We start from the raw sequence: 115,343 nt of genomic DNA, 5'->3' as shown, positions 1-115,343 counted from the left end.
CGGAGCGGCAAGGCGCGCGCCGCAGGATAAAACCAAATCTAAAACACTTTTTAAGGCCACCATCCCGCCGTGACAGTTTATTTCCACAATATCTTCTTTGGTATAAGTGCGAGGAGCCCGCATGACAGTCAACAGGACCTCATCTATGATTTTTTCGTTTTGCGCTTTTCGCTTTTCGCTTTTCGCTTCCATGATCCAACCATAATGAACCATATGACTCTTAAAAGTAGACGGCTTCTTATTGCTTTTGGCAGAGAAAACTTTATCTGCAACTAGCAAGGCGTCTTTACCACTTATGCGCACAATCCCAATCCCGCCTTCTCCGCAAGGTGTAGCAATCGCTGCGATAGTATCATTTAAATTTAAACTCTGCATATTGATCATTAGAATGCTTTTTTAATTTAGAAGATAAAAAGGTTAATACTTCCAATCAGGCGCTTTACCTGCAGTTATCTTTACCACTTCTGCAGTTCCCGGATCTGCTATTAAAATACTACACCCTCCCCACATTCCTAAGAAACCATATTCGCATGATTGGAAAATAACAAATTTTTTATCGGGGCTCCATGATGCTTCAGAAGCACCTGGATTAAATTTGTAATCATAACCATCAAAACTATATACTTTAAATTCATTTCCTTTATCATCTACACAATACACATTTCCGGCTTTCACTATAATGTCGTTTGCCCTTGAATAATGACTCACCAGTGAACTTTCTTTATTTTCAACTACTTCTACATTGCTACCATCTGAATCCATGATAAACGTTCTCCATTGACCATTTCTCATTGCCGTGAAGAAAATTCTTGAACCATCCGATGACCATTGAGGAAATAAGCAATTTGAATTCGTCCTATCGATATTATGATATAGCATTTGTCTATTTTTACCATTAGCGGATATTTTATACACATTTGAATACTGCCCATCCCTATTAACGTAAATTATTTCGCCCTTCAGGCTGTTTAAGAAAGTTTCCGCTTTGTTTATCTTTATTATATTCAATACTAGAACTAAAATAACAAAGCCGCCAACAAGAAATAAAACTCCAAGAATTATTCTTTTCTTCTCCATCACCCCTCCTCATAGTATAGCAAAATTATACTCTCTGATTAAGCGGGTGGCTTGGCTGTGTTTTTGCGGGATCTTGGAAGCCCCGAGCGGGCAAGGTTCGCCCGCTAAAAACATATAGCGAGAGCGAGGGGCTGGAACGAAGTGCAGCCCCGCCACGCTGGGGCGGGGCAAACGTTCCCGCAAAAATACAGACAAGGCCCCGCTACCAATCATCGGCTTTTAATAACTTAATATATCTTCCCTGGCTTCTCCGACCACAAACAGCGACCCAGTCACCAATATTAAATCTTTTTCCTTCGCCTCTTCTTTAGCTAAACACAAGGCTTCTTTTACGCCGGAAGTTTGCCGCGTATCTTTCTTAGGAAAATATCGCGCTAAGACTTTTGGTTCTGTGGCGCGCGGATTACTGGATTTAGTTAAAATAACTGTACCCGCTAAAGTGCGCAATTGCGCGCAAATCCCCCTTATATCCTTATCCTGTGAAATCCCTAAAACCAAGATTAACTTATTATAGCGGAAATTAGCCCTGATAGCTTCTTTTAATGCTTTTGCCGAAGCTTTATTCTGCGCACCGTCTAAAACAATAAATGGCTTTTGAGAAATCACCTCGCATCTTCCCGGCCAAAAAGTGCCTGCGAGGCCTTTTCGAATTTTACTATCGCTTATTTTTGCTCCAAAATAAGACAAGGCCTTAACCGCTTCTTTTGCAACATTCGCGTTTATCTGCTGATGAAACCCTAAAAGTTGAGTTTTAAACTGCGTTAATTTATTTTTCTTTATTTCGTAAATCTTTGCGCCAACATCTATACATCTTTTTCTAATAACATCTAACGCCTCTTTTTCCTGCGGCGCGCAAATCACAATTGGTTTTGCACTTTCGGATTTCGGATTTCGGATTTCGGATTTGATTATTCCGGCCTTTTCTCTTGCTATTTGCCTTAGAGTTTTACCTAATTTGTCCGTATGCTCATAGCTAATAGGGGTAATCACACAAACTTGGGCATTAGTAGTATTTGTTGCGTCTAACCTTCCGCCCATGCCAGTCTCTAAAACCGCGAAATCTACTTTTTTTTCTTTAAAATAAACAAAAGCTAGCGCTGTGTAGGCCTCAAAGAATGATAATGGGCCATATTTTAAAATCCTATTGTATTGTTCTATTTTAGGCCTTAGTTTTTTAACTAAGCGCGTTAAATCTTTTTTCTCAATCATGCCTTCAAATTCTTTTGGCTGAAGGCTGATAGCTGAAGGCTGACAGCTGAAGACACGAATTCTTTCCCTGAAGTCTGACAGGTGCGGAGAAGTGTATAATCCGGTTTTAAATCCCGCTTCTTTTAATATCTGGGCGATAAAAGCGCTTGTAGAACCCTTGCCCTTACTGCCGGCAACATGGATTACGCGCAAGCTTTCTTGGGGATTTCCAATAAGGGAAAGAAAATCTTTGATGCGCTCTAACTTTACAGAATCCTTGTAAGAATAATACGGGATTTTCTCGTAATTAATGAACGATTCCAAATATTTGATTGCTTCCGGGTAAATCATTTTACTTAATGTTTAAAGTGCCTTGTCCCGGTAAAGACCATGGCGATCTTATGCTTATCTGCCATCTTAATGATCGCCTCATCAGCAATAGAGCCTCCGGGCTGAATGATCGCCCTGATCTTAAATTTCGCAGCTAATTGTATGGCATCTTCTTTGGGAAAAAATGCGTCCGAGGCCATAACTGAACCAATGGCTAACTTGCCGGATTTCTTGGTAGAAATAAATACCGAATCCACCCGGGACATTTGCCCCGCGCCAATACCGACGGTTTTTGCGCCCTTAACTAAAACAATGGCGTTTGATTTCACATGCTTGGCCACTTTCCAGGCAAAAAGAAGCGACTGCATTTGCGATTTTGAAGGTTTCAAAGAAGTTACTGTTTTTAGCTCTTCCGGATTAAAAAGTTTACCGTCGCCGTCCTGAACGAGAAGCCCGCCACTTACCCTCTTGAAATCAACTTGCGCTATCTTATCAAGTAACCCGGAGAATTCCAAAAGCCTTAAATTTTTCTTAGCGGTTAATAATTCTACTGCCTCTTGCGCGAATCCGGGGCAGACGATACATTCTAAAAATCCGCTCCTGGCGATTAATTTAGCCAGATTTAAATCTATTTTTCGGTTAATTGCCAAGATCCCGCCAAAGGCGGATAATTTATCGCAGCTCCAGGCATCACGGTAAGCTTTCAGGATATTTTTATTTTCCGCTACCCCGCAAGGATTATTGTGCTTGATAAAAACTACTCCCGGATTGGAAAATTCCTGGACAATATTTATCGCGGCATTAAGGTCCAAAATATTATTAAATGACAATTCTTTTCCCCAAAGCTGTTTCATCCCGCAAATACCAACGCAGGCATTTTGATCGCGGTAAAACGCTCCCCTTTGATGCGGGTTTTCTCCGTAACGTAAATCCTGCAGCTTAGAAAATGACAAACTTAATTTATCCGGAAATTGGTTATTTGATGTTTGGTGATTATTTAAAATGTGTTCCCCCAAATATGCATTGATAGCTGAATCGTAACAAGATGTAACCTTAAAAACTTCTACGCCCAATTCCTGAAGCGTCTTTTCTGATAAAAAGCCTTTGCTGCGCTTAAGCTCCTCGGAAACCTGCGCGTAGCGTAAAGGTGAAGAAATAACCGCCACTGACCTGTGGTTCTTGGCTGCCGAGCGAAGCATACTGGGCCCACCGATATCAATATTCTCAATTGCCTCTTCTATTGGAATACCTTCTTTTTGAATTACTTTCTCAAAAGGATAAAGATTAACTACCACCATATCAATCAAACCGATATTGTGCTTTTTCACAGTTTCCATATGCGCGCTATTATCACGCACCGCCAAAAGCCCACCGTGGATCTTAGGGTGGAGAGTCTTAACCCTGCCATCGAGCATTTCCGGAAAACCGGTGTAATCTGAAACTTCAAGCACAGGAATATTATTGTCTCTAAAAATTTTTGCCGTGCCTCCGGTAGAAAGAATTTCTACTCCAAAACTTTGCAGGACTTTGGCAAAGTCGAGAATTCCTGTTTTATCAGAAACACTGATCAATGCGCGTTTAATTTTTAGCATATATTATCCTTTCTTCTTTCCCCCACAACTCACCCTCACTCATAACTCATAACCAACCCCATGCTCTTTATTTATTACACTTAAACACTATATAGTCACCGTCCTGAACAATATATTCTTTGTTCTCAAGGCGGATATGATTATTTTGCCTGGCCTGAGAAAGCCCGCCATCTTTTATGAGGTCATCGTAGCTTAAGACCTCGGCGCGGATAAAACCTTTCTGGATATCCGAATGAATACATCCGGCTGATTCGTAGGCATTGGCGCCTTTTTTTATTGACCAGGCGTGCGCGTCTTTATCTCCGGCGGTAAAAAAGGAAATATATCCAAACCCGTAGTAGGCGTTAAATAAAAGTTTTTCTTTTTCTTGCGCATCCTCTGGCTTACAGAAAAATATGGGTTTATTAGTCAAAAACGGAAAGGCTGCGGAAATCTTTTTCTCTTCTTCAGTTAATTCCAAAGTTGAAAGCATATTTTCTTTGGAAAGGCAGTCTTTGGCGCGCAAAAGTAATTCCTTTTCTAATGCTTCGGCTCCGCGTGAAAGCCTTAATTCCACAAATTCCAAGTCTGTCATCACTAAAACCAAGCGTGACTCTTCAAGGGAGATTATACCATCTGCCTCTTTAAGTTTATCTTCCTGAGTTAAAATATCCGCCTGTATAAAAACTTGTTTTGCCGACTTAAACATCTGCTCCAAAGTTTTTACTCTCTGGTCAACAATATTGGCTTTGCCTTGAGAAAAACCATCAATACCAAAAATACCGATCTTCATGATCCATACCTTTCTGGAGCACCAAAATATTGCCCCGGAGTATTTTATTTAATTTCCGGCGCGCTGGACAGATTTATATCCGGAACTTCGGGATAAATTAATGGTTTATTAAAATCCCTACTGATTTTCCGCGTCCTGTTTACGCGAAGCCTGATAGTGGCTTATAATCGTGGAGGCAATCTTATGCGGAACCTCGGCATAATGCGAAAAACGCATAGTGTAACTTCCCCTGCCGCCGGTTAAAGACCTTAAGTCATTAGCGTAAGTAAACATTTCCGCAAGCGGTATTGAGGCTTTTAACACTTGGGTCTTACCTTTTACTTCCATACCAGCCATGTGGCCTCTGCGGGAATTTATGTCTCCGCTTACCCCGCCAAGGCAATCTTCAGGTATAGAAATATCTACCTGCATCACCGGCTCAAGAAGAACCGGCCCAGCCTCGGCCACTGCCTTTCTTAAGGCCATGGCTCCGGCAATCTGAAAGGCCATATCCGAAGAATCTACGTCGTGATACGAACCATCCACCAGGGTTACTTTTAAATCCACAATCGGATAACCCGCAACCGCGCCTTCAGAGCAAGCCTGCAAAATACCTTTTTCCGCAGAAGGAATATAATTTCTTGGGATGGCACCTCCAAAAATCTTATCTACGAATTCAAAACCTTCTCCTCTTAACTTAGGCTCAATTTCAATCCAGACATCGCCGTATTGCCCGCGGCCGCCAGACTGGCGTTTGAATTTTCCCTGCACCTTGATTTTCTTAGTAATAGTTTCTTTGTAACTTACTTTGGGAGTGCCAAGCTCTACTTCCACATTAAAGCGCTTTTTTATTCTTCCTACCATAATCGCTAAATGCAAATCTCCCATCCCGGAAATGATAAGCTCTTTACTCTGGGGATCATGAGTAAAATGAAAGGTCGGGTCTTCAGCGGCTAACTTATGCAAGGCCAGGGAAATTTTATCCTCATCGGCGCGGGATTTAGGCTTCACCGAAGCTGAAATCGCAGGCTCCGGAAAAACAAGAGGCTCAAACAACACCGGGGATTTTTCATTGGCTAAAGAATCGCCGGTTACGGTGTCTTTTAATTTGGCAATGGCCACAATATCTCCGCAAGAAGCCGCCTCAACCGCGCGCTGTTCTTTTCCTTGCAAAATATAGATACTGCCGAATTTCTCTTTGAGCTTCTTGGTGGCATTATAAAAGGTGCCATTGGAAGACAGGGATCCGGAAAAAACCCTTAATAAAGTAAGCTGGCCAACATAAGGGTCAACTATGGTCTTAAAGACAAAGGCGCTGAAGGGCCCATCATGCGTTAAGCTTACTTCTTTATCTTCTGCCAAGACAGGCGCGCGCTCAAGAGGATTAGGCATATATTCTATGATATCCTCCAATAAATCCTGCAATCTTTTATCCGTAACCGCCGAGCCGCTTAAAACCGGAAAAAGTTTGCGCTTAACAACTGCCTGCTTCAGGCCGTTTTTGATCTGGTCAACAGAAAGCTTCAGGGTGTCCAAATAGGTTGCCAATAAAGTATCATCGCTTTCGGCAATGGCCTCCATTAAATCCGGGTCTTCCAAGGTCTCAATAATCACGCAGGCTTTAGAAAAGCGCGATTTTAAATCTGCCAGCACTCTTTGGGCGGAGGCGCCTTCCTTGTCTATTTTATTTAGAAAGAACATTACCGGCAGATTTTGCTCTTCTGCCAAATCCCAAGCTTTTTCCGTGCCTACTTCTATGCCGCTTGCGGCATCTACCACGATTATGGCGCTGTCTACTGCGCGCGCAGATGATAGAGGTTCGCCAAAAAAATCCGCGTAACCCGGAGCATCCACCATCTGGATGCGGCAACCCTTATAATCACAATATAAAAAGCCGGCGTTAATTGAACTTTTTCTTTCAATTTCGTCAAAGCTATAATCACTAACAGTATTGCCTTCGTTGATTGCGCCTTTGCGGGTTGTAGCATGAGCAAAAAAGAGCATGCTTTCTGCCAAGGAAGTCTTGCCTGACTGGGCATGGCCCAAAAGAATAAAATTGCGCTTGTTCTTGGTATCCATATATTTTAGCTCCTTAAATAAACAATACCACTGGCGCTTATTGTTTATTTAACTCCGCGATTTTGCGCGGAGTCTTCGGGTTAGTATATTATCAAAAGATAAATAGACTATATATTTTTATGGATATTCCTAAGGTTTATTAATTATATAATACACAAAAAGGCGGGTCAAGGGATAAAACCATCCCCTGTTTTACTCTAGATAGGTATAAATCTTGCCCTTGTAATTGCGTAACACATATTTTCCCTTAGCCTGGGAAAGAATGTAATTAGGGCCCACCGGGATCTTACCGCCTCCTCCAGGACCATCAATTACATAAGTAGGAACCGCGTAACCTGAAGTATGCCCGCGCAGTTTTTCCATGATGTTAATGCCCGTGGCAACCGGAGTGCGGAAATGCTGGGTGCCTTTAACCGGATCGCACTGGTAAATATAATACGGCCTAACTCGAACTTGCAGTAATTCATGCACCAATTTTCTCATGATATACGGCCGGTCATTGATGCCTTTTAAAAGCACAGACTGACTTCCCAAAGGAATACCTGAATCCGCCAGCATATCGCAGGCGATCTTGCAACGCTTGGTAATTTCTTTGGGATGGTTAAAGTGTATGCTCATCCAAATGGGCGAATATTTCTTAAGCATATTCACCAGATTTTCGGTAATGCGTTGCGGCAAGGTAACCGGAATGCGCGTTCCAATGCGCAAAAATTCAATATGCGAAATGGCCCGGATCCTTTGGATCAAAGATTCTAACTGCTCATCTTCCAAGAAAAGCGGGTCTCCTCCGGAAATAAGCACATCCCTTATTTTCTTATTCTGGCTTAAATATTCGATTGCCGCGTCAAATTTGTCCACTCCATTGGTTTTTTCTTCAACATGGTCTCCCACTAAACGCCTGCGGGTGCAGTGGCGGCAGTACATCGCGCAATGATCAGTTGCCAATAAAAGCGCCCTGTCGGGATAACGATGCACCAAATGCGGCGCCGGAGAATCCCTGTCTTCGGCGCAAGGATCAGTCATTTCATGCGCGGAAACAGCTGACTCGTCTTTTACCGGCACAGCCTGCCTTCTAATCGGGCACTGCGGGTCATCTGCATCCAAAAGCGCCGCCCAATAAGGAGTAATCGCCATGGATAATCTACCCTTAGCTTTTTCAATCCCTTTTTCCTCATCAGCTGTCAAGCGGATTATCTGCGAAAGGACATCTCTGGTGCAAACCCTGTTCTTGATCTGCCAATGCCAATCCTCCCAATCTAACGGATTGACATCTTTGTAGATCCCAATCTGCTGATAATCTCTGGATCTTCTGGAGGTTCGTATCGAAGGAGAAAATTCCACCTGCTGCTTTTGTGTCTCTAAAGCGCTGTTTCCTTGGGAGTTATCAAGCTGGCTCAATTTTTTCCTTTCTTTTGCAGGCGCTCTTAAGGATCGCCTCAATTAGATCTTCATAACGCATGCCATTGGCATACGCCATCAAGGGGAAATTGGAATCTCTGGGGGATAAACCCGGCAAAGGATTGATTTCCAAGACATAAGGAATATTATCTTCGCTCAAGCGTATATCAGTACGCGAAATATCAAAACATCCAATGGCATGATGCGTCCTGAGAGCCACTTCTTTTATTTTTCTTTCGGTTTCTTTATCAAGGGCCGCCGGGCAATGAAATGTGGGAGTAAGGCCTAACTCAGCATTGCCCTGGTATTCTTTCATCCTCCAGGAATAAAAATATTCCCCGCTTTTTTCACAGCTTGCAAAATCTATTTCCATCACCGGCAAAATAGTGGTTTTATCATCTTCTAATATCCCGACGGTAAATTCTCTGCCATTGATAAATTCCTCTACTAACGCTTCCTGATGATAAACAGAAATTACTCTGTATACTTCCCGGGATAATTCACCCTGATCATGCACAACGCTTGTTTTATTAATCCCTTTGGCAGAGCCTTCGCAATTGGGCTTTACAATCAAAGGAAACTTAAGTTCTGGATTCAGCTCTTCGTCTGTCTTGCTAAAAAGCTGATAACGCGGAGTAGGAATATTCTCCGCGCTTAATATTTTCTTGGTAACCGCCTTATTTAAGGCAATGGCCAGAGAAAAAGTATTGGAGCCTGTGTGCGGAATTCGTAAATACTCCAAAAGCGCCGGGATCTCTGACTCGCGCATCTTCCCGGATTTTCCTTCGGCAACATTAAAAACCATATCAACCTTATTATTTTTGAAGAAGCTAAAAAGATTTTCATACTCTGCTTCAACCGGGGTTACATCATGCCCGCGGGATTGGAGGGCGCCTACTATAGCATTAATTGTATCCTGAGTATCAAACTCGGAGAAATAATCTATGGGCTTGGTCTCGTCTTTTTTCTTTAAATTATAAGTCAGGGCGACTTTCATTTTTAATTCAGGTTGTGCCTTTTTAGGGCCGCGTTTAAAATCTTGCCGATAATCTGTTCATAAGATATACCTGTTTCTCTGGCTACTATTTGAAAAACATCTTCCGTGGAAAGCGAAGGTAAAGGATTGATCTCTAAGACATAAGGATGCCCGTCGTTTGTGACCCTAAAATCCACCCTGCCGAAATCACAGCATTCAACCGCATTATATACCTTTAAAGCTATCTGCGATATCTTATCTCTTAATTCTGCGCTTATCTTAGCCGGGCAAATATATTCCAAACGATCAGAGGTGATCCGCGAAAAGGTATAAAATTTCTCATTGAGTTTTAATTTTCCGTCTATCTTGATCTGCACCGGAGGCAAAACTTCAACCGGGTCATTTCCCACCAGGGCAACTGTAAATTCCTGGCCGACAATAAATTCTTCAATAAGAGCAGGCTGCTTATACATATTTATAATTTGATCTGCTTGTTTCTTAAGCTCCTCCATATTTTCCACACGCGAGCTTTCGGTTAATCCTTTGGACGAGCCTTCAAAGCGAGGTTTAACGATCAAGGGATAATGCAGGTGGTCTGAATCCACTAAAGCATCCAGGGATTTTATTTCAAAGAATTTCGGGGTAGGTATTTTCTCCGAGATAAATATTTTTTTGGCCATGACCTTATCCAAGGTTAAGCCTAAAGTTAAGGCATCCGATCCCACAAAAGGCACCCCGGACATTTCCAGCAAAAGAGGAACCTGTGATTCACGGTTTCTTCCGGAAATGCCTTCAGAAATATTAAACACGATATCCACGCCTAATTTGCCCATACCTTCCATAACATTATAGGCGTTTCCGATTTTTTTTACCTTAAAACCTTGAGATTCAATGGCGTTTGCGATAACCTCGATGGTAGACGGATGGTCAAACTCGGCGTTTGCGTCAGGCGGGTCGTTTTCTTTGAATTTATATTCTGTTTTTAAATCGTAGGTCAAACCAACTGTTTTCATTTATAAGTAAAACAAAAAAAATAAGGGCCCCTTCTTAGCCCTTTTCTTTAAACTTCTATATTTTTTCCAAGTTTTGTCTTTTCTTTCTCTGTAAGTTTATTTGCTTCTTATTTATTTTTTATCACAATGGGCGGCTTTTGTCAAGGAATTTCTACGGGCAATCAGCGTCGAGAAATGATATTTTATCTTGCGGTGGATAAAAAATAGGTGAGGTTAAGCAATTCTGCCGCCACATCCATGTTTCTTATTTTTATTTCTTTGGAAGATGAGAGAGAAACCGGGGCAAAGTTAAGTATAGCCTTAACCCCTGCGTCCGCTAATTTATCGGCAAGCGCCTGGGCCGCTTCTTGGGGCACAGCAATAATGGCAATATCCACTTTAAGCCAAGCTAACACCGAAGCCATGCCTTTAGTGCTATAGACATCGATCCCTTGAAACTTTTTTCCTATTTTAAGCGGATCATTGTCAAATAAAGCTACGATGTGTAAATTCATTTTCTTAAACCCTTCATAAGCGGCTAAGGCTGCCCCCAGATTCCCGCTTCCGCAAATACATAAATTCCATTTCCTGCGTAAGCCCAAAATCTCAGAAACCCTGGACTTTAACTCTTGGGCCCGATACCCCACTCCGGGAGAGCCGAATTTACCAAAGTATGAAAGATCTTTGCGGATTTGATGCGGATTAAGGTCAAGTTGTTGAGCTAATTCTTCAGAGCTAATTGTGGCATTCAGGCCTTTTTGGCGCAGGTAATCATCCAAAAACCTCAGATACAGGCTTAAACGGCTAATTGATATTTCCGGAGGCTTTTTCATTTCTTGGCCAATCGCTTCTTTAACGCGTACTGAATTATTTTTAAGCGTGATAAAAATATTACTGCTGCGCCAGGCCTGAATAACAAACAATACGACCAAGCAGCGCAATCATAGATTAGTATTTCCGGTAAATGCCATAAAAACCCTAAGAGCGACTCGTTCTTAATAATAGCAAGATATCTATTTTTTATCAAGTCGGCTAATAAGCTGTCGCTTATACTTGCTCTGGCAAAAATTTTCCCACTTACAGCTTCTTTTCTTAAGGTAGCGCCTCTGGCGTGATATGCCACTGCCAAGGGGGCATAAAAGCCTTTCCAGCCTTTACGCTGGGCGCGCCAAGCAATATCCAAGTCTTCATAAAAGAAGCCAAAACTTGAATCAAAATAATTTTCCTCTTTAATTTTATCAAGCATCTCTTTTTTATATAAAGCAACTGCCCCGTTTACGCCAAAACAAAAACCGGGATCCTGGAATTTCCTGCGGTCTTTTTGAGAATACCCCCGCTCGCGTGGGGTCCTGAAACAGCTTAAAAAAAGGCCGGTGGTGTCTATGGTTTTCTTATCCATGCGCAAGATCTTGCCGCTTACCATGCCCACTCCAGATAAGAATCCTTTAAGCGCCTCTTCCAAAAAGTTATTTTCAAGGATAACATCATCATTCAAGCAGAGTATATACTCTGCGCTACTTTTTTCTATGCCGATGTTTAAAGAGTCACAATAAGAAGTTGAAACTTGGCAAATGTGCAAATGGGCCGAGGGGGCGGCCCGTTTAATCTTGCCTGATAAGAAACTGTTCAGGCTGTTATCAATAACTATGACCTGCAGATGAGAGTGGCTTTGAGCATGCACTGAAACAAGGCAGTCAAACAAATACCTTGAAATGCCGGAGGCCACAATAATAACGCTTACTAATTCGTTTGACTTATCCATTTTTGCATAATATTATAACACAATGTTATACCCATTCCTAATCTTCATCTGCCTGAGGCCTTTTCTTTCATCAATGGCTTATCCACTTGAAAATACAGTTTATACTTGCCTGTGCATCATATTTCTTCTGTTTTGGGTATTGAAAAATATAAAAGATGTAAAAATACCGGGATTTACCCTCTGGATGGTGGGAGCGTTTGTTTTGTTGCCCTATCTATTAATGTTGGCTTTGCCTAATCCGGATCTGGGATTAGAAAGGATACTGCAATATGCCGCATCAGGGCTTATTTTTATTTGCGCCGGCTTCTTAAAAGATAAGCAACGCCAGAAATTAATCTACTGCGTGGTCTTCTCGGGGATAATAATAGCAATACTTGCTATTTACCAATATTTCTTCGGCTTCTCTCACACGCAAGAATACATGGCGGGGAAAAATATTATAAACCATTTTGCTTCGGATTCTTTAGGCACAAGACGCGTATTCTTGCCCTTTGTAACCGCTAATATCCTTGGCGCGTATTTGGCCATGGTTATTCTTATAGCGGCAGGCTTAAAAAAAAGAGCGTATTTGTGCTTGATATTATTCTTCGCTTTGCTTCTTACCGGTTCCATCAGCGCGCTTGTCAGCATATGCGCGGGCCTGGCATTATTTTTTGTTTTAACCGCGAAGATGAACAAAAAATGGCTGCTGTATCTGGGGGCAATCGCCATATCTATTGCCGCGGTATTTTTATTCAGAATGCTTTACCTAAAGCAACATTTTTCTCCCGGGTTTTCTGCCCAGATGCGCCTGGAATACTGGGAACAAACCTGGCAGATAATCCAAAGAAGCCCGGCATTTGGCATAGGAAGCGGTAATTTTAACCTGGCCCACTCACGCTTCGCGCATCAATCATATTTGCAGTTATGGGCGGAATCTGGAATATTAAGCCTGACTGCCTTTCTGTGCCTGGTTTTTTCTGTTTTTTTCTATGGCGCCAAAAGAATAAAAACCCATAATCCCCAAGCATCCGCCTTAATGGGGGCGTATCTGGTTTTTCTAATAGACAATTTATTCAGCTTCAGTTTTTTTCTTCCAGAAATATCCTGGATCTGGTGGGCGGTAGGCGGGGCGATTTTAAGCCTAAGCTAAAACCTTCTCGGAAACTTCCTTTCCATCCAATATGCTATCCTCCATAGACATATACCTCCATGAGCCGTACCTGCCGCAGGGGAAAATATCATTCTTATTCAGAAACTTCATAATGGTGTTACGCGCAGGCTTATAATTTTCGTCATATATCGGATAGGCGCATTTTATATCGTTTACGTCCCAGGCCACAACATCATTCTTGCTCTCTAGTATTCCCGCTTTGACCAGGTCACCGATGATTTTTTTATTTATACTCTTCCTGTCCAGCGGCCTCCATGGCGAATAAGAAGTTTCAGTATAAATTATTCCCTTTCCTTCTGGAGCGAGAAAATCGGAAAAATTATGCGCAAAGCCGACACGAAAAAAACTAAATTCCTTTTCCGGGAAATACACCCAATGCTTATCCGCGGCATTCTTTCTTTTTATGCCCAAATTGAGGTTATAGACTGAATTCCATTTTAGTTTTGAAAGCGCCTTATTCACAGCAGGCGGAGCGATCTGGATGAGGTTTTTTAAACCCGGCATTGCTATCGTGGTAATTAAAACATCGTAGTTTTCTTTTTCTCCTGAAGAAAACACAACTTCCTTTCTTTTAAGATCAATTTCCCGAGCCTGACGGTTACAATAAATATTCACTAATTGCCGGCTAAAGGCAAAGGGCAGCTTTTCGATCCCGCCTTTCTTGGGATACCAGAAAGAAGCGTTATAGCCTAAACGCGTGTCGCTGTCGGTAATCGTCCCCTCCAGGACCTGTTTTAACGAAGGAACCGGAATAAAGCTCTGAAGCCACGAACAGGTAAGCTTATCCGGAGAAAGGGTCCAAAATTTAAGATTGTACGGAATCATAAAATAGCGCGCTATCCCGTTGCCAAAATTATGGCGTATCCAATCCAGAAAGTTTCTATGGCTGTTTTTTTTCTGCACATCCACAGAGACCCTGTCCAGTAAACACTCTTTTACCACTTGTTCCGGAAGGCCATATAAATTCGCCTGAAAAGGATAACGCGTATAACCTGCGAAAGCATATATAAAGGAATTTCTCTTATGCATGGCAAGGTTGCTTCCTAAAAGCTGCTGCACCAAATTAAACGCATAATCAGTCCTAAAATGCATCAAGTGCCCATCGTAATCAAAAGTAAAACCATCCACATGCTTAGAGCGGCACAACCCTCCTACCTGCGGCTCTTTTTCAAAGGATAAAAAATGCGCCCCCTTTTGTTTTAAGTGCCACGCCGCGCTTAAACCAGCTATTCCTGCGCCTAAAATAATAATTTTTTTCTTACGCATCAACTTTGACTTTTGCCATCAACCACATTATGGGGATACTTACGCCCAAACACAAAATAATCACTAATAATCCGGCCAAATTTGAGAAACGGCTGGTGATTACCCCGCAGGAAACAAAAAACAAAGCTAAACCCAGCATCAGAAATAAGGTTTTTTTCTTGGACGGGATTTTCTGCAAAAGGCGCAGGCAAAAATGATCACCGCTTTTTTTCACAATAGACCTGCCCTGTTTTAACCTAACCCAGATCAAAAACGCGCTGTCAAAAATCGGCAGGCCCAAAAGTAAAAGCGGGCTTATAAGGGCGATCTTGCGCTGCATGGGGGCGTAATCAATCATAAGCGCGGTTAGAGATAAAACAAACCCTAAAAAATGGCTTCCGGAATTGCCCATATATATGCGCGCGGGAGGAAAATTAAAAATAAAGAATCCCGAGGCGCAGGCCAAAAGCGAAGCCGCAATCACTGTCACAATGGGCTGGCCGGTAAACAAGGAAATAACTAAAAATCCTGCGCTTATAAAAACAGTTGTCCCGGCTGTTACCCCGTCCAACACATCAAGGTGATTAAATGCATTGGTAATCCCCAGCACCCATATATAGGTAATAATTATATTAACCCATGGCCCGATATAAACAATCTCTGTTTTTATTCCTCCCGCTACGGCAATAGAGCAGGCGATAATTTGCGACAAGAATTTTAAACCCACTGAAAATTCATGGACATCGTCAAGCAAGCCAAAAATAAACATAGCTAACGAAGCCATGATCAGAAATTGCATCTTGGGATAGGAATTACCTAATACAAGATACGCTTCTGCCGTGGCAAAAAACCCTGCGGCAATAGCTATACCGCCTGATGCTAAAACGCCATCGGAGGCGCGCAATGAAGAGCCCCTAGAAGCAAGCCTGCTCAGGAATAAGGTAAGGCTTAAGGTGAATAATAACCCTGAAGCGAAAATACACACCCCTAAAAGCATTTTCCCTCTTTTGGTTTACCGTTTTATATGGACACCGGCTTGCGCGAGAAAAACATCCTGCAATAAAAAACAAGCTTGGTGCTTATGGAACATTTCCTTAAGAACGCCCTTAAAAAATAATTGTAATCACTAAGGCAGGCCTCTGCGTCTTCAGGGCTTAAAATATGCGAGCTGTATCTGGCTTCTTCAAATTTAGAGCTTAAGCGGAATAAAGAATTATCCTTTAAGTCCATCTGCTGCTCTATTTTAGATGCGTAATAAAGCGGCGGAAGGATTTCTTGGTAAACTGCCCTGGAGTAAAATAAGGCCTGGCGCAAGTGCGCATAAAGCCGCAAGATAAACTGCCTGGGCTGGCCTGCAAGAGATTTGATGTTTAACCTTTCTATTTGCGCAAGTATATATATTAAGGCGAGCAAAACGGCCAAAAGAATAAAAAATGCCTGCGCGAACACAGGCGCAATCGCCCAAAGGCTGCCATGGCTTAAAACTGATCCGGTACCGGCCTGCGGGGCAGGTATTTCTATGGGCAAAGGTTGAGCCGGCTCTGGCGCAGTTGGTTCCAACAAGCCCGAAGCTGGATTTTGCCCTGGGGCCTGTTCTTTTCCGGGGGCAAAATCTGCATCATATCTTGTTTGGTGCTTTATTTCAAACTCCTTCCATGACCTGATATCGTTTAAGGCTTCGCCTGCCTTATCAACAGCCTCTGCAAACAAAGACGATTTATTTATGAAATCTTCCGCCTGCTTATGAAAACTCTCAACCTGGGAAAGCGAAGAAGCCTGTTTTAATTCTTGCACCAAAGAAGATTGCTTTATTCTCTGCCCCAGGGAAAAAGGCGCCTGTAATTTAAAAAGTTCGTTTATCTGTTCCTGCGAAGCGGAAATCTTTCTGCTTATTTTCTCCTGGATATAAGATTTCAAGATCTGAAGCGCCTGATTCTTGTCTTCTTCCACCCCCCAGCCGGGAGTGCGCAAAAATGAAACAAGCCCCTGCTCTGCGCGGTCTACTTCCACAAGCACGGCATCATCGCGCACTAAAATATTTAGCATGCCTAAAAGCGACAATTTGTCCTTCGGGTAATAACCTTCAGAGACAAGAGGAAGCATTTTATCCAGCAAAACAGACTGCAGCTTATAATAATCCTTGGGATCAATAATATCCCCCGCTTCACCGATATCGGCAAAAACCCCTCCATGTAAATATCTGCCTGCTGATAATTTAGCGGTCAAAAATAATCCTGCGCAAGAAATCAATAGCACAAAAAGCATCGCCAAAAACCCGGAAGAATTAAAAAGGGCGGAGGCGGAACTGTCCTCTGCCCCCCAGATACGATAAAACCTTATGCGCATTAATAGGCATCCTGCCAAAAGATAAACCCCTAAAAGAAATATGTCTAGATTTGTGTATTTTTGTATAAAAATACCGCAACAAAGAATAAGCGTAAGGCTTAATATCTCTATGTATCCTTTATGTTTGCGGGAAGATGAGGCAAAACTTAAGACCATCATTAATAATACCGAAGTCTGCGCGCCTATCCCGATGATCTCTTTATAGAGAAGGTGGGAATTAACAATAGCTGCCCCCTGCAATAAAATTATCCCTATGCACAGCGCGGTAATAAGGTTTCTTAAACCGCGGGAATCTGAAGAAATAAAAAAAATGCGGTAAATATTCCCTGCCAAAAAAACTGCCGCTCCGGCAGCAATAAGAAAAGAATGGGCGGATCGCAAGAGAATGCAAGCCGACAACACCATCGCTGTCATAATAACGCGTTCGTATAAAGATTCTCTTTCTTCCATATCCGCCTAGCGCAAAAACGCCTCCTCAAAATATTGGTTGCAGGGCAAAACAACCGGAGAAAACGTGGTGCTGTTTAATAATTTTATTTGTGAATCTTTGATAACGCGCTCTGTGGACAAATTACTTAAGAAAGAGGCGGATAAAAGGACTAAGGGTATAAAAGAAAAATCCCTTTTATCAAGCGGCACAGCAGCGCTTAGGATCTCCCATTCGGCATCCGGCATAATAATGATCACCGTGGAATCATGCTGTAAAAAACGCCGATGCCCTTCAAAAAGCTCAACAACGCTTGTTTGGCTGTCTGCCTGAGCAACTGACAAAAACTTTAAGATCTCCTGCATATGCTCATTTCCTTTATTGAAATCTATGCGCGCATATGAACCGGTATGCGCCACAAGCTCAACAGAGACGCCCTGATCCAGTAAATACTTTGTTATAGAAGCGGCTAAGCTGACTATATAGTCTGAAAGCCTTTTTTCCCCCGAAGAAAGGTCATACTTATGCAAAAGGCTGAACATAATCGTAGCCCGGCAAAACCCCTGGCGCTGGAACTGTTTGACAATAACCTGATTCATCCTCGCGGTAGACATCCAATGCACCCTACGCAGGGAATCACCGGCACGGTATTCTCTTAACCCAAAAAATTCATCGTCTTCGCCGATGGAGCGAGTGGTCTGAATGCCAAACCAAGGGGCATTTCCTTTGGCAAGCTCGGGGAATTTCTCAATCCGGAAAATGCGCGGATAAACATATAAATCGTCGTAAACAGGCAGATGCACAGTCAAATAAAAGATCCCAAAAGGATCAAGCACATACGCATGAAAAGGGCCAAGCGTATATTTACCCCTGCGCAGGCAATAAAGATTGTATTTTACATAGAACCACGACTGCGCGGGGATATGCCAAACAGGCATATTTTTTTCTGCCTGGCCATGACGCCCGCACGGACAGTTATCTTGAAATAAAATATTATAGGCCCCCAGAAGACTTTTATTCTTTATAGATACTTGCACTTCTATGGTTTCGCCTTCTACCGCGGTAGGAAAAAATTGCCGTTTTATCTGGACATCCAGCAAGACAAAAGAAAAAACTACCCAGAAGATATTGCCCAGGATAAAAAACAAAAGAAACCACGAAGAAAAATAAAAAAAGGCTATGCCGGTTTTAAGAGCGATTATCGGCATGGCCAGAATTAAAACCCCTATAAAAATCCACTTCTTAATAAATAGGCGCGCCATATTCTCTTAAGGGATGGCTACGGAATGCACTAATTCCTTGATGATATCTTGGGTATTTTTCCCGGCAATAGAAACCTTGGGATGCAGGATCAGCCTATGCGTTAAAATATGGGGCAGCAAGAATACCACGTCTTCGGGTATAGCGTAATTTCTCCCCTCTAAAAGAGCCCAGGCGGCAGCGGCTTTCATAAGCGCGATGGATGCGCGGGGGCTGGCCCCAAGTTTTATAGAATCGTTTTTGCGGGTAGCAGAAACAAGCCGGGTAATGTATTGCAACAGATGGATAGAAACCTCTATTTTCTTGACCTCTTCCTGCAAAGCAACAAGCCTTGACGTCTCCATTACCGCGCTTAAAGATTCTATGGGGTGCTGTCTTTGCTGCCCGGAGATTACCTTAACTTCATCTTCAGGAGAAAGATAACCCATGCGCACCAACATCAAAAACCTGTCTATCTGCGCTTCGGGCAACGGATATGTGCCTTGATACTCAATGGGGTTCTGGGTAGCCACAACCATAAACGGCTTAGGCAGGCTAAAGGTTTTCCCCTCTAAAGTAATCTTTGCTTCCTGCATACACTCCAAAAGGGCTGACTGCGTCCGGGGAGTAGTACGGTTTATTTCATCCGCCAAAAGTATATTAGTAAATACCGGGCCTTGATGGAAATCAAATTCCCCTGTCTTTGAATTATAAATAAAACCCCCTGTAACATCTGATGGAAGCAAATCCGGAGTAAACTGAATGCGTTTAAAATCCGCCTGTATGGACTTTGCCAAGGCCAGGGCAAGCATGGTTTTACCCGTCCCGGGGACATCTTCTATTAAGATATGCCCATTTGTCAAAAGCCCCACCAACAACAACTTTACTGTTTCATCCTTGCCGATAATAACCTTGCCGATATTGTCTATCAAATTCTTAATTTCTACTTGGGCCATATTCCCCCTCCTGTATAAAACTATCATACAGCTTCATATGTTTTTCCGCAACTTCTTTATGGGAAAGAAAAGATCGCGAGATAGAAAATGAAACTTTGCCGAAAGATTCACGCAAAAAAACATCATCGGCCAAGACTCTTAAGCCTCTCGCGATACCGAAAGCGTCTTGAGGCTTGACCAAAAATCCATTTTCTCCATCTCGAAGGACCTCTCTTATGCCTCCGGTATTTGTGGCAACTATCGGCTTGGAGGCTGCCATGGCTTCTAAAACAGATACCGGCAGCCCTTCCCAGAGAGAAGTCAAAACAAAAATATCCATAGCCTGGATTAAGCCTGCAATATCTTCTCTCCAGCCCAAGAGTGAAATATCATCCTGAAGATTTAATTCTTTGATCTTCCTTTCTATCTTGCCGCGCAAGGCCCCATCTCCGATTAAAATAAATTTAGCAACCCCGCCTTGCCCTTTAAAAATATTGACTGCTTTAACAAAATCAAGCGGGGCTTTCTGCGGCTTAAAACAAGCGATCATCCCGATAACAAGCTTATCATCTTTTATGCCCTGTTTTTGTTTTGCCTTTCTTCCGTCAGAAGGCGCGAAATCTTCCAAGGACAAGCCGTATGGAATCAAATAATATTTACCTCTATCGTTAAACCCGCGGCCTTTTTCCAGATCGCTTTTGCAGGCACAAATGATAGCCCGCGTCAGGCGCGCGCAAAAATGCTCCAAAAGAATAAAAACAGCGCGCCGGGGAAACACTTGATAACAGTTGAAGCTCCATCCGTGAACAGTGTGGATAATAAAAGGCGCGCCTGAAATCCAGGCGGCAAAACGGCCCAATATCCCGGCCTTGGAACTGTGGGTATGCACAATATCTATTTTATTCTCAAAGATAAACTTGCGTATTTCAAATAAGGCGCGGATATCTTTAAGCGGGTTTACCGGCCTTTCCAGAAAACGCGATAAATACAATCTAACCCCGGGGATTGCCTTGGCCCGGCCCAAAAGATATCCTTCTTGGGCGGTAAACAAAAAAACCTCAAACCTATCTTTGTCTAACAGGTCAATAAGATTAAGCAGTTGTTTCTGCGCCCCGCCTAATTCAAGTTTAGTAATTATGTATAGAATTCTGGCCTTAGGCATATTTTATAAAACAAGTTCGGCTTTCCCCCAGCTGGCAAGATTATCCCCCATGATCAGCACTGCGCCCTTAACTGCCTTTATGGATTTGGCAAAATCAATTGCCTTTTTTAAATCTTCTTTTTTTCGGACTAAGTTACAGGTAGCGGTAGCTACCGCGTCGGCAATAACAGGGTCAACGGCTAAAATAACCGCGCTATCAGCTTTTCCAAAGCTCAAAGAATGCCCAATCGTGCCAGAAGAAGCACAAACCCCTGATATTCTCATGCGGGGGCGGATTCTTAACTTAATGCCGTTAAAAAGGCTGGACCGCCCGGAATAAATTCCTACAATGCGCGCGCGGGAAGTTTTTACAAAAATATCTCCGCCGTTTTCAATAATTACATCCCTGCATTTCCTGCGCATAAGGTCTTTGCCCAGAAAAAAAGCGATTGCCCCGGCAACAGCGGCCATGGGCCCGACATTGGCTTTTTGGGCGGCTTGCGCCATTTTCTTAATAATCGGCTGGGCGTTTATTTCTACCGGTATGGGTTTCAGGCTTGTTAAAAAACGCGGATGGCGGGAAATATAGTTTTCTATTTCTCTGCGGTATTTCTTAATCCTTTTAACGATGAAATCCTTGCTTACAGGCGTATCCGTTAATACCTGCACATCGGTTTCCTGCAATCTGGCAACGCACGCGTATAACCCCTGGGGTCTTACAGAATGCCGATAGAATCTTTTTTGAAAGGCCGCTTTTTTTGCCATGCCGGTATTGGCGAAGGGCTAATTATCTGGATCTTTTTTCTTGAAAAGATCCAGAAACCTGTCTTCGTATTCTTTATAGACATTCCACTTGTCAAGCTCGCTCTTAAGTTCCCCCGCCTTATCCAGATCGCTTTTAGCCAAAATAAAAAGCTGTTCGATCTTTTCTTTAACTGAAACCGGCAGGGTGGTAAGCTGGGTCAGCGCTTTTTTTATCTTTTCAATATCATCTTCGCCGATGGGATTATCCATGGAAGGAGAAACCTTCAAAAATTCCATCAGCTTATTGATCTCATCCTCCAGAAGCCTGCCCTGGTCTATAAGAGCTGCGGTATCGATTTTAAGATTTAAGACTTGATTGAGCGCCTCAATAACCGCGGCGTTGGCGCGCGGATTCTCTATTTGAATAGTGTAAAACGGGATTTCTCCCAACAGGCAAAATCCCTTAAGCCCCGCCTCCTTGACAAGCCCTAAGAACAAGCCGTTCATTCCGCTTATGTGGCCCTGGTTAAGAAGGTTGATTTTAAATTTCTTCAGATGCTCGGCTACTGCCTTATGGGTGGCGGCAAAATGAACGCTTGGGGTTTGAGTATGATCAATCGCGGATGGCATCGCAGCCATACCGATAACTGTTTTAATTTTTAATAGTTTTGCCATGCGGATAATCCGCCCGCAATATTTTTGCGCATAAGCTAAATCCGGCTGGGCGTTACTTAAGAAAAAAACAATATCCCCCGCGCGGCCGGGATTATTCCAAAAATAGAATTTTCCCGACGGCAATTCCGGAACATCCAATATCCCGTCTTTAACCGCGCTTGCGGTAAAATAGAAAAATTCTTGCGGGTCTAAAGAAGCGAACTCTTTCGCCCCTAATTTCTGGATAAGATAGCTTGCTGTTTTAAAAGCCACTTCCCCCATTCCCGGCCAAGAAGCTATAAGGCAGGGATTGGTTAATTTCGGCTTATTCTGCATAATGATTCCTTCCATAATCTGTCTCCTTGCTAATTAAATTTATAATTTCTTAGAAAATCACTCAAAACTTCCACGCCTTTAACCAGATTGGAAATTTTTACATATTCATCGCAAATATGCGCGCAACCCGAAGAACCAAACCCGGTAGCAATTGAAGGAATATGATATTTATCAAAAAATGATACTACCGTGGCGCCCTCTGAACCTTCTATAACCGGGGATATTTTATTATTGCGCATTGCCCGCATAAACCCCTGCACCAGCGGATGGCTTTTTTCTATTTCAAACGGTTTTTGTACGCCCTCTATTTCAAGCTTAAATTTCCCTGCGTTCTTGTGGACAGCGCTTTTAACCTGGCGCAGAATTTCTTCCGGATTCTCTCGCGGCAAGAAACGTAAGTCCGCCTCGAAGAAACACCAGTCCGCCACAACATTAACCTTATCTCCGCCCTGGATAGTCCCGATATTCACCGTAGGCGGGCTTAAAAGCGGATGTTTCTTTATCTTAAACTGGAAATCCTTGATCTCTTTGATCGCCTTACAGGCCAGGTCTATGGCGTTAATCCCTAAATAAGGATAAGCTGCATGCGCCTTAATTCCGGAAAAGATAAATTTAAGATGCATCAGGCCTTTTTGCGCGGTGATAATCCTAAAATCGTCAGAATCCAGAACTACTGCCGCAGAAGCCCTAATAATATTTCTTTCCAAAAGCTTCATAAGGCCCAAGGCGGAACCGGTTTCTTCATCGCTTGTCGCGGCAAAGATAAGATTATAACCTAATCTTGCTTTCTGCGTAACCAGCGCTTTTACCGCCTCCATCGCTACCGCAAGATTACCTTTACAATCAGTAGAGCCTAAGCCAAAAAGCTTGCCGTTTTTTATTTCCGGGGCAAAAGGCTTATTTTTCCAGTTTTTTCCCGCGGGGACAGTATCCAGATGCGGAGTGATCAAAAGTGATTTGCTCGAAGAAGCGTTCTTTAATACCGCAACCACATTGGTGCGCCGGGGCGAAAACTCATACAATTTAGCCGCTAATCCAAGCCGGTCAAAATAAGTTTTAACAAAACGGCCTATCTTATATTCGTTGCTTCCCGGATTCTCCGAATTAATACGGATTAAATCCTCTGTCAAACGGATAACTGGATTTTCCATGTTTTTAACCTGTGGATATTGCCGCCACGATCGCCGCGCCTTTTCCCGAACCATCCTTGGTTAATTCCAGGGTTATTTTATCTGCGCGCTTGCCTAATAATTCCCGCATGGCTTCAAGTATATGTGCAGAGAAAAACGGATGCTTTTCATATAAACTTCCGTCTACAGCCACCACGTGGCGCTTAAGAAAATAGGGGTCCATTTTAAAGATCACCGCTGTTAACACAGAAGCTATGATCCGTGCTGCTCTTCGGCTTATAATGCCACAGGTATTTTTCACCAAGCGCCTTTCGGCAAGAACCGTTGGCGCAGCTCCTATTTCTTTAAAAACAGAGGCGACCTGCTTTAAATCCGAAGAAGAATCCGCCTCTATGCGCGATAAATACTCGGCATTAAATGTGCCCGGCTTATCAAAGGGCCTGCTTTGCGGATAAAGGCTGAAAATAAATTTCCTGCGCGCCAGATCCTTTAAAGTCACGCGCACGATCTCGCCTAAATATTTTCCGGAAACGGTTTTTTCCAAAAGCTGCATCCCGATATTCCCGGACTCTTTATCAATAGCGCGGTCATATTCAGTCAAACGCAGTTTATCAAAATTTCCCCACTCGATATTGACAATCATGCCCTTTTTCTTTAAGCCTTTAATATGCGCCTTGGTAATATTAGAAGGCTTTTCTATATAACAGGCGTTGGTCCCGGTGCCAAGGATCATGCCTGCGTCGCAATCATGTTCTGAGTATCCCCTTGTCACAAGGGTGCCTACCGTGTCATTTAAGAGTGCCGCGACTTTTAGATTATGCAAATTTCTCTTGGTAAGGGCGCAATTCAAAAGCTCTACCACATCCAACCCCTCTTCTTCAGTAATGGCAAAGTCTTTAGTCCAATGCATTAATTTTCCCCTGTTAATTGCCAATTGCTTCACCGGAAAAGAAAAGGTAAAACCTATGTTTATTTTCATGTATGGTTTAATGCGGCATTCGCGCATAAAATCTTCAATAGAGCGGGCGATAAAACCAAAAAGCTTGGCCGCCTTGCCCCGGGTATGCCTCTTATGTATAGTAACCCGCTTTTCTTTCACCATCCTTACTTTTCCGGCACCCTGCAGTTCTACTAAAAGAATACGTAAATTTGTCCCGCCTAAATCCAGGGCGATGAAACTGCCTCTTTCATTGCCATCGGGCATATGCGCATAAGTAACCAGCATTTTTAACGGGCTTTCCTTGCCCTGCAGGCCGCGCTTCATCTGCGAGAGAAAATCCTTCTGGATCTCGCGCATCTCATCAAGGTCTATATCGAATATCTCCTGGAGATATTGAATAAAATAGGTATTGGAAACCCTGTATAAAAAATCGCTTACTTTAATGGACATATCCGGCACCTCGGGTTGTTTTTCAAGCAAAATTCTTTGTTCAATTTTACTATCAAGGCATGGTATTCGTTAAACATTTTCACGTCTTTATTAAGGTTTTCCATAAATATTTTCTGCGCCTGCTGATACAGGCAACTGCCGGCAATAAAATTGTGCCGCGCAAGAAGCCTCTTTGTGTAGGCATCAATCACAAACACCGGCTTGCTTAAGGCGTAAAGAAGTATGGAGTCAGCGGTTTCTTCTCCAATGCCTTTTACCGCCAAGAGTTCTTTGCGCAACGCATCAGTATTTTGCGCGCGCATCAGGCCAAAGTCAGCTTTATAAATACGGGTAAAGAATTTTAAGAACTCTTTGAGCCTCTTGGTTTTAATATTATAGTAACCCGCGGGCCGGATCATGCAGGCTAATTTCTTATGCGGCATAGCCAGCATCTTGAATGGGTCAAGAGCCTTATTCTGCTTAAGATTACCGATGGCTTTCTCTACATTGCGCCAGTTTGTATTCTGGGTTAATATCGCGCCGACCATCACCTCAAAAGGGCTTTCTGCCGGCCACCAATATTGCCGCCCGAAACAACGGAATAACTTTTTATAAATATCTTTTAATTCTTTTTTAACATCCATTACTCAAAATTCAAAGGATTAAAATTATAGTAGGCAAAGATCGTGTAAGCTGTCCCGGCAAGAGAACCGGTGGATTTCCCCTTAGGCGTGGTCCACCCGTGCCCGGTATCCACAAAGTCTTCGCTGGCATAAGGAAGACACCCCTGCCCCTGGCCAGAGGCTGAAGGGCTTGAAATGATCATGCCGCTTAAAGAAGCTAAATAATCTTGCGCTTTCTGTTTATAATCCAGCGCTTTCTTGGTCTGGCCGGTGCGGCTTAAAAAATCCGCCATGATCTTAAAAGATAGGATCATCTGGGATGTCCACTCTGAGGAAACCACTGCTGGTCTTGCAACATGCCTTTGGGCAGCAAAATCAAAACCTTTTACTCTTACCTTGACTGCTTCGGGGCGCATATAATCTACTTCTACCGCGCAATTCTTATCGGCAAAGTCCATAATATCCACCGGATCCATGCCGATGGCGATAAGTTTTTCCGGGCCCAGCGCGGCCACAGACCAGGCATAAGTATCGGTGGCAATAGTAGAATCTCCCTTGCCGCGATTAATCGGGACATCATATTGATCATAGGTGTGTTTCTTAAGCCATTCCAATACCCCGTCCCTGGCAACAAGGTATTTGTTTTTGCCGGTTAGGATATAAAGCATATTTAAAAAAGCATAGGCATCGAGGTTATGCTCGGTAGAAAACCATTTAACATCCGGGCCTCCGCGGATTCCCGAATCCTGATCTTCAGATTGCAAAGATATAATAAAATCAGCGATCTTTTCCGCCAAAGGCAAATACGAAGTATCATTGGTTCTGCGCGTATATTGCGCTATAGCTATGCCCACCCAAAGATTAGGCCCGGAATGCACTGTGTATTCCGCCGCAGCCCCATCGTTGAAATAATATCCGTTTAAGAACCCCCAGCGCAATTTCTCGGCTTTATTCAGGTAAAAATCAAATATTTTCCTGGAACGCGCGTAGTCCCCAAAATAAGTAAAGGCCAGCGCTGATAACGCCTGGTCGTAAGTAAACGCCCACGAGGCAAAATCTTTGTCGCCCTCAAAACTCATCACCAGGCCGGTGCGCGGGCTTTGATGCACCTTGATCCACTCATACATTTTGTCCACATTGGCCCTTTCTAAGCGCAGACGCGTCTTTTCAACGCTGGTTAATTGCTCTGCTGCCTGTGCCTGGGTATTTGACAATTCAGACAGCTTTTCCTTTAAGAAGGCTCGTTCTTTATTTATTTGAGCGATTAATAAATTGGCTTCACGCAATTTCACCAAAGACTGCGCCTCGTGAATAGACTCCGGCAACAATCTGCTTTTTGCCTCTGTAGTATTATTAAGCTTTTCTTCCAAAGCCTTTAGGTTTTCCTGAAGGCTGGCTTTTTCCCCGGTTATCTTTTCAAGCGTGCTTTGTATCCGTTCAACTTCTTTCCGGGAAACAACTAATTGTTCTATGAGCTGGCGGTTTTGCCGGATTAATCTTAGATGCAGATAGCTATTCACAAGCAAACCCACCGCCAATATCGCAACCAACGATAAAACCAACGGGGTGAATATTTTCTTTCCCCACGCGTAACGGATAATCTTCCGACGCTGACTTTCCAAAATAGAAGCATACTTTAACCCGATGACATACTCATCTTCGGATTGCCCTCTGCTTACCCAAATCACTTCCGCTTTTGCCCGGATAGCGCTTGAGCCTAAGGGCATCAGTAACTCTATTTCTAAGGCCACTGATGGGTCATTTAAAAGCCTGGCTATTTCGGGATTTATCTTACGCGCCTCAAGACAAATCCCGCCTTTCCCGACGTTACTGGTAAACCCCTGGACCCAGCCGGAAAGAAAACAATTGGCGTCTTTCTTAAAAAGCCTGAAGCCTACAGGAAACACGGAATCCAGGCGCACATACTGCCTGCGGTTTAAAGCTTCTGATTTATGGGTCATCTTGCTTTTTCAAGTACAATCCTCTGCTTGATTGCCTGCGCCAGGTCCTGAATAAATTTCTTGAATTGTCCGTATTGGCCCTGGCTTATCTTTCTTTGCTTAACAATAGAGCTCTGTTTAAAATAGATCCTGTTGCTTTGTATTTTATATTGCACGTCCAGATCAAACCAAGGGCTTTCTTTTTTTATGCAATCAGGCATATATTTTACCACAAACCCTTTAGGGATATCAACCTCCAACTCCACGTCTTCCTGGCTTAAAAACCCAATTTGTATATCAAACATCCTTTTTTCTTGGGCCACAATTGAGACATCCACCGAAGCAAATTGCGGCAGAATGCGCATATCCCCGGCCAATGTCAGATACTCACTGCCCCGAAAATCATATTCCAAGCGGGCGGGCAGGCTTAGATCCTCTAAATTTTGAAACTTATAATCGATTAATTGCGCTCCGATAGATATGCCTTGTATTTTCCCCCGCAAGGTCTGAGCGATCAATTCCGGAGAAGTATACCACAGCCAATACCTTTGGGCTTGCGCGTATACGCCGGAAGAAACTACTGTCCTCTTGGCTGTTATAGTTTCGTCAGGATTTATCTTAATGGATAACTTCTGCTGCAGGTAATTGTGTTGCGGTTCAGACAATGGGGTATTGACGATCGTATATTCGGAAGGGGTAAACACCAGCACATTTCTTCCTTGGTCTGCGGAAGGCAAGTCTGCAAAAGAACAGGCCTCGCACGTAGGATCCATAAAAATCATTTCTTTGCCCAGCATAACCGCGGCAATGGCATGATTAAATATCATCGATGGAAATTCTTTATCCAGATCATAAAGCTCTTCTGTGGGAATAAGTACCGGATAGGCTTGTAAGTCCGCCAAACGCAACATAGTCACCAAAAGTATGGCCTTATCTTTACAATCTCCATATTTATTGCTAAAGATATCCGCTGCCTGATGCGGCTGATAACCTGCCTGCCCATATTCTACGGCTACATATCTTATTTTACGAGAACAAAATTCATATATTGCCGCGGCCTTTTCGCGGGCAGTCTTCTTTCCTTTAACTAGCTGCAAGGTTTTTTCTGATATATCTTTATCCGGCTTGATTTTATCCGCTGACAGGCCTTGCCACCATTTATAAATGCTGTCCCATCCGGAAAAAGAAGAAATCATAATTGTCGGATTGATCTTAACCGCGTCAGGCATATCCGGTTCGGGAACGATCTGCGGGATATCTTTAAAATCCCATGAATAAATTTTATCGTCATTATCTTGTGAAACCTGCGGCTCTAGCTTGGCCTTAGAATCATTAAATTGCTCATTGATGATCTTAAACCTAAGCTGCCTGTCTTTAGGCACAACCAATTCAAATCTGGCTTTTAATATCGGATCCTTGCCTTTAAGCGGATAGGCAGTGACAAAATCCTTATCATTGACAAGCTTATTGCGGGTGATTTTGTATTTATACTCAATAACCGCGTTTTCAGCAATCTCCGGGAAAGAAATAATATACACCCTGGCATTGCTATAAAGCGGAAAGTTCATATATTTGGAAACATCGCGGATATGGCGGCTGCCCACATCCACGACTGTCCCGTCAGGTTTAATGGTGCGCGCGTATTCAAGCTCTACTTTTTCAAAAGTAGAATCATATTCTATGCCCGTCTCAGCGCAATCCTCTTTGCCGCGCTGATTCAACACTTGGATCAGATAATGCATTTGGGAAATCTCTGTATTCTCCTTGGTAATGCGCACTCTCTCGTCGCAGAGAAGAACAAGGGTGCCTGCTTCAGGATAGTTTTCAAGAGCAGGATGCCTCTGAATTAGCTTTGCTATTTCTGGCGATATCTGCGAAATCTTCAGACCCCGCCCTTGCTTTTCAATTTCACTTATTCTTAAGCGCGCCTCCAGTAAAAACCTGCCCGCCTTGATCTTTTGATAAAAAGAAGTCGCCTGGTCAAAAAGATTCAGTTTCTCCGCGGTTAACCCGTGGTAGTAATTGGCCTGGTCATCCGGAGAGACAACCTTAGCGAAAGTATCAAGCGCGTCCACAAAATTTCCGCGGTTGAAATATGCAATACCCAGATACTTTCTTGCTTCTGGATTATTGCTTTTTTTAAACTGCTCTATTGCTTTATCAAATTCGCCATGCCCGAAATAAACCTGCCCCAATTTAAAATATAAATTGTCTGTGTCTTTTCCTTCCGCTATAAGTTTCTTGTATCCTGCGATGCCTTCTTGGTAATATTTTTCCGATTGCGAAATGGCGGCTTGGGGAGAAATACTGGAATTATTGGGCAGGCATCCCGATAAAACAAGCACTGCAAAGGCTAAAAAAAGCTTAGATGCCGTGATTTTCATAAATTACACCTTTGCTGTATGCGCGAGAGATTCAAAAGAGCTGAAAAATCTTCCACGCCTTTTGTTTTTAACATGGCTTTAAGTTTCAAGAATACTTTGAAAGACATCTTGGCGTCGGCTAAAGCGCGGTGCTCTTGCGGATTTTCTACGCCTAAAGTTTGCGCCACAAACCACAATGGATACCGGCCTAATCCGGGCATTGCCCGGCGAGCCATCTTTAAAATATCTAAAATCTCCGTCTCCTGCGGCAAGTTCATGCCGATTAAGCTCAATTCATTGGTCAAAAAATCCCAATCAAAAATAGCATTATAAGATAAAAGGCAACTATCCTTAGCAAATTCTACAAAATTTGGGATCGCCTCATTGGGAAGAGGAGCGTTTTTTAGCATCTGGGGGGTGATCTTATTCACTGCAAAAGCCCCGGGAGAAATTTCTTTGCCGGTTTGCACAAAAGATTCAAAGACGTCAATTACCTGATCCCCCTTAAAACGCAGGCCTGCTATCTCTACAACCCTGTCCCCTGCCACCGGGCTTAAACCAGTAGTCTCGGTATCAAAAAGAGTAAATTCTACTTCGTTTATGTCTTTATTCATCAATAAAATTTCCCGTAAGATTCAGGCTACGCCACGCGTCTATTATAATAGAAAGGAGGTTAATGTTAAAGAATTATTAACTGCGGCTTTGGATATTCTTTTGCTTCACAATATATGCGGGAATAATTTCTGCGGGGCGATAAGAAAGCTTTATCCGGCGAAGAGAATCTAAACCAGAATCATCCATAGCATTAATGTATTTATAATCCTCTAACCTGCGGCAGAATTCCTGAAAAATAAATTGCGCTATTCCTTTATAGGATAAATCCGCTACTTCATATAAAATGCAAAAACATTGGCCGTTTAATTCATAGCCTAAGCTAAAAGCGCAGATTTTACCGCCTATTTCTACCACTATCCCTTGATAGCGCAAGCCTTTTTGGCTCTTCAATAAAACCTCTAAAGCCTTATAGCTATCATCCATCATGCCGATATAAAAAGTGTCGGTTGTTTCCTTAGCTCGGGCTGTTGCCCAGTTTTTATAAAGTTTTAAACACTCTTTCGCGTGCTGAGCTTTATAGGCAAATACCCGCGCCGGATAATTCTTGATGAAAAAATTCAAACTGGAGCGCTTTGATTTATATTTATTTCCGCGCAAATCCGCAAGCGCTTGACGAACGTAAATAAAATCTCCCGGCTTTGGGGAAACATCATAGCCTAAAGCTTTATAAAAGTTGGCTTCTTCTTCTCTTACGTTTTCAATCCGGCTTACTTCTGAATTCCTGTTCAAACTATCCAGAAAGGCAAAAAGCCCGCCCGTTAATAGCGCCTCTGGCTTTTTGCCTAATGGCGGCAAATAAAGAAATGTCCCAAAGCTATCTTTAAAAAAGATACAGAGGTTATTTTCGATAATTGCCCACCTGATATCGAACAGGCATTTCCAAATATAAATATTCTCAAAAGAATATGCGGCTAAATTGCATTTATAGTTTCTTAGATGCGCCTGAAATATTTCACGGCTCTTTAGTGATAGCTTACGCAGCTTCATCGGGAAGATTTAATTCAATAACCTTTGCCAGCTCTTCATAGGCCTCTAAGTTCTGGGGGTTGTTTTTAATAAGCTTTATTTGCTCCGGGGCATTTAAAAATTCGGTTAGGTATTTAACATAGTCTCTAAATTCTTGCGTATGCGCGCTTTTTTCCACATACGGACAATTCATATCCACAGTAATAATGGCTTTGTCCTGGCGTAAGTTTATCAAAAAAGGATAAAGCTGGCATTCAAAGGGGTGAAAACCGTAAATCTTGCATTTATTAGAGGGCTTATCCAGAAGGGCGCATAGATACATCTCTGATTGCGGATCAAAAACCGGCTGGATCTTTCTATCTATGGAAATAGACACAGGCGGTATTTTTCTATCCAGTAAATCCTGTATCTCCTCGTGCATTAAACAGGGCAGCCATGGTGAATTGGCCTGGCGAAAACGGCAGCACCCCTGGCATTTCAAACAAAAACTTTCGGGAACGATTTGTTTAAGCTTCATTTGACAATGCTTCCTAATTTCATCTGCCGCTGCGGCGAAACAATGGCAATGCCTGTTTCATCAGAACAGGCCAAAAGCATGCCCTGGCTTTCCACGCCCCTTAACATCGCAGATTCCAGATTATCCACAACCACAACCTGTTTGCCGATTAAATCTTCTTTCTGGTAAGAAGCTCTTATGCCCGCCACTAACTGCTTCTGTTTATCTCCCAGGTCCACCTTAATCACAAAAAGCCGGTCGGCATTAGGATGCTCTGTTGCCTCTATAATCTGGCCGATCCTTAATTCTATTTTCTTGAAATCTTCTATTGTAGCCATTTCTCCTCCTGTTTAATGACAGTAGTATAACATAATAATACCCAATTACCAAATTTCAATAACCAAACAAATTCCAATAATCAATATCCGAATAACCAAACGGGTTTTCAAACAAGTTTGGGTATTGGTAATTGATGTTTGATGATTATTGGATTATTGGTAACTTGATTATTGGTTATTGTTAAAGCATTGGATAATATGCTATAATCACTTTCATCAAAAATATGCGCAAGCTATCCGCCCCAAAGAATCCAACATTTCTTTTTCTTGCCCTGTGCCTATTAGCCACCCGGCTTTATTTTATATACTTCAACACTGAGCAAAGCTACTGCTGCCAACTGCACACGGCAACCTTCGCCCATGAATTAACCCGGGGGATGCTGCTACCCATATCACAGATATCGCAATACGCCTGCCTAGAACAGCTTACGCAATGGCAGCTTATTATAGGCGCCTGCCTTGCGCCTTTTTTTCTTTTATTTGGCACAACCCTTCTTAGCGTAAAGCTCTTGGCCCTACTATTTATTTTCATCGCCTTTTATGGCTGGTATAAATTGATTAGCAAATATATTAACCGTTTAACTGCTTATATCTTCTGCGTGCTTTATATCTTTGGTGCGCCTTTTTTCATAGAAAAAACGCTTTTCCTTTCCGGCACGCATGTGCAATCCGGAATATTGCTTCCCTATATCGCAATTCTTATTTTAGCTATATTAGATGAAGAAAAAAATCCCGGGCGATACCCAGTCTTGCTTGGAATTCTTATTGGCGCCGGCATGTATCTTGCCTATGAACTATATTTATTCATTTTTATATTCACGCTGGTTATCTTTATAAGAAGATTCGCTTTTAAGGGTCCGACTTTCCGCTTCGCCGCAGCTTTCCTTGTCTTTTCCGCTTTGGCCACAATTATGCCGGCTGCGGCAAGATGCGACTTTTACAAAGCGCACCATGCGGCCGTATTTAATTTGCCCTTGGCCAAAGAACACTTCTGGTCGATTACCAAACGCTTCCAAGAAATGTTTCTTTACGCAAGCCCTAAGCAGCTGGGAATGATCATTTTCTTATTTTTCTTGTCCGCAATAGCCTGGGCGGCAATTAACTCGCTGCGCAAGAAAAATAATCTTATCGCCGGATCATTATTATTCTTTTTTATTCTGCAGTTTCTAAAAGTAGCCAGCGGGTTCAGTCTCCAGGAACCAATTGGAAGGCTTTTTACCCAAGGCAGATACTTTATTTTCGGCTTTGAGTTCTGCCTTTTATTCACGGCTTATTTCTTATCCTGCATCAGCAAGAATTCTATTGGAAAAATCATCTTGCTTATCTGTGTGGCCGCGCATTTTTTGTGCGCGATTTCTTTTCTGGCCAGAAATTCAGCTTTTGAATTAATGGGAAGGTCTTTCCCCAAAGGATATCATTATAGGAAAATCGGCAAGGCAATATTGCTTCTTAATTCCAACAGTTGGCTGAAGGCAGCATTGTTCTTGGAGCAGCGCAGAAAAAATAAAGATGATGTCTCTGCCCTGGAACAAGAGATCATCGATACGGAAGTGTTAAGTTGCCCCCTTCAGCAAAATGATGTCCCGGGAATAGCATTATGGGATAACTTCTCTGGCAAGATAAAACAGCAGTATCTGCCGTTTTTTTGGCGCGCTCTTGGCAAGCGCATAACCATGATCTACCAGTCAGACCCAAAACGGTTTTCCGAAGTATTAACGGAATTAGCGCAAACAACCACAGCGGATGACTTTAGAAATATCTACGCGGGGATAAAAACATCCCTGGATTACACGCGTCTAAAAGATTATACTTATACGGGATTAATCAGACGGGCATGCTTAACCAAAAACCGCAACCGCAAAACCTTATGCGCGTGCGCCGGATGGTTGTTCCTGCCTGCGCCAAACAACTTTTACGGAGCGGACTTCGCGCGACAGGCAAAACAAGCCCTAAACAGCTTAAGAGGGCTTTCCGATTCATCAAAGTACTATGTAATGCTGGGTTATTTTGAGCATGCGGGCTTTGCTGAAGAAGAAGGCGCTGTGGAAATCTACCGCGCCGGAGCGCTATATAAAAACTACCGCGGGCCATATAAAAGTTTGCTGGCAGACGTTTTAACAAAAAAATTCACCCCTCTATACGGAGCCAAATGCGCTGAGTTGATATTTCCTAATAAAATATACGGCGATGGTAAAAAAAGATAAGCTTCTGACTTGGGCATTGCCCATCATATCATTATTTATTTTATTTTTGATCTGCGAAGCGGCATTGCGCATTTATATTTTATTCCACTCTCAGATAGATTTTGAAAGTGCCATGAAAAACCTACCCCCCATTGTAGATAATCAACCCGCCACCTTAGGCCAAATCATAAGGCCAAACAACGACCCTAAGATTATCTATGAATTAAGGCCTGGCATTTCCGTAGAATGCTTCGGCGCCCCGGCACATATTAATGCCCAAGGCTGGCGCGACGACCACAACTTTACGCTTAATAAGCCAAGTGGCACTGTGCGGATAATCGGCCTGGGAGATTCATACATGTTTGGGCAAGGAGTAGCACAAAATAAAAACTATTTAAGTTTCTTAGAAGAAGGATTAAACACAAAATTCCCTCAAAAACACTGGGAAATCATAAATACCGCCGTTCCCGGATATAATACAGTTATGGAAGTAGAAACATTGGCACAAAAAGCCTTACGCTATCATCCGGATATCGTAATTATTGAACGTATTGGGAATGACCTTGATTTGCCGAATTTTATCTATGAACCCGATAACTGGTTAGATTTTAGAAAATCTTTTTTCTGGGGATTTATCAATCTGAAGGGATTGGCACTACAAAGAGAATTTTGTCTTTTTGATGCTCCAGTAGTAATCAAAAATGGCGTATTCGAACGTTTTGAGAATAATCCTAAAAAGCTTCCTGCTTACTGCCGAAATTTAGTAGGAAAGGGCCCATATAAAAAAGCTTTCTACTACTTAAAATTTTTAAGCCAAAAGAACCACTTTATAGTGATAAGCCTTCTTACCATAAAACCTGGACACCAAAATAGCTTTTCCTATGAATTAAGTAAAAAGCTGGGATTCTACACTACATTTAATGAAGTTTTTGATCCAGCAAAAGATATTAGTTTGGCATTAAATAAAAATGACCGGCATCCTTCCGAAAAAGGGCATATGATAATCGCCAAATTCCTTTTGGGATTCATGGAATCTGAGAAAATCATAGACCGCTTCCTTTTAGAAAAATAAAAAAAGCACTCCTTTTTAAGGGGGTGCTTGGGATTATGCTACTTATACCCGCAGTTTTACGCTTCGCGTATTTCTTCGAAATCCGCTCGCAACTGCGGGTATTAATTCGCAGACGCAAGATATGCCTATATACTCTGCCGCTACGGTTTATGTTCGCTCACTTTGTTCGCTCCATAAACCGTCTGCTCATTAACGGGGTCGACGAGATTTGAACTCGCGATCTTCGCCGTGACAGGGCGACGTGTTGAACCAGGCTACACCACGACCCCAAATTAGCTATTAGCAAATTGCCCGTGGCAAATAGTAATTATATATAAAAAACTTGCAATTGCAATCTTTACTTCGTATTTAAACATTTGCTATTTGCAATGGGCTATTGGCTAAATGGTGGGCGGTACAGGACTTGAACCTGTAAACCTCCTGAATGTAAATCAGGCGCGCTAACCAATTGCGCCAACCGCCCCTAATCTATCTTAAAACTTACCCAAAACTACCAACGTAAACACCATCACAAACAAAGCCACGGTTTCAGTCATGCCTAAAACCGCCATATAGTTGGCAAAGCCTTTTCCCGTCTCCCCCATAGAATCACAAGCCACTGCCGCGCACTTACCCTGCCAAAACGCGGATAATCCGATTCCCGCTCCGGCGCATAACCCTATTGACCAAAGATACTGCCCCTTATTAACAAGCTCTACCATTTTATTCATTACGATAAACCCGTAAATGGTCTGGGTAAGGGGGGCAGCGGTTAAGGCCACCAGCAAAAACGAAGCGCTTTTATTCTGCACAAAATTCTTCTTCCATGCCCCTATCGCGCTCATGCCGGCAAGGCCTGCGCCCGTTGCTGAACCAAGAGCAGATAAAGCCAAAACTAAAATCGGGCCTAAGTCTTTAAATTGTACCGGTGAATTTACGTCCATGCGGTTCTCCTTTCTAGAAAACTTTAACTTTTTAGCGGCTTATACGCTGTGCCGCTCCAAGTAACATTCCCGTGCAATAAAGAAAATTCCAGGATATTAAGCCTGACACCATGCACTAAAACAGACACTGGCCCCAAAACAATATTAATTGTATGCCCGGCAAAAAGAATCGCTGCCTGCGCGATAAAATTATTGCCCACGCCCTGGGCAAGCATATTTACTGAATCCGCAACCGCTACTGCTGCCAAACCCACAGCGAAAAGGCGGATATAAGAAACCACATCCCCGAAATTGCCCATCGCCCCTAAAGCAAGAGCACCCAAGCCCTCGGCCAGGCCTTTTAAGATGTTCTTCTGCGGGCTGCTGAAGAAAACGATCAACAGCGCCCCTGACCAGATAAACCATGCGCCGAAACCCGGAAAATTATCGCCCAGAATAAACATCTTGGCTAAAAAGAAACCCGCCCACAAAAGACAAATAAACCCTATATCCGCCAAAGCCTTAAGCGAAGGCGCCTTAGCTATCGCTTGCCAAAGATGCGCAATGCTTAATTGTACCGCCCCTAACAAAAAACAAAAGGCCATTAAGAATTTTGCTTCATTCAGAGCTGGAACAAGCGCCTTAAAGCCTTTTTCAACATACCAGGCCTGGCCAAATACTGTTCCGGTTAGCAGGCCCCATATAATAGCGCAAGAACTGAAAAGATAAAAGAGAAAAAATACAGTTTTATCCTTTGCTTTCTTGCCCAGTTTTCTTTGCGCAAATAAAGTTAATAAGAAATACACTGCCCCATAACCGGCATCTCCGATGATCATCCCAAAGAAAAGCGATAAAAATAAAAGAAATACCGGGCTGACGTCTAATTCGCGATAGCCCGGCACTATTTCTAAAAGCTTGAAAACCGGCTTGATCAAATTAACTATTTTTGAATGGCGCAATAAAACCGGGGCATCATCCTCTTGCGAGGGGTCTTTAATTATAATGCCCCATTTTTGCTCCCGGGCGAAAGCTAAAAGCATTTTTTCTTTATCATAAGGGATAAACCCGGTTAAATAAACCAGTGTGCTGGTTTTGCCCATGCCAAAGATAACCTTCTGAAATTCAATTTCCTTTTCCAGGGAATCTTTGGCCGCTTCCAGGGCGCTTAAAAAACATAAATCCTGGCGGATTCTATTAACCAGGCTTTCTGCCTGGACTTGATTCTGCTTCACGCGCTCTAATAGCGAAGACAAACTTTCCTGCGGCAAGGGTATTTCTTTAAAATCCACACTAATCTGGCTGGCAGAAACCACTGCGCAATAACAAAATCCTCCGGAAGAGAAAATTTGTTTCACTACAGCGACTTCGGGAAAATCATGGATTTGTTTCTGAGGCACCTGATAAAGCTTAAAATACAGACCTTGCTGGCTTAATTCGCCTATCTTTGCGGGATTAAAATCTCCCCATTTCTCAAGATCGCTTATTTTATTGCTTAAAGCTTTTCTTTCTTCCTGAAGCTTGAGGATAAGCTTATCTTGCGCAATAATTTCAAGGCAGATTTCCTGGGTCTTCCCCTCGGGCAGCTGGGATTGCTTAGCAGGCGAAGCCTGGGCATAATTATTAAGCACGCCCAGGGCGCCAGAAACGGCTGCATGATTTTCTTCAAGTAAATCTATTTTCTCTGCCTTCGGGGCAACCTCATGCATAACATGCAAAACCCCTTGCCGGCTTAAACAAGAAACCGCCTTGTGCGCATACTGCTGTTGCAGGATAATTATCGCTTTTTTCATAGGGATAATCATACTAGCGCCCCTTCTGCTTCATAGGCCTCTATTTTGGCCTTGGCGATCTTGCTTCTGCCTACGGCATTCGCCATCTGGTCCCCGATATAGATCTTAATTACGCGGATAGTCTCTTTTGCCTGCGGAATTTTTACTTTTTCAAAAAGATTTACTCTTTGAGTAGTTACGCGCAATTCCCGGCGCAATATCTCTAGGCCTTCACTCAAAGTTTTAATTTCATCTAACAAACAGGCCTCTTCCTTGATAAAACTCCAAGCTTGATCGAGCCAAAGCGGCGACTGGAATAAATCGTATTCCGCTTCTTGGAATTTCGTCTTCTCAAAAACCGGCAGATCCACCCCTGCCACATTCTTACTGCTTACCAAAACCTGGCGAAGCGAAAGCAGCTCTTGAAAATTAATCGGCGACTCTACCAAAAGGCCCCACCACAAAAACCCTTCTTCTTTTTTTCTGGAGGCCTGTTTTTCTTTGGCAAGGATCACTGCCGCCCGATGCAATATTTCTATTTGCAGCTGCTGTTTTTTCAACAAAAGCGTCGGCAGATACCTTTGGTAAGCGCGCAGCGCATCGCGTTGTTTCTTAAGCTCACCCTTGGTTAACTTAATCTTGGGCATCTTATTTCTTATTCCAATATTTCTGGATCATGGCTTGTTTTATGCCGGTCTCTTCTGGAAGAAAACATTCTGCCATTATCTGCCAGCCCAAATCAAGGGCCTTCTCAAGCGCGATATTAACCTTTAAAGACATCATCTTTTCTTCAAAAAGTTTTCCGTAATGCAAAAGTTTATTATCCCATGCGCTCATCTTAAATCCCATTGCCTGTTTTTCCAAAGACTGGCGGTAGCTGGCAAAAAGCTGGATCATGGTATCCATAATAATGCGGTGGTCATCGCGGGTTTTACCATTGACCTGCTGCTTTAAACGGCTTAAGGACCCAAACGGCTCGATGACGCCGTTTTTTAAATAAAACTGCCCCTCGGTAATATACCCTGTGTTATCCGGCACAGGATGGGTTACATCATCTCCGGGCATAGTAGTTACTGCTAAAATGGTAATTGAACCTGCGCCTTCAAAGTCCACAGCTTTTTCATAGCGGCTGGCCAGCTGACTGTAAAGATCTCCCGGATAACCGCGGTTAGAAGGTATCTGTTCCATGGTAATGGCGATCTCTTTTAAGGAATCGCAGAAATTAGTCATGTCGGTCAAGAGAACAAGCACCCTTTTCCCCTCAAGGGCGAACTTCTCTGCTACCGCCAAGCTTATATCCGGCACCAACAAACACTCTACAACCGGATTATCGGCGGTATGCACAAACATAATAGATCGCGACAACGCCCCGTGTTCTTCCAGGGTATCGCGGAAAAACAAATACTCGTCATATTTTAAACCCATGCCGCCCAAAATAATAATGTCTACTTCTGCCTGCGTGGCAATGCGCGCTAAAAGTTGATTATACGGCTCACCGGCAATAGAGAAAATAGGCAGCTTCTGTGATTCAACCAAAGAATTGAAAACATCGATCATCGGGATTCCCGTGCGGATCATTTTGCTGGGGATTACCCTTTTTACCGGATTAACCGACGGGCCGGCAATATCTATTTTATCATCCAGCAATTCCGGCCCGTTATCAATGGGAATTGCGCTGCCATTGAATATCCTGCCTAAAAGATTCACCCCTGAGGATGTGCGCATAGGCCCGCCAAGAAATCTTACCTTATCCGAAGTAGATATGCCGCGGCTGCCGGCAAAAACCTGCAAATAAACCTTTTTGCCTTCGATACGGATAACTTGTGCCAAGGAAGTTTCATTGCCCTTGGCAACCTGGGCGATTTCCATGTATCCTACGCCTTCGGCCTCTACGGTAATAACATCTCCTGAAATCTGAATGATCTTAGTATACAGTTTATGCATCTGCCGGATCCTTTGCTTTATTTTCCAGCAATAACTTGTTGATTTCTTGCTGGATGGAAGAAAACTCGGGGCTATCCCAAAAAGAAGAATTCCACCCCTTCAAAATCTGCTGCAGCTTTTGAAAAAAATGCAGCGCCTGTTCTTTATCGGAAAACGCGAAATCCATTTCCAGTATTTGATGGATAAAATCAAAAACAAAAGCCTGGCGCTGCTGGCTGGTGGCCTCATCTGCCGGGTCAAAGGCGTTTTGCTGCAAGTAAACAAAATCCAGGAATTCCCCTTTAAGGTAATCTGCGTAATCCGACAGGGATGTGCCTTCTTCGCCGATAACTTTCATCATCTGGTTGACTTCGTTGCTTTTTTCAAGGGCCTGATGCGCGCGCCTTTTCTTAACCGGGTCAATAAAGCTTGGGTATTTGCTCCAACTGATCAGCGGATCAATCGCCGGATAACGCCTTGCGTCTGAACGCTGCCGGGAAAGGCCGTGAAAGGCGCCTACCACTTTTAATGTCGCCTGTGTTACCGGTTCCTCAAAATTGCCTCCTGCGGGGCTGACTGTTCCTCCGATAGTAACTGACCCGATACTATTATCATGAAGCCGCACAACCCCGGCTCTTTCATAAAAAGAAGCTATCCGCGACTCCAGGTACGCCGGAAACGCCTCTTCTCCGGGGATCTCCTCGAGCCTGCCGGACATCTCGCGCATAGCCTGTGCCCAGCGCGAAGTAGAATCCGCTAACAGCAAAACATTTAACCCCATCTGACGATAATATTCGGCGATGGTTACCGCGGTATACACGCTTGATTCGCGCGCGGCAACCGGCATGGAGCTGGTGTTGCAAATAATGACCGTCCTATCGCTTAAAGGTTTGCCTGTGCGCGGATCAGTAATTTCAGGGAATGTCTTTAAGGTTTCAACTACCTCTCCGGCGCGCTCTCCACAAGCGGCGATAACCACGATATCCGCTTGCGCGTGGCGGCTGGTTAGCTGCTGTAAAACAGTTTTGCCTGCGCCAAACGGCCCCGGGATACAATACGTCCCGCCGCGGGCAATAGGAAACAGGGAATCGATTAAGCGCATCTGGGTTACAAGCGGTTCTCCGGGTTTTAGTTTTTCCTTGTAGGCTCGAATAGGGATTCTCACGGCTTGTGTCTGGCTTAAGAAAACCGGGGTGATTTTTCCCTTGCCGTCTTTGAGCTGGGCTACGGGAGTAGTTAAATTATACCTGCCGGCATTTACAACGCTTATTACTTCCTGGACGCCTTGCAAGAAAAATGGCGCCATGATGTAATGCTGAAAAATCTTTTCCGGCACAACGCCGATCTTCTGCCCGGGAAGAATTTTGTCCTGCGGCGAAACCAAAGGAGTAAAATCCCATACTGATTGTTCATCAAGCGCGTTTATGTAAATACCGCGCTTTAAGAAAAAACCGCACTCTTTAGCAACTACGTGAAGCGGATTTTCCAGGCCATCAAATACCTGCCCCAAAAGCCCCGGCCCAAGCTTGACCGAAAGAAGCTCTCCGGTAAAAATAACTTCATCTCCCACTTTTAGGTCCCTGGTATCTTCAAACACCTGCATCTGGGCGATATTGCCGCGCACGCGGATTACTTCGGATTTGAGTTTTTCTTCGCCATGCACCACAAAAGCCACTTCGTTCTGAATAACCAAGGAATCAAAAGAAACGCCAACCATGTTCCCGCTTATAGCTGTAATCTTGCCTTGTCGTTTCTCCATTTTCCCCTCTTTAATTAAAAGATAATAAATTATCCCAAAGAAGCTGCTTATCCGCGCTTCTTATTTTTTCCCAACGCTCTAGAATCAAAAGTTTATGCGCATAAACAATCAAAAACTCTAAGTCGAAAAAATGCCCCTGCAAAAGCTCGTCCAGCTTTTCCCATCTTTGTTTATCCAAAAAAATCTCTGCCTCTAAAATAGACAGCTGGCGCATAGCGTGACTTGCAACAAGCGAAAGCTGCGCGTCATCATCTATTCCTGTATGCAGATATTTTAATGCGTCCTTGCCCAGGCCTTGCGCGCGCAACAAGACCAGCTGGTTTCTTAAAGAATCTTCGAATAAGCGGTATTTTTTCTCCAAGTAATGCTGGCTTACAGATAGCGACTTTAAAACCTTATGTTCTTTCTCTGGGATAAACCGAGAGGATTCTTCCAGAAATTTTTCATAAGACAACGGGGTTGGCATTAAAAAAGAAAGAAACGGCAGGCTGGAGATAAAATATTCATAAAACCTCATATTTTACTAACTTACTCCTTTTAAAATTTCCCCTAATTTCGGATTTAAAGATGCGCTTATGTATTCGGCTAAAGATTGGTCCGTAAAATCAAACTGGGTCTTCCCGGAGTCAAAGCTTATCGTAAACCCTGCGGAAATTTCATCGGCAGATTTTAAAGTTACAGTTTTTTGAATCTGCTGCTTTAAGCGCGCCAAGAATTCCTTTTCTAAAATAACCCTGTCCTGTTCTTTTAAACAAACAACGATGCCGTTAGTTTCTTCGGAGGCAATATGTTCTACCAACTGTGAGATGATTTTATAAATTTCTTCGGGCTTCAAGCACTGACCAACCTGATGCATAATAATATTCTTTAGCATCTGATTGATCTGCTGGCGCAAAGAAAGAAGCAGGTCTCTTCCGGACTGCGCAAGAAGCGCCTTTTCCTTTATTTCCTGACGAGAAATTTCTTCTTTGGCTTGGGATAATAAGCCGGCCGCGTCTTTCTTGGCCTTTTCAATTATTTCCCAGGCTTTTCTTTTTGCCTCGGCTTCAATTTCGCCAGAGGCTTTTTGCGCTTTTTCTATACCCTCGCGGTTGATCTGTTCGATTAAATCTTTTATTTCACTTGGCATGTTTTACCTCCAATATAAAATTATAGGCAAACAGGAAGAGAATTGCAACCTATTTCGATGGTTCAACTTCGCTTGCCATTGATTTTAATTCCTTCAGCGCCTGAAGCGGATTGCCGGCTTCTAAAATCGGACGGCCCACAACTAAAAAATTACTGCCGGCTAAGACCGCCTGCCTAACTGTAGTAACTCTTTTTTGATCTTGTGTTTCCAAAGAAAGACTGCGTATCCCGGGAGTTACGATGAAAAATTCCTGGTTGATATTCTGGCGCAGGAAAGCTGCTTCTCGGGCAGAACAAACTACGCCATCTAAACCGCAACTCAATCCTTGTTTTGCGCGCAGCAGAACCTGGCCTTGACTGGCGGGTTGACTGGTTAAGACTGTTACCCCGATTAAAAGCGGCTTCTTTATTCTAAGCTTCCTGGATTCTTGGTCGCGCGCTAAAACCGCCGCGCGAAGCATTTCTTCCCCGCCCTGGATATGAAGTGTTAGCATCTTTACCTTTAGCCGCGCTGCCTGGCGCACAGCATGGGCAACGGTATTAGGAATATCGTGCAGTTTTAGGTCCAGAAACACATCTGCTTTTTTCTTTCGGATATAATCTACGATCCCGGGCCCGGCCAAAGTAAAAAGCTGCAACCCGACCTTAAAAACTTTTATTTTGCCGGCAAAAAGGTTAACGAAATTCTTAGCCTTATCTACGGAATCCACGTCTAACGCTAAAACCATTTCGTGTTTCATGCCAAAACCTTTCCCTTAATGCCATTTATATTTCTGGTGCCCTTATTCTCTAAATATGCTTCTATCCCCCTAATGATCTCTATAGTCAATTTAGGATAAATAAAATTCCCCGTGCCGACAGCAACCGCAGTGGATCCGGCCAAGAAAAATTCTATGGCGCTATTTGTATCGATGATCCCGCCCATTCCGATAATCGGGATTTTAACCTTGCGATACACATCCCAGACCATTTTAATAGCTACCGGGCGGATCGCCGGTCCGCTTAATCCTCCAGAGCCCATAGCGATTTTAGGTTTAAAATTATTTATATCTATGCTCATCCCCTGCAATGTATTGATCATCGCCAAACAATCGCTTCCCGCATCTTCAGCTTCTTTGGCAATGCTTACGATATCCGTGACATTAGGAGACAATTTAGTAATAAGCGTTTTTCTGGTTGCCGCGCGCACTTTTTTAACTACCTTATAAGTAACTTGCGCGTCCTGCGCCACAAGCTGTGTATTTTTGTGGACGTTTGGGCAAGAAATATTCAATTCTAAAGCTGCCACCGCTGGGATGTTATTTAGTTTCTTGGCCAAAAAGACAAATTCTTCCGGGTCTTTTTCCGAAGCAATGCTTACAATAATCGGAACCCCGATTTTCTTTAAATAAGGGATTTTTTCTTTGATGAATTTATCCGCTCCGGGGTTCTCTAGGCCTATGGAATTTATCATCCCCGAAGCAGTTTCGCAGGTGCGCGGGGCAGGATTCCCAAGGCGCGGGGCAATAGTAATGGTCTTTGTTACAATCGCGCCTAACTTACGCAGGTCCATAAATCCGGAAAATTCTTCGGCATAGCCAAAGGTCCCGGAAGCAACCATCACCGGATTCTTAAGCATCAATTTCCCGATAGCAACAGACAGATTAACTTTCATATTATTTCCCTAAGATCATATTCACGGCAATAATTAATAAAAACACTCCGAACGCTTTCTTTAATACCAGATCCGGGATGCCTTGCACCAGGCCTGCGCCAAAGTACCCGCCCAGGAAGAACCCTGCGCACAATAACGCAGCCACCGGAATATTGACATTGCCTGCCTGCCAATAACGTAAAGCTGCCAAAAGCCCGATAGGCGGCACCATCGCCGCTAAAATCGTTCCTTGCGCCTGATGCTGCGTAAAACCGAAAAAATATACCAGCGCGGGCACCATAACCGAAGCTCCCCCTATGCCAAAAGCTCCTCCAAAAATACCTGCCAAAAGCCCCAATACAAGAAATAATAACGGCTTCATGAGCCCTCCCATACTATTTGCCTGGCATCAAACACCGGCCCTTCCTTACAAACTCTTTTATATTCAAAATCGCTTTTTACTTTTGAATTAGGCATGCCTCTGGCACATGTTGGCTTTTGACTTTTTACTTTTATAACGCAGCCCAAGCACGCGCCGATTCCACAGGCCATATGCTGCTCAAGAGAAACCTGCGCCGGAATATTATATGTTTCGGCTACCCGCGCTACTTCTCGAAGCATAGGGTCAGGGCCGCAGGCATATACAGTTGAAGGCTGAAGGCTTAAGGCTGAAAGCTGACTTTGCAATAAATCCGTAATCTTTCCCTTGTGCCCCAAAGAACCATCATCGGTAGCAATGCGCACATCCGCCTTTAATTTTTTGAATTCCCGCGCGCACAAAATACTTTCTTTGCTCTTTGCGCCGATTAAAACTACAATTTTTCGCTTTGCGCTTTTCGCTTTTAATTCCCTTATTGTTTCTGCAAGAAACAATAAGGGGGCCACTCCCATGCCTCCAGCAACCAACACTGCGCATTGTGCGCTGCTAAACGTGAACCCGCTTCCCAAAGGCCCGATGACGTCTATCTCTTCCGCGGGCCTGACAGTTGACAGGATTTTAGTCCCCTTGCCTACAATTTCCCCTAAAACACTGAAACTATTTTTACCCACGCTATGCACTCCCAGGGGACGGCGCAATAATGGACCAGAAGCGCTAGACACTTTTATTTCTACAAACTGCCCCGGATAAGCGCAAGAAGAGATGTGCTTAGAATAAAATTTAATGCGGAAATATCTGCCGCCTATTTTCTTGTTCTCGATAACCTTGATTTTTTCTTGAATGGCTTTTATCATTTTTGACATTTGGGGCAAAAGTATGTTCCCCTTCCGCCTAAGGCGATGCGCTTAATCGGAGTCTTGCAAACTAAACACGGCTTGTTCTGTCTGCCGTAAACTTTATGGTATTTCGCATAATCCCCGGCTTCTCCGGTTAACTGCACATAATCATCTATTGAAGAACCTTTGTGTTGTATGGCTTCGTTTAAGGTTTCTTTTATTTCTTTATATAACAATTCTTTTTCCTTGCCGCTTAATGAAGATGCGGGCCTGCCGGGGTCAATGCGGGACCTAAAAAGCGCCTCGGCTGCGTACAAATTCCCTATGCCGGAGATAAAAGACTGGTCCATCAATAAAGGCTTAATTTTCGTCTTTTTAAGAGAAAGCATTTTTTTGAAATCTTCTACCGCAATATCAGCTGGCTCAGGCCCCAAATTCTGGATAAATTTAAAATCGCGCCAGTCATCCAACAGACGCAATTCCGCAAAAAGCCTCTGGTCATTAAAATCAAGGGTTTGGCCTGAGGAAAGATGAAAAATCACCCGCGCGTGTTTTCCTGCCCCAGGATAAACCAACCCTTCTGCGCGCTTTGCTTGCTCAGGGCTACTGCTAAGCGGCAGCCGAAGCACCAGCTGTCCGGTCATTTTTAAATGCACAAGAAGCGACTTGCCGTTTGAGAGCTCTAAGATCAAAGCCTTGCCTTTACGCAAAACACTCTTAATACTTGAACCCGTCAAGTCTTTCTTAAATTTATCCGCACGGATACCGCGGATGATTGCCGGGTTATGCACGCAAACTTCGGTAAACTTCTTGCCCAAAATTGTTTTTTCTAGGGCCCTTCTGATCGTCTCTACTTCAGGCAGTTCTGGCATAATATAAAGTTAAAATTAAAAAGGCAAAGGTAAAAAGTATAAGTAAAAATGTAAAACTAAAGAACCAATAATCAAAGCATAAATATTAAGTACAGGAAAAAATCACAATCAATAATATAAATCAACTTAAATATTGCTTTGTGTTTTTTGGTTTTATTATTTATTTACTTATATACTTTGTGTCTCATGCCTACTATTGAATTGCGCTTTTTGTTAAAACTTTTAACTTTTGACTTATACTTTTACCTTTTTAGTTTTACCTTTTTACTTTCCTATGGTATTGCTGCAACGGCTCAACCTTAAATTCTTTTTTCCCTAACGCCTCAATACCGCTTACCGTAGCAATGGCTCCGGACAATGTAGTAGTATAAGCGATGCTATGCAGGATTACCTGCGAACGGATCTTGACTTCGTCTTCCCTGGGTATCCTGCCGGATGGGGTATTGATCACGAATTGAATCTTGCCTTCTTTCATAAAGTCCAAAACATTGGGGCTGCCTTCGGCGATCTTGCGCAGGATCTTCACTTTTATCCTGTTTTTCTCAAGCGCTAACGCGGTCCCGGATGTGGCATAAACATTAAAACCCAGCCTCTGTAAATCTTTAGCAATAGCAACAACCTGCTTTTTATCTTTATCCCGCACGGAAATAAAAACATTGCCTTTAAGCGGCAACTTTTGCCCGGCGGCAAGCTGACTTTTAACGTAGGCTTTACTGAAGCTTGCATCAATACCCATGACCTCTCCGGTTGATTTCATCTCTGGCCCCAAGATCACATCCACTCCCGGGAAACGGTTAAAAGGAAACACTGATTCCTTGACTGCCGCGTATTCGGGAATAATCTCTTTGCAAAACCCTAACTCTTTAAGCTTTGCGCCCAGCATAACCTTGGTGGCTAATTTAGCAAGCGGCACGCCAATGGCCTTGGAAACAAAAGGCGCGGTCCTGGAGGCGCGGGGATTAACTTCTAAAACATAGACCTTTTCGTCTTTAATCGCATATTGCACATTCATCAGGCCAATCACATGTAATTCTTTTGCCATGGCATAAGTAGCGCGGCGGATTTCTGTTAAGACCTGCTTGGATAATGAATATGCGGGAAGCGCCATTGCCGAATCCCCGGAATGGATCCCTGCCTCTTCAATGTGCTCCATAATCCCGCCGATAATAAAACTTTGGCCATCTCCGATTAAATCCACGTCCGCCTCAATGGCGTCTTCCAGGAACTTGTCGATTAAAACCGGATGCTCTCCGGAAACTTCAGCTGCGTTTTGAATAAATCTCTCCAGGGTTGTTTCATCATAGACGATCTCCATGGCCCTGCCGCCTAAAACATAGGATGGGCGCACAAGAACCGGGTACCCAATCTTGCGCGCTGCTTCCTGCGCCTGCTGAAAATTAAAAGCAATGCCGTTTGCCGGCTGCAGCAAATCCAGCTTGTGCAGCATATTCTTAAAACGTTGCCTGTCTTCGGCAATATCAATGCTGTCCGCGCTTGTGCCTAAAAGATTAACCCCTGCCTTACGCAAGGCAACAGCCAGATTAAGCGGAGTCTGGCCGCCAAACTGCACAATCACCCCCATAGGCCTTTCTAGCTCTATAATGTGCATGATATCTTCAAAGGTCAGAGGCTCAAAATATAGCCGGTCAGAAGTATCATAGTCAGTAGACACTGTTTCCGGATTACAATTTACCATAATACTGTCTATGCCTTCTTCTTTTAAGGCAAAGGCTGCATGGCAGCAGCAATAGTCAAATTCAATCCCTTGTCCGATGCGATTCGGGCCCCCGCCTAAAATAATGACTTTTTTCTTTTCCATAAAATATGCTTTGCTTGTAGTTAAGCTCAATTTATAGTTTATTCCACTGAAGCCCTAATTATGCCTTTGTAAGATATCATACAACCCACCTAAACCATAATTCTGCCAAATATATGGGCATTATACTCCACTTTTCTCTATGCGCCCGGGCAGAATCGAACTGCCACCACTAGCTCCGGAGGCTAGTGCGCTATCCGTTGCGCTACGGGCGCAAATATAAACATCTTTCCAAATACTTAGAGCTATTCCTGTCATGGGCGTCCCGCCATTCTTTGTGGCGGACGCTATCCGTTGAGCTACAGGCGCTTATTTTTCATATAATTCAGCTGAAAGCTGATGACTGACAGCTGATTAAAATAGGCTAAGTTGTTGTTCGCCATGAGTTTTGTCTTCAGAAAAAATACTGATCTTTCCATATTCACCATCATAACCGGGCTGAATATTCACCTGCGAGCGCCTGACCTTCAACACCCCCTCTGCCACGCGCGCGTTCAGGCTTTTCTTAAGCTGCGCTTCAGGCATTTTTAATAAAATCTCAAATTCTGTGCCTACCCGGCCAACTATATTTTTGTATTCGCGCTCTACCGCTACAGAAGCCTTGCCTACTGCTTTAGCTTCCGCGATAATCTCATCTAAGGGAATTAAATTTTTAAAAGGAATGTTATTTTCTGGGACATATCCTTCTGGCCGGTCTGCCAAAGCATTAACCCTGTTGATTACCCCCACGGTAACCGGTTTTTTACATTTAGGGCAAATCCCCTTATTGGCCCGGGTTTCTTCGGGAGAGAAACTTACCCCGCACAGACGATGCCCGTCATAATGATACTTGCCTTCTTCCGGGAAAAATTCAACGGTGTAAAGAAATTTTTTACGATCCTTGGTTTTAAGAGCATTGCGTATAGACATATAATCCAAGTCACAATTAAAAACATTCGCCTCCCGGCCTATCTTTGCCGGCGAATGACTATCAGAATTACTGATAAGCGTATATTTGTCTAAAGCCGAAAGTCTCCAGTTCATCGCCGGGTCACTGGAAAGCCCGGTCTCTATGGCAAAAATATTTTTGGTCTGGTCTTCAAAACAATCTTCAATGCGGTCAAATCCAGACATGGAGCCAAACAAACTAAACCACGGAGTCCATGCATGCGCCGGGACAACCATGCAATTTTCATCAATATCAAAAATAATCCGCGCCAAATCCGCGGCATCCATACCCAATATAGGCCTGCCGTCGGAAGCAAGATTACCGTAACGCGCAAGGGTAGCATTAATTCTTTCTACTGTCTTTAGCGAGGGGGCAAAAACAAGGTTGTGGATACGGTAGCCTTTTCCTTTTTTGGAATAGATGCTGCTTATTTCAGCTGATAGCATAAAATTAACCCCATCATATTCAAATAAGCCATTTCCCGTATCCTGCAACACGCGGCGCAGTTCTTCAAACCACAGGTGGTGCGTAAAATCCCCTGTGGCCATTAAATTGATCCCTTTTAATTTTGCCCAAGCGGCAATATGCTCTATATCCATATCACGGCTTGTGGCGCGGGAATATTTAGAGTGGATATGCAGATCGGCGATAAACTCCATTATTTATTTGCCCCCTCATAGACTATCTGGCCTGCAAGAATGGTGCGCTCTACCGAGCCTATAAATTTCCTGCCAATAAACGGGGAATTTTTGGACTTGGATAAAATCCCCTCTTTGGCTAGAATCATTTCTTTTTTCGGGTCAATAATAACCAGATCCGCGTCTCGGCCAATGCCTAAAGTGCCCTTATTAATTCCTAAAATTCTTGCCGGATTCAAGGCGATCTTTTCCACCAATGCCTTCCAATCCAATATCCCTTTGCCAATTAGCTGCTGAATGCATACGACTAACCCTGATTCTAAGCCTATTTTTCCGAATTCCGCGCGCTCAAATTCAATATCCTTTTCGTTTTCCGTATGCGGGGCGTGGTCTGAAGCGATAGCATCAATAATGCCGCTTCTTAAACCTTCGCGTATAGCTGCCAAATCTTCCTTGGCCCTTAAGGGCGGATTCATTTTCATATTAGTATCATAACCCGCTACATCTTCTTCTGATAAAGCAAAATAATGCGGGGCTGTTTCACAGGTTACCTGAATCCCGTTATTTTTCGCTTGAGCAATAATATCTACTGACTCTTTACAGCTGACATGGGCAATATGTATTGCGGCTTTGGCTTTTTGCGCCAAAATAATATCGCGCTCTACGCGGCTGTATTCTGATTCCTTAGGGATACCGCGCAACCCCAGTTTTGTAGAGATAAAACCTAAGTTTACTACGCCGCCTTTGGAGAGCGCTTTGTCTTCGCAATGCGCAATAACCAAAATATTTTCCCGGGCAGCTTTTTCCAAAGCCTGCATAAATATCTTGTCATCGTCTACCGAAGCACCGTCGTCAGTAATCGCGATTGCGCCGGCCTTTTTTAATCCTGAAACATCGCTTGCTTGTTTACCTGCGCGCTCTTTGGTGATGGTGCCGCTTATAAAGACATTGCACTGCGCGCTTCTTTTAATAATGGAATTCAGTAAGGAAACGTTCTCAGGCGAGTCTATCGCGGGAGTGGTATTGGGCATGGCCAGAAGCGAAGTCACTCCTCCTTTAACAGCCGCCCTTGTGCCGGAAAAAACAGTTTCTTTGTCTTCTCTGCCGGGTTCCCGTAAATGCACATGCATATCTACTATCCCGGGGATAACTATTTTGTCTTTAGCGTCTATCAGCTGGGAGCCGTTTACGCGCAGATCATTGCCGATCTTGGAAATTTTGCCGTTTTCTATTGCCAAATCAACAATGGCGTCAAGATTATTCGCTGGGTCAACTACTCGCGCGTTTTTAATTATTGTTTTCATTTTGCCTGTCGCGTGCTTGGGCAACTAAAAATAAAACTGCCATTCTTACGGCAATGCCGTTTGTGACCTGCTCTAAAATAACCGAATTGGGCCCGTCGGCAACCTCGCTTTCAATCTCTACCCCGCGATTAAGCGGGCCCGGATGCATCACAATAATATCTTTCTTGGCATTCTTAAGGCGCTCTTTGGTGATGCCAAACTTTTTGAAATACTCCAGCTGATGAGGAAAAGCCCCGGCGTCATCGCGTTCGAATTGCATCCTTAAAACATTTACCGCATCCGCGCCTGACAAGGCTTTATCTATATCGCTTGTCACGCGCACCCCCATTTTTTCTATTCCCACCGGAATAAGCATCGGGGGGGCGCAGACAGTAACTTGGGCGCCTAACTTAGTTAATCCCCAAATATTAGATCGCGCCACGCGAGAATGGGCAATGTCTCCAACAATGGCCACTTTAAGGCCTTCGAGGCGGCCTAGTTTTTCTTTTAATGTGAGCATATCCAACAAGGCTTGAGTCGGGTGCTCATGCCATCCGTCGCCGGCATTAACTACGCTTATCCCCACTCTATCTGCCAACATCTTGGCTGAGCCGGAGTAATTATGGCGCATAACAATAACATCGGCTTTCAGGGCCTGGATATTTAAACCGGTATCAATAAGGGTTTCCCCTTTTTTAACGCTTGAGGTTTCGGTGGCAATGTTAATTACATCCGCAGAAAGCCTTTTTGCGGCCACTTCAAAAGACACGCGCGTGCGCGTGGACGGCTCATAAAACAGATTTACTACCATCTTGCCGCGAAGCGCTGGTACTTTTTTAATATCACGGGTGGAAACCTCTTTAAAGGAACTAGCCGTATCCAAAATAAGCTCTATCTCTTCTTTTGTTAGTTCCTCCAGACCTAAGAGATCTTTTTTATTCCAGTTAGCCATAGTTATTTTTTCACGATTAATATCTCGTCGCACCCGTCGGATTCCATGAGACGTACTTCTACGCTTTGATTCTGCGATGTAGGTATATTTTTCCCCACAAAATCTGCTCTAATCGGAAGCTCCCGATGCCCTCTATCAATTAAGACCGCCAGCTGTATAGTACCGGGCCTTCCTAAATCTATCAAGGCATCAAGAGCAGCCCTTATGGTCCTTCCGGTATACAAAACATCATCTACCAAAACTACCTGTTTTCCCGTAATATCAAAATCTATCTCGGTTTTGTGTACCACAGGCTGGTGTGAAATAAGGGTGAGATCGTCTCGGTACAGAGTAATATCTAATATGCCTACCGAAATCTTTTTGCCCTCAATCTTATTGATCTGTTCTGCCAAACGATGCGCCAAGAACGCGCCGCGGCTTCTAATCCCGACCAAGCAAAGGTCTTCTATGCCCTTATTTTTTTCTAAGATCTCGTGGGCAATACGTACTAGCGAGCGGGATATGCCCTCTTGGTCCATAATCTTGATCTGTTCGCTATTCATAGGCAATAAAAAACCCAGATGCTTTCCTGGCAACTGGGCACGCTATAGCTACAATATTTTTCATTTTTATTTCCCTTTCCAGCTTCTCAAGAGCCGGTTTAAAGGTGATCTGATTTAAATAAGTATACCATCGCCGACGCCCAAAGTCAAGCCTAAATTACCACCACGAATTCGCCCCGCGGTTTTTGGTTTTTTAGCTTTTCCGCGATCTGGCCTGCTTTACCGCGGTAGATCTCTTCAAATTTTTTGGTCAATTCCCGCGCCACAACTATATCCTGATCCTCAAACACATCTTGCAGGTCAGCTAACGTAGCTAAAATGCGGTGGCAGGATTCATAAAAAACAACTGTGTTTTTCATCAGGGCAAGCTGTTGCAGGCGATTCTTGCGCGAAATCGGCTTATTCGGCAGGAAGCCGTCAAAAAAGAATTTGTTTGCCGGCTTTCCCGAAACAACCAAGGCATGGATCATGGCATTGGCTCCGGGAATAAAAGTAAGCGGGATATTATTTTCTACGGCAAGATTAATAATATTATGCCCTGGGTCGAGGATCCCGGGGGTGCCGGCATCAGAGATCAAGGCGATAGACTTACCCTCTTTTAACAGGCCAATAAGATATTCTGCTTTAGTGATACGATTATGCTGAAAGAAACTAGTGGTGGGGACAGAAATACCGTATTGCTTTAAAAGAATCTGGCTGTGCCGCGTATCTTCGCAGGCAACCAGGTCCACAGATTTCAAGACCTCTATGGCGCGCAAACTTATGTCTTTGAGGTTACCGATGGGAGTAGCGACAATATATAACATTATTCTACTGTTACTGATTTGGCTAAATTACGCGGCTGATCCACGTCGCAGCCGCGCCTGACTGCCACATGATAGGCCAAAAGCTGCAAAGGCACAGCGGTAACAAGGGGAGAAAATATTTCGCTTACCTGCGGCACATAAATAATCTCTTTGGTCAAAGACGGCATTTTTTTATCGCCTTCGGTTGCGATGGCAATCAATATCCCTTGGCGGGCGAGGATTTCCTGTATGTTAGAAATCATTTTCTCATGGGTGCGCGCCTCGGGGGCGATGCAAACTACCGCGCGATACTCATCAATAAGGGCAATGGGTCCGTGTTTCATTTCTCCGGCAGCGTACCCTTCTGCCGGAATATAAGAAATCTCTTTTAATTTTAAAGCCCCTTCCAGCGCCATGGGGTAATTGACGGTGCGGCCTAAGAATAAAAATGAACCGAAATTATGATGGCGGCTGGCAATATTCTTAATCAGCTTTTGCTGTTTTAAAATCTCTCTTTGCAGCGTTGGACAAGTTTTTAATTCTTTGATCAGGCGCTTCTCTTTATCAGAGATTGTCCCGGAACGGATGCTGTTTAAATAAAACGCCAGTAGGTATAAAGCTAAAAGCTGGGCGGTAAAAGCCTTGGTGGAAGCCACCCCTATTTCAGGGCCGGCATGGGTGTAGATAACCCCGTCGGATTCCCTGACTAAAGTTGAGCCCAAAACATTACAAATAGTAAGGGTGGCGGCTTTTTTCTTTTTGGCTTCGCGCACAGCCGCTAATGTGTCCGCGGTTTCTCCGGATTGGCTGATAGAAAGAACCAGATTATTTTCCCCCACAATGGGGTTGCGGTAACGAAACTCGCTTGAAACGTCCACTGTTACCGGTATCCCGCAAAGCTCTTCAAGGATATATTTGCCGCAAAGCCCGGCATGATAGGCTGTGCCGCAGGCAACAATAATGATTGCGTCTTTGTTGCGCAGATTTTCAGGGGCTATTTTTAATTCCTCAAAAATAACCTGCTGTGAACCGCGGCTAATGCGCGCAGCTAAAATATTTTCTAAAATAGCCGGCTGTTCATTTATTTCCTTGAGCATAAAATGATCCCAGCCTTGTTTCTGCGCCTGCGAAACATCCCAATTGATCTTTGTGGCCTGCCGATGCAGAACCTCTCCGGAAAAAGAAGACAGCGCAAAATTATCCTGGGTCAACACCGCTATTTCCTGGTCCTCCATAAAGGCCACGTCTTTGGTATATTCCAACAGCGCAGAAATATCCGAGGCAAAAAACATTTCGCCCTTGCCAGCGCCTATCACAAGCGGGCTTCCCAGGCGCGCGCCCACAATCTTGCCCGGCTCACGCTTAGAAATTACTACCAAGGCGAAGCTGCCTTCCAAATGCCCTACCGCCTGCTTGACCGCATCCTCCAATAAAACTCCTTGAGTGTAATATTTTTCTATAAGATGCACGGCAACTTCTGTATCGGTCTGGCTTAAAAAAACGTGGTGTTCGCGAATAAGATCTTCTTTGAGCTTAGCGTAATTTTCAATAATGCCGTTATGCACCAGGCTTATTTGATTGTCGCAGCTAAAATGCGGATGGGCGTTAACTTGATTCGGCGCTCCGTGGGTGGCCCAACGGCAATGGCCAATACCGGTTTTCCCTTGCACGGGCTTGGAAGATAAAAGATTCTCTAAATCTTTAATTTTACCGGGCAGCTTGCGGGTAGAAAGTTCTTTTTTGCGGTCTAAAAAAACGCTCAAGCCGCAAGAATCATAGCCGCGGTATTCCAGATGCTTCAGGCCGGATAGAATAACAGTCTGGGCGTCTCTGTCTCCGACATATCCAACAATACCGCACATATGCGCCTCACATTCAATAACCAAACATCAAATTCCAAACATCAAATAAATTCTAATAATCAATGACCAATTACCTAAACAAATTTGGTTCTTGATAATTGATGCTTGGTTATTATTTGGTTATGGGAACTTGGTCATTGATTATTGCCGCGTTTCTTATTAATACCTTGTGACCCGCGACTTTGTATTTTTTAATTTAAAGTGTCCCCAACCGGATTTGAACCGGTGTCGAGAGCTTGAAAAGCTCTTGTCCTAGGCCAGGCTAGACGATGGGGACAGGATTTTATTCTTCCTCTTCTTCAGCGATGACGGGAGCAATACAAGAAACGCGGTCTTTGTCCTGCAGCTTAATCAAACGCACGCCTTGAGCGGATCTGCCGGTGGTGCGGATGTCTTTTATGGCGCAGCGCAGGAAAATTCCGTTTTGAGTAATTGCCATCAACTCATCATTGTCGCTTACTGACTTAACCCTGACCGCAGAACCATTTTTATCAGTAACTTTAATATTAATTATACCTTTACCCCCGCGATTAGTCACGCGGTATTCATCGATAGGGGTGCGTTTGGCAAAACCTAATTCCGTGACAGTTAAAACTGTGGTTTCTTTCTGGGCCAAGATCATATCAATGACTTCATCTTTTTTATCCAGGGTGATCGCGCGTACGCCTTGCGCAGTCCGCCCCATGTCTCTGACCAATGATTCGGAGAAGCGGATAGCTTTGCCGGCGCTTGTCCCGATCAAAAGCTCTTGCTTGCCGTCGGTCATTTCCACGCCGATCAGCTGGTCATCTTTATCTAGGGTCATACCCATAATCCCGCCCTTGCGCGGATTGCTATAGGCATCAAGGTTGGTCTTTTTTATCTGGCCGTTTTTGGTAACCATCACTAAAAATTTATCCGCGGAAAATTCTTTTACCGGAATTGTAGAGCTTACTCTGGATCCCTGCTCCATTTGCACCAAATTCACCAGGGCCTTACCCTTAGAAACGCGGCTGGCCTGGGGGATTTCATAAACCTTCAGCCAATACACCTGGCCCTTATCGGAAAAAATCAAAAGGTAATCCTTGGTGGAAGCCACAAACAGGTGCTCAATAAAATCTTCGTCTTTGACCTCTGCTCCGGTGACGCCTTTGCCGCCGCGCTTTTGCTTGCGGTAGGCGCTTACCGGCAGCCTCTTGATGTACCCGCCGTGGCTTATAGTCACAACCACATCTTCTTCCGCGATCAAATCCTCTATCTGCAGCTCTTCCACTTCCCCGACTATATCGGTGCGCCGGGTATCGCCGTATTTTTCTTTTAAGGCCGCCAGCTCGTCTTTAATGATCGCTTCAACCTTTTTCTCCGACGCCAAAATCGCGCGGCACGATTCTATCGTTTTTAACAGCTGCGCGTATTCGGCGTCTATTTTATCGCGCTCCAGCGCAGTCAAACGCTGCAGCTGCATTTCCAGAATCGCCTGGGCCTGAATTTCAGAAAGCCCGAATTCCTTCATTAATTTTTCCCGCGCCTGCTCAGTGCTCTTGGAAGATTTTATCACGCGGATGATCTGGTCAATATGATCAAGGGCTATTTTTAGCCCTTCTAAAATATGCGCTCTTTTCAGCGCCTTGTCTAGTTCAAATTGAGTACGCCTTTTTATAACTACCTTGCGGTGTTCGATGTATACGTCTATGACTTGCCTTAAGTTCAATACTCTGGGCCGGTTATTCACCAGAGCTAACATAATAATTCCGAATGTCACTTCCAGCTGGGTATGCTTAAAAAGCTGATTTAAAACGATCTGTGACTCTGTATCGCGCTTTAAGTCCACAACAATGCGCATCCCGTCTTTGTCCGATTCGTCGCGAATATCCGAAATGCCTTCGATCTTTTTTTCTTCCACTAAATTCGCGATCGCTTCAATAAGCGCGGCTTTTTGCACCTGATAGGGGATCTCGGTAATTACAATCAGGTCTTTGCCGTTTTTCTGGTGCTCCACGCTGGCCCTGGCGCGCACGGTAAGCTTGCCTCTGCCGGTATTATAGGCATCCTTGATCCCGGCCTTGCCGCAAATAATTCCTCCGGTGGGAAAATCCGGCCCCTTGATATATTTCAAAAGCTCTTTGATCTGCGCCTGAGGATTATCCAAGGCGTATATAATAGCTTCGGCCACCTCGGATAAATTATGCGGGGGAATATTAGTGGCCATGCCGACAGCAATGCCGCTTGAACCATTGACTAAAAGATTGGGCAACACCGCCGGCAAAAGCAAAGGCTCTTTTAAGGAGGCGTCAAAGTTTGGCCCAAAGACAACGGTGTCCTTATCTATATCCGCCAGCATCTCTTCGGAAATAGCGGAAAGCCGCGCTTCGGTATAACGCATGGCCGCGGCAGTATCGCCGTCAACCGAACCAAAGTTCCCCTGGCCTTCCACTAGCGGATAGCGCAAAGAAAAATCCTGCGCCATGCGCACTAAGGTGTCATAAACCGCTACATCCCCGTGGGGATGATATTTACCTAAAACCTCACCGACGATACGCGCGCATTTTTTGTATGGCTTTGAATGCTCTAAATTTAATTCCTGCATCGCGTATAAAATCCTGCGATGCGCTGGCTTCAGGCCGTCGCGGGCATCCGGAAGGGCGCGGCCGACAATAACGCTCATGGCGTAATTCAAATACGCATCTTTTACTTCTTCTTCAATATAAACCGGAACTATTTTTTCATTGCGCGTATACATAATTTATAATCCTAAGCTTTAAGCTTATTTAATGTTTAACATGCTATATATCTAAGTTTTTAACCTGATGCGCGAAATTTTCGATAAATTCCCGGCGCGGCTCTACCTGATCCCCCATCAAAATAGTGAAAATCTTATCCGCCTCTACCGAATCTTCCAGGGTAATTTTTAACAGGGTGCGTTTTTCCGGATCCATAGTGGTTTCCCACAGCTGATGCGGATTCATTTCGCCTAAACCCTTATATCTTTGCAGGTGCATGCTTTTAGAGGCCAGTTCTTGTATATATCTGAACACGTCCTTAAGCCCAAAGAATTCTTTGTATTCTTTTTCATTGGCCACCCGGTAAAGAGGTTTGGTTTTTTTCTTGTCACCCCCGGCTGCAAGCTCTTTTTGGATTAAGAGCTCTTGCGTAAAATAAGTTTCTATCCCCAGCCCTAATTTCTCTAATTTAACAATGACTTGCTCTATATCCGGAGACTCAAAAATCTCCAAAATGTCACATTTATCTGTTTCTTCTTTATCGGTTAATTCTGCCAATTCTTTGTCGGAATAGACAAAATGCTCTTTACCCTCCACTTTAACCCTATAAATAGGCATTTTTTTGGTCTTGGGGTGCCGTAAAGCCAGATATTTTACAGTATTTACTCCCTTTTTCTCTAACACCTTACAGGTTATTTCCAGCTCTGCCAAAAGCGACAAGAGGTCTTTAAAGCGGGCATCTGTAAAGGTATCCTTATCCTTTAGAACTATAAACTCATGGCCTTCCCTGCCCATATCCAACAACAAGCCCTGCATCTGGTTTTCAGTTTGAATATACTCCTCGCGCTGGCCTCTTTTGATTTTAAAAAGCGGCGGCTGGGCAAGATAAACATGCCCTTCTTCCACAAGTTTAGGCATCTGCCGGTATAACAAAGTTAACAAAAGCGTGCGGATATGCGAACCGTCAACATCGGCATCCGCCATCAGGATCAACTTATCGTAACGCAGTTTTGTGAGATCAAATTCTTCTCCTACGCCTGTGCCCAGCGCGGTAATAATGGTGCGGATTTCTTCATTGGACAAAATTTTATCCAGCCGGGATTTTTCCACATTTAAAATTTTCCCTTTAATGGGCAGTATGGCCTGGAACCTGCGGTCTCTGCCTTGCTTGGCAGAACCGCCGGCAGAATCTCCCTCTACTATATAGAGCTCGCACAGCGCGGGATCTCTTTCCGAACAATCCGCTAATTTCCCCGGCAACCCCGCTCCTTCAAGCGCGCCTTTTCTACGGGTCAATTCCCGGGCCTTGCGCGCGGCTTCGCGGGCGCGGGAAGCCACAACAACTTTATCTATGATCTTATTGGCTACTGATGGATTTTCTTCAAAATACTCGTTTAAAGATTCTAATGTGGCAGAGGCTGCCCATCCCTCTACTTCGGAGTTACCTAATTTGGTTTTGGTCTGGCCCTCGAACTGCGGGTTAATAACCTTGGCGCTTATAACCGCGGTTAACCCTTCGCGCACGTCATCTCCGGTGATGGAAATTTCGCCCTTTAATAAATTTTTATTCTTGGCGTATTGGTTGATCGCGCGGGTTAAACCGGATTTAAAGCCCGATAGATGCGTGCCGCCTTCTACGGTATTAATGTTGTTCGCGAAAGAAAACATCGTCTCGGCGTAACCGTCATTATATTGCAGGGCCACCTCCAGGATGGTCTCGTCCTGCTCTTTTTGGAAATATAAAACTTTGTTGTGCAGAGGATTTTTGTTTTTGTTCAGATGCTCCACAAAAGAAACAATCCCGCCGGAGAATTCAAATACCGCCTCTTTATCATGGCGCTCGTCGGTCAATTTAATTTTTAGCCCTTTATTCAAAAAGGCAAGCTCTCTTAAGCGCTGGGATAAAGTGTCATAGGAAAATTCTGTGGTGTTAAAAATGGTTTTATCCGGCTTGAAAGTAACCTTGGTGCCGGTGGTGGCGCTTTTGCCGATCACCGTCAGCTTAGACACGGTTTTGCCGCGCTCATAGCGCTGGTGGTGTACCTTGCCTTCGCGGCGCACTTCTACCTCCAGCCAGTCGGACAGGGCGTTGACAACACTGACCCCCACCCCGTGCAAACCTCCGGAAACCTTATATGCGCGGTGGTCAAACTTACCTCCGGCATGCAAAGTAGTAAGGGCCACTTCAACCGCGGGCTTTTTCTCTGTTTTGTGGATATCAACTGGGATGCCCCGGCCATTATCCGCAACGCTTACGCTATTGTCCGGCCGGATGGCCACAGAAATAGAATCGCAATGCCCGGCAAGCGCTTCATCAACGCTATTATCCACCACCTCATAAACCAAGTGGTGCAGGCCGCGCACTCCGGTATCTCCTATATACATAGCCGGCCGGCGCCTCACCGCCTCTATCCCCTCTAAAACCTGGATAGTTGTTGCGTCATAGGGCTTGTCGGCCTTGGATTGTTTTTTAGTTTCTGCCACGGTTATTCTCCTAAAGAAAAACGGATCTCTTTTGCCTCTTTCATCACTTTTTGGATTTTTGCCAGCAGATTATCTTTTTCCAGCTTCAGATAATACAGCCAGCTAGCAGAATCCACCTTTACAAACAAGGTTCCGTTCTTAAAGGCGTATAATTGTACATGCTCGCAGGCTTTCTTGGCAAGGATTTTTTTCAAAATTTCCTGCGGCCCGTCGATAGCGGCTTTGCCTTTAGGGTTTTGCAGGTTTTCCAATACCGCATTAATTGTTTTATCTATGCGCTCCATCTAACCCAACCGCATCGGCAACACAATATAGGAATACCCTTCCAAACGGAACACCCCGGGCTTCTCGCTGTCAGTTAATTCAAAATCCACGCTTTGGGCGGATAAATTTTTTAACACATCCATTATATAGCTGGGGTTAAAACCAACCGCCAGCTCCTTGCCTTTATAAGAGGCGTGGATTTCTTCGCGCGATTCCCCTATATCCGGTGTTGATTTTGAAATAACCATCTTATCTTTAAAAACTTCGAATTTTACCGCCTGGTAATCCGGGGTGGCTAAAAGCGCCGCTCTTTTTACTGCCAGCAAAAATTGTTCCCGGTCTAAGGTGATTTTTGTTTCCGCAGTCTGCGGGATAACCTGCCGGTAATCAGGGAACTCCCCCTCAATAAGCCGGGAAATGATCGCTTTTTCTCCCAAATCAAACAAAACCTGGTTATTCCCCAGTGTAACGGTCAGCTCTCCGCCTTCTTGCAGGTTGCGATTTAATTCCTGTATGGTTTTACTGGGCACTATCATGTTCATGGTTTTTTCTACCTCTTGCTTTAGTTTGCGCTCAACCACCGCCAGTCTTTTCCCGTCGGTAGCCACTAAAGTAAGCGTGTTTTTTGAGATTTTAAATAATATTCCATTTAAAATATATCGCGCCTCATCAAAAGACACCGCAAAAGAAGTCAGGCGCAGCATTTCTTTCAAAACCCCTTGCTCTAGCTTAAGAGCCTCTTTATCTTTAAATTCCGGCAGCCGGGGGAATTCCTCTTTACCTAAACCCATAATTTTAAACTGGCAGCTAGGCGCCTCTATCGCAACCGTGTTATTTTTTTTGCTATTTAGAACAACCGTATCCGCGGGCAGTTCCCTGACAATATCATTAAAGCGTTTAGCTGGGATAGTTATTGCCCCTTGTTCAACAACCTCCACAGGTATTACACAGGTTATCCCTATATCCAAATCCGTGGCAGTTAATTTTAAATCATTGTTTTGTGTTTCTATTAGGATATTCGCTAATATAGGTAAAGCCGATTTAGGGGTTATCACATTCTGCACAGTTTGTATGGCCGCAAGTAAAGTATTTTTTTCGGTTTTAAACTTCATATATCCCCCTTACTATTAATATTATTTTAATAACTAAAAACAGTATTTGTCTTAGTAGGGCTATGTATTCTGTTGATAAAACAAAACTCCCAATCATTCCAAATAGTTACAGCAAAAAAACTGTGGATAAAAATATAAGCTATTGCTGTATAATCTGTATAAGGTGTTGAATTTTATTTTTCAGTGTTTCGTTTTCCTGGACGCCCAAACGGATTTTATTGTAAGAATGCAAAACCGTAGTGTGGTCTTTCCCGCCAAAAAAACCGCCAATTTCCGGGAACGACAAATCCGTTAACTCTCTGCTTATGTACATAGCTACCTGCCGTGGCAAAACGATATTTTTGTTTCGGCGCTTTGTTTTTAAATCCGCCAAAGAGACCCCAAAATCTTCCGCCACCACCCTTTGGATAAAATCAATAGTGATGAGTTTTTTGGGTTCTTTTAGCAAATCCCTGAGAACCTCGCGCGCCAGATCCAAGGTGATAGGCTTTTCTTCTAACAAAGAATAAGCGATGGTCCTGATCAAGGCCCCTTCTAATTCCCTGATATTGGTTTTGATTAACCCCGCGATAAAAAACAAAACGTCGTCGGGGACAGCTACGGGTTCTCTCTCCACTTTTTTCTTTAGTATGGCCACCCGGGTTTCCAGGTCCGGGGGCTGGATATCTGTGGTCAGGCCCCAACTAAAACGCGACACCAGCCGGTCTTGCAGGTTAGAAATTTCTTTAGGGGGCCGGTCCGAAGAAATTATAATTTGCTTGTGCGCGTCATGCAGGGCGTTAAAGGTATGGAAAAATTCCTCCTGCGTGGATTCTTTTCCGGCGATAAACTGGATATCGTCTATCACGAGCACGTCTACATTGCGGTATTTCTGGCGGAATGCGCCCGTAGAATGTTTTTGGATAGCCTCAATCAATTCATTAGTGAAACGTTCCGAGGTGATATAGCATATTTTTGGGTTGCCGCCTGCCTTTTTAAGAATTTGGTGGCAGGTGGCCTGCATTAAATGGGTCTTGCCCAAGCCCACCCCCCCGTATATAAACAAAGGGTTATAAGTTTTGGCAGGCGCTTCTGCTACTGCCATACAATAGGCATGGGCGTGGCGGTTAGAAGAACCCACAATAAAGTTTTCAAAAGTGTAGCGCGCGCTTAACCCCGCGGCATTTTGAGGCTGGAACTCGGGCGTGTTTATCGGCGTCCTTGTTTCTGTTGCAGCTGCGGCAGCAGCCTGCGGCTCTGACAAAACCCCGATATCAACAGTAACCACCCGGTTGGCGTGGCGGTTAAAAGCATCCTGGATGGCTGATTTATAGTTTTTTTCCACCCATTCCCGGAAAAAACTGTCTGGGGCTTCCAAAATCAGGCTGTTGGCATTGTTCATCCGCGGCCGTAAGGGTAAAATCCAGGTTTCAAACGGGGTTTGGCCTAAGTCCGCGCGCAAACCGTTCTTTGTAGTTTCCCAAAGGGAGAGTATGTCCATGGTTTTCTCACAGAATCCACAGCTTATTCACATATTGGATAAACCTGTGGAAACATTATAACAGGCTAAAAGGCATATGCAAGTAAAAATCTTAGAGGCTTTATTATACAAAGATTTAGCTATCAGTCAACTAAAAATTAAAAAAGTAATTGTTGTATTGACTAGATTGGAGTTTGTGTTATAATTACTCCCCTATATATTATTAACACTCGGCGCTTATCGTACCCGGCACAACTTGATGTGCCGGTGTTCGCCTTGCTGGCGAAGTATTGCGCCGGTGTTCACTACTGGAACACTCGGCGCTTATCGGAATTGCGCCGGTGTTCACTACTGTGAAGGAGAGTGGAATGAAGAAACACCTAAAAACCCCAACAAATATTGTCGGTGTAAGAGTCCATGGATTCAGAAGCCGCATGGCCAGTAAGTCCGGCAGGGCGGTTTTATCCCGTCGTCGGCAAAAGGGCAGAAAAGCGCTTTGTCCTTAATGGTTATCAGGCGTTTCATAAATAGTTTTATATTATTATATCAGCGCCTTATCAGGCCGTTGCTGCCGGTTTGCTGTCGTTTCTATCCCAGCTGTTCAGAATACAGCCGCCAGGCAGTTATGAAATACGGAGTGTTCAAAGGCGCAGCAAAGTCTGTGTGGCGGATCTTGCGTTGTAACCCGTTTTCCGACGGGGGCGAAGATCACCTAACTTAAGGAAGGTTATGGAAAAAAGAGTTATCTTGGCAGTAGTTCTTTCTAGCATGGTGATTATGTTTTGGTCCATGTTCATAGAAAAAAAGGCCGTGCCTACTGTTGCCGGCAATGTTCCGGCGCAGACGGTTTTGCCTCCCAGCGAGCAGGATCAACATCCTGCAAGTGTTTCTTTGGCGCCTGCGGTTAAGCCGGCACCGTCGACTAGGATTATTTACCACCAGCCCGACGTGGATTTTACTTTTCAAGAAGAAACCGCCAGTATAGAAAGCGCGACCTTTAAAAAATATAAAAATTATGAATTTACCCTCACAGACGCCTTCTTGTTAAAAGGCAGCAGATTAGTTTTTAAGAAAGAAAAACAGATCCCCAGAGAAATATCCTTCACAGCAAAAGACGGCGGCATGGAGATCAAAAAGCGCTTCATTTTCGCTAAGCCCAACTATGGCATGGACTTAGAAATAGAAATCACCAATCTTTCTTCTTCCCCCATTGCTTTTTCTGCTCCTTTTTTGCTGGGCACAGCAAAAAATACTGGGCCAGCTGGCCAATTCTTAGATGTCGCGGTTTCTGCGCAGGGGAAAATTACTCATGCGCGGCCGGATAAAGATAGATTATTAAAGGGGGTTGATTTTTCTGCTTTTAGAGAGCAATATTTTGTCAATATTGTACAGCCACAAACAGACAATAATACCGTTGCTATTAGCAAAATTAATGTCCAATCTGGCGAGATTTCAATCTTATTTCAGCCTGTAATTGTCCAATCTGGCGAAAAGAGAAGCTTGATATGTAAGGCCTATATAGGGCCGCAAGACTGGTCTTTAATCCAGCCTGTTGACCCAGATTGGGTAGGAATTATTAATTATGGCTTTTTTGATGTTATCTCCCAAGGGTTGATCAAGCTCTTGAGATTATTTTATTGGATGGTGCACAATTGGGGCGTGGCCATTTTGTTGTTAAGTGTTGCAATATATGCACTTCTGTTCCCGCTCACCATTAAGCAGATGCGCGCCATGAAAGATATGCAAATGCTGCAGCCCAAAATAGAACAGCTAAAAGCTAAATATAAGGATAACCCGCAAAAATTACAACGAGAGACTTTAGAGTTATATAAAGAACATAAAGTTAATCCTTTGGGAGGGTGCTTGCCGCTTTTGTTGCAGATGCCCGTCTTTTTTGCTTTATACCAAGCTCTTACGAGGTCTATAGTGTTAAAAGGGGCGCGCTTTCTTTGGATAGATGATCTGTCCTTGCCGGATAAGGCAATAACTTTAAAGAGCGCCCTGCCAATCATAGGCACGCAAATTAATATTCTGCCGATTTTAATGGCCATTCTCATGGTGGTACAGCAAAAAGTTTCTACTCCCAAGGCGGTTAATAGTGAATATGCCCAACAGCAAAAAATGATGACCATTGTTATGCCTGTGCTTTTTGGCTTTATTTTTTATACAATGCCTTCGGGCTTAGTATTATATTGGTTAGTAAATAGCGCTATGTCTGCTACGTTTCAGGCGCGCATAATGAAAGCAGCGAAATGAAGAAACAAGGATTAGAAGTCGTAGGCTCAACCGTAGAAGAAGCAGTACAAATAGCGCTTAAAAAGCTTAACTTGCCGCGCAATAAAGTTAAAATTGAGATATTGAGCGAAGAAAAACGAGGTTTATTCGGCATGCCCGGGGCAAGCTTGGCCAAGATCAGGGTGAACCTAATAGAAGCAGGCGAAAATCACTTGACAGAGGGCGGTAAATAGAGATAATAAGGAGAGGTCCCAAATTGTTCCACGAGGAACAATTTGAAAAGCCAATTGTTCCACGAGGAACAATTGAAGTCAAAAAAAGCGTTCTATGGGCAAGATTATCACTATTTGTAATCAAAAGGGCGGCACAGGCAAGACCACCACAGCAGTGAACGTTGCGGCCTATTTAGCTTTAGCTGGCAAGAAAGTAGTCTTGGTAGATCTTGATCCCCAAGGCAATGCCACCAGCGGTTCAGGCGTGGATAAGCATAAAGTATCCAAAAGCACTTACCATATGCTCTTAGAAGACGCAGAGCTTAAAGACATACTGCATCTTACTGAAGTGCCTAATTTTTTTGTTGCCCCGGCAAATTTAGATTTGACTGGCGCGGAAGTAGAATTAGTCAGCGCCTTAGGCAGAGAGAACCGTTTAAAAAAAGCCCTGTCCAAAGAAAAAGATAATTACGACTATATCTTTATTGACTCGCCGCCGTCATTAGGGCTTCTTACCATTAACGCCCTTTGTGCCGCAGATTCAGTTTTGGTGCCGGTGCAATGTGAATATTATGCCCTAGAAGGCGTGTCGCAACTCCTTAATACTGTTAATCTTATAAAAAATAACCTCAATCAAAGCCTAATCATTGAAGGCGTGCTTTTAACTATGGCGGATTTTCGCACCAACTTAACTAAGGAAGTGGTTGAAGAGGTAAGAGGACATTTTAAAGATAAAGTTTACCACACTATTATACCCAGAAGTATTCGTTTAACAGAAGCCCCTAGTTTTGGCAAGCCCATAGCTTTGTATGATAAGGAATCTTTGGGGGCGCTGAAGTATGAAGAGTTATCCAAGGAAATGATGAAATAAATGTCCAAACTGCAGATTGGACATTTATAAGGCCATAAATCAGGAGAGACTATGGAAAAAAGAGCGCTTGGTAAAGGGTTAAACGCATTAATTCCGGAAAAGGAAGAAATCATCGGCTCTTCTGCGGATGAAATCCCAATTGCTAAGATTAGGCCTAATCCTTTTCAGCCCCGGGAAGATTTTGACGCCCAGAGCCTGGATGAACTTGTTCAGTCCATAAAAGAAAAAGGCGTGATCCAGCCGGTGTTGGTGCGCAGGCACGGTGAAGATTATGAACTTATCGCGGGGGAAAGAAGATTGCGGGCTGCGCAGAGCTTGAATATGGCAAAGATCCCGGCAGTGATAAAAGATGCCGATGATAAGGAATCTTTAGAGCTTGCTTTAATTGAAAATATTCAAAGGCAGAGCTTAAATCCGATAGAAGAAGCGCGCGCCTATAAATACCTGATTGATAAATTTGAACTAACCCAGGAGAAGGTAAGCGAGGTTTTGGGAAGAGCCCGTGCCAGCGTGGCTAACACCTTAAGGTTATTAAATCTTCCGCCGGAAATACAAGAGAAGATCAAAAACGGCGCGTTAAGCTTTGCCCATGGCAAGGCGCTTTTGGAAATTACCGACGAGCAATTACAGAAAAAGATCGCGCACGAAGTAATAGCAAGAAATCTGTCTGTGCGGGAATTGGAAAATTTATTGAAAAGCCGCAGGGTGCGTAAAACTAAGGCACGGCCTTGCTTTGCGGGAAAAGCAACCCTGATCGAAGTCATAGAGGAACAATTACAGCAAGCGCTGGCTACCAAAGTGCGGGTGGTTAAAGGTAAAAAACGCGGGGTCATAACTATAGAATTTTATTCTGAAGCTGACTTAGAAAGAATTGCTAATAAAATCAAGGGAGGTAATTGATTATGGGGCAGGCAGTTTTGGTTTTGATTAAACCCGATGGGCTAAAAAAATCTTTGACCGGAAATATCCTGACCCGTTTGTCCGAGACCAAGCTGGAAATAGTCGCGGCCAGGATGGTCAGGGTTTCAGAAGAGCTGGCCAAAGAGCACTATAAGCACCTGCAAGACAAACCGTTTTTTGGGGAGCTTATCAAGTATCTGCGCGGGGAACTCCACGACAGGCGCAAGGTTATGGCCTTGGTTTATTGGGGAGAAGAGGCGATTAATAAATGCCGTCAATTAGCAGGGGCGACTAATCCCGAAGAAGCAGAGCCCACATCTATTCGCGGCTCATACGGTAGGATTTTGACCTCCGGGCTTTTTGAGAACGTGATCCATGTTTCTTCAAATCCCGAAGAGGCCGAGAGAGAAATTAAATTATGGTTTACTCCCGAAGAAATCATAGTGGATCTTTATCCGACGAAAGAAAAGAAAGACAGTAAGATTGTCCAGGCTTGGGCTCAAGGAGAAAAAACATGATTCAGGGCATGACAGGTTTTGGTTTTAGTCTTGTGAAAGTAAAAAACGGGAAGATCTCCGTGCAGATAAGAAGCACCAATCACAAATTCCGCGAGGTGGCGCTTCATCTTTCCGAGGGTCATCTTGGGCTTGAAGAGGCGATCAGAGAGCAGATTGAAAACAGGATCAGGCGAGGCAGAATCTCTTGCGCAATAGACATCCAGATAAAATATCCGCAGGATGTGTCGGTGAACAGCCAGCTTTTGAAAAAATACAGTTTTGCTTTAAGGCAGATCCAAAGGGATTTTTCAACTAGCGAAAATATTTCTTTGGATACACTGATCAGGCTGCCGGGGGTTTTGTCTTTGAAAGAAACCGGGCAAGATAAAGAGGCCTTGTTGCCGCACGTAAGAAACGCCTTAAGCGGGGCGCTGGATGATCTGTTAAGGATGCGCCATAAGGAAGGCACCGCTTTAGAAAAAATTTTGCGCAAAATGGCCAACAAGCTTTTAATTGATGTCGCCCTGGTTAAGCAAAGGTTTGCCAGGTCAAGCAAATTGAAGCTGGCGGTCCTTAAAAGCGACGAGGAGAAATCCGCGTTTTTACGCAATTCCGATATTACCGAGGAGATGGACCGTTTAACCTTTCACGCTAAAAGTTTCCTCCAAAAATTAGCTAAAAATAATTCCGTGGGCAAGGAGCTGGATTTTATCGCTCAGGAAATGCAAAGAGAAGCAAATACCATGGCGGCTAAATCCTGCGATAAGATGGTTTCTTCCCGCGCCGTGCAGATAAAAAGCCTTATAGAAAAAATCCGGGAACAGGCGCAAAATGTTGATTAAGGGAAACATTTTTGTTGTCTGCGGGCCGTCGGGATCAGGCAAGACAACGCTGGCCAAGAGCCTTCTTAAGTCCGCTATTTCTAAGATGCGCTTGATGCGCTCGGTGTCTTTGACTACCCGCCCCAAGCGCTCAACAGAGGCAGATAAAAAAGATTATTTCTTCGTCTCTAAAAAAGAATTCCAGCGCCTGAAAAGGGCAAAAAAAATCCTTGAATGGACCCGGTATTTAGGGTATGATTACGGGACTCCCAAAGACTTCATAGACCAAAACCTTAGCAAGGATAAGCAAATAATCATGTGCCTGGACCTGAAAGGCGCAAGAAGAATTAAGCGCTCTTATCCTTCTTGCGCAACGGCCATTTTTATTATGCCTCCGTCGCTGAGTGAGTTGGAAAAGAGGATCAGGAACCGCTGCGGCGCTACATCAGAGAAAGAGATCAAAAGAAGGATTTTTCTTGCTAAAAAGGAAATAAAGTCTGCCCAGGGATTTGATTATTGCATAGTCAATGATAACTTGAAAACCGCCCAGCAAAAGTTGCGCGGGATAATTGAGAGTAAAATAAAAGGAAGGTAAGAATGACCTACGTGCCGCTTGAGAAATTATTGGATAAGACAAACCACTCGATCTATAAACTTGTTATTTTGGCTTCTAAGAGAGCGCTGGAAATAGCCGAAGGCCAGCCCAGGCTGGTGTTGAGTCTGCCGCTTGCTATGAAGCCGTCAACCGTGGCATTATTTGAGATTGCCGCCGGGAAAGTTTATTGCAAGAAAATAGAAAATAACTAATGCCAAAAGAAAAGAAGCAAATCATTTTAGGGGTTACCGCAAGTGTGGCGATTTATAAAGCCTGCGATTTGGTGCGCCGCCTGCGGGAAAATAATTTTGGCGTTACGGTGGTAATGACCCAAGAGGCGAAAGAATTGATCCGCCCAGCTTTATTTGAGGCGGTTAGCTTTAATAAAGTTTATACGGAAATGTTTAATTCCGACCGTGTCTGGGAAATAGAGCATATTTCTTTGGCCGAGAAAGCGGATTTGATTTTGATTGCCCCGGCAACCGCAAATATTATCGGGAAGCTTGCCAACGGGATCTGTGACGATCTTTTAAGCTGTACGGTTATAGCAAGCAATGCGCCGGTTTTAATTGCCGCGGCGATGAATACCAAGATGTATCAAAATAAAATCGTGCAGGATAATATTAAGAAGTTAAAGACAGTAGGGTATAAATTTATCGGGCCAGTTGAAGGAAATTTGGCCTGCGGCAAAAAAGGTTTAGGCTGCTTGGCTGGCGTTGAAGAGATAATAAAAGAAGTAAAAAGATTATTATAATTTTGGCGTGGTAGCCAAGCGGTAAGGCAACTGTCTGCAAAACAGTTATTCACCGGTTCAAATCCGGTCCACGCCTTTAGAGTTCTTTTTAAATAGCGGTAACAGCGGTTCTCCCGCACGACTTGTAAAATACAGCGGGATCCCGACTGAACCGAAGGTGAACGTCGGGAGAATCCGCTCGTCGCCTTAGAATTTCCTCGCTATCGCCAGTATGGAAATTCACCCCGAAGCCAGCGAAGAAAATTATTGAGCGAGGCGAAAGAATTTTCGAGTGCTTTGGCGAGGGGCAAAAACTTAAGTTTTGCGACAAGCCGAGTAGCGAGCGGAGTATCTGGAATACTACGGTTAGAAAATTTACAAGCGTTTAGGCAAGGGGCGACAAACAAAATAGCGAGCGGAGTATCTGAGGTAAAGTTGCATGCCGAATAAAAGAAAAGAATTAAATATCGGCGGATCTGATCTTTGGTATTTAGTGGGGTTGGTTACAAGCGACGGCTGTCTATCCGGGGATAAAAGGCACATAGATATTACTTCTAAAGATTATGGGTTTCTGGATAAATTAAAAAATGCCCTAGGCTTGAAGAATAAAATCGGAACTAAAAATAAAGAAAGGCCTAATCAGGCTTATTATTTACAATTCTCAAATAAGAACCTTTATGAATTTTTAGTTGCAATAGGATTAAAGCCGAATAAGTCTTTAAGTTTAGGTAATCTGGATGTTCCTGAAAAGTTCTTTGTTGATTTCTTGCGCGGCTTAATTGATGGAGACGGAAGTATCCGTAGCTGGGTGCATCCATCTAATAATAGAGAGCAGTGGAGTTTAAGAATTTATTCCGGCTCTCCAAAATTTATTCATTGGTTAAGGAGTACAGTAGAGAAATTATTGTTGGCCCGAGGCAGGACGCACAAGAGTGCAGGCAATGTGTGGGTGTTGAAATATGGCAAAATGGCTGCAAGAAAAATTGTTGCGCAATGTTATTATAAAAACTGTTTTGGTTTGGAAAGAAAAATAAAATTAGCCCAAGAATGCATTAATGCATCTGTGGGCTGGGGTAAGAGTAAAACAGTTATTTAGCTTTGTTCTTAAAAATTTTGGGCAGGTGTTGGAATGGCAGACAATGGAGACTTAAAATCTCCCGCTTGCAAGAGCGTGAGGGTTCAACTCCCTCCCTGCCCATTAAATTTTAACGAGGATACAGCAGCGGCAATGTAAGTATGACTTTAATTGTTCCGTTAATATTTGTGTTGGTGTTGCATATTTTTATTCGTCGTGGTATCCGCGACACGGTCAAAAAGAGTAAATTTGTATTTATATCCAATGTGGTCTTCTTGGCATTGTTGATATGGATGGCATGGCAGGCGCAAGCTAACTTTAATGCTCGAAGCCAGGCCATTGAAAAAGGGGAATCAAAATAAAATTTTAACGAAGCGGTTTTTAACAGCTATCCGCCGCAAGCGGATTGATATAACTCGGAGTTTCGCTGAATTTCCGCCTTCGGCGGATACATTGGAAGGTTGCCTCGATGCGTAAGATGTGCCGAAATTTTCAAAATTAAAATTTCGGCACACTCATCGAGGTTTCACTGAATTTCCGCCTTCGGCGGATACATTTTGGTGTTCAAGGGCTCATAGCTCAGTTGGTTAGAGCGTTGCGTTGACATCGCAAAGGCCAGAGGTTCAAGTCCTCTTGGGCCCACCATTTAAAAAGCGTAAAGTGTAAAGCGAAAAGCGTAAAACCAAAAAGCTTTAAATTTTTAATTTTGGTTTTTAATTTTGCGCTTTTAGCTTTACGCTAAGGAAAAGTTATTATGGACATATCGGTTTTACGGCATTCCTGTTCTCACGTAATGGCCCAAGCGGTAAAAGAGCTTTGGCCGCAGGCGAAGGTTACTATCGGTCCGGCTATTGAGGACGGGTTTTATTATGATTTTGATAAAAAAGAGCCGTTTACCGACGATGATTTGGCCAAGATCGAAGAATCTATGCGCCGGATCATTGCCAAGAATGAGCCTTTTATAAGAGAAGAATTAAATACGGCTGAGGCAATAAAGTTCTTTGAACAGCGTAAAGAAGATTACAAGGTGGAATTGATTAAGGCTTTGAATGTGGACAAGGTCTCTATTTACAAAACAGGAAATAGTTTCGTAGATTTATGCCGCGGCCCGCACATAGATTCAACCGGGCAGATTAAGGCCTTTAAATTATTGTCAGTGGCAGGTGCGTATTGGCATGGTATTGAAACCAACCCCATGCTGCAGAGGATTTATGGCACCTGCTTCCAGACGCAAAAAGAATTAGACGAACATCTCAAGAATTTAGAAGAAGCGAAAAAGCGCGACCATCGAAAGCTAGGGCCCCAGCTAGAGCTCTTCGATATCTTTTATGAAGATGCCGGCCCGGGCTTGGTATTTTATTTGCCTAAGGGGGCAATTCTTCGCCGGATCATTGAAGATTACGAGAAAAACGCGCATTTGGCGCGCGGGTATCAAATGGTCTTGACTCCGCATATTATGCAGTCAGGCCTTTGGCAGACCTCAGGGCATTATGATTATTACCGGCAGAACATGTATTGTTTTAAGATTGAGGAAAAAGAATTTGTTTTAAAGCCGATGAATTGTCCGGGGCATATTTTGATTTATAAATCCAAGACCAGAAGTTATCGCGACTTGCCGTTACGGCTTTTTGAGCAGGGAACAGTTTATCGCCATGAGAAGGCAGGGGTTTTGCACGGTCTTTTGCGCGTGCGCGGGTTTACTCAAGATGACGCGCACATCTTTTGCCTGCCAGAACAGCTCAAAGATGAGATTCAAAAGGTCATAGATTTTGTCTTTGACACCATGAAGGACTTTGGATTTTCAGATATACAGATTGAATTAAGCACCCAGCCGGAAAAATTTATCGGAACGCAAGGAGATTGGGACAAGGCAACAGCAGGATTGGAGAACGCGCTTAAGGAAAAAGGCCTGGCCTATACTATTAATGCCGGTGATGGAGCCTTTTATGGCCCAAAGATAGATATTAAGCTAAAAGATGCCTTGAAACGGCAATGGCAATGTGCTACCATACAATGTGATTTTGCGCTGCCTAAGCGCTTTAATTTAGAATATATAGACCAGGATGGCCAGGCCAAGCAGCCGGTCATGCTGCATCGCGTCTTATTGGGTAGCTTAGAGAGATTCTTAGGCGCGCTTGTCGAACATTATGCTGGCGCTTTCCCGGTGTGGCTGGCGCCGGTGCAGGTAGCCATTGTTCCGATTAACGCGGTATTTGAAGGTTATGCTCAAGAAGTCAAACGCGCGCTTGAAGAAATTTCTTTGCGCGCGGAACTGGTTTCTGGAAGTGAAACTTTAAATAAGCGCATCCGCCAGAAAGAAGTGGAAAAGGTCCCTTATATTCTGGTTATAGGAGCGCGGGAAGAGGAACAAAAGCAGGTTTCTGTCAGGCAGAGAGGGCAAAAAGATTTAGGCGCGATGAGCTTGGCGGATTTTATCATAAAAATCAAAGAACAAATTAATAACAAGCAGTAAAACACCAAGGAGGTTGCTATAAAGAAATTTATTCGCGTTAACGAAAAAATCCGCGTCTCGCAGGTAAGAGTTATTGGCTCAGAAGGAAATCAATTAGGGATTATGGCTACTAACCGGGCGCTTGAAATTGCCAACCAAAGCGATTTAGACTTAGTGGAAGTTGCTCCAGCTTCTGTTCCGCCTGTTTGCAGGGTAATGGATTTTAGTAAATTCAAATATGACCAGGAGAAAAAAGAGCGCGAGGCCAAGAAACACCAGAAGCTGACGCATTTAAAAGAGATACGCGTTAAGCCAAATATCAATGAACACGATTATCAGACCAAGTTAAGGCAGGTAATCGCGTTTTTGCAGAAAAAAGACAAAGTTAAGGTTAATCTTTTCTTCCGCGGCAGGCAAATGGAACATATGGACTTAGGAAGAAAAATTCTGGATAAATTCGTCGTCGATACAAAGAACGACGCGGTGATGGAAAAAGAGCCAAGTTTAGAAGGCAGGATTATTTCACTGGTGCTTGCTCCGAAATAACCAATATAAGAATGAGAGGCCAAAGATATGCCCAAACTTAAAAGTAAAAAAGGGGTAATGAAAAGATTCAAACGCTCTAAAACAGGAAAAATAAAATATTATGCCGGAGGGAAAAGCCACCTGGCGACTAACAAAAAAACAAAACGCATCCGTTCTTTAAGAAGGGCCAAGACTATTGACGGGGCCCCGGAAAAGAAATATTTAAGAAGAATGATGCCCTATGCCTAAAGCAATACAAGAGGAGTAAAAATGCCAAAAGTTAAACATAGCCAAGCTACCAGAAGAAGAAAGACCCGCACATTAAAAAGCGCCAAAGGTTTTTTCGGCGACCGGAGCAAGCAGTATCAGCAGGCGCGCAGGGCCCTGATGCATGCTTTAAAATACGCCTACCGCGACCGCAGGAATAAAAAACGGTTGATCCGCTCCCTTTGGATCGTGCGCATCAATGCCGCTTGCCGCGAAAACGGGATCACCTACAGCAAGTTTATGAACGCCCTTAAAAAAGCAAAAATCACTTTGGACAGAAAGATTATCGCAGAGTTGGCGGTTAATAATCTCCCAGCGTTCAATAAGCTTATGGAAATCGCCAAAAAAGGATAGGCATGTATATAATTATTGTGGGCTGTGGCCGGGTCGGCTCGCAACTTGCAAAACTTCTCTCCAATGAAGGCCACAATGTAGTGGTTATAGATAAAAGCCAATCTTCCTTTGAGCGTTTAGGCAATGCTTTTAACGGCCTGACCTTAAGCGGCAACGGGTTTGATCTAGACCTTTTAAAACAAGCCGGCATTGAAAAAAGCGACGCCTTCTGCGCGGTAACAAACGGCGACAATACCAACCTTATTTGCGCTCAAGTAGCTAAGAGAATTTTTAAAATCCCCAAGGTTTTTGCCCGGGTATACGATCCTAATCGGGCGAATATCTACGCTTATTTAGGCTTGGATATCATAAGCGGGACAGTGCTTTTTGCGTCTATGCTGCGCGATAAGATCATTGAAAGCCGTTTTTCAAGCTATCTTATCGAAACCAAAGAGTTGGGTGTGTTGGAAATTGAGGCCAAGGATAGCCTTGTGGGAAAATCCGTTCAGGAAATAAACGATCCGCCGGATATACTGGTTGTGGCGATAAGAAGGGTAGATGGAGTAATCATCCCGCAGCCCGGCACTGTTTTAAAACCAAAAGATTCTTTGATGGCGGTGGTCAAGGTTTCCAGCTTAAAGAAAATTAAAGATAGGTTTGGCGTTTAAAGATAAGAGCATATTATGTATATCGTGATTGTGGGGGCTGGGAAAGTAGGGTATTTTTTGGCCAAGAAAATGTCTTTGGCTAAGCATACCATAATTTTGGTGGATAAAAACCGCGAGATTTGCGAAGAGATAGCTAAAGATCTGGATGTCTTGGTTATAAACGGAGATGGTTGTGACCAGAACATATTAGAAGAAGCAGGATCGGGCAGGGCCGATGTTGTGGCGGCTGTTACCGGAGAAGACGAAGATAATTTAATCATCTGTCAGCTTGTTAAAGAGCGTTTTAATGTCGGGCGCACCGTCGCCAGAGTCAACAACCCTGATAATGAGCATACCTTTTTTGAGTTGGGCGTGGACGTGCCCATTGATTCCACCAAGATAATCGCCAAGATCATTGAAGAGGAGGTTTCTTTCTCTGATTTTGTCAACTTGATGAGTTTTAAGCGCGGGAAGCTAGCTATTGTGCGCGTTGACCTGCCCAAAGATTCTCCTGTCATCAATAAACAGCTTCACCAGATACAATTGCCTAAAGACGCGGTTTTGGTTTCTATCGTCAGAGGCGAAGAAGTAATTATTCCCAAAGGAAACACCGTTCTTCTTCCCGGAGATGATATTATCGCCATTACGGTTATCGGCAATGAGCCGCAGCTGGTGAACCTGTTAGTAGGTAACTTATAATTCTTTATGAGATTGACTACTTTTAAAAACGCTATTGTCGGGATGGCTACTGAAGTGGCTTTTGCCTTATTCGTTATGGCCATTGCCGCGGGAATATGTTTTATTCTTTATTTAAAATGATACTTCGCCCGGTATTACAAGATATTAAAAATATAGGCTACTATTTAGGCAAGGTCATTCTTGGGCTTGGCATGACCTTTATCCTGCCGCTGGTTGTCGCGGTTGTCTTTAAAGAAAAAAACCCCACCCTTGATTTTCTGATCAGTTTTTCCGTGACCATGCTTTTTGGGTATTTGTTGTCGCTTATTTGTTACAGCGAGGAAGATTTAACCTGGATGCAGGGGATGATCGTGGTTTCTCTTGCCTGGGGGGCGGCTAGTTTATTTGGGGCGCTGCCTTTATTCTTAAGCGGGCATTGGCATAGTTTCCTAGACGCTGTCTTTGATAGTATGTCTGGTTTTGCCACGACCGGGTTATCATTGGCGCAGGGCATGGATAAGCTTTCTTACGCGCATAATTTCTGGCGGCATTTAATTATGTTTATCGGAGGCCAGGGCATTGCCATTGTCGCGTTATCCTTTTTGGTGAAAGGCATCTCCGGGGCATTCAAAATGTATGTAGGAGAGGCCCGCGATGAGAAGGTGCTGCCCAATGTCATTGGCACCGCCAGATTTATTTGGCTGGTCAGCATCGTATATCTGGTTTTGGGCACGCTTGCCATCGGGTTTGTTGGCATATTAGAGGGGATCAAGCCCGTAAATGCCTTTTTCCATGGCGCCTGCCTTTTTATGGCCGCCTTTGACACCGGAGGGTTTGCTCCGCAATCGCAGAACATCCTTTATTACCACAGCTTTTCCATAGAAGTAATAACAATAGTAATAATGTTTTTAGGCGCGATTAATTTTAAATTGCATTACTATGTTTGGACTGGTAATTGGCGCGAGGTATACCGTAATATTGAAATGCGCGTATTAACCATAACTATTTTAGCTGTTTTTGGGATTTCCTGCGCGGGGCTTTTTAAAGATGCGAGTTATCCTTCGGCAATAATGCTTTTTAGAAAAGGATTCTATCAGATTATTTCCGGGCACACAGGAACCGGATTTATGACTATTTATCCCGCGCAGTTTAAGGCCCAGTGGAATGATCTGGCCTTGACGGGTTTAGTCTTAGCAATGATGCTGGGTGGCGCGATATGCTCTACTACCGGGGGGATAAAGATACTTCGTGTCGGAATAATTTTTAAGGCGCTCTGGCAGGATATTAAAAGGATTATCGTTCCGGAGCGCGCGGTAATCATGCAAAAAGTGCATCACATTAAAGATTTGTTTTTGGAAGATAAACAGGTGCGTTCGGTTTTTTTGATTACGGTGTCATACTTGGCGCTCTATTTTTTAGGGTCGCTAATCGCCATGTTTTACGGTTATGGGTTTCTGGAATCTTTGTTTGAATCCGCTTCCGCGGCAGCCAACGTGGGCTTATCCTGCGGCATTACAAGTGTCGACATGCCCGCAGGATTAAAGATTACCTATATCCTGCAGATGTGGGCGGGAAGATTAGAGTTTATGTCTATTTTTGCCTTGCTTGGGTTTATTTGGGCTGCACTTAAAGGAAAATCATGAATAAATTAAAAATGAAAAATGCAAAGCGCAAAACCATAATTAAAAATTTAAAACTTTACATTTTAAGTTTTAGTTTTGCGTTTTTCGCTTGTAGTTTTGCGCTTACTTGTTTTGCTCAGGCTGTGTCAAGTAACGATTTAATCAAGAATGCCAAATTCTACGACGGAAAAATCGTGGTTTACAAGGGTGAAGCCGTTGGGGAAGTTATGCCAAGGGGCGAGTTTTCTTGGGTCAATATTCTAGAGGGAAACAATGCTATTGGAGCGTGGATGCCGTTAGATTTGTCGCGCCAGATTAATTTTTGCGCTGATTATAAGCACAAAGGCGATATTATCGAAATAACCGGCGTGTTTAATAATGCGTGTAAGCAGCATGGGGGAGATTTGGATATTCATGTTTTATCTTTGCGTAAGATCCAAGACGGTGCTAAAATTATAGAAGACCTTGATAAATTTAAAACAAAATTAGCCATTACGCTTTTTGCGGGGTTCATTTTGATTTTAATCTTAGGCTGGGCGCTTAATAAACGCTGATATTAGAAAATATGGGAAATACTAACTGTGAAGAAATCAAACAGCAGGCAGAGCAGGAATTAATATCTGTCAGCGACAAACAGGCCCTGGAGGCGTTACGCGTTAAATACTTAGGAAGAAAAGGGCTTTTAGCGCAGTTGATGAGCGTTATCCCCAGTCTTCCTGTAGAAGAGCGCGCGGCATTCGGACAGGCAGCTAATGTTTTGAAAAATGAATTAGCCGAGCTTTTTGACCAGAAGCAAAAAGACATGGTTTCCGGCGCTCATAAGGGAAACCAGGCAGCAGTGGATATAAGCATGCCCGGGATAGCTTGCGATATAGGCAATCTTCATCCGATTACTCAAGTTATTGATGAAATCTGTAATGTGTTTTCGCGTATGGGATTTTCTATAGAGGATGGCCCGGAAATAGAAACCGAGTTTAATAATTTTACTGGCCTTAATATCCCGCTTGATCATCCTTCGCGGGATGCCTTTGATACTTTTTATTTAAAGCCTAATGCCGGCAGCAATGAAAAACTTCTTTTAAGAAGCCACACCTCGCCAGCGCAGGTACGCTTAATGAAATCACGCAAGCCTGCTTTGTCAGTTGTGGTTCCGGGCAGGGTTTATCGCCCAGACGCGGTGGATGCCAGCCACTCTTTTATGTTCCATCAGGTTGAAGGCTTGGTAGTGGATAAACATATTACCTTGGCGCACTTAAAAGGCGCGCTTGAGGAATTTGCAAAAGCGGTGTTTGGTAAACATATTACCATGCGCTTTAGGCCGCATTTCTTTCCTTTTACCGAGCCGTCAGTGGAGGTGGATATTTCCTGTATTATCTGTCAGGGGAAGGGATGTTCAGTCTGCGGCAAGAAAAAGTGGCTTGAGATTTTAGGCGCCGGGATGGTGCATCCTAATGTTTTTAAACACGTCGGCTACAACCATAAAATATACAGCGGATTTGCTTTCGGCATGGGGGTGGAGCGCATTGCTATGTTAAAGTACGGCATTGATGATATCCGCTTATTTTTTGAGAACGATTTAAGATTCCTAAAACAATTTTAAAATATGAAGCTTATCTATAATTGGCTTAAGGATTTTGTGGGGATTAAAACTTCTCCCCTGGAATTAGCCCGGCGCCTGACCATGGCAGGGTTAGAGGTTAAGGCCGTTGAGGAGAAAGACGGGGATTTTGTTTTTGAGATTGAGATTACCTCAAACCGCCCGGATTGGTTAAGCGTTATAGGTGTGGCAAGGGAAGCAGCGGCAGTTACAAATTCAAAATTAAAAATTAAAAATGAAAAAATAAAAATACAAAAACCAAAAGAAAATCAGGGCGTAAAAATAACCATTGAAGACAAGAAAGATTGTTCGCTTTATACGGCTAAAATTATCAAAGGGGTTTCTGTGGGGGTGTCGCCTGAGTGGCTTAAGAAGCGCCTGGAATTAATCGGTTGCCGCAGTATCAACAACGTTGTGGATATTACTAATTATGCCATGTTTACATATGGCGAACCCTTACACGCCTTTGATGCGGATAAACTGGCCTCTTACGAAATAGAAGTGCGCCGCGCCAATGCTGGCGAGCAATTGGTGACTATCGACGGCGTATTTCGCAAGCTGGATAAAGATATCTTGGTTATTGCGGATAAACAACAGGCCCAAGCTGTTGCCGGGATCATGGGCGGTAAAAGTACCGAGGTAACCGCATCTACGCGTAATATTCTTTTAGAAGCAGCGATTTTCGACCCAGTTCTTATAAGAAGAGCAAGAAGAAAGTTGGGGATGCAAACGGATTCTTCTTACCGTTTTGAGCGCGGCATAGATACCCAGACTGCGCTGGTTTCTTCGGATTATGCCGCGCGCATGATCATTCAGCTGGCCGGAGGCAATTTAATTTGCGCGCGTGAAAAAGGCGCAACCAAGATTCTTAAAAAAACGATTTCGGTAAATTACTCTTCTGTGCAAAGAATTTTGGGCGCAAGCATTTCGCCAGCACTAATGAAAAATATCTTAGCGGCATTAGGTTTTGGAGTAAAGGGGTCAAAAACATGTTTTTCCGTGACAGTGCCATCGGCGCGCCAGGACGTGGAAGAAGAGGTAGATCTCATAGAAGAGATCGCGCGTATCTTCGGGATTGAAAATATTCCCGCGGAAGTTCCCTATGTCAAACCCCAACCGCGTGCACGTACGCGTTTTGATATTATTAGTAAAACAAAGAATATCCTTATCGCGCAAGGCGTAAATGAAGCAATTACCTATACATTAATTGACCGAAAACTTTTAGAATTGTTTTCTTGGCCCGTAGATGAAGCCGCCAGATTAGTGAATCCCTTAAGCGAGGAGCAGGAATTTTTGCGGCCGTGCATCATTGCTTCTCTTGTCCGGGCCGCGGCATTGAATTTGAAACAAAAACAGCCCCTGGTAGAGTTATTTGAGGTGGGGAAAATTTATACCGCCGGCAATAACGAAGAGCTGGTTTTAGGGCTTGTTCTTTGCGGCAAGAAATCAGTTGTCACGCAAGAGGCGGTAGTAAATATTAAGGAAGGTTTTTTACGCCTTAAGGGGATAATCCAGAATTTATTTTCCGGTTTAGGCATAGCCCAACCGGAAATCTTATTCAATGAAACAACCGCAGGGTTTAAGGTTAAATTAAATTCAAAAGAAATAGGCCAATTTGTTAAAGTTTCCTCGGCAGCGCTTGAGGCGATGGATGTTAAGTATCAAGAAGTTTACGCCGCGCAAATTTCTCTGGAAGAAATATTAATGCAAGCGTTGCCGGAAAAGAAGTTTGTCCCCGTGTCTATTTTTCCCGCTATCTGCCGGGATATAAGTTTTGTCGTGCAGGAAAATATCAGTTTCAAGCAAATTACGGATTTGGCGCACAAGACAGCAGGGTTATTGCTTGAGCAAGTAAAGATTACAGATATTTACCGCGGTAAGCAGATCCCGCAGGGATGCAAGAATTTCACTGTTTCCTGCGTCTATCGTTTGCCGAATCGCACTTTGACTGACCTAGAGGTTAGCCCTATACACGCCTGCGTTGTGCAGGCTTTGACACAAGCGCTTTCCGCCCAGATTCGCTAATCTTGTTTTTCCGCAGAGGATATGCTATACTTTTGTTAGAAGTTGTTATTATAGATTCCCTGCGGTGCGCGTCAGGTATTTTGATTGGTGATCCAACACCTATAAAATGGGGCTATTTACCTTCTAGCGGCGCTTTGGGCGTCCGGAGGCAGCCCCACGTGATCAAGGGGTTCAACCAATCGAAGCCAACGCCACAAAGCGCGGGGATTTTTTTTAATGAGCGCATAACTTACTGAGCGCGAAGCACGAAGTAAGTTATATGCGCGAATTAACTCCGATACTTGCGAGGAAAGTGATATCGTTTCGTTCTTCAATTTCCGAAGCGTTTTAGTATCGGAGCAGGCAAGCAGAGCAAATAAAATATTCGTTAGTGCCGTCTGCGAAAAATCCCGATGCGCCGCAGGCGCAGAGGGATAACCAAGTTTTAACATGACAACTAACCCTTCCGATTTTTTCTCTGAAACCAAACCCGAAAATATCAAGAACCGTCCGCTTTCTGTGCGCATGCGTCCTGTGCGCCTAGATGATTTTATTGGGCAAGAGCATATTGTAGGTAAAGGCAAACTTTTGCGCCGGGCTATTGAAGCAGATAGAGTAAGCTCGGTAATTTTATTTGGGCCCCCCGGATGCGGTAAGACTTCTCTTGCCTGGTGCATTGCTAATGTTACACAGGCTAACCATGTTTCTATTAATGCCACCACCTCTAACGTTGAAGAATTAAGAAAAATCATTAATCAGGCAAAGCATAGCAAATCCGCGCTTGGCAAAAAGACCATTCTTTTTATTGATGAGATCCACCGCTTTAATAAAGCCCAACAAGATGTTTTACTGCCCGACGTAGAAGAGGGGAATGTAATTCTTATCGGAGCAACCGTACACAATCCGTTTTTCTCTATCGCCGCGCCTCTTATTTCCCGGTCTTTGGTCTGCGAATTAAAGGCATTAAAGGAAAAAGATATTTTAGCGGTTTTAAATGCCGCGTTAAAAGATAAAGATAGAGGTTTAGGCAGCTTAAAGATTAGGGCAGATAAAAAAGCGCTGGAATTTTTAGCCAAGGTCTGCGAGGGTGATGCACGAAGAGCGTTAAATGCTTTAGAAGTTGGAGCATTAACTACGCCTAAAGATAAAGACGGCGCAGTAAAATTTGATTTAGAGGTAGCCTCAGAATCTATTCAGAAAAAACCCGTGGTTTATGATAAAGACGAAGACGCGCATTATGATACCGCATCAGCGTTTATTAAGTCTATGCGCGGAAGCGACCCGGACGCGGCGCTGTATTGGATGGCCAAGATGCTTTACGCCGGAGAAGATCCTCGTTTTATCGCCAGAAGGATCTGTATTTTAGCTTCCGAGGACGTGGGAAATGCCGATCCATTAGCTTTAGTTTTAGCAAACGCGGCTTTGCAGATTTCAGAATTTATCGGCATGCCCGAGGCAAGGATTCCTTTGGCGCAGGCTTGTGTTTATGTCTCAAGCGCGCCTAAATCCAATGCCAGCTATTTGGCCATAGAAAAGGCGCTGGCAGATATCGCCAGTAACAAAGTGCAGGAAGTGCCGGATCATTTAAAAGACGCGACTATGGACGGCGATAAACTTGGCCATGGCAAAGATTATAAATACGCCCATGATTTTCCTGATCACTACGTCAAACAAAAATACACCAAGAAAACTGTTCGCTATTACGAACCCACTGACATCGGCCACGAAGCAAAAATAAAACAAAGATTAGACAAACTGCGCGACGGTAAGCAATAAAAAAGGCGCTTTTTGCAAGGCGCCTTTTTTGTCAATATTTACACAAATTCTATACGTAGTTCTTTTTTGAAAAGCGCGGCGAGCCGGATAAGCGTATTAATAGAAAGGCTGTTGTTTCTTGGGTTTTCCAAACGGGAAACAGTTTGTTGAGTTGTGCGCAGTAATTTGGCTAAATCTTTCTGACTGTAATTATTATTTTTCCTGAGCAGGGCTATTTTGACAGCGATATCCACGTAGATCCCCTCTTCTTCGTAGGCCTTACGAAAGGTTTCGTTTTTTAGCTGTTCTTTTAGATATGAAGAAAATTTCTTTACGCCTTTCATATAATTATATCTCCATTTCTTATTCTAAATTGAAAATCCACGATTATATTTTGCGCTTTTTCCATTTCCTGTATCGGCACCCCGCTAGTTTTCTTTATAAAGCCATGGGTAATGACAATATATCTGCCGTGGAAGAAGTAAAGTAATCTATATTGCTGTGACGCAAAGACAATTCTTAGTTCGCGAATTTTATCTCTTATTATATCAGCATAAGGCCTGGGTAAATCCGGCCCACAGATCTCTAATCGTTCAATCCAACGACTGATCTTGGTTCGTACTTTTACCGGCAAGCTGTTTAGAAAATCTTCTGTGGGGCAACTGCCGTTTGCTGTTTGATAAAATAATATCTGATACCGAAATATATCTACCATTTTAAGTTTACACTATTTTTGGTGTATTGTCAAGTTATTTTTAAATTTTCCCTCCTTGCCTTAATAGACGCATGGCCCGCTCAAACCTTACAATATTTTTTAGGCTATGTTTAGGTAGTTTTTGCTTGCCGCGCCTGGTAAAGGGTGTTAGAATAATTTTTAGAGGAGCAATTATGGTTGTAACAGAGAAGAAAACTATTGCAGAGATTATAGATAGCTTACAAGGATACACCAAGGTATTTATTGTGGGTTGTGGTGAATGTTCTACTACCTGCAAGACCGGCGGCGTAGAAGAGGTGGTTAATATGCGTCAAGAGCTTGAAAAACAAGGCAAGCTCGTGGTTGGTTCTTGCATTCCGGAGGCGCCTTGTATTGCGGCAAAACTTAAGTCGGAAATGGCCAAGCATATGGCGGAATTGCGCCAAGCCGAAGCTTGTTTGGTGCTTTCCTGCGGCCTAGGAGTTCAGTCGGTAAAAGACAACGACCGCTTTAATCTGGCAGTGGTCCCCGGCAATGACACATGTTTTACCGCGGCAATGAATGCCAAAGGAGAGTTTTTAGAGAAGTGTTCTTTGTGCGCCGAATGCGTCTTGGCATCTACCGGCGGGATTTGCCCGGTAACTTTGTGCGCCAAGGGCCTCTTGAACGGCCCTTGCGGAGGCATGAACAAGGGTAAATGCGAAACTGATCCGGAAAAAGACTGCGCCTGGGTACTTATTTATAAGCAATTAGAGAAAAATAAGACAATGGATAATTATAAGAAGATGCGCCCGGCCCGGGACTATTCAAAATCCCTGCGTCCGCGCAAGAAAGTCCTTGTTTAAAGGCATCAAAACCATGGTAAAGAAGAGTTCCAAGCAATTGACAAAGCAGGTAATACGTAGTAAAATGCTCTTACAATTAAAAACCCATAAGGAGGGTGAAAAGAAAAGCAAGGTTATTAAGGCCAAGCTTTTAAAAAGCCGGCTTTTTCAGAAGGCGAAAATAGTAATGTTTTATCTTGCTTTTGGTGGTGAGGTTGAAACAGAAGAGATGATTAAAAAAGCTAGAAAACTAGGTAAGATCGTGGCTGTTCCGTTTTGCCGGCAAAATAGAAAGTTAATGCGCCCCTGTTTATTAGCGGTTAAACCGCAGTTGACTAAGGGGCCGTACGCGGTATTGCAGCCTGCCCAAGAAAGGTTGATCGGGGCGAAGGACCTGGACCTGGTTATTGTGCCGGGATTGGCCTTTGACCGTCAAGGAAACCGTTTAGGCAGAGGCAAGGGGTGTTATGACTATTTCTTAAAGAAGCTTTCACCCGCCGCGCGCAGCATCGGGCTGGCATATAAATTCCAGATTTTACCTCGTCTTCCTGTTTCCTCACGCGATACCAAAGTCAATAAAGTTATTTTCGCCTAAGCTCTCCCTATTTTAAAGACAAAAGGAGGTAGGTGTTACCATGCCATTAGTGATTATTATCGCTTTGACCACTGCCGGGGTGTCTTTGCTTGCCGGATATACGCTGCGCAAATATTGGGCGGAAAAGAAAATACAGGATGCAGAAGTACAGGCAAAAAATATCGTTGAGCAGGCGAAAAAAGAAGTCCAGGAGAAAAGGCGGGAAATAGAGCTTGAAGGAAAAGACCTTCTCTATCGCATGCGTCAGGATTTTGAGCGCCAGACTCAGGACAGAAGGCAGGAAATCGCCAATGCCGAAAAGCGCCTGACCCAAAAAGAAGAAAATATTGACCGCAGGCTTGACCTTTTGGAAAGAAAAGAAAAAGAAATAGACCAGAAGTTTGATAACAGCCGCAAGATCGAGGAATCTCTTAAAGCAAAAGACGCGCAGTTGGGGATGCTTATTGCCGAAGAAAAAGAAAGGCTGCAAAAAATTTCTTCTCTTTCTGCCGAAGAAGCCAAGCAGATACTTCTCAACCGTTTAAACGAAGAATTGGCCCAGGAAAAAGCGGGGTTTATTAAAAAAGGCGAAGAAGAAGCCAAGAGTATCGCCGATAAAAAGGCGCGTGAAATTATAAGTTTGGCTATTCAGCGTTGCGCGGCAGACCAGACCACTGAATCAACAGTAAGCGTAGTTATGCTGCCAAGCGACGAAATGAAAGGAAGAGTTATCGGCCGCGAAGGAAGAAATATCCGCGCCTTTGAAATGGCCACAGGGGTAGATGTGATTATTGATGATACCCCGGAAGCGGTGACTTTGTCTTGTTTTGATGTGGTCCGGCGTGAGACCGCGCGCATGGCGCTGGAGCGGTTGATTTCCGACGGAAGAATACATCCGGGCAGAATTGAAGAGGTTGTGGAAAAGGCCAAAAAGGAAATGAACGAAAAGATCCGCGAAGAAGGTGAACGAGCGGCCTTTGACTCCGGAGTCTCCGGGCTTAATCCGGAAATTGTAAAACTCCTGGGCCGACTGAAATACCGCACCAGTTTTGGGCAGAATGCCTTACAGCATTCCAAAGAAGTTTCTTATTTGTTGGGGGTAATGGCCTCGGAATTAGGCCTTGATTTTAAATTGGGCAGGCGCATCGGGCTTTTGCATGATTTAGGAAAGTCCATTGACCACCAGGTAGAAGGGACTCACGCAAAAATCGGCGCGGAGTTATTAAAAAAATACGGTGAGTCGCCTGAAGTGCAGCTTGCGGTTGAAGCGCATCACGAAGAGGTTGAGCCAAAGAGCATGTTTTCGGTTTTGGCAATCGCCGCTGACGCCATAAGCGCGGCCCGTCCCGGAGCGCGCAGAGAAACCTTAGAAACTTATATTAAGCGTTTGGATCAGCTTGAATCTATTGCTAATCAGTTTAAAGGCGTAGATAAAACATATGCTATCCAGGCCGGGCGTGAAATTCGGGTTATTGTCCAGCCGGAAAAGATTTCTGACGGTGAAGCAGTTAATTTAGCCCGCGATTTAAGAAAAAAGATTGAAGAGGGTATGGAATATCCGGGGCAGATCAAAGTCACGGTTATTAGAGAAACACGAGTCATTGAATACGCTAAGTAACGCAAAATTGAAAGCGAAAAATTTAAAATCATAATTTAAAACTAAAAACTCTTTGAATTTTACGCTGTAGCTTTTCGTTTTGCACTTTGCACTTTACACTTTACGCTTTACAATTATGAAAATATTATTTATCGGTGATATCGTTAGTTCCCCTGGCAGGGAAGCAGTAAAAAAGATCCTGCCGCGGCTTCAGAAGCAATACGCGCTTGATTTTGTGATTGCCAATGCCGAGAACGCCGCAGGGGGATCCGGTATTACCCGTCAGGTGGCCGATGAACTTTTTGATGCCGGGGTGTCGGTATTGACTTCCGGGGATCATATCTGGAAGAAAAAAGAGATCTTTGAGATCATTGACCGTGATCCCAGGATATTAAGGCCGCTTAATTTCCCTAAGGGTTCTCCCGGAAAAGGCGCAGATGTTTTTACTGCCTCCAGCGGTGAAAAGATTGCGGTAGTAAATTTGCAAGGCCGGGTATTTATGGAGGCGCTTGATTGTCCCTTTCGCGCCATTGACGAACAGCTCGAGGATTTGAAAAAACGCGCCAAGGTTGTAATCGTGGACATCCACGCGGAAGCCACTTCAGAGAAAATAGCCATGGGTTGGTTTTTAGACGGCAGGGTAAGCGCGGTTTTAGGCACGCACACCCATATCCAGACTGCCGATGAGAAAATACTTCCCGCAGGCACAGCTTATCTTACCGATGCCGGCATGACCGGGCCGTATTATTCAGTTATCGGCAGAAGGGTTGAGGACGTGTTGAAACGTTTTCTCACTTCTATCCCGGTTAAATTTGAAGTTGCTCAAGATGATATCCAGCTGCACGCTTGTTTGGTGGAAATAGACCCGGCTTCGGGAAAAGCGATCTTAATTAAAAGATTGCAAGAAAAATTAAATGATTAAAAAGACAGCGTTAATCTTTATCTTATCTTTAGGCCTGACAGCAGGCCTTTTTGCCCAGGCAGATCAGCCTTTTGAATGCTCTTTAGATTATAACGCCAACACCATAAACCTGCCCGCGGTTTTTAAGCCGGGGATAGACTTAAGCGGCTCAGCCAAAAGCCCGGAATCCGGATGGCCGGTTAATTTGGCCGCATCCTCGTCAATAGAGTTATGGGCAGGCCAAATAGGGCTTAAGGGTTTTTACCGCCTGCAGTATAACCTTTGGGAAATATTAGAATCTAAAAAAGATAAGCAGAAAGAAGAAAAACTTTCTTCTGTTTACGAGGATACGATCAAGAAGATTTCTGATGCCGGCGGCACGGTTATCTTAAATATTTTCGGTATGCCTGCAGGATATGGAAAGATACTGGACCAGAAAAGCCCGCCCGCCAACCATGTTTCGTTAAAAGCTCTTATAAAATCTAAAATGCGCGTTTTAAGTTGCGACAAAAGATATAATATCTGGTATGAGGTTTGGAGCGCGCCTGATGCCGATGATTTCTTCTTGGGCAGAAGACAAGATTATCTTCTGCTGTATCGGGCAGTTGCTGAAAGCGCCAAAGAGCTTGAGGCGGAAACAAAAATCCATATACCTGTTGGGGGGCCGGGCACAAGCTGGTGGTTTCAAAATTCCGGCGGCAATAATATCCTCTATCCGCACAGAAGCCTGATTTACGATTTAATCCGCTATTGTTATGATTACCGCCTGCCATTGGATTTTATAAGCTGGCATGCCTATACAAGCGACCCCAAGGCCGAGAAAGAGCTGACCCGCTACAATAAGATACCATCGGCGATTATCCGGGATTGGCTTTTTTATTTCCGCTTTGACCGCAGCACCCCGCTTATCATATCAGAATGGAATTATGACGCCGGGTCGAATATTTTGGCCGAGAGAGCGGATAAATCTTTCATAACAGCCAGTTTTATCCCGGCGCGGATCAAATATATGTATGAGTCCGGCATAGATTATCAGGTTTATTTCGCGCTGGAAGACTTTTATAATGAGCCCGAAGGGGTGGTAAGAAACGTAGGGGTTTTTGCTTCGGGGGTTCCCAAATCCGCGTTCATTGTTTTTAAGATGCTTAAGGGCCTATCAGATAAGATGTTTTTTTCTCCCCGTCAGGAAGACCCTTTTGTGGGGGTTGTTGCCACTAAGAAAGAAGACGGCATGGCGATTTTGCTTTATAATTATATAGACCCGCAAGCCGCCCGTAATTATATTTCGCGCAACATCGCTTTTTTAAGCGACTCCGAGAGAAAATATGTTTTAGATTATTTGTACAACGATAATTTTAAAAGGTTTATTAATGGGCAGATAAGCCTTTCCGATGTGCGCTCTACCGGCAGAGTAAAAAATATGCTTAAAAAAGCCAAAGATATATTTGAGCAGTCCGGCAAAGCCATGCAGATGGCGCGCAATATCAAAATGAACATCAAGAACTTAAAGAAAGACTCTGTTTACGTGATAAAACAATATTTATGCGATGATGCCTGTGTGCGTGATTGTCAGTTTGCTGCGGCCGGCGAAAAAGAGGTTGTTATTTCTGGAGTGCTGCAGCAACAAATTTTGCTGAAGCCTTATTCGGTGTGCCTTGTAGATATAAAAAAGAAGGCTGAAACAGAAAATAAGCCTGTTATCGTGCAAGAGGAGGTTACTGCGCAGCAGCCGGTTGTCGACAATGACCAGAAAAAGCAATAATAGATAAGATATGCCTATCCAGGACCAACAAGAGCGGCAGATTTTAACTGTATCCCAGATCACCCAAGACATCAAGCTTATTTTAGAGGCAAACTATGCTTCTGTTTGGGTAGAAGGAGAAATTTCTAATTTTAAAGCTGCCGCATCAGGCCACTTTTACTTTTCGCTTAAAGACCAGTCCGCAGTTTTACAGGCAGCGATGTTCGCGCGTTCTAACCAAAAGCTAAATTTCAAGATAGAAGACGGATTAAAGGTTATTTGTTTTGGGAAAATCGATGTCTACGCGCCGCGCGGCCAGTATCAGCTTATTATTGAGCAGCTGCAGCCCAAGGGAATCGGCGCGCAGCAGCTTGCCTTTGAACAGCTCAAAGAAAAACTTTTTAAAGAAGGATTGTTTGATGTCTCTCATAAAAAAGAATTACCAAGGGTGATTTTTCGCGCCGGGGTTGTTACCTCAAGCGCGGGTGCCGCGGTCAGGGATATTTTGCAGGTTTTAAAGCGCGGGGCGGCCTGTGTGGATGTAGTTATCAGGCCTTCTCGCGTGCAAGGGGAAGGGGCCTGTTTTGAAATCGCTTCCGGCATAGAGGAATTAAATCAGTACAATCAAGTAGACGTAATTATAGTAAGCCGCGGCGGAGGAAGCGTTGAAGACCTTTGGGCGTTTAATGAAGAAAAAGTAGCACGCGCAATTTATAATTCAAGGCTTCCGGTTATTTCGGCGGTGGGGCATCAGATCAATACTACTCTTTCAGATTTAACCGCGGATATATTTGTGGAAACTCCAACCGCAGCAGCTAAGATCATTGTGGATAAGAAAAACGCGCTTCTTACCGCATTAGAAAATATGCGTTATCAAATGGATTTGTCATTTTCTGAAAAGTTAAACACCGGCCGTCACGCATTAGCCCTTTTAAAGGGGATGCTTAAGAGCCCCCTAGACCGGCTTCTTGAGAAACAGCAGCTTTTAGATGAGTTAAGTGAGCGCCTGAAGCAATCCATGTCTTCTTATATAAAATTTACCCGCGAACGTTTTTTTTCCTTGGCGCAAAGGATGCATGTTTTAAGCCCTTTATCGGTTCTTTCCCGAGGGTACAGTTTAAGCATGCTTATGGAAAACCAGCAAGTATTAAAAAATGCCGATCAGCTTAAAGCGGGAGATAAGGTCAGCACTATTCTGGAACGAGGGTCTTTTACTAGTTTAGTCGAAAGTGTAAATTTGTATACAGATAAACAGGAAGGGATGCCGAGATGAAAGAAAAAATTAATTTTGAAGATGATTTAAAGCGCCTGCAAAAAATCGTGGATGAATTAGCTTCTGGAAAATTAACTTTGGGTGAGTCCTTGAAGAAATATGAAGAAGGAGTAAAGCTTGCCAAGTCCTGCGCCTGTGTTTTAGAAGACGCGCAAAGAAAAGTCGAGCTTTTAATGAAGAAGGATTCTGGTTTTAAGCTGGAAGATTTTGACGATTCTCAAGAAGAGGGAAAGTAATGTTTTTAGAGAATATTAATTCCCCGGGTGATTTAAAGCAGGTGCCGCTGGTTAAGCTTCCGGAATTAGCTTCAGAAATAAGGTCCCGGATCTTAGAAGTGGTTTCTGCCAACGGCGGGCATTTAGCTTCAAGCCTGGGAGCCGTAGAATTGGCCATAGCCTTGCATTATTGTTTAGATGTCCCAAGCGATAAAATCATCTGGGATGTCGGGCACCAGAGCTACGCGCACAAAATACTAACCGGAAGAAATAAAGATTTTTCCTCTTTGCGTAAATTTCAGGGATTAAGCGGGTTTCCTTGCAAAAATGAATCAGGGTGCGACCCTTTTACCACCGGGCACAGCTCTAGCGCAGTTTCGCTTGCTTTGGGCCTGGCCTTGGCGCGCGAGAATCTGAATCCGCCCCAACAATATAAAGTAGTCGCGGTCATAGGAGACGGGTCTTTAAGCGGGGGTTTATGTTTCGAAGGGCTTAATAACGCAGGGCACATTAAGAAAGACATAGCCATTGTTTTAAATACAAACGAGATGAGCATTGCCCCTAATGTGGGAGCAATAAGTAATTATCTGAACAAGATTATTTCTACGCCTGTCTACAACCGTTTTCATGAATCCTTAGAGAACTTAATAAAATCGCGTTTTCCTAAAGGAAGCCGTTTGTTAAGGTTGGTGAATAAGTTTGAAGAGGCCCTTAAGGGGTTGTTTATCCCGGGGATGTTTTTTGAAGAAATGGGTTTTCGTTATTTTGGCCCGTTTGACGGGCACAATCTAGGCACTTTGATCCCGGCTTTTAAGAAAATTTTAGCCATAAAAGGGCCGATCCTTTTACACGTAGTTACCAAAAAAGGAAAAGGCTACTTACCGGCGGAGAAAGATCCGGTAAGATTTCACGGAACAGGGCCATTTGATGTGGCAACCGGAAATCCGGCGCAGGCGGGCTTTTTGCAGCCAAGAAAAACATACACAGAAGTTTTTAGCGGCAAAATGCTGGAGCTTGCGCAGAAACATCCCGAATTGATCGCTATCACAGCTGCTATGCCTGAAGGAACGGGTCTTGATAAATTCCGCGATGCTTTTCCGGGTAGATTCTTTGACGTGGGAATTGCCGAACAACACGCGGTTTGTTTTGCCGCCGGTTTAGCTAAACAGGGGCTGGTTCCGGTTGTGGCTTTATATTCTACATTTTTACAGCGCGCCTATGATCAGTTAATCGAAGACATCGGCTTGCAGGAGGCGGCAGTGGTTTTGGCTATTGATCGCGCAGGCATCGTCGGAGAAGACGGCCCAACGCATCAGGGGATATTTGACATTTCCTTCTTAAGGGGCATACCTAATTTTGTGGTTATGGCTCCCAAGGATGCAAGGGAGCTTGAAGCGATGTTGGAATTGGCAATCGGGCTAAAAAAACCGGTGGCTATTCGTTATCCTAAGTCATGGGTTGCGGATAATTTACCATCGTTATCTGCGCTTGAAGTCGGCAAAGCTGAAATATTGTCTGTTGGCAGAGATTTTCTTCTTGTGGCCTTGGGCAGCATGGTGTATTCTGCTTGGGAGGCGGTAAAGATATTGGAAAAAGATGGGATTAACGGCACATTGGTCAATGCCCGTTTTGTAAAACCGCTGGACGCTCCAGCCTTAAAGAAACTAAGCTGTGCAGTAAATTTAATTTGCACCCTGGAAGAAGCCGTTATAGATGGTGGTTTTGGCTCTTTAGTTATGGAGCAGATCGACAAACCGGTTAAGCGTATGGGCTTGCCCGATGAATTCATCCCTTGCGGCAAGAGAGCCGAGCTTCTAGATAAATACGGATTAAGCCCAAAACAAATCGCAGCCCAAATAAGATTATGGCTAAAATAGTTATTAACGCGCAAAAATGTAAAGGGTGTTTATTGTGCGTATCCGTTTGCCCTAATAAAATGATTACTTTGGGCAAGAAGATAAACAGTAAAGGAGCTGTTCCGGTGATATTTAAAGAAGAAGGGCAGTGTTCGGGGTGCAGCCTTTGCGCGCTTGTCTGCCCGGATTGCTGTATAGAGGTATATAAATAAAAGGCAAAAGTAAAAAGGAAAAAGGCAAAAGTAAAAAGTGGAAGACAAAAATAATAATAAAATACTCATAAGTGGCAATGAAGCGATAGCCCAAGGGGCTATCGATGCCGGCTGCAGATTTTATGCAGGGTATCCGATTACTCCGCAGAATGAATTAACCGCTTATATGTCTGAGCATATGAAGCAGGCGGGGGGTGTTTTTATCCAGGCTGAATCAGAGATCTCGGCGATCAGTATGGTATACGGCGCATCTGGGTGCGGGTTTAGAGCCATGACCTCTTCTTCAAGCCCCGGGGTAAGCTTAAAGCAGGAAGGTATTTCTTATATCGCCGCAGCGCAGTTACCGGCGGTGATTGTAAATATGATGCGCGGAGGCCCGGGCTTAGGTAACATCGCCCCGGCGCAATCTGATTATTTTCAGGCTACAAAAGGCGGCGGGCACGGAGATTTTCATTGCTTAGTCCTGGCGCCATCTAACGTGCAAGAAGCGTATGATCTAATGTCCGATGCTTTTGATCTGGCAGATAAATACCGTAACCCGGTAATAATATTGGGCGATGGAATGTTGGGGCAGGTGATGGAGCCGTTAGAAGCGAAAAGCGAAAAGCGAAAAGCTAAAAAATTCAAAAAACCATGGGCGTTGACAGGATGCAAGGGCCGTCCAGCCAATGTAGTCAAGTCTTTTTACATGGCTGATGGGGCATTGGAGAAATTCAATCTAATTTTACAGAAGAAATACCGCAGCATGCGGCAAAAAGAACAAAGGTGCGCTGTTTCATTTATTTCCGACGCTAAGTTAATAATTGTCGCCTATGGGTCTATGGCGCGCATAGCAGAAGGCGCGGTTAATACCTTAAGAGAACAAGGCAAAAAGGTGGGGCTTATCCGTCCGGTTACGCTTTGGCCATTTCCAGAAAAAATATTTAAACAATTAACCCTAAAGAACAAACGGCTTAAATTCCTGGCAGTGGAAATGTCTTATGGGCAGATGGTGGAAGATGTGCGGCTTTCTGTGTCTGGAAAAGCCAGCGTTGAATTCTTAGGCCGCGCTGGAGGAGGAATCCCGACGGAAGAAGAGATTATCAAGAAGATAAAAAAGATATGCTAAATCCCAAAATTGGAATTTAAATTTATGGACAAAATATATTCTCATCCCAAATCATTGCGCAATGTGTCCACCCATTACTGCGCTGGATGCGGGCATAGTATGCTGCATAAGCTTGTGGCGCAGGTTATTGATGAATTGGACATAAGAGAAAAAATAATCGCGGTTGCCCCGGTAGGCTGCGCGGTAGTGGCCTATGATTATTGGGATTTTGATTGCTCTGAATCTGCCCACGGCAGGGCAATGGCGGTAGCAACCGCTATAAAGAGGCTTCGCCCGGAGAATATAGTTTTCACTTATCAAGGCGACGGAGATTTAGCCGCTATCGGAACCGCTGAAACACTGCACGCGGCCAACCGCGGAGAAAATATCACGGTTATTTTTGTGAATAACGCTATTTACGGCATGACCGGCGGACAGATGGCTCCGACTACTTTAACCGGACAGAAAACCGCCACCACTATAAACGGCCGCGATCCCCAAAGCGAAGGGTATCCTTTAAAAATATCCGAAATATTAGCGACTTTAAAAGCGGTAAAATATGTAGAACGGGTTGCTGTGCATGATGCCGCGCATATTATTAAGACTAAGTCTGCGATAAAAGAGGCTTTTTTAAACCAGATAAATGGCGTTGGTTTTTCTTTAGTAGAAGTTCTCTCGCCCTGCCCGACCTATTGGGGGATGCCGCCTGTAAAAGCCGCAGCTTGGGTTAAGGATGAAATGACCAAAGAGTTTCCTCTGGGGAGATTGAAATGACTTTAAAAGTTATTGTTGCCGGTAGCGGCGGGCAGGGAGTCATGCTTTTAGGAAAGATTCTTGCCTTGTCTGGCATGCGCGAAGGGAAAAATGTGACCTGGCTTCCTGCCTATGGCGCCGAGGTAAGAGGAGGCGCAGCTCATTGCATGGTGGCGATTTCTGATAAATCCATCGGCTCTGCCTATATTCATAAGGCAGATGTTTTAATTGCGATGAACCAGCCTTCGCTTGATAAATTTAAGAACAGGGTAACAGCTAAAGCGGCGGTATTTATTAACGCATCGCAGGTAGAAAATTTTCACGGGCACAAACGAACATGGAGTTATAATTTTGGGCAGATTGCCGCAGAGATGGGCCAGCCGATGGTGCTTAATATCCTGATGCTGGGGGCTTTGCTATCATCTATGCCCGTAGTTAAATTAGAAACAGCTTTGCAGGTAATCCACGATGTCGCGCCAGAGAACAAAAAACACCTTGTGGAAATAAATCAGAAAGCGCTTATCGCCGGGTCAAAAATTTTTCCTCAAAGAAAGAAGGTTTAGTTTTATGGTTAAGGTAAGGTTCGCTCCCAGCCCCACCGGGTATCTGCATATAGGAGGAGGAAGGACCGCGCTTTTTAACTTTTTGTACGCAAAGTCAGTAGGCGGAGAATTTGTTTTACGCATTGAAGATACAGATCAGCTGCGCTCTAAGCAGGAATTTGTTGATGAGATACTGTTTAGTCTAAAATGGCTGGGATTTGATTGGGACCAGCTTTATTATCAGAGCCAAAGGTTTGATCTGTACCGCCAATATGCCCAGAAACTTTTGCAGGATAATAAGGCTTATGTGGAGCGTTCTGCCGAGGGGAAAGAGGCAATAATCTTTAAGGTTCCGCAGCAAAAGATAAAAGTCGCGGATCTTATCCGAGGCGACATAGAGTTTGATTCAGGCATCCTGAAGGACCAGGTGCTTATAAAATCCGATGGGACCCCGACTTATAATTTTGCCTGCGCGGTTGATGATGCCACTATGGGCATTACCCATATTATCCGCGGCGATGACCATATTTCTAATACCCCTAAGCAGATTTTATTTTATGAGGCGCTGGGATTTTCTCTCCCCTGTTTCGCGCATCTTCCTTTGATCATGGGCATTGACGGGGGCAGGCTTTCTAAGCGCACAGGGGCAACAGCGATTTCTGATTACCGCAAAATGGGGTATTTGCCCCAGGCGCTTGTCAATTATCTTTTGCTTTTGAGCTGGTCGCCAAAAGAAAATCGGGAAATAATAAGTTTGTCTGAAGCCATCGGGCAATTTAAGATCAAGCAGGTTACTAAAACCGCGGCCACATTTGACATTAAGAAACTGGATTGGTTTAGCAATGAGTATATAAAAAATACCCCTGTGCAGGATTTGTCGGAAGAGTTGATTGCGCGTTTGGCGGAAAAGGGCCTTGTAGATAGAAATAATCCAGATAAAAAGTATATTCTGGATGTGATAAAGCTTTTTCAGGCGCGCATGACCACGCTTAATGATTTTGCCGATAGGGCGGATTTCTTTTTCTTAGAAGAACCAAATATTGATCCCCAGGCCAAAGAAAAATATTTAAGCCAAGATTTTTCCCGGGAATTCGGGATTTTTATCAAGCGGCTCGAGGCGCTGGAAGATTTTAACATAGCCTCCATTGAGAATTCTTTCCGGGAAATGGCGGCAGGACTTAATTTAGAAGCCAAGGTTTTGATCCATCCTGTAAGAGTGGCCTTGACCGGAAAAACTGTTGGTCCGGGGCTGTTTGATGTGATATATTATCTGGGAAAGCAGCGTTCTTGCAAACGCCTGGCGCGTTTTATAAAAAAGGAGTAATCATGCATAGAAAGTCGGCTTTTGTTTTGTTGTTGCTTGTTATTTTTCTTTGCGGATGCAATACCATTTCTGCAATGGGCAAGGGCGTTGCCCAGGGTGTTACTAATACCGCCAAGGACACAGGCCATGGCGCGGTAAAAGATACCGTAAGCATGTGGCAGGCACTCCTTAAAGCAGATGCATGGGTGAAGAAAAATCTTTGGTAGGCGAAATTAAGAAAACAGCGGGCAAATTATCTTTATTTATTTTGGGTTGCCTGCTTTGTATTTTAATCTCTGAGCTGTCGCTGCGCTATGTCTGGACAGGATGGAGAAAAGCGTGGGATGCCAAACAGCGCTTCAGCTATAAAAACCCCCCGGAACAAAATCAATTCCGCGTAGACCATGCCAGATATTTTGTAAAATCGCCCAACACGTTCAGGATCATTGTCTTAGGCGACTCATATACTTTTGGCGACGGGGTGTACGATGCAGGCAATATCTATACCGCTTGTCTGCGCCGGCGCCTTAAGAAAATTTATCCCCGGGTGAATATGGAGGTGGTGAATCTGGGAGTGGGAGGGTTTTCTACTTTTAATGAAGCCGAGCTTCTTTCAAAGATAGGCCCAATGCTAAAACCGGATTTGGTGATGGTGCAGTTTGTTTCCAATGATATGGAGATAAGCTGGCCACGCTACGGGCACGTGCATACCTTAGATTATTTCAAGATTGACCAAGACATAATCAACAACAAGCCAGTCCATCAGTGGCTTTTGAAACACAGCTATCTGTACTGTTTTATTAATGAAAAATATTTCCGCATGCAGGTTAAATACAAAATCCCGGCTAATTATTGCGTAGATGAAAATTATAGCGGTTGGCAGCAGTTCAAGTACGCGGTAAATTCAATCAATGCTTTTTGCTATCAGAATAATATCGGCAGTCCGGTATTTGTTTTGTTTCCGATGTTCCATAAGGGTAAATGGACTGTCCAGACATTTCCGGAGGCTTTGACCCACCGCAAAGTAGCCGAATTCTTAAGCCAGACAGGCATTTATGTGCTTGATCTTTTGCCGGCCTATACAAAAACCAATAAGGATTTGCGTGAATTCTGGGCGCTGCAGCTGGATCAGCATCCTAATGAGAAAGCGCATTATCTGGCAGCTTTGGAAATAGAGGATTTTTTGGTTAAGGGCAAAATCATTGAAAATCGCTTCAAAGATTTGAAATTACCGCAGTAAAATAAGCGCTATTGTAGCCAGGGAATTTCCCTTGAATAAGGACGTTGCCCGAGCTATAATTTAATTCCTATAAAATATTGCCCCCTAGTGCAATGGTAGCACGACTGGCTCTGGACCAGTTAGTTATGGTTCGAATCCATAGGGGGCAATGGTTTGACGCGGTCCGCCTTACGGTGGGCCTTGCTGACCACTTGTAGGCGTTGAACCATCCAGAGCTATAAATAAATCGGTTGTCATTTAGGTTGTCGAGGTAGCCGATGATTTTATGCTTGCAATACATGTATAACAATGTTATACTTATGCTGTAAGGAGGCATTAAGGTATGACTATACTGAAAGCATTCCGCTTGCCCGCAGGATTAGCTAATAAGTTATCTAACTTGGCAAAAATTACGCACCGCAGCGAAAAATTCTATGTTGCTGAAGCATTAACTTATTATTTAGAGGATTATGCCGACGCCCAGATTGCTAAAGACCGCTTTAATGACCCCAAATCAAAGATTATTTCTGGTAAACAGTTGAGGGAGAAGCTTGGCGTATAGAGTTGTTTATTTAGATTCTGTTGAAGCGGACTTGAAGAAGATAGACAAATCTACAGTTAAGAAAATTCTTTCTCGCATTGAAACCTATCTTGTTGAAGACCCCAAAGCATTGGGTAAACCATTAAAGGGCGGGTTCGAAGGATATTGGCGGTATCTCTGGGGTGATTGCCGGGTTATTTATAAAATAGCAGAACAGGAAATCTTGATTATTATTTTACGTATCGGGAATAGAAAAGATATATATGGATAATCTGCAGCCAAAAACCAATTTTGTCCGCGAGATAATTGACGCTGATTTGGCGCAAGGTAAGAATAACGGCAAGGTGCATACGCGTTTTCCTCCGGAGCCAAACGGCTATTTACATATCGGGCATGCCAAAAGTATTTGCCTTAATTTTGGCCTAGCCCGGGATTACAAAGGATTATGCAACTTGCGTTTTGATGATACCAATCCTGAAACCGAGGATGTGGAATACGTAGATTCTATTCAAGAGGATGTGCGCTGGTTGGGGTTTGACTGGCAGGATAGGATGTTTTATGCTTCAGATTATTTTGAGAAGATATACGCCTTTGCGGTAGAGCTTATCAAAAAGGGCAAGGCTTTTGTTTGTGATCAGTCGCTTGAAGAAATGCGCCAATACCGCGGCACGATTAATGATCCCGGCAGGAATAGCCCTTATCGCGATAGAAGCGTAGAGGAAAATTTAAATTTATTCGCGCGCATGAGAAATGGTGAGTTTGGAGAAGGCGCGAAAGTATTGCGCGGTAAAATAGATATGACGCACCCAAATCTTTTGATGCGCGACCCGGTTTTTTACCGCATCAGGAAGGCCAGCCATCACAGAACCGCAAACAAATGGTGCATCTATCCCACGTATGATTTTACCCACGGCCTGTGTGATTCTTTGGAAGGGATCACCCATTCCATCTGTACTTTGGAATTTGAAGTGCACCGTCCTCTTTACGACTGGATTCTTAAAGAATTAAATGTGCATCATCCCCGGCAAATAGAATTCGCCCGTTTGAATTTAAGCCACACCGTTTTAAGCAAGCGCAAGCTGTTAGATCTGGTTAATAAGAAATTAGTCAGCGGCTGGGATGACCCAAGAATGCCTACTATCTCGGGTTTACGAAGAAGAGGGTATACCCCAGAATCCATCCGCAAGTTTTGCGAGCAGATTGGCGTGGCCAAAGCGGACAGTATTGTGGATATGGTGCTTTTGGAAAACAGCATCCGTGAAGAATTAAATAAATCCGCTCCCAGGGTTATGGGGGTTTTGCGTGCGTTAAAAGTCGTAATTGATAATTATCCCGAAGGGAAAAGCGAAGAACTGGAAGTAGTGAATAATCCGGAGGATGCTTCTTGCGGGGCAAGAAAAGTTTCTTTCTGCAGAGAAATCTATATCGAGCGCGATGATTTTCGTGAAGACCCGCCAAAGCAATTTTTTCGTCTTGCCCCGGGCAGAGAAGTGCGGCTTCGCTGCGCGTATTTTATTACTTGTACCAAAGTCGTTAAAGATAATGCAGGAAATATTATTCAGCTTCATTGCACATATGACCCGGCTACCCGCGGAGGCGATTCTCCTGACCGGCGTAAGGTCAAAGCCACCATACACTGGGTATCAGTGCCTCATGCCATAAAGGCGCGGGTGCGTTTATATGATACGCTTTTTACCAAACGCCACCCCAATGATGCGCCCGAAGGAAGCGACTTTACGGCGCACTTAAATCCCAACTCTTTGGAAGAATTGCCGGATTGTTTTGTTGAGCCCAGTCTTCTATCTTCCCAGATAGGGCAAAGATATCAGTTTGAAAGATTGGGGTATTTTTGTGTAGATCAAGATTCTCTTCCCGGGGCTGTTGTTTTTAACCGCATAGTTACTTTGCGGGATGCCTGGGCAAAGATTGAAAAGAATAAATAGGAGGCCAAAATGTATAGGGTACAAATAACCAATGCCGGAAGCAATACCTTTGATGTGAAGTCGCACAATCATGAATTCTTAGTGGATATGCAGGGAATATCCGGCATTACCCCCGCGGATGCCTTGTTGGTAAGTTTAGGCACTTGCCTTGGGGCGTATTTACATAAATACGCTCAAGGTTCGCCCGATACAGGCATAGACGCGTTTAGCATAAACGTGGAAGCAGATTTTGATAAGGAGTCCCCTGTGTGTTTTAGGAAAATTTACATAAGCATTGATTTAAAAGGAGTTAAACTTGATCCGCGCAGAATGAAGGCAATGGTAGATTTTATAAAAAATTGCCCTGTGCACAATACTTTAAAAAGTAATCCAGAATTAGAAATAAGAGTAAGTTAAAAAACTTTCCTCAGGCAAGTTCATGCAATAGTCCTTTCTAATAAGCAGGACACCCAGGCTGCCAGAAGGCAAGAGGCGTGTTTTTGAATATCCTGTTTGAGTTTGAAAAAACCCCAATAGTTTTTAATAATCCCGAGCGCATCATTTCTTGTTACCATCCCCAAGATATAAAAGAGGCGTTAATTCTTTCCGAAGAGATGCTCGCCCAGGGTTTTTATCTGGCAGGGTTTATTTCTTATGAAGCAGGATATTATTTTGAGGAAAAAACCCGCGTAGATAAAACATATAATTTCCCTTTGGTGTATCTGGGTTGTTACAGACAGGCAGAACAAGGAAGAAGTTTTTTCGGGAGCGGTTTAAAAAAAGCCAAAGTTTCCGCTTGCCGTCCAGATGTTTCCCTTGACCAATATTGGGCGGATATTGCCGCTATCCGTGAACACATCCGCAAAGGCGATGTCTATCAAATAACTTATTGTTGGAAAATGCTTTTTTCTTTTTTCGGTGATCCCTATAGTTTATACCGCAGCTTATTAAAAAAACAACCCGTGCCTTATCCGGCTTATTTAGAAACGGATAATTTTAAGATTCTTTCTTTGTCTCCAGAAATGTTTTTAAAGAAAAAAGGAGACTTTATTTCTGTCAAGCCTATGAAAGGCACAGCTATGCGGCTTAAAGGAATAAAAGACGTCATCGGAGGATTAAAGCTTAAATACGATTCCAAAAACCGCGCAGAAAACGTGATGATCGCGGATTTATTGCGCAATGACTTGGGCCGTATCGCCAAAAAAGTGCGCGCGCCAAAGCTTTTTGAAGTCGCCCGCTATAAGACCCTTTATCAGATGACTTCCACAGTCAATGCCCGCATAGATAAAGATATAAAAATTGAACAGCTGTTTAAATCTCTTTTTCCTTCCGGCTCGGTGACCGGAGCGCCTAAGATCCGCTCCATGGAAATTATAGGAGAGCTTGAAAAAACAGAAAGAAAGATTTATACTGGTGCCATAGGCTATATTACTCCTGCTAAGGCCATGTTTTTTAATATTCCTATCCGCACCATTCTTTTAGAGAATTCAAGCGGCCAGATGGGCGTGGGCGGAGGCATTGTTTGGGATTCTACCGCCCAGGGAGAATGGGAAGAAGGCATGCTAAAATCTCAGTTTTTATTAGAAGCGCAAGAGGGGTAAATATGAGAAAATTTTATCAAGGGATTAGGTTGCGGAACTAAAATATCGGGGAGAATAATTTAATCCTTGACGGGAAAGCAATAATTAACTAAAATGTGTTGTATTTCGCGTCCCGACTCCGCTTTATTCATTAAGCTATTTAGCTTAAGTGTATTGTGCGTCGGGATAAAATATTTTAGAGAGAGGCGAAAAGAAACAAATGGTTAAGAAAGATTTTGAAGCTGAATCCGGGGTGATGCCTAAGAAATTCTTAGGCAGGCATTTGATCGCGGAATTCTGGGATTCAAAAATGATCGAGGACCCTAAGAAGCTGGAGAAGGTATTGGTCACCGCGGCGGTAAAAGCCAACAATACCCCGCTTAAGGCAATAACCTATAAATTCCACCCCAAGGGAATAACCGGAGTTGTGCTTTTAAGCGAAAGCCATATCGCCTTGCATAGTTGGCCGGAATTTGAATATATGGCCATAGATATTTATACCTGCGGCAAGAAAACAAACCCCCTTAACGCCCTTGAATATCTCAAGAAGATATTCAATCCTAAAAGAATTGAGATCCAAGAGATCAAAAGAGGGAAAATAGATGTATCTGGATATTTGGGCGAACCGCTATCGTAAGTTCTTAAGTTACCACGCCAAGATTTTTCAAGAAAACGCCAAATGCTGGGTCGGTGTCCAGGACCTGGATTTAAGCCCGAAGAAGATCCGATCCGTCTGGAACAATTACGAAAAACCTTCATTCTTTGGTTTCTTGAAGAAAGTCAAAGATATTACCGGATCCCTTGGCCCAAGCGGCATCTTATATAATAATTCTACCGGCCTGTGGCCGCTTTATTATTACCTTTCTTTTTTGAAGAAGGAAGGCATCGTTTCTATTAATAAGAAGGGCAGGGCTTTTTTTAGCAAAAAAGAGGAAAACTCTTTTTTTGTCCCGGCTTTATCTGGCCTTGAGATAAAAGCGCGTTTAGAATCGCGTCTTAAGAGGAAAATTGATTGGGAAAGCCCGGTAACATCGCTGTTGCAGACAAAAATAAAATCTAATTACGATCAAATGCCCATTTCAATAGGCTCTTGCGTGCGTTTGATCGAGAAAATTCTAGAGTATATCCCATATAAGAAAACCGTTTTGTTTGTCGGAGACGACGATCTGACAAGCGTGCTTCTTTGTTTGGCGTGCCCCGATATAGAATGCCTGGTTTTTGATATCGATAAAACACTTCTTGGAACAATAGAAAAAAATTCCCGCAGGTTTAAACTTAAAATAAAAGTGGCGCTTGCGGATATATTAAAAGGCAAAAAGCCCAGGAGCAAAGATACCATATGCGCCTTTGTCGCTAATCCTATTTATACCTTTGAAGGAGTAAAGAAATTTTGTGAATTCGGGAATTCATTTTTAGGCCCTTGCGGAGGATTTTCCTTTCTGGAAATAGGGGACGAGGCGATCAAGAACCGCTTTATCTATCTGCAGGAATTTTTTGCGAAGAATAATCTTTTGATCAGGGAAATTACCAAAGGGGAAATAGTCTATCCCTGGATAATGCTGCACAAGGAAGATCAAGAAATAATGGGGCATCTTTCCCAAATGATGGATAAGCAAATAATCCAGGCCTGGCCAAAATTAGTAGCCTCATTGTGGGTGGCTGAATATATACCGTTTAAGGTAAAAAAACCAAAAGGAGAAATAGCGCATGTCTACCTCTAAGAAGTGGTTTTGTGAAGGAACTGTTCCGGGAAAACGTATCGGCAAGATCAAACACTGTTTTTTGATGGAAAAGGTGGTTTTATCTGAAAGGACAAAATATCAAAAGGTGCTTATTTTTGACAATCCTATTTACGGCAGAGTCCTTGTTTTGGATGATATCGTGCAGCTTTCAGAAAAAGACGAATACATCTATGCCGAGATGATCACCCAGCCATTATTGTTTAATCACCCTAATCCTAAGAAAGTTCTGATCATAGGCGGAGGAGACGGCGGCACATTAAGAGAAGTTCTGCGCCACGATGTTGAAGAGGTGCACATGGTGGAAATTGACCGGCGCATGATCGAGATCGCCAAGAAATACCTCGCCTTTTGCGGGGGCAAGGCCTTTGAAGATAAAAGAGCGAAACTTCATATAGAAGACGGCTCAAAGTTTATCAAACAGTTCAAGGAATATTTTGATCTGGTGATCATAGATTCTTCTGACCCGGTTGGCCCCTCTCAGATATTATACAGCGCCCCATTTTATAAAGACGTGCGCGCCTGCCTTGCCAAAGACGGCATGGCCATGTTTCAAATCGGCAGTTTCCTTGATTTTGAGAACCTGGTTTTAAAGACCTACAACCGCGCTAAAGCGATTTTCCCGCATGTGGCGATATACCGCTTTACTATCCCCTGTTATCATTGCGGGGATTATTGTTTTATCGGGGTATCCAAGAAATTAAATATTTGTAATCCCGAACTTGGGGTTTTGGAAGCGCGTTCCAAAGGTTTTCAATTCAATTTCTATTCTGCCAATATGCATTTAAACAGCCTGGCTTTGCCGGCAATTTACCAGAAAAAGATAAAATGAAAATCCTGATTTTAGGCCAGGGCAGAATCGGCCAGGCCTTGAGGTTTTTCTTTAAGAGAACCTGCGCCAAAGTCTCTGTTCTATTTTTGGAAAAAGATGCCCAGGCCAAAGATGCTGATATCTTAATCGGGGCATTGCCCGGAGAATTTGGCAGAAAATCTCTGGAGCTGGCGCTTTTATACCGCAAAAACCTAATTGACCTTACCGACCTTGATCCGGATGAATTCTATCTAAAAAAGAAATCGCAAATTGAAAAAGAAGGCATTATTGTTATACCGGGTTGCGGATTTTCTCCGGGTTTAACCAACCTTATTTTAGGAAAAGAACTTTTTGCAAATCGCGATATACACAAGATCGAAGTAAAAGCCGGCAGCCTTTCGCCTAAGCTGTTTTACTTTCCTTTTTTGTGGTGTTTTGAAGACTTAATCTGGGAGCACAACCATGGTTCATTCCAGAAAATAGGCGGGGAGAAAGTCGGTTATCCTGCCTTTGGCGCAAAACGCAACGAGAAATTCTATAACATAGACGCGGAAACATATTTTACCGCAAGCGGCTTTGAGCAGATTTTTTCCAAAAAACAGATCAAAGATTTGTCTTTTCGGGTTATCCGGCCTAAGGGTTTTTATTATTTTTACCAATACATGAATAATTACGGACTGTTAAGTCGTAAGAACATAAAACTTACCCAAGAAATTGTGCAACAAACAATAGAAGATAATATTACTCTTTCCCAAATTATTTTAGCATCAAGAAATCGGCGCATCTGTTGGGATATCAAGAGTGCTTCCAGGAAAAAAGACGCACTTAATTCCATGCAAAAAATTACTGCGCTTTTTGCAGTTTCCATAGCTAGGCTTATTCTTTCCGGAAATATCAAAAACAAAGGCCTTGTTTTTTGTGAGGATTTAGCAGATCAAAAAGAAACATTTAATCAAGCAATTAATTTTATGAAAGAAAACAGAATATTAATCAAGCGTACAGTCAGGGGAATATGAAAAATAATCTAGCCAAGTATATTCTTAAAGGCCGCGGGCTTTCCTGGCTTTCACCTAAGGTTTATGTGCAGTATTCTGGCATAAAAGGAAGAGGCGTCTTTGCTAAAAGTTTTATTAAAAAGGGCGAGGTTATTAATATCTGCGGTGGAGCGATCATCAGCCAAAAAGAATATGATTATTTGGAGAAGAAGCTGGGGGATTTTGTTTCTCACTACGCGCATCAGGTGGAAGACGGTTTTTATCTTTTAGGAGGGTGTTCACCTGGTGAACTAGAGGACGATGATTTTTTTAACCATAGTTGCGATCCTACCTGCGGGATTAAGGGGCAGATTGTTTTGGTTGCCTTGCGCGATATTAAAAAAGGCGAAGAGCTTACCTATGATTATTGCATGACTGATTCTGGGGGCGGGGTATATTTTAAGTGCCGCTGCGGCACAAAACATTGCCGTGGTAAAGTTACAGGAAGCGATTGGAAAAGGCCTGATCTGCAAAAAAGATATAAGGGGTATTTCGCGCAGTATATAGAGGAGAAGATTGGCGGATTAATTCACTAGAATTTTATAGCAGGTGAATTAAGAAGCCCGGCATTTCTGCCGGGCAGGAAAAAGCCGCCGATACAGAAGAGTCGGTGTGGGTTTTTATGGCCACATCGGCTTCGGCAACTGGCTGCCATCCTGCGGTCACCCGCAGATTAGGCCCTTTAGCTTTGCGCCCCACCCTTTCAGGAGGTTTGCTCTTATCGGCTAAATGAAGTATAGCATTTTACTCAAGGAATTTCAAGTTGGTGAGTAAGAATTCTTAGTGATAAATCACGGGTAATTTTTAATTTGACAAACTTAAGTGCATTTAATATAATAACTTAGATACAATTATATATAGGTATAGGGAAGGCCGTGAGAATCGGCCACAGTCCCGCTGCTGTAATGGGCGACGAATCCTTAAGTTTTACCACTGTCCGCTGTAAGGCGGATGGGAAGGTTTTAAGGAAGTAGGCCGACCCCAGAGTCAGAATACCGTTACCTATAAAGCAACTGCCTCGTGGCTGGGCTATAGTAAATTTGGGTGCAACCCGCTACATTCGTAGCGGGTTTTTTGTTGCAGAAGGCAACACGCACCTTGCCCAATTTGATGGGCAAGTGTTCGCTTTCTGCGTTACCCGCCCTTCCAGCCCGAAAAGGGCGTACTTGGCAATCATTTATGCCAAGGTACGATAGGGCGGGGTGTAGAGCTTTACTAGATTGTTAATATGATAAAAAATAATATAAAAATCTTAATTTCTATTCTCGGGTTTCTTTTATTCTTACCCGCAATCTGTTTTGGCAACAAAGAGAATCCCCGCTACATTTCTCTTGCCCCCTCAACTACGGAAATTCTTTTTGCCTTGGGGCTTGATCAGGAAATTGTAGGGGTAAGCTCTTTTTGTGATTACCCGCCGCAAGTTTCTTCTAAAGAAAAAGTGGGCACTTTCAGCCAGCCGAATTTAGAGAAAATAATCTCTTTGCAGCCGGATTATATATTTTGCACAGGGTTGGAGCAGGATGCCGCGGTAGCAGAACTAAAACGCGCTGGTTTTGCAGTTTATGTTGCCGATCCTTCTACCATAGAAGAACTTTTGTCATCTATAGAAGAAATAGGCGTGATTACTTTACTTCAAGAAAAGGCGCATCAGATTGCGTTATCCATGAAGGACAATCTAGAGGTATTAAGGGCTAAGACAAGCGCAATTCCCGAATCCAGCCGGCCAAAAGTTTTTTTAGAGATCTGGCCTGATCCTTTGACTACTGCCGGAAACGGTTCTTTTGTAGATCAGATTATTTCTTGTGCCGGAGGGAAAAATATCGCCAGTAACCTGCGCCGGGCCTATAGTATTTTTAGCGCCGAAGAAGTTATTAATAGCATGCCAGATTGTATTATTTTGGCTTATATGGATAAAGGAGCAAATGTAAAATCTCTTTTTTTAAGAAGAGGATGGGAAAGAATACCGGCAATTAAGAATAATAGAGTATATAACGATATTGATCCCAACATTATTTTAAGGCCGGGACCCAGGATAGTTGAGGGCGCATTTGAATTAAATAATAGGTTTTATAAATAGAGCCGTGATTACGAGGTAAAATTGGATAAAACAAATAATCTGAATGTAAAGTTACCGCTTATCTTTTTATTAAGTTTTGGTATTCTTGTTTTCGCGTCTTTCTTGGCCATTACCAAAGGCGCGGTCAAGATTCCCTTAAGCGAATTCTTTTCTGAACAATACCGGGCAATTATATTTTTGCGGTTTTGGCGGGTATTTTTGGCTTTTATCGTCGGAGCTGGGCTTGCGGTTTCCGGAGTTGTCCTGCAGGCGCTTTTACGAAATCCGCTTGCCGAACCGTATCTTTTGGGCACTTCTGGCGGGGCTGGCTTAGCAGCAGTGGTTGGGGTGGGGTTAGGTGTTTCATATCTTTGGCTGCCGGGAATAGCTTTTTTAGGCGCAATAGGGGCGGTAAGCCTGGTTTATCTGATTGCCCAGCATCAAAACCGCATTTCGCAGCAATCGCTTATTTTATCCGGGGTGATAATTTCTGTATTTCTGTCGGCTATAATCGTAGCCATTATTACGCTTTCTCCGGATGAGGTCATGCATGGTTTAAGCTGGTGGTTATGGGGCAGTTTGCGCCTTTATCATCCCGGCCTTATCGTATTTGTTTCCGCGATAACTTTTATCTGCATTTTTATCCTCTATGGTTTTAGCCATGAATTAAACGCTTTAAGTTTAGGCGAAGAAGAGGCCTTGCATCTGGGGGTAGATATAGAAAAAGTTAAAAAAGCGCTTTTTCTTTTGACTTCATTAATTACCGCAGCCATAGTTTCTGTTTCCGGGGTAATCGGTTTTGTCGGGCTTTTGATCCCCCATGCCACAAGGCTTATCATTGGCTCAAACCATAAAATACTTATTCCTTTATCAGTGATGACCGCAGCTTCGTTTATGATTATTTGTGATCTTTTAGCGCGCACAGTTGTCGCGCCAATAGAAATACCTATTGGAGTGATTACCGCGCTTTTGGGGGCGCCGCTTTTTATAACCCTTCTTAAGAAAACCAATAAAAACGTTAAATGAAAAAAACGGCTTTACTTGAGACTTTTTCTATTTCTGGCGGATATGGGAGGGAAAGAATAGTTAAGAATGTTTCTCTTGCGGTTGGGCAGGGGGATTTTATGGGGATTATCGGGCCTAATGGCAGCGGTAAGACCACTTTTTTGCGCCTTATAAGCAAGGCCTTGGCGCCAGCAGAGGGCCAGGTATTTCTAGACGGATTATCTCTAGAAAGTATCCGTTTCAAGGAGTTCTCTCGTAAAGTAGCTTTTGTCCAGCAGGACACACAAGCCGCTTTTCCTTTTTCAGTTCTGGAAGTAGTGCTCATGGGAAGATACCCCTATTTGCAAAAGTTCCAAGGCGAATCCTCTCTTGATAGAGAAATAGCCATGCGCGCTATTTCCATGACCGATACTCTGCATTTAAAGCATAAGAATATTGGCCAGTTAAGCCTTGGAGAACGCCAGCGGGTCTTAATTGCCAAGTCTTTAGCGCAACAGCCTAAGTTGCTTCTGTTGGATGAGCCTACTTCGCATTTGGACATTGCGCACCAGGTGCAGATCATGGATCTTTTATCGCGGCAAAACCAAGAAGAGGGGCTCTCAATTGTTATGGTCATTCATGATTTAAATCTGGCCAGTCTCTATTGCAATAAAATTGTCCTATTTGATCAAGGGAAAATAGTTAGACAGGGTTCTGCCCAAGACGTGATAACCTATCAGAACATAGAGAGTGTGTATAAAACAGTTGTAGTGGTTTACGATAATCCGATTACCAAGAGGCCTTGCGTTTTCTTGGTTCCTAAGGAGAAGAAATGTGCACAACAATAGTTTTTATTCGTCACGGAGAGACGCTTTGGAATAGACACAAACGTTATTGCGGTTATAGGAATATCGGTTTAAGCGCGCGCGGCAAACTTCAGGCAAGAGAACTGGCTGTAAAATTAAAAAATACGCATTTTGATAATATTTATTCTAGCGACAGGCTGCGTGCGCTACAGACGGCAAAAATAGTTTTTCCTAAATCAAAGTTTAAGATAACCCCCGGGGTTAAAGAAATTCATTTTGGGGTATTTGAGGGTTTGAATCATCAGCAGGTAATGAAGAAGTACCCGGTTATTTACTCCCGATGGCTAGATGACCCATATAAGACAACTATGCCCAAAGCAGAAAGCTTGATTAATTTCAGAAAGCGTGTAGTAAAGACAATCCAGAAAATAGCCCTTGAGAATAAAGACAAAATAGTAGCGATTGTTTGTCATGGAGGAGTGATAAGTACATTTTTAAATTATATCAGGGAAGGCCATGATTTCTGGAGGTATATACCCGCGTCTGCTACGGTTAGCATCGTTGAACAATCAAAAAATAAGAAATGGAAAATAATTTGTTTTAATAAAAAGTAAAGACCATGGGGAAAATCATTCTTATTACTGGCGGCGCGCGTAGCGGGAAAAGCGCATTGGCGCTAAAGCTTGCGGAAAGGGATTCGGGCGTGGTGTTTGTCGCTACCGCCGAAGCCCTTGACAGTGAGATGAAAAAGCGCATCAGTCTGCACAAGAAATCCCGGCCTGTCAGCTGGCATGTTATAGAAGAGCCGCGCGATTTAAAAAGCGCACTTAAGAAAATCCCTTCCGATACAGAGACTGTGATCATTGATTGTTTAACTCTTTGGGTGTCTAACAAGATGTTGTCAGGCGCGAAAGAAAAGGACATTCTCTTAAGCGCTAAAGATATTCTTATTTTGGCCAAGAAAATAAAAGCCACCTGCGTTTTTATTTCCAATGAAGTTGGTTCCGGCATTGTTCCAGAGAATAAATTAGCCAGAGATTTTCGCGATGTTGCCGGTAGAGTAAATCAATTAGTATCCCAAGAAGCCGATAAGGTTTATGTTTCCTTTTGCGGTTTGCAGCTTTGTTTAAAATGAAAGGTATTTGGTGGAAGACTTTTTATCTTTAGCCAATAATATTAAAAGTATCGACCGGGGATTAGTTCAGCTTACCCAAAAAAGGCTTGATAATCTTACTAAGCCATTGGGCAGCTTTGGGCGCTTAGAAGAAATAGCCAAACTTATAGTCGGGCTTACAGGCAAGAAGGATATAAAGCTTAAAAGTAAGGTGATCTTTACTTTAGCCGCCGACCATGGAGTTACCGATGAGGGGGTTAGCCCATACCCAAAAGAAGTTACCGCGCAGATGGTTTATAATTTTTTGCGGGGCGGCGCAGGGATAAATGTATTAGCCAAACACGTTGGGGCAAGGATTGTGGTTGCGGATTTAGGGGTAGCGGAAAGAATAAAAACCAAGAATAAAAACTTTTATGATAGAAAAGTGCGTTTGGGTACAGCGAATATGGCGCGCGGCCCAGCTATGACTAAAGAAGACGCAGAAAAAGCCATTAATGCCGGCGTGGAAATCTTTAACGCAGAGTATAAAAAGGGGATTGATATTATAGGTATTGGAGAAATGGGTATTGGAAATACTACTGCCGCTTCAGCTTTGACTGCGCTTTTCACCAAAACCAAAATTGAAGAAGTTTCCGGAAGAGGCGCGGGGTTAGATGATGCGGGTTTGGCGCGGAAGATAGAAGTAATCAAGCGCGCTTTAGAAATTAATTCACCCGATGCCAGCGACCCGGTAGGCGTTTTAGCTAAAGTTGGCGGATTGGAAATTGCGGGGCTGGTGGGAATAATTATTGCTTCTTGCGGCAAGAGATTGCCTGTTGTGTTGGATGGGTTTATTTCTTCCTCGGCAGCTCTAACGGCAAGTTTTATTAAACCCCAAGTAAAAGAATATATGATCGCCAGCCACTGTTCGGTGGAAAAAGGGCACAAAGTGATCTTAGCGCATTTAGGCCTAAAGCCGTTATTAGATTTAAGCTTGCGCCTGGGTGAAGGAACTGGCGCGGCCTTAGGCATTAACCTTGTAGAGGCGTCGGTAAAGATACTGCAAGAGATGGCTACCTTTGATTCCGCGGGAGTTTCCAAGAAAGAGGCATAAATGCAACAGTTTCTTTTAGCTTTACAATTTTTAAGTGTTATCCCCGTTAAGGTAAAGAAATATTCAGAGAAAAAAGCCGCCGAGTCTATGGTTTATTTTCCTTTTGTCGGGCTTTTCTTGGGTGTTTTTGTGGCAGATTTGCGCTGGTTATTGCATTTTTGGGGCCTGCCTTTTATAAGCATTAATTTATTATCGGTAATTATGTTAATTATTTTAACTGCCGGTATCCATTTGGATGGCGTGGCCGATACATTTGACGCCATAGGAAGCGGAAAATCTAAAGAAGAAAAACTTTCCATTATGCGCGATCCGCATATCGGGGCCATCGGGGTTTTGGCAATAGTAAGTATTCTTTTTTTGAAGATAGCCGCGCTTTTGGCATTGCCTTTAAAAGAGGGCAGCTTTGCCATCATTTTGTCTTGTGTAACAAGCCGCTTTGCTATGGCGGGATTAATAAGTTTTTTCCCGTATGCCCGCCAATCCGGCAAGGCAGAGGCATTTATTAAGAATTCCACAAACAATATTTTTATACTTGCTTTGATCATGGCGGTAGTTTGTGTAAGCTTAGTGGATTTACAAAAAGGCTTAGGCCTGCTTGCTATATCCACATTAGTAGCTTTCTTATTAGGAAATTATTTTAAACGTTCTTTGGGAGGCGTAACCGGAGATATTTGTGGTGCGGTAAATGAAATTTCCGAAACTTTATGTTTATTGCTATGGGGGGTGTTATGAAATCAAACGTGATTGCTTCTTGGAGTGGGGGCAAGGATAGCTGTTTAGCGCTTTATCGGGCGATGAAACAGGGTTATAAAATAAATAATCTTTTGAATTTTATTTCTAAGGGTTCTGGCAGGGGTTGTTTTCATGGATTAACCGCAGATTTATTAAAATATCAGGCTAAGCTTATGGGGTTTCCTTTAACGCAATGCGCAGTAAGCCCTGATATGAAATTGTATGAAGAGGAATTTAAGCAAGCCGTGGATAGATTTATAAAGAAGGGCGCGCGCTATATGGTTTTCGGGGATATATATTTGCTGGAGCATAGCAGTTGGGTAGAAAGGGTTTGTGGCGAATTGGGGATCAACCCCGTAGAGCCGTTATGGGCAGATGATACTCTTGGGTTGATTGATGAATTTGTGGATGCCGGCTTTAAAGCGGTTATCGTAAGCTGTAAAGCCGATGTTATGGGCGAAGAATATTTAGGCAGAATAATTGATAAGCCATTGGCCAAAGAATTAAAAGCCAAAGGCATCTGCCCCTGCGGGGAGAACGGAGAATACCATACTTTAGTGGTCGATGGGCCAATTTTTGCTAAGCCGATCCAAATATTGGATAGCGAAAAAATCAAGAAACAAGGTTTTTGGGAGCACTGGTTTTTGGATATCAAATATTATCAATAATATATTGCCCTTTAGCTAAAGGAAGTCCCTGTGTGATTCAGGGCGCTGCCGCGCAACGGTAAAAAAGCCCGGTCTATTGGCTATCGTGGTTACTAGTATTCTCGCTGGAGGAGAAGAAAGAATGATAAATAAAATTAAGGAATTGGCGGTTTGGTTTTTGTGTGCGTTTATATTGTTGAATTATCAAGCGGTTTCTTTAGGAGAGGAAAGCTCGCAGCTGGAACGGATTGTTGTCACTTCATCTCGGACTCCGGAGAACATCAAGGGCACAACAAGTGATGTAACTGTTCTTTGGAAAAAAGATTTAGATGATGCTAATAGCGCAGACTTGAAAAATATGATAAGGCAAGTCTTAGGCGTGGATGTTGTTCAGACGGGTAGTTTCGGAGGCGCAACCTCGTTTTTCTTGAGAGGCACCAGCCCCGGACAGTCAAGGATCATGATTGACAATGTTAGATTGTATGATCCTATTGCTGCAGATGCCGCGTATGATATGGGGCATCTGTTGGTTGGTAACATTGACCGCACAGAGATAGTTAGGGGCCCGCAAAGCGTTTTGTACGGCTCTGATGCTATGGGGGGCGTGGTCAATATTATCACTCAAAAAGGCGAAGGCCGGCCGCGCGTTAACATTTTATTAAGCCAAGGCACTCATAATACGCAAAATATGTCTTTAGAATCATTGGGCAGGATAGATAAATTATCCTATTCTTTTTCCGCATCGCGGTATGCCTCAGATGGAATATCCAAGTTGAGAAATACTTCCGAACATGACCCCAACGAGGATCTCAATTTATCTTTAAGGGCAGAGTATAATATTGATGCGCAAAACACGTTTGGGATTACAAGCCGCATTGTAGAATCCAAGTACAGATATGATGATTCATTCGGGTTAAGAGATGATCCCAATCTTAAGGCGCATCAGAGGCAGATGATTTTTAGTAATTTTTGGGAAACCAGACCCGCTGATTTCTGGAAACAAAAATTACAGCTTTCATATTTTGGCATATCTCGCAGAGATTTTGATGATAAGGACGAACAGTTCCCCAACGATTATTTAAGGGATCGTTATAAAGGGCAGAGCTATCAGATGGATTGGCAGAATAACTTCACGCTTTCTCAATTTGATACTTTGGTATGCGGGGTAGATGGGCAAAGAGAAAGCGGAGAATATCACTATTATTCAGAATATACATATGGTGGTTCTGTTTATTCTAGCCAAACAGATTTTCCCAGAGTTTATAGTAATACCAAAGGCGTGTATGCGGAAAATTTGCTTAATGTCTCTGACAAATTTCGTTTTAACACCGGCATAAGAATTGATGATCATTCATACGCGGGGTTAAAGACAGTATATAAAACAGATGCCAGCTATTTATTTTCGTGCGGGACAAAGATTAAGGCGGGTTGGGGTACGGCTTATAAAGCCCCGACTCTCTATCAACTGCATGCTGAAGCCATCCCTTTTATGTTTGGCGGGGGTAATGACAAACTTCAACCCGAAGAAAGCCAGTCTTATGAATTTGGTTTTGAGCAAGCAATAATGAAGGATAAGGTATATTTTAGTAGCGTTTTTTTCCATACCCAGCTAAAAAACCTTATTGATGCCAAATACGATCCGGTTACATACTATACTCCACAATATTCTAATATTGGTCAAGCCAGAATCTACGGCTATGAAAATTCTCTGGAATTTAGGCCCTTAGATGTTTTTAAAATAAATATTGGTTATACTTGGCAGGACACAGAAGATAAGAGCAATGGTGACGAGTTAATAAGGCGGCCCAGGAATAAGGCCTTTTTAGGGTTAAATTATAGCCCTATTCCTAAACTGGAGATAAATCTTAAGCTCTTATATGTCGGCCGGCGCAGTGATGTAGGCAATTTATTGCTGAAGGCTTATAACAAAACAGACCTTAATATCAATTATAAAATTAACAAGAATTTTGAAACCTTTTTAAATGTAGACAATTTAACAAGCGAAAAATACAGAGAGGTTTTTAATTACGCTTGCCCCGGTCGCATGGTTAATATAGGAGGCAAAATACATTTCTAATACCAGCATAATATAGAAGATTGTAAACTAAAGTGCGACAAAGGGAATAAATAAAAAAGCTCCACAGATCAAAGAAAACCTGTTACTTTGTAAGTTATCAGACCAACAAAGA

General features: G+C 43.5%; 114 protein-coding genes, 8 tRNA genes, 1 pseudogene and 2 riboswitches (1 of these 125 running past the window's edge). Of the genes and pseudogenes, 65 read left to right on the top strand and 58 right to left on the bottom strand.

The genetic code is table 11. The features are described from left to right. From mnmE to MUF05_04570, 11 genes are all read right to left on the bottom strand, one after another. On the bottom strand, positions 1–384 hold the beginning of the coding sequence (mnmE, locus tag MUF05_04620) for a tRNA uridine-5-carboxymethylaminomethyl(34) synthesis GTPase MnmE (protein MCU0666358.1). It extends 1,038 nt beyond the left edge of the window; 384 of the gene's 1,422 nt are visible here — the first part of the coding sequence; it begins with the start codon at positions 382–384; its stop codon lies beyond the left edge, outside the window. Between the two features lie 33 nt (positions 385–417). Next, entirely contained in the window at positions 418–1,077 is a 660-nt protein-coding gene (locus MUF05_04615; GenBank protein ID MCU0666357.1) for a hypothetical protein, read from the bottom strand. A gap of 219 nt (positions 1,078–1,296) precedes the next feature. Continuing rightward, positions 1,297–2,616, bottom strand: a complete 1,320-nt coding sequence (locus tag MUF05_04610) for a bifunctional folylpolyglutamate synthase/dihydrofolate synthase (protein MCU0666356.1) — start codon at positions 2,614–2,616, stop codon at positions 1,297–1,299. 5 nt (positions 2,617–2,621) lie between these two features. Then, positions 2,622–4,187 (bottom strand): bifunctional phosphoribosylaminoimidazolecarboxamide formyltransferase/IMP cyclohydrolase, encoded by a 1,566-nt coding sequence (gene purH / locus MUF05_04605; protein MCU0666355.1) that lies wholly within the window; start codon positions 4,185–4,187, stop codon positions 2,622–2,624. Positions 4,188–4,254: 67 nt separating this feature from the next. Next, the gene (locus MUF05_04600) at positions 4,255–4,959 is read right to left on the bottom strand and encodes a DUF933 domain-containing protein (protein MCU0666354.1); all 705 of its coding nucleotides are present in this window, start codon (positions 4,957–4,959) and stop codon (positions 4,255–4,257) included. A 117-nt stretch (positions 4,960–5,076) separates the two neighbouring features. Beyond that, a complete protein-coding gene (locus MUF05_04595; GenBank protein MCU0666353.1) occupies positions 5,077–7,017 on the bottom strand; it encodes an elongation factor G in 1,941 nt (646 codons plus the stop codon). Positions 7,018–7,209: 192 nt separating this feature from the next. Continuing rightward, positions 7,210–8,415: a KamA family radical SAM protein gene (locus MUF05_04590; protein ID MCU0666352.1), complete on the bottom strand. Its 1,206-nt coding sequence runs from the start codon at positions 8,413–8,415 to the stop codon at positions 7,210–7,212. Further along, a complete protein-coding gene (locus MUF05_04585) occupies positions 8,402–9,412 on the bottom strand; it encodes an ATP-grasp domain-containing protein (GenBank protein MCU0666351.1) in 1,011 nt (336 codons plus the stop codon). Before MUF05_04585 ends, MUF05_04590 begins: the two co-directional genes overlap by 14 nt. A 2-nt stretch (positions 9,413–9,414) precedes the next feature. Next, complete coding sequence (locus MUF05_04580) at positions 9,415–10,389, bottom strand: ATP-grasp domain-containing protein (protein ID MCU0666350.1); 975 nt, start codon at positions 10,387–10,389, stop codon at positions 9,415–9,417. A gap of 197 nt (positions 10,390–10,586) precedes the next feature. Continuing rightward, the gene (locus MUF05_04575) at positions 10,587–11,216 is read right to left on the bottom strand and encodes a redox-sensing transcriptional repressor Rex (GenBank protein ID MCU0666349.1); all 630 of its coding nucleotides are present in this window, start codon (positions 11,214–11,216) and stop codon (positions 10,587–10,589) included. Then, complete coding sequence (locus tag MUF05_04570; protein MCU0666348.1) at positions 11,213–12,145, bottom strand: glycosyltransferase; 933 nt, start codon at positions 12,143–12,145, stop codon at positions 11,213–11,215. The genes MUF05_04575 and MUF05_04570 overlap by 4 nt, the downstream gene beginning before the upstream one ends. 73 nt (positions 12,146–12,218) lie before the next feature. Between MUF05_04570 and MUF05_04565 the strand changes: the two genes are divergently transcribed. Next, on the top strand, positions 12,219–13,277 hold the full coding sequence (locus tag MUF05_04565; protein ID MCU0666347.1) for an O-antigen ligase family protein: 1,059 nt from the start codon (positions 12,219–12,221) through the stop codon (positions 13,275–13,277). On the opposite strand, the gene MUF05_04560 is transcribed toward MUF05_04565, so the two are convergent. The 17 genes from MUF05_04560 to MUF05_04480 all read right to left on the bottom strand — a co-directional run bounded on the left by MUF05_04560 (position 13,269) and on the right by MUF05_04480 (position 32,205). After that, on the bottom strand, positions 13,269–14,564 hold the full coding sequence (locus MUF05_04560) for an FAD-dependent oxidoreductase (protein ID MCU0666346.1): 1,296 nt from the start codon (positions 14,562–14,564) through the stop codon (positions 13,269–13,271). The two genes, MUF05_04565 and MUF05_04560, sit on opposite strands and share 9 nt — an antisense overlap. Next, positions 14,557–15,540, bottom strand: a complete 984-nt coding sequence (locus MUF05_04555; protein MCU0666345.1) for an undecaprenyl/decaprenyl-phosphate alpha-N-acetylglucosaminyl 1-phosphate transferase — start codon at positions 15,538–15,540, stop codon at positions 14,557–14,559. Before MUF05_04555 ends, MUF05_04560 begins: the two co-directional genes overlap by 8 nt. A 23-nt stretch (positions 15,541–15,563) precedes the next feature. After that, positions 15,564–17,339, bottom strand: coding sequence for a hypothetical protein (locus MUF05_04550; protein ID MCU0666344.1), 1,776 nt, complete (start codon positions 17,337–17,339; stop codon positions 15,564–15,566). Between the two features lie 6 nt (positions 17,340–17,345). Then, entirely contained in the window at positions 17,346–18,578 is a 1,233-nt protein-coding gene (locus MUF05_04545) for a DUF58 domain-containing protein (GenBank protein MCU0666343.1), read from the bottom strand. A gap of 6 nt (positions 18,579–18,584) precedes the next feature. Further along, positions 18,585–19,511, bottom strand: coding sequence for a MoxR family ATPase (locus MUF05_04540; protein ID MCU0666342.1), 927 nt, complete (start codon positions 19,509–19,511; stop codon positions 18,585–18,587). Then, on the bottom strand, positions 19,492–20,652 hold the full coding sequence (locus MUF05_04535; GenBank protein MCU0666341.1) for a glycosyltransferase family 4 protein: 1,161 nt from the start codon (positions 20,650–20,652) through the stop codon (positions 19,492–19,494). The genes MUF05_04540 and MUF05_04535 overlap by 20 nt, the downstream gene beginning before the upstream one ends. A 3-nt stretch (positions 20,653–20,655) precedes the next feature. Beyond that, on the bottom strand, positions 20,656–21,396 hold the full coding sequence (locus MUF05_04530; protein MCU0666340.1) for a UPF0280 family protein: 741 nt from the start codon (positions 21,394–21,396) through the stop codon (positions 20,656–20,658). Between the two features lie 18 nt (positions 21,397–21,414). Beyond that, entirely contained in the window at positions 21,415–22,380 is a 966-nt protein-coding gene (locus MUF05_04525; GenBank protein MCU0666339.1) for a PAC2 family protein, read from the bottom strand. A gap of 14 nt (positions 22,381–22,394) precedes the next feature. Further along, entirely contained in the window at positions 22,395–23,516 is a 1,122-nt protein-coding gene (locus MUF05_04520; protein MCU0666338.1) for a M20 family metallopeptidase, read from the bottom strand. 4 nt (positions 23,517–23,520) lie between these two features. Next, on the bottom strand, positions 23,521–24,885 hold the full coding sequence (locus tag MUF05_04515; protein ID MCU0666337.1) for a hypothetical protein: 1,365 nt from the start codon (positions 24,883–24,885) through the stop codon (positions 23,521–23,523). Continuing rightward, a complete protein-coding gene (locus tag MUF05_04510) occupies positions 24,870–25,508 on the bottom strand; it encodes an endonuclease III domain-containing protein (protein MCU0666336.1) in 639 nt (212 codons plus the stop codon). The genes MUF05_04515 and MUF05_04510 overlap by 16 nt, the downstream gene beginning before the upstream one ends. After that, complete coding sequence (locus tag MUF05_04505; protein MCU0666335.1) at positions 25,508–27,448, bottom strand: PilZ domain-containing protein; 1,941 nt, start codon at positions 27,446–27,448, stop codon at positions 25,508–25,510. Before MUF05_04505 ends, MUF05_04510 begins: the two co-directional genes overlap by 1 nt. Beyond that, positions 27,445–29,811 (bottom strand): DUF3857 domain-containing protein, encoded by a 2,367-nt coding sequence (locus MUF05_04500; GenBank protein ID MCU0666334.1) that lies wholly within the window; start codon positions 29,809–29,811, stop codon positions 27,445–27,447. Before MUF05_04500 ends, MUF05_04505 begins: the two co-directional genes overlap by 4 nt. Then, positions 29,808–30,404, bottom strand: coding sequence for a 3'-5' exonuclease (locus MUF05_04495; GenBank protein MCU0666333.1), 597 nt, complete (start codon positions 30,402–30,404; stop codon positions 29,808–29,810). Before MUF05_04495 ends, MUF05_04500 begins: the two co-directional genes overlap by 4 nt. Positions 30,405–30,480: 76 nt before the next feature. Next, positions 30,481–31,392, bottom strand: coding sequence for a phosphatidylglycerol lysyltransferase domain-containing protein (locus tag MUF05_04490; GenBank protein MCU0666332.1), 912 nt, complete (start codon positions 31,390–31,392; stop codon positions 30,481–30,483). Continuing rightward, entirely contained in the window at positions 31,379–31,888 is a 510-nt protein-coding gene (locus MUF05_04485) for a YkgJ family cysteine cluster protein (GenBank protein MCU0666331.1), read from the bottom strand. Before MUF05_04485 ends, MUF05_04490 begins: the two co-directional genes overlap by 14 nt. Continuing rightward, entirely contained in the window at positions 31,885–32,205 is a 321-nt protein-coding gene (locus tag MUF05_04480; protein ID MCU0666330.1) for a hypothetical protein, read from the bottom strand. The genes MUF05_04485 and MUF05_04480 overlap by 4 nt, the downstream gene beginning before the upstream one ends. 377 nt (positions 32,206–32,582) lie before the next feature. Here MUF05_04480 and MUF05_04475 point away from each other — a divergent pair, with 377 nt between their 5' ends. Both MUF05_04475 and MUF05_04470 read left to right on the top strand, forming a co-directional pair. Next, on the top strand, positions 32,583–34,409 hold the full coding sequence (locus MUF05_04475) for a glycosyltransferase family 39 protein (GenBank protein ID MCU0666329.1): 1,827 nt from the start codon (positions 32,583–32,585) through the stop codon (positions 34,407–34,409). Between the two features lie 337 nt (positions 34,410–34,746). Next, on the top strand, positions 34,747–35,460 hold the full coding sequence (locus tag MUF05_04470; GenBank protein ID MCU0666328.1) for a hypothetical protein: 714 nt from the start codon (positions 34,747–34,749) through the stop codon (positions 35,458–35,460). A 193-nt stretch (positions 35,461–35,653) separates the two neighbouring features. Here the strand turns inward: MUF05_04470 and MUF05_04465 are convergent. The 28 genes and pseudogenes from MUF05_04465 to dnaA form a co-directional block, all read right to left on the bottom strand. Then, positions 35,654–35,729 (bottom strand) — tRNA-Asp (locus tag MUF05_04465). A gap of 116 nt (positions 35,730–35,845) precedes the next feature. Next, positions 35,846–35,923 (bottom strand) — tRNA-Val (locus MUF05_04460). Between the two features lie 10 nt (positions 35,924–35,933). Next, on the bottom strand, positions 35,934–36,383 hold the full coding sequence (locus MUF05_04455) for a V-type ATP synthase subunit K (GenBank protein MCU0666327.1): 450 nt from the start codon (positions 36,381–36,383) through the stop codon (positions 35,934–35,936). Between the two features lie 23 nt (positions 36,384–36,406). After that, on the bottom strand, positions 36,407–38,152 hold the full coding sequence (locus MUF05_04450) for a hypothetical protein (GenBank protein ID MCU0666326.1): 1,746 nt from the start codon (positions 38,150–38,152) through the stop codon (positions 36,407–36,409). Between the two features lie 8 nt (positions 38,153–38,160). Then, the gene (locus MUF05_04445; protein ID MCU0666325.1) at positions 38,161–38,778 is read right to left on the bottom strand and encodes a V-type ATP synthase subunit D; all 618 of its coding nucleotides are present in this window, start codon (positions 38,776–38,778) and stop codon (positions 38,161–38,163) included. Between the two features lies 1 nt (position 38,779). Next, positions 38,780–40,075 carry a V-type ATP synthase subunit B gene (locus MUF05_04440; GenBank protein ID MCU0666324.1) on the bottom strand — a complete coding sequence of 432 codons (1,296 nt, stop codon included), beginning with the start codon at positions 40,073–40,075 and terminating at the stop codon, positions 38,780–38,782. Continuing rightward, complete coding sequence (locus MUF05_04435) at positions 40,068–41,813, bottom strand: V-type ATP synthase subunit A (GenBank protein ID MCU0666323.1); 1,746 nt, start codon at positions 41,811–41,813, stop codon at positions 40,068–40,070. The genes MUF05_04440 and MUF05_04435 overlap by 8 nt, the downstream gene beginning before the upstream one ends. 10 nt (positions 41,814–41,823) lie before the next feature. After that, positions 41,824–42,330 (bottom strand): hypothetical protein, encoded by a 507-nt coding sequence (locus tag MUF05_04430; protein MCU0666322.1) that lies wholly within the window; start codon positions 42,328–42,330, stop codon positions 41,824–41,826. Between the two features lie 6 nt (positions 42,331–42,336). Beyond that, a complete protein-coding gene (locus MUF05_04425) occupies positions 42,337–42,942 on the bottom strand; it encodes a hypothetical protein (GenBank protein MCU0666321.1) in 606 nt (201 codons plus the stop codon). Between the two features lie 49 nt (positions 42,943–42,991). Then, complete coding sequence (gene pyrF / locus MUF05_04420) at positions 42,992–43,681, bottom strand: orotidine-5'-phosphate decarboxylase (protein ID MCU0666320.1); 690 nt, start codon at positions 43,679–43,681, stop codon at positions 42,992–42,994. Next, positions 43,678–44,595 (bottom strand): dihydroorotate dehydrogenase, encoded by a 918-nt coding sequence (locus MUF05_04415; protein ID MCU0666319.1) that lies wholly within the window; start codon positions 44,593–44,595, stop codon positions 43,678–43,680. The genes pyrF and MUF05_04415 overlap by 4 nt, the downstream gene beginning before the upstream one ends. Before the next feature lies 1 nt (position 44,596). Beyond that, a complete protein-coding gene (locus tag MUF05_04410; protein ID MCU0666318.1) occupies positions 44,597–44,956 on the bottom strand; it encodes a sulfite exporter TauE/SafE family protein in 360 nt (119 codons plus the stop codon). Further along, complete coding sequence (locus MUF05_04405; GenBank protein ID MCU0666317.1) at positions 44,953–45,807, bottom strand: dihydroorotate dehydrogenase electron transfer subunit; 855 nt, start codon at positions 45,805–45,807, stop codon at positions 44,953–44,955. The genes MUF05_04410 and MUF05_04405 overlap by 4 nt, the downstream gene beginning before the upstream one ends. Next, the gene (gene mutM, locus MUF05_04400; GenBank protein MCU0666316.1) at positions 45,804–46,661 is read right to left on the bottom strand and encodes a bifunctional DNA-formamidopyrimidine glycosylase/DNA-(apurinic or apyrimidinic site) lyase; all 858 of its coding nucleotides are present in this window, start codon (positions 46,659–46,661) and stop codon (positions 45,804–45,806) included. The genes MUF05_04405 and mutM overlap by 4 nt, the downstream gene beginning before the upstream one ends. A 256-nt stretch (positions 46,662–46,917) precedes the next feature. Further along, positions 46,918–48,477 (bottom strand): annotated as a pseudogene (gene carB / locus MUF05_04395) (carbamoyl-phosphate synthase large subunit). Between the two features lie 143 nt (positions 48,478–48,620). Then, positions 48,621–48,692 (bottom strand) — tRNA-Arg (locus tag MUF05_04390). Positions 48,693–48,831: 139 nt separating this feature from the next. Beyond that, entirely contained in the window at positions 48,832–50,064 is a 1,233-nt protein-coding gene (locus MUF05_04385; protein MCU0666315.1) for an endonuclease Q family protein, read from the bottom strand. Continuing rightward, a complete protein-coding gene (locus tag MUF05_04380; protein ID MCU0666314.1) occupies positions 50,064–51,347 on the bottom strand; it encodes a dihydroorotase in 1,284 nt (427 codons plus the stop codon). Before MUF05_04380 ends, MUF05_04385 begins: the two co-directional genes overlap by 1 nt. After that, positions 51,331–52,278, bottom strand: a complete 948-nt coding sequence (locus MUF05_04375) for an aspartate carbamoyltransferase catalytic subunit (GenBank protein ID MCU0666313.1) — start codon at positions 52,276–52,278, stop codon at positions 51,331–51,333. The genes MUF05_04380 and MUF05_04375 overlap by 17 nt, the downstream gene beginning before the upstream one ends. A 2-nt stretch (positions 52,279–52,280) precedes the next feature. After that, positions 52,281–52,820: a bifunctional pyr operon transcriptional regulator/uracil phosphoribosyltransferase PyrR gene (gene pyrR / locus MUF05_04370; protein MCU0666312.1), complete on the bottom strand. Its 540-nt coding sequence runs from the start codon at positions 52,818–52,820 to the stop codon at positions 52,281–52,283. A 152-nt stretch (positions 52,821–52,972) separates the two neighbouring features. Next, positions 52,973–53,626 (bottom strand): 16S rRNA (cytidine(1402)-2'-O)-methyltransferase, encoded by a 654-nt coding sequence (gene rsmI / locus MUF05_04365; GenBank protein MCU0666311.1) that lies wholly within the window; start codon positions 53,624–53,626, stop codon positions 52,973–52,975. Then, on the bottom strand, positions 53,626–55,467 hold the full coding sequence (gene glmS, locus MUF05_04360) for a glutamine--fructose-6-phosphate transaminase (isomerizing) (GenBank protein ID MCU0666310.1): 1,842 nt from the start codon (positions 55,465–55,467) through the stop codon (positions 53,626–53,628). The genes rsmI and glmS overlap by 1 nt, the downstream gene beginning before the upstream one ends. Before the next feature lie 202 nt (positions 55,468–55,669). Further along, a tRNA-Glu gene (locus MUF05_04355) sits at positions 55,670–55,744 on the bottom strand. Between the two features lie 6 nt (positions 55,745–55,750). Then, positions 55,751–58,186 (bottom strand): DNA gyrase subunit A, encoded by a 2,436-nt coding sequence (gyrA, locus tag MUF05_04350; GenBank protein MCU0666309.1) that lies wholly within the window; start codon positions 58,184–58,186, stop codon positions 55,751–55,753. 43 nt (positions 58,187–58,229) lie between these two features. Further along, positions 58,230–60,650: a DNA topoisomerase (ATP-hydrolyzing) subunit B gene (gene gyrB, locus MUF05_04345; protein ID MCU0666308.1), complete on the bottom strand. Its 2,421-nt coding sequence runs from the start codon at positions 60,648–60,650 to the stop codon at positions 58,230–58,232. A 2-nt stretch (positions 60,651–60,652) separates the two neighbouring features. Beyond that, positions 60,653–60,934 carry a DUF721 domain-containing protein gene (locus tag MUF05_04340; GenBank protein ID MCU0666307.1) on the bottom strand — a complete coding sequence of 94 codons (282 nt, stop codon included), beginning with the start codon at positions 60,932–60,934 and terminating at the stop codon, positions 60,653–60,655. Beyond that, positions 60,935–62,026, bottom strand: coding sequence for a DNA polymerase III subunit beta (gene dnaN / locus MUF05_04335; protein ID MCU0666306.1), 1,092 nt, complete (start codon positions 62,024–62,026; stop codon positions 60,935–60,937). Between the two features lie 139 nt (positions 62,027–62,165). Next, complete coding sequence (gene dnaA / locus MUF05_04330) at positions 62,166–63,506, bottom strand: chromosomal replication initiator protein DnaA (GenBank protein MCU0666305.1); 1,341 nt, start codon at positions 63,504–63,506, stop codon at positions 62,166–62,168. Positions 63,507–63,853: 347 nt separating this feature from the next. On the opposite strand from dnaA, the gene rpmH reads away from it, so the two are divergent. The 27 genes from rpmH to MUF05_04195 all read left to right on the top strand — a co-directional run bounded on the left by rpmH (position 63,854) and on the right by MUF05_04195 (position 83,325). Next, positions 63,854–63,991: a 50S ribosomal protein L34 gene (gene rpmH, locus MUF05_04325; GenBank protein ID MCU0666304.1), complete on the top strand. Its 138-nt coding sequence runs from the start codon at positions 63,854–63,856 to the stop codon at positions 63,989–63,991. Beyond that, positions 63,991–64,206 (top strand): membrane protein insertion efficiency factor YidD, encoded by a 216-nt coding sequence (yidD, locus tag MUF05_04320; protein MCU0666303.1) that lies wholly within the window; start codon positions 63,991–63,993, stop codon positions 64,204–64,206. The genes rpmH and yidD overlap by 1 nt, the downstream gene beginning before the upstream one ends. An 8-nt stretch (positions 64,207–64,214) precedes the next feature. Further along, positions 64,215–65,741, top strand: a complete 1,527-nt coding sequence (yidC, locus tag MUF05_04315; protein MCU0666302.1) for a membrane protein insertase YidC — start codon at positions 64,215–64,217, stop codon at positions 65,739–65,741. Further along, positions 65,738–65,953, top strand: a complete 216-nt coding sequence (locus tag MUF05_04310; protein MCU0666301.1) for a Jag N-terminal domain-containing protein — start codon at positions 65,738–65,740, stop codon at positions 65,951–65,953. The genes yidC and MUF05_04310 overlap by 4 nt, the downstream gene beginning before the upstream one ends. Before the next feature lie 94 nt (positions 65,954–66,047). After that, positions 66,048–66,803 carry an AAA family ATPase gene (locus MUF05_04305; GenBank protein MCU0666300.1) on the top strand — a complete coding sequence of 252 codons (756 nt, stop codon included), beginning with the start codon at positions 66,048–66,050 and terminating at the stop codon, positions 66,801–66,803. A gap of 51 nt (positions 66,804–66,854) precedes the next feature. After that, positions 66,855–67,703, top strand: a complete 849-nt coding sequence (locus tag MUF05_04300) for a ParB/RepB/Spo0J family partition protein (protein ID MCU0666299.1) — start codon at positions 66,855–66,857, stop codon at positions 67,701–67,703. Between the two features lie 2 nt (positions 67,704–67,705). Beyond that, positions 67,706–68,221 (top strand): nucleoside-diphosphate kinase, encoded by a 516-nt coding sequence (locus tag MUF05_04295; protein ID MCU0666298.1) that lies wholly within the window; start codon positions 67,706–67,708, stop codon positions 68,219–68,221. After that, positions 68,218–69,042 (top strand): YicC family protein, encoded by an 825-nt coding sequence (locus MUF05_04290; GenBank protein MCU0666297.1) that lies wholly within the window; start codon positions 68,218–68,220, stop codon positions 69,040–69,042. The genes MUF05_04295 and MUF05_04290 overlap by 4 nt, the downstream gene beginning before the upstream one ends. Beyond that, a complete protein-coding gene (gmk, locus tag MUF05_04285; GenBank protein ID MCU0666296.1) occupies positions 69,032–69,616 on the top strand; it encodes a guanylate kinase in 585 nt (194 codons plus the stop codon). Before MUF05_04290 ends, gmk begins: the two co-directional genes overlap by 11 nt. A gap of 2 nt (positions 69,617–69,618) precedes the next feature. Continuing rightward, positions 69,619–69,828, top strand: a complete 210-nt coding sequence (rpoZ, locus tag MUF05_04280; GenBank protein ID MCU0666295.1) for a DNA-directed RNA polymerase subunit omega — start codon at positions 69,619–69,621, stop codon at positions 69,826–69,828. Further along, complete coding sequence (locus tag MUF05_04275) at positions 69,828–70,370, top strand: hypothetical protein (protein MCU0666294.1); 543 nt, start codon at positions 69,828–69,830, stop codon at positions 70,368–70,370. The genes rpoZ and MUF05_04275 overlap by 1 nt, the downstream gene beginning before the upstream one ends. Positions 70,371–70,374: 4 nt before the next feature. Continuing rightward, positions 70,375–70,446 (top strand) — tRNA-Cys (locus MUF05_04270). A gap of 342 nt (positions 70,447–70,788) precedes the next feature. Continuing rightward, complete coding sequence (locus MUF05_04265) at positions 70,789–71,445, top strand: hypothetical protein (GenBank protein MCU0666293.1); 657 nt, start codon at positions 70,789–70,791, stop codon at positions 71,443–71,445. A gap of 19 nt (positions 71,446–71,464) precedes the next feature. Next, positions 71,465–71,547: transfer RNA gene (locus tag MUF05_04260), tRNA-Leu, on the top strand. A gap of 38 nt (positions 71,548–71,585) precedes the next feature. Then, the gene (locus tag MUF05_04255) at positions 71,586–71,786 is read left to right on the top strand and encodes a hypothetical protein (protein MCU0666292.1); all 201 of its coding nucleotides are present in this window, start codon (positions 71,586–71,588) and stop codon (positions 71,784–71,786) included. 206 nt (positions 71,787–71,992) lie between these two features. Next, positions 71,993–72,069, top strand: a tRNA-Val gene (locus MUF05_04250). 109 nt (positions 72,070–72,178) lie between these two features. After that, positions 72,179–73,897: a threonine--tRNA ligase gene (gene thrS / locus MUF05_04245; protein MCU0666291.1), complete on the top strand. Its 1,719-nt coding sequence runs from the start codon at positions 72,179–72,181 to the stop codon at positions 73,895–73,897. Positions 73,898–73,915: 18 nt separating this feature from the next. After that, positions 73,916–74,422 (top strand): translation initiation factor IF-3, encoded by a 507-nt coding sequence (gene infC, locus MUF05_04240; protein MCU0666290.1) that lies wholly within the window; start codon positions 73,916–73,918, stop codon positions 74,420–74,422. A 27-nt stretch (positions 74,423–74,449) separates the two neighbouring features. After that, positions 74,450–74,650, top strand: coding sequence for a 50S ribosomal protein L35 (gene rpmI / locus MUF05_04235; GenBank protein ID MCU0666289.1), 201 nt, complete (start codon positions 74,450–74,452; stop codon positions 74,648–74,650). Between the two features lie 21 nt (positions 74,651–74,671). Beyond that, positions 74,672–75,022 carry a 50S ribosomal protein L20 gene (rplT, locus tag MUF05_04230; GenBank protein MCU0666288.1) on the top strand — a complete coding sequence of 117 codons (351 nt, stop codon included), beginning with the start codon at positions 74,672–74,674 and terminating at the stop codon, positions 75,020–75,022. A gap of 2 nt (positions 75,023–75,024) precedes the next feature. Continuing rightward, complete coding sequence (locus tag MUF05_04225) at positions 75,025–75,669, top strand: TrkA family potassium uptake protein (protein MCU0666287.1); 645 nt, start codon at positions 75,025–75,027, stop codon at positions 75,667–75,669. 15 nt (positions 75,670–75,684) lie between these two features. Continuing rightward, a complete protein-coding gene (locus tag MUF05_04220) occupies positions 75,685–76,347 on the top strand; it encodes an NAD-binding protein (GenBank protein MCU0666286.1) in 663 nt (220 codons plus the stop codon). A gap of 95 nt (positions 76,348–76,442) precedes the next feature. Next, entirely contained in the window at positions 76,443–77,969 is a 1,527-nt protein-coding gene (locus MUF05_04215; protein MCU0666285.1) for a TrkH family potassium uptake protein, read from the top strand. Next, positions 77,966–78,502 carry a DNA-binding protein gene (locus MUF05_04210; protein MCU0666284.1) on the top strand — a complete coding sequence of 179 codons (537 nt, stop codon included), beginning with the start codon at positions 77,966–77,968 and terminating at the stop codon, positions 78,500–78,502. The genes MUF05_04215 and MUF05_04210 overlap by 4 nt, the downstream gene beginning before the upstream one ends. 11 nt (positions 78,503–78,513) lie before the next feature. After that, positions 78,514–79,548 (top strand): phenylalanine--tRNA ligase subunit alpha, encoded by a 1,035-nt coding sequence (gene pheS / locus MUF05_04205; protein ID MCU0666283.1) that lies wholly within the window; start codon positions 78,514–78,516, stop codon positions 79,546–79,548. Between the two features lie 3 nt (positions 79,549–79,551). After that, positions 79,552–81,570, top strand: a complete 2,019-nt coding sequence (pheT, locus tag MUF05_04200; GenBank protein ID MCU0666282.1) for a phenylalanine--tRNA ligase subunit beta — start codon at positions 79,552–79,554, stop codon at positions 81,568–81,570. Positions 81,571–81,999: 429 nt separating this feature from the next. After that, positions 82,000–83,325, top strand: a complete 1,326-nt coding sequence (locus MUF05_04195) for a replication-associated recombination protein A (GenBank protein MCU0666281.1) — start codon at positions 82,000–82,002, stop codon at positions 83,323–83,325. Between the two features lie 38 nt (positions 83,326–83,363). Here the strand turns inward: MUF05_04195 and MUF05_04190 are convergent, their stop codons facing one another. Both MUF05_04190 and MUF05_04185 read right to left on the bottom strand, forming a co-directional pair. After that, positions 83,364–83,648: a helix-turn-helix transcriptional regulator gene (locus tag MUF05_04190; protein MCU0666280.1), complete on the bottom strand. Its 285-nt coding sequence runs from the start codon at positions 83,646–83,648 to the stop codon at positions 83,364–83,366. Continuing rightward, entirely contained in the window at positions 83,645–84,019 is a 375-nt protein-coding gene (locus MUF05_04185; GenBank protein MCU0666279.1) for a type II toxin-antitoxin system RelE/ParE family toxin, read from the bottom strand. Before MUF05_04185 ends, MUF05_04190 begins: the two co-directional genes overlap by 4 nt. A gap of 173 nt (positions 84,020–84,192) precedes the next feature. On the opposite strand from MUF05_04185, the gene MUF05_04180 reads away from it, so the two are divergent. From MUF05_04180 to MUF05_04010, 35 genes are all read left to right on the top strand, one after another. Beyond that, positions 84,193–84,843 carry a methylenetetrahydrofolate reductase C-terminal domain-containing protein gene (locus MUF05_04180; GenBank protein ID MCU0666278.1) on the top strand — a complete coding sequence of 217 codons (651 nt, stop codon included), beginning with the start codon at positions 84,193–84,195 and terminating at the stop codon, positions 84,841–84,843. 13 nt (positions 84,844–84,856) lie between these two features. Continuing rightward, positions 84,857–85,417, top strand: coding sequence for a 5-formyltetrahydrofolate cyclo-ligase (locus MUF05_04175; GenBank protein ID MCU0666277.1), 561 nt, complete (start codon positions 84,857–84,859; stop codon positions 85,415–85,417). A gap of 40 nt (positions 85,418–85,457) precedes the next feature. Next, positions 85,458–87,014 (top strand): ribonuclease Y, encoded by a 1,557-nt coding sequence (rny, locus tag MUF05_04170; protein ID MCU0666276.1) that lies wholly within the window; start codon positions 85,458–85,460, stop codon positions 87,012–87,014. Positions 87,015–87,129: 115 nt separating this feature from the next. After that, positions 87,130–87,915 carry a TIGR00282 family metallophosphoesterase gene (locus MUF05_04165; protein ID MCU0666275.1) on the top strand — a complete coding sequence of 262 codons (786 nt, stop codon included), beginning with the start codon at positions 87,130–87,132 and terminating at the stop codon, positions 87,913–87,915. Continuing rightward, entirely contained in the window at positions 87,908–89,656 is a 1,749-nt protein-coding gene (locus MUF05_04160; GenBank protein MCU0666274.1) for a hypothetical protein, read from the top strand. The genes MUF05_04165 and MUF05_04160 overlap by 8 nt, the downstream gene beginning before the upstream one ends. Before the next feature lie 10 nt (positions 89,657–89,666). Beyond that, positions 89,667–90,908, top strand: a complete 1,242-nt coding sequence (xseA, locus tag MUF05_04155; protein ID MCU0666273.1) for an exodeoxyribonuclease VII large subunit — start codon at positions 89,667–89,669, stop codon at positions 90,906–90,908. Further along, a complete protein-coding gene (locus tag MUF05_04150) occupies positions 90,905–91,144 on the top strand; it encodes an exodeoxyribonuclease VII small subunit (protein ID MCU0666272.1) in 240 nt (79 codons plus the stop codon). The genes xseA and MUF05_04150 overlap by 4 nt, the downstream gene beginning before the upstream one ends. Beyond that, positions 91,144–93,000: a 1-deoxy-D-xylulose-5-phosphate synthase gene (dxs, locus tag MUF05_04145; protein MCU0666271.1), complete on the top strand. Its 1,857-nt coding sequence runs from the start codon at positions 91,144–91,146 to the stop codon at positions 92,998–93,000. Before MUF05_04150 ends, dxs begins: the two co-directional genes overlap by 1 nt. Next, on the top strand, positions 92,988–93,191 hold the full coding sequence (locus MUF05_04140) for a 4Fe-4S binding protein (GenBank protein MCU0666270.1): 204 nt from the start codon (positions 92,988–92,990) through the stop codon (positions 93,189–93,191). Before dxs ends, MUF05_04140 begins: the two co-directional genes overlap by 13 nt. A gap of 37 nt (positions 93,192–93,228) precedes the next feature. Next, entirely contained in the window at positions 93,229–94,299 is a 1,071-nt protein-coding gene (locus MUF05_04135) for a 3-methyl-2-oxobutanoate dehydrogenase subunit VorB (protein ID MCU0666269.1), read from the top strand. Between the two features lie 24 nt (positions 94,300–94,323). After that, positions 94,324–95,052: a thiamine pyrophosphate-dependent enzyme gene (locus tag MUF05_04130; GenBank protein MCU0666268.1), complete on the top strand. Its 729-nt coding sequence runs from the start codon at positions 94,324–94,326 to the stop codon at positions 95,050–95,052. Further along, positions 95,049–95,594, top strand: a complete 546-nt coding sequence (locus tag MUF05_04125; GenBank protein ID MCU0666267.1) for a 2-oxoacid:acceptor oxidoreductase family protein — start codon at positions 95,049–95,051, stop codon at positions 95,592–95,594. The genes MUF05_04130 and MUF05_04125 overlap by 4 nt, the downstream gene beginning before the upstream one ends. 4 nt (positions 95,595–95,598) lie before the next feature. Beyond that, the gene (gltX, locus tag MUF05_04120) at positions 95,599–96,897 is read left to right on the top strand and encodes a glutamate--tRNA ligase (GenBank protein MCU0666266.1); all 1,299 of its coding nucleotides are present in this window, start codon (positions 95,599–95,601) and stop codon (positions 96,895–96,897) included. 2 nt (positions 96,898–96,899) lie between these two features. Beyond that, a complete protein-coding gene (locus MUF05_04115) occupies positions 96,900–97,103 on the top strand; it encodes a hypothetical protein (protein ID MCU0666265.1) in 204 nt (67 codons plus the stop codon). Continuing rightward, positions 97,079–98,116 carry an SGNH/GDSL hydrolase family protein gene (locus tag MUF05_04110; protein ID MCU0666264.1) on the top strand — a complete coding sequence of 346 codons (1,038 nt, stop codon included), beginning with the start codon at positions 97,079–97,081 and terminating at the stop codon, positions 98,114–98,116. The genes MUF05_04115 and MUF05_04110 overlap by 25 nt, the downstream gene beginning before the upstream one ends. Before the next feature lie 78 nt (positions 98,117–98,194). Next, positions 98,195–98,265, top strand: a tRNA-Gln gene (locus MUF05_04105). A 173-nt stretch (positions 98,266–98,438) separates the two neighbouring features. Further along, positions 98,439–98,657 (top strand): ribbon-helix-helix domain-containing protein, encoded by a 219-nt coding sequence (locus tag MUF05_04100; protein MCU0666263.1) that lies wholly within the window; start codon positions 98,439–98,441, stop codon positions 98,655–98,657. After that, positions 98,647–98,907 (top strand): type II toxin-antitoxin system RelE/ParE family toxin, encoded by a 261-nt coding sequence (locus tag MUF05_04095; protein ID MCU0666262.1) that lies wholly within the window; start codon positions 98,647–98,649, stop codon positions 98,905–98,907. Before MUF05_04100 ends, MUF05_04095 begins: the two co-directional genes overlap by 11 nt. Beyond that, positions 98,900–100,579: a glutamine--tRNA ligase/YqeY domain fusion protein gene (locus MUF05_04090; GenBank protein ID MCU0666261.1), complete on the top strand. Its 1,680-nt coding sequence runs from the start codon at positions 98,900–98,902 to the stop codon at positions 100,577–100,579. Before MUF05_04095 ends, MUF05_04090 begins: the two co-directional genes overlap by 8 nt. 9 nt (positions 100,580–100,588) lie before the next feature. Then, the gene (locus MUF05_04085; GenBank protein MCU0666260.1) at positions 100,589–100,975 is read left to right on the top strand and encodes an OsmC family protein; all 387 of its coding nucleotides are present in this window, start codon (positions 100,589–100,591) and stop codon (positions 100,973–100,975) included. Positions 100,976–101,058: 83 nt separating this feature from the next. Continuing rightward, positions 101,059–102,159, top strand: coding sequence for a chorismate-binding protein (locus tag MUF05_04080; GenBank protein ID MCU0666259.1), 1,101 nt, complete (start codon positions 101,059–101,061; stop codon positions 102,157–102,159). A gap of 199 nt (positions 102,160–102,358) precedes the next feature. Beyond that, the gene (gene speD / locus MUF05_04075; protein MCU0666258.1) at positions 102,359–102,775 is read left to right on the top strand and encodes an adenosylmethionine decarboxylase; all 417 of its coding nucleotides are present in this window, start codon (positions 102,359–102,361) and stop codon (positions 102,773–102,775) included. Beyond that, positions 102,741–103,859 (top strand): bis-aminopropyl spermidine synthase family protein, encoded by a 1,119-nt coding sequence (locus MUF05_04070; protein ID MCU0666257.1) that lies wholly within the window; start codon positions 102,741–102,743, stop codon positions 103,857–103,859. Before speD ends, MUF05_04070 begins: the two co-directional genes overlap by 35 nt. Continuing rightward, positions 103,846–104,709 (top strand): polyamine aminopropyltransferase, encoded by an 864-nt coding sequence (gene speE, locus MUF05_04065; protein ID MCU0666256.1) that lies wholly within the window; start codon positions 103,846–103,848, stop codon positions 104,707–104,709. The genes MUF05_04070 and speE overlap by 14 nt, the downstream gene beginning before the upstream one ends. Next, a complete protein-coding gene (locus MUF05_04060; GenBank protein ID MCU0666255.1) occupies positions 104,706–105,704 on the top strand; it encodes a hypothetical protein in 999 nt (332 codons plus the stop codon). The genes speE and MUF05_04060 overlap by 4 nt, the downstream gene beginning before the upstream one ends. After that, the gene (locus MUF05_04055) at positions 105,701–106,258 is read left to right on the top strand and encodes an SET domain-containing protein (protein MCU0666254.1); all 558 of its coding nucleotides are present in this window, start codon (positions 105,701–105,703) and stop codon (positions 106,256–106,258) included. The genes MUF05_04060 and MUF05_04055 overlap by 4 nt, the downstream gene beginning before the upstream one ends. 100 nt (positions 106,259–106,358) lie before the next feature. Next, positions 106,359–106,449: riboswitch (cyclic di-GMP riboswitch) on the bottom strand. A gap of 104 nt (positions 106,450–106,553) precedes the next feature. Continuing rightward, a riboswitch (cobalamin riboswitch) is annotated at positions 106,554–106,740 on the top strand. Positions 106,741–106,950: 210 nt separating this feature from the next. After that, a complete protein-coding gene (locus MUF05_04050; protein MCU0666253.1) occupies positions 106,951–107,799 on the top strand; it encodes a cobalamin-binding protein in 849 nt (282 codons plus the stop codon). A gap of 21 nt (positions 107,800–107,820) precedes the next feature. Continuing rightward, on the top strand, positions 107,821–108,804 hold the full coding sequence (locus MUF05_04045; GenBank protein MCU0666252.1) for an iron ABC transporter permease: 984 nt from the start codon (positions 107,821–107,823) through the stop codon (positions 108,802–108,804). Beyond that, on the top strand, positions 108,801–109,610 hold the full coding sequence (locus MUF05_04040) for an ABC transporter ATP-binding protein (GenBank protein ID MCU0666251.1): 810 nt from the start codon (positions 108,801–108,803) through the stop codon (positions 109,608–109,610). Before MUF05_04045 ends, MUF05_04040 begins: the two co-directional genes overlap by 4 nt. Then, complete coding sequence (locus MUF05_04035) at positions 109,595–110,182, top strand: histidine phosphatase family protein (GenBank protein MCU0666250.1); 588 nt, start codon at positions 109,595–109,597, stop codon at positions 110,180–110,182. Before MUF05_04040 ends, MUF05_04035 begins: the two co-directional genes overlap by 16 nt. 5 nt (positions 110,183–110,187) lie before the next feature. Continuing rightward, complete coding sequence (gene cobU, locus MUF05_04030; GenBank protein MCU0666249.1) at positions 110,188–110,703, top strand: bifunctional adenosylcobinamide kinase/adenosylcobinamide-phosphate guanylyltransferase; 516 nt, start codon at positions 110,188–110,190, stop codon at positions 110,701–110,703. 7 nt (positions 110,704–110,710) lie between these two features. After that, complete coding sequence (gene cobT / locus MUF05_04025) at positions 110,711–111,775, top strand: nicotinate-nucleotide--dimethylbenzimidazole phosphoribosyltransferase (GenBank protein ID MCU0666248.1); 1,065 nt, start codon at positions 110,711–110,713, stop codon at positions 111,773–111,775. After that, entirely contained in the window at positions 111,776–112,507 is a 732-nt protein-coding gene (cobS, locus tag MUF05_04020; protein ID MCU0666247.1) for an adenosylcobinamide-GDP ribazoletransferase, read from the top strand. It begins immediately after the preceding gene. Further along, positions 112,504–113,175 carry a diphthine--ammonia ligase gene (locus tag MUF05_04015; protein MCU0666246.1) on the top strand — a complete coding sequence of 224 codons (672 nt, stop codon included), beginning with the start codon at positions 112,504–112,506 and terminating at the stop codon, positions 113,173–113,175. Before cobS ends, MUF05_04015 begins: the two co-directional genes overlap by 4 nt. A 121-nt stretch (positions 113,176–113,296) precedes the next feature. Then, positions 113,297–115,231 carry a TonB-dependent receptor gene (locus tag MUF05_04010; GenBank protein ID MCU0666245.1) on the top strand — a complete coding sequence of 645 codons (1,935 nt, stop codon included), beginning with the start codon at positions 113,297–113,299 and terminating at the stop codon, positions 115,229–115,231. Positions 115,232–115,343 lie beyond the last annotated feature (112 nt).

Source organism: Candidatus Omnitrophota bacterium, from assembly GCA_025453395.1.
GTDB lineage: Bacteria > Omnitrophota > Gorgyraeia > Gygaellales > Profunditerraquicolaceae > JAlOQK01.
Note: the sequence above shows the minus strand (reverse complement) of the source record. Positions and strands in the feature narration are given on the sequence as shown.

What these genes read in the sequence shown, in the direction of transcription:
- MUF05_04615 (MCU0666357.1), bottom strand. Translation starts at nt 1,077, where the DNA reads ATGGAGAAGAAAAGAATAATTCTTGGAGTTTTATTTCTTGTTGGCGGC.
- MUF05_04610 (MCU0666356.1), bottom strand. Translation starts at nt 2,616, where the DNA reads ATGATTTACCCGGAAGCAATCAAATATTTGGAATCGTTCATTAATTAC.
- purH (MCU0666355.1), bottom strand. Translation starts at nt 4,187, where the DNA reads ATGCTAAAAATTAAACGCGCATTGATCAGTGTTTCTGATAAAACAGGA.
- MUF05_04600 (MCU0666354.1), bottom strand. Translation starts at nt 4,959, where the DNA reads ATGAAGATCGGTATTTTTGGTATTGATGGTTTTTCTCAAGGCAAAGCC.
- MUF05_04595 (MCU0666353.1), bottom strand. Translation starts at nt 7,017, where the DNA reads ATGGATACCAAGAACAAGCGCAATTTTATTCTTTTGGGCCATGCCCAG.
- MUF05_04585 (MCU0666351.1), bottom strand. Translation starts at nt 9,412, where the DNA reads ATGAAAGTCGCCCTGACTTATAATTTAAAGAAAAAAGACGAGACCAAG.
- MUF05_04575 (MCU0666349.1), bottom strand. Translation starts at nt 11,216, where the DNA reads ATGAAAAAGCCTCCGGAAATATCAATTAGCCGTTTAAGCCTGTATCTG.
- MUF05_04570 (MCU0666348.1), bottom strand. Translation starts at nt 12,145, where the DNA reads ATGGATAAGTCAAACGAATTAGTAAGCGTTATTATTGTGGCCTCCGGC.
- MUF05_04565 (MCU0666347.1), top strand. Translation starts at nt 12,219, where the DNA reads ATGGCTTATCCACTTGAAAATACAGTTTATACTTGCCTGTGCATCATA.
- MUF05_04560 (MCU0666346.1), bottom strand. Translation starts at nt 14,564, where the DNA reads ATGCGTAAGAAAAAAATTATTATTTTAGGCGCAGGAATAGCTGGTTTA.
- MUF05_04555 (MCU0666345.1), bottom strand. Translation starts at nt 15,540, where the DNA reads ATGCTTTTAGGGGTGTGTATTTTCGCTTCAGGGTTATTATTCACCTTA.
- MUF05_04550 (MCU0666344.1), bottom strand. Translation starts at nt 17,339, where the DNA reads ATGGAAGAAAGAGAATCTTTATACGAACGCGTTATTATGACAGCGATG.
- MUF05_04545 (MCU0666343.1), bottom strand. Translation starts at nt 18,578, where the DNA reads ATGGCGCGCCTATTTATTAAGAAGTGGATTTTTATAGGGGTTTTAATT.
- MUF05_04540 (MCU0666342.1), bottom strand. Translation starts at nt 19,511, where the DNA reads ATGGCCCAAGTAGAAATTAAGAATTTGATAGACAATATCGGCAAGGTT.
- MUF05_04535 (MCU0666341.1), bottom strand. Translation starts at nt 20,652, where the DNA reads ATGCCTAAGGCCAGAATTCTATACATAATTACTAAACTTGAATTAGGC.
- MUF05_04530 (MCU0666340.1), bottom strand. Translation starts at nt 21,396, where the DNA reads ATGGCAAAAAAAGCGGCCTTTCAAAAAAGATTCTATCGGCATTCTGTA.
- MUF05_04525 (MCU0666339.1), bottom strand. Translation starts at nt 22,380, where the DNA reads ATGGAAGGAATCATTATGCAGAATAAGCCGAAATTAACCAATCCCTGC.
- MUF05_04520 (MCU0666338.1), bottom strand. Translation starts at nt 23,516, where the DNA reads ATGGAAAATCCAGTTATCCGTTTGACAGAGGATTTAATCCGTATTAAT.
- MUF05_04515 (MCU0666337.1), bottom strand. Translation starts at nt 24,885, where the DNA reads ATGTCCATTAAAGTAAGCGATTTTTTATACAGGGTTTCCAATACCTAT.
- MUF05_04510 (MCU0666336.1), bottom strand. Translation starts at nt 25,508, where the DNA reads ATGGATGTTAAAAAAGAATTAAAAGATATTTATAAAAAGTTATTCCGT.
- MUF05_04505 (MCU0666335.1), bottom strand. Translation starts at nt 27,448, where the DNA reads ATGACCCATAAATCAGAAGCTTTAAACCGCAGGCAGTATGTGCGCCTG.
- MUF05_04500 (MCU0666334.1), bottom strand. Translation starts at nt 29,811, where the DNA reads ATGAAAATCACGGCATCTAAGCTTTTTTTAGCCTTTGCAGTGCTTGTT.
- MUF05_04495 (MCU0666333.1), bottom strand. Translation starts at nt 30,404, where the DNA reads ATGAATAAAGACATAAACGAAGTAGAATTTACTCTTTTTGATACCGAG.
- MUF05_04490 (MCU0666332.1), bottom strand. Translation starts at nt 31,392, where the DNA reads ATGAAGCTGCGTAAGCTATCACTAAAGAGCCGTGAAATATTTCAGGCG.
- MUF05_04485 (MCU0666331.1), bottom strand. Translation starts at nt 31,888, where the DNA reads ATGAAGCTTAAACAAATCGTTCCCGAAAGTTTTTGTTTGAAATGCCAG.
- MUF05_04480 (MCU0666330.1), bottom strand. Translation starts at nt 32,205, where the DNA reads ATGGCTACAATAGAAGATTTCAAGAAAATAGAATTAAGGATCGGCCAG.
- MUF05_04475 (MCU0666329.1), top strand. Translation starts at nt 32,583, where the DNA reads ATGCTGCTACCCATATCACAGATATCGCAATACGCCTGCCTAGAACAG.
- MUF05_04470 (MCU0666328.1), top strand. Translation starts at nt 34,747, where the DNA reads ATGTTTGGGCAAGGAGTAGCACAAAATAAAAACTATTTAAGTTTCTTA.
- MUF05_04455 (MCU0666327.1), bottom strand. Translation starts at nt 36,383, where the DNA reads ATGGACGTAAATTCACCGGTACAATTTAAAGACTTAGGCCCGATTTTA.
- MUF05_04450 (MCU0666326.1), bottom strand. Translation starts at nt 38,152, where the DNA reads ATGAAAAAAGCGATAATTATCCTGCAACAGCAGTATGCGCACAAGGCG.
- MUF05_04445 (MCU0666325.1), bottom strand. Translation starts at nt 38,778, where the DNA reads ATGCCCAAGATTAAGTTAACCAAGGGTGAGCTTAAGAAACAACGCGAT.
- MUF05_04440 (MCU0666324.1), bottom strand. Translation starts at nt 40,075, where the DNA reads ATGCATAAACTGTATACTAAGATCATTCAGATTTCAGGAGATGTTATT.
- MUF05_04435 (MCU0666323.1), bottom strand. Translation starts at nt 41,813, where the DNA reads ATGGAGAAACGACAAGGCAAGATTACAGCTATAAGCGGGAACATGGTT.
- MUF05_04430 (MCU0666322.1), bottom strand. Translation starts at nt 42,330, where the DNA reads ATGAGGTTTTATGAATATTTTATCTCCAGCCTGCCGTTTCTTTCTTTT.
- MUF05_04425 (MCU0666321.1), bottom strand. Translation starts at nt 42,942, where the DNA reads ATGCCAAGTGAAATAAAAGATTTAATCGAACAGATCAACCGCGAGGGT.
- pyrF (MCU0666320.1), bottom strand. Translation starts at nt 43,681, where the DNA reads ATGAAACACGAAATGGTTTTAGCGTTAGACGTGGATTCCGTAGATAAG.
- MUF05_04415 (MCU0666319.1), bottom strand. Translation starts at nt 44,595, where the DNA reads ATGAAAGTTAATCTGTCTGTTGCTATCGGGAAATTGATGCTTAAGAAT.
- MUF05_04410 (MCU0666318.1), bottom strand. Translation starts at nt 44,956, where the DNA reads ATGAAGCCGTTATTATTTCTTGTATTGGGGCTTTTGGCAGGTATTTTT.
- MUF05_04405 (MCU0666317.1), bottom strand. Translation starts at nt 45,807, where the DNA reads ATGATAAAAGCCATTCAAGAAAAAATCAAGGTTATCGAGAACAAGAAA.
- mutM (MCU0666316.1), bottom strand. Translation starts at nt 46,661, where the DNA reads ATGCCAGAACTGCCTGAAGTAGAGACGATCAGAAGGGCCCTAGAAAAA.
- MUF05_04385 (MCU0666315.1), bottom strand. Translation starts at nt 50,064, where the DNA reads ATGGAGTTTATCGCCGATCTGCATATCCACTCTAAATATTCCCGCGCC.
- MUF05_04380 (MCU0666314.1), bottom strand. Translation starts at nt 51,347, where the DNA reads ATGAAAACAATAATTAAAAACGCGCGAGTAGTTGACCCAGCGAATAAT.
- MUF05_04375 (MCU0666313.1), bottom strand. Translation starts at nt 52,278, where the DNA reads ATGGCTAACTGGAATAAAAAAGATCTCTTAGGTCTGGAGGAACTAACA.
- pyrR (MCU0666312.1), bottom strand. Translation starts at nt 52,820, where the DNA reads ATGAATAGCGAACAGATCAAGATTATGGACCAAGAGGGCATATCCCGC.
- rsmI (MCU0666311.1), bottom strand. Translation starts at nt 53,626, where the DNA reads ATGTTATATATTGTCGCTACTCCCATCGGTAACCTCAAAGACATAAGT.
- glmS (MCU0666310.1), bottom strand. Translation starts at nt 55,467, where the DNA reads ATGTGCGGTATTGTTGGATATGTCGGAGACAGAGACGCCCAGACTGTT.
- gyrA (MCU0666309.1), bottom strand. Translation starts at nt 58,186, where the DNA reads ATGTATACGCGCAATGAAAAAATAGTTCCGGTTTATATTGAAGAAGAA.
- MUF05_04340 (MCU0666307.1), bottom strand. Translation starts at nt 60,934, where the DNA reads ATGGAGCGCATAGATAAAACAATTAATGCGGTATTGGAAAACCTGCAA.
- dnaN (MCU0666306.1), bottom strand. Translation starts at nt 62,026, where the DNA reads ATGAAGTTTAAAACCGAAAAAAATACTTTACTTGCGGCCATACAAACT.
- dnaA (MCU0666305.1), bottom strand. Translation starts at nt 63,506, where the DNA reads ATGGACATACTCTCCCTTTGGGAAACTACAAAGAACGGTTTGCGCGCG.
- rpmH (MCU0666304.1), top strand. Translation starts at nt 63,854, where the DNA reads ATGAAGAAACACCTAAAAACCCCAACAAATATTGTCGGTGTAAGAGTC.
- yidD (MCU0666303.1), top strand. Translation starts at nt 63,991, where the DNA reads ATGGTTATCAGGCGTTTCATAAATAGTTTTATATTATTATATCAGCGC.
- yidC (MCU0666302.1), top strand. Translation starts at nt 64,215, where the DNA reads ATGGAAAAAAGAGTTATCTTGGCAGTAGTTCTTTCTAGCATGGTGATT.
- MUF05_04310 (MCU0666301.1), top strand. Translation starts at nt 65,738, where the DNA reads ATGAAGAAACAAGGATTAGAAGTCGTAGGCTCAACCGTAGAAGAAGCA.
- MUF05_04305 (MCU0666300.1), top strand. Translation starts at nt 66,048, where the DNA reads ATGGGCAAGATTATCACTATTTGTAATCAAAAGGGCGGCACAGGCAAG.
- MUF05_04300 (MCU0666299.1), top strand. Translation starts at nt 66,855, where the DNA reads ATGGAAAAAAGAGCGCTTGGTAAAGGGTTAAACGCATTAATTCCGGAA.
- MUF05_04295 (MCU0666298.1), top strand. Translation starts at nt 67,706, where the DNA reads ATGGGGCAGGCAGTTTTGGTTTTGATTAAACCCGATGGGCTAAAAAAA.
- MUF05_04290 (MCU0666297.1), top strand. Translation starts at nt 68,218, where the DNA reads ATGATTCAGGGCATGACAGGTTTTGGTTTTAGTCTTGTGAAAGTAAAA.
- gmk (MCU0666296.1), top strand. Translation starts at nt 69,032, where the DNA reads ATGTTGATTAAGGGAAACATTTTTGTTGTCTGCGGGCCGTCGGGATCA.
- rpoZ (MCU0666295.1), top strand. Translation starts at nt 69,619, where the DNA reads ATGACCTACGTGCCGCTTGAGAAATTATTGGATAAGACAAACCACTCG.
- MUF05_04275 (MCU0666294.1), top strand. Translation starts at nt 69,828, where the DNA reads ATGCCAAAAGAAAAGAAGCAAATCATTTTAGGGGTTACCGCAAGTGTG.
- MUF05_04265 (MCU0666293.1), top strand. Translation starts at nt 70,789, where the DNA reads ATGCCGAATAAAAGAAAAGAATTAAATATCGGCGGATCTGATCTTTGG.
- MUF05_04255 (MCU0666292.1), top strand. Translation starts at nt 71,586, where the DNA reads ATGACTTTAATTGTTCCGTTAATATTTGTGTTGGTGTTGCATATTTTT.
- thrS (MCU0666291.1), top strand. Translation starts at nt 72,179, where the DNA reads ATGGACATATCGGTTTTACGGCATTCCTGTTCTCACGTAATGGCCCAA.
- rpmI (MCU0666289.1), top strand. Translation starts at nt 74,450, where the DNA reads ATGCCCAAACTTAAAAGTAAAAAAGGGGTAATGAAAAGATTCAAACGC.
- rplT (MCU0666288.1), top strand. Translation starts at nt 74,672, where the DNA reads ATGCCAAAAGTTAAACATAGCCAAGCTACCAGAAGAAGAAAGACCCGC.
- MUF05_04225 (MCU0666287.1), top strand. Translation starts at nt 75,025, where the DNA reads ATGTATATAATTATTGTGGGCTGTGGCCGGGTCGGCTCGCAACTTGCA.
- MUF05_04220 (MCU0666286.1), top strand. Translation starts at nt 75,685, where the DNA reads ATGTATATCGTGATTGTGGGGGCTGGGAAAGTAGGGTATTTTTTGGCC.
- MUF05_04215 (MCU0666285.1), top strand. Translation starts at nt 76,443, where the DNA reads ATGTTTTATTCTTTATTTAAAATGATACTTCGCCCGGTATTACAAGAT.
- MUF05_04210 (MCU0666284.1), top strand. Translation starts at nt 77,966, where the DNA reads ATGAATAAATTAAAAATGAAAAATGCAAAGCGCAAAACCATAATTAAA.
- pheS (MCU0666283.1), top strand. Translation starts at nt 78,514, where the DNA reads ATGGGAAATACTAACTGTGAAGAAATCAAACAGCAGGCAGAGCAGGAA.
- pheT (MCU0666282.1), top strand. Translation starts at nt 79,552, where the DNA reads ATGAAGCTTATCTATAATTGGCTTAAGGATTTTGTGGGGATTAAAACT.
- MUF05_04195 (MCU0666281.1), top strand. Translation starts at nt 82,000, where the DNA reads ATGACAACTAACCCTTCCGATTTTTTCTCTGAAACCAAACCCGAAAAT.
- MUF05_04190 (MCU0666280.1), bottom strand. Translation starts at nt 83,648, where the DNA reads ATGAAAGGCGTAAAGAAATTTTCTTCATATCTAAAAGAACAGCTAAAA.
- MUF05_04185 (MCU0666279.1), bottom strand. Translation starts at nt 84,019, where the DNA reads ATGGTAGATATATTTCGGTATCAGATATTATTTTATCAAACAGCAAAC.
- MUF05_04180 (MCU0666278.1), top strand. Translation starts at nt 84,193, where the DNA reads ATGGTTGTAACAGAGAAGAAAACTATTGCAGAGATTATAGATAGCTTA.
- MUF05_04175 (MCU0666277.1), top strand. Translation starts at nt 84,857, where the DNA reads ATGGTAAAGAAGAGTTCCAAGCAATTGACAAAGCAGGTAATACGTAGT.
- rny (MCU0666276.1), top strand. Translation starts at nt 85,458, where the DNA reads ATGCCATTAGTGATTATTATCGCTTTGACCACTGCCGGGGTGTCTTTG.
- MUF05_04165 (MCU0666275.1), top strand. Translation starts at nt 87,130, where the DNA reads ATGAAAATATTATTTATCGGTGATATCGTTAGTTCCCCTGGCAGGGAA.
- MUF05_04160 (MCU0666274.1), top strand. Translation starts at nt 87,908, where the DNA reads ATGATTAAAAAGACAGCGTTAATCTTTATCTTATCTTTAGGCCTGACA.
- xseA (MCU0666273.1), top strand. Translation starts at nt 89,667, where the DNA reads ATGCCTATCCAGGACCAACAAGAGCGGCAGATTTTAACTGTATCCCAG.
- MUF05_04150 (MCU0666272.1), top strand. Translation starts at nt 90,905, where the DNA reads ATGAAAGAAAAAATTAATTTTGAAGATGATTTAAAGCGCCTGCAAAAA.
- dxs (MCU0666271.1), top strand. Translation starts at nt 91,144, where the DNA reads ATGTTTTTAGAGAATATTAATTCCCCGGGTGATTTAAAGCAGGTGCCG.
- MUF05_04140 (MCU0666270.1), top strand. Translation starts at nt 92,988, where the DNA reads ATGGCTAAAATAGTTATTAACGCGCAAAAATGTAAAGGGTGTTTATTG.
- MUF05_04130 (MCU0666268.1), top strand. Translation starts at nt 94,324, where the DNA reads ATGGACAAAATATATTCTCATCCCAAATCATTGCGCAATGTGTCCACC.
- MUF05_04125 (MCU0666267.1), top strand. Translation starts at nt 95,049, where the DNA reads ATGACTTTAAAAGTTATTGTTGCCGGTAGCGGCGGGCAGGGAGTCATG.
- gltX (MCU0666266.1), top strand. Translation starts at nt 95,599, where the DNA reads ATGGTTAAGGTAAGGTTCGCTCCCAGCCCCACCGGGTATCTGCATATA.
- MUF05_04115 (MCU0666265.1), top strand. Translation starts at nt 96,900, where the DNA reads ATGCATAGAAAGTCGGCTTTTGTTTTGTTGTTGCTTGTTATTTTTCTT.
- MUF05_04110 (MCU0666264.1), top strand. Translation starts at nt 97,079, where the DNA reads ATGGGTGAAGAAAAATCTTTGGTAGGCGAAATTAAGAAAACAGCGGGC.
- MUF05_04100 (MCU0666263.1), top strand. Translation starts at nt 98,439, where the DNA reads ATGACTATACTGAAAGCATTCCGCTTGCCCGCAGGATTAGCTAATAAG.
- MUF05_04090 (MCU0666261.1), top strand. Translation starts at nt 98,900, where the DNA reads ATGGATAATCTGCAGCCAAAAACCAATTTTGTCCGCGAGATAATTGAC.
- MUF05_04085 (MCU0666260.1), top strand. Translation starts at nt 100,589, where the DNA reads ATGTATAGGGTACAAATAACCAATGCCGGAAGCAATACCTTTGATGTG.
- speD (MCU0666258.1), top strand. Translation starts at nt 102,359, where the DNA reads ATGGTTAAGAAAGATTTTGAAGCTGAATCCGGGGTGATGCCTAAGAAA.
- MUF05_04070 (MCU0666257.1), top strand. Translation starts at nt 102,741, where the DNA reads ATGTATCTGGATATTTGGGCGAACCGCTATCGTAAGTTCTTAAGTTAC.
- speE (MCU0666256.1), top strand. Translation starts at nt 103,846, where the DNA reads ATGTCTACCTCTAAGAAGTGGTTTTGTGAAGGAACTGTTCCGGGAAAA.
- MUF05_04060 (MCU0666255.1), top strand. Translation starts at nt 104,706, where the DNA reads ATGAAAATCCTGATTTTAGGCCAGGGCAGAATCGGCCAGGCCTTGAGG.
- MUF05_04055 (MCU0666254.1), top strand. Translation starts at nt 105,701, where the DNA reads ATGAAAAATAATCTAGCCAAGTATATTCTTAAAGGCCGCGGGCTTTCC.
- MUF05_04050 (MCU0666253.1), top strand. Translation starts at nt 106,951, where the DNA reads ATGATAAAAAATAATATAAAAATCTTAATTTCTATTCTCGGGTTTCTT.
- MUF05_04040 (MCU0666251.1), top strand. Translation starts at nt 108,801, where the DNA reads ATGAAAAAAACGGCTTTACTTGAGACTTTTTCTATTTCTGGCGGATAT.
- MUF05_04035 (MCU0666250.1), top strand. Translation starts at nt 109,595, where the DNA reads ATGTGCACAACAATAGTTTTTATTCGTCACGGAGAGACGCTTTGGAAT.
- cobU (MCU0666249.1), top strand. Translation starts at nt 110,188, where the DNA reads ATGGGGAAAATCATTCTTATTACTGGCGGCGCGCGTAGCGGGAAAAGC.
- cobS (MCU0666247.1), top strand. Translation starts at nt 111,776, where the DNA reads ATGCAACAGTTTCTTTTAGCTTTACAATTTTTAAGTGTTATCCCCGTT.
- MUF05_04015 (MCU0666246.1), top strand. Translation starts at nt 112,504, where the DNA reads ATGAAATCAAACGTGATTGCTTCTTGGAGTGGGGGCAAGGATAGCTGT.
- MUF05_04010 (MCU0666245.1), top strand. Translation starts at nt 113,297, where the DNA reads ATGATAAATAAAATTAAGGAATTGGCGGTTTGGTTTTTGTGTGCGTTT.